This is a genomic window from Streptomyces sp. DS1-CR2, assembly GCF_055760475.1.
In genome coordinates, this window is the sequence record NZ_CM147085.1 from 454,243 (window position 1) to 565,834 (window position 111,592).

Here is a 111,592-nt window from a genome sequence, read left to right on the forward strand (position 1 = left end):
CTACATCACCCACGACCTGGGCTCCGCCCGCTACCTCGCGGACACCACGATGGTCATGTTCGCCGGCGAACTCGTCGAGGGCGGCGACGCACTGGCCGTCATGGACGCCCCCGCCCACCCCTACACCCGCCTACTGCTGTCCGCCGTACCCGACCCCGAACGGGCCGGCGGCTACGACCCCGTCGAGCGCGCCAGGCTCCGCGAGGCGATCCTCAACCCCACGTCCTGCCCCTACGGCGACGACGGCACGTGCAGCCGCACCGAACCCGTCCGCCACATCGTCGGCGAGAACGACGGACAACCCCACTGGGTGCGCTGCCACCTGCGCGCACCCGCCTCCGACATCGCCCGCCGCGTCCTCAAGGCCACCGACCGGCCGGACCGCGAGGCCACCGACGACACCGAGAAAGCGGAGACCACCGCCGCATGACCCACGACCTCACCCTCCCCTCCGGCGGCCACACCGCCGAGGGGCTGGCCCAACGCGCCTTGCGCGACCCCCACCGGCCCCGCTTCCACTTCACCTCGCCCGGCGGCTGGCTCAACGACCCCAACGGGCTGAGTCACTGGAACGGCGTCTACCACCTCTTCTACCAGTACAACCCGCTCGCCGCCGCCCACCACCGCATCCACTGGGGCCACGCCACCAGTATCGACCTCGTGCACTGGGCCGATGAGCCAGTCGCCCTGGTGCCAGGCTCGGACGGCCCGGACCGCGACGGCTGTTGGTCCGGTGTCCTGGTGGACGACGGGGGAGTGCCCACGCTCGTCTACTCGGGCAGGCACGGCGAGCATGAACTCCCGTGCGTGGCTAAGGGATCGGCGGATCTGAGGTACTGGACCAAGGACCCGGCCAACCCGGTCATCGCCGCCCCGCCGGAGGGCATCGACATCACGGCCTTCCGCGACCACTGCGTCTGGCGGGAGGGCCAGGTGTGGCGCCAGCTGGTGGGCTCGGGCATCCGGGGCACCGGCGGAACGGCCTTCCTGTACGAATCCGACGACCTGCGCAGCTGGCGGTACCTCGGCCAGCTGCTGACGGGTGACGCCTCGCAGAACCGGGGCGAGCTCGACTGGACCGGCACGATGTGGGAGTGCGTCGACCTCTTCCGGCTCGGCGAGGACCAGGAGGCCGGCAGCACCGACGTTCTGGTCTTCTCCGCCTGGGACGAGGGCACCACCCACCACCCCCTGTACTGGACCGGCCGCTACCAGGGCGACACCTTCACCCCGACCGCCCTCCAGCGCCTCGACTACGGCGGCCGCTACTTCTACGCCCCCCAGTCCACCCGCGACGAGCACGGCCGCCGCATCATGTTCGGCTGGCTCCAGGAAGGCCGGACGGACGAGGCGAACGCGCAGGCCGGCTGGTGCGGTGTGATGTCCCTGCCGAGGGTCGTCACGCTCGCCACGGACGGCGGCCTGCACCAGACCCCGGTACCGGAGCTGACCGAGCTGCGGCGGGAGCGCGTAGAGGTGGCTCCGGGCCGGCTGGCCGACCCGTACACCCCGCTGCCCGCCGTGCGCGGGGACCAGCTGGACATCGAGACGACCCTGCGTCTCGCCCCCGGAGCGACCGCCCGGCTCGTGCTCCGCGAGACACCGGACGGCGCGGAACGCACGGTCGTGGAGGTGAGCCGGTCGCACGACGGAGCGAGCGGCACCCTCCGCCTGCACCGCGAGACCAGCAGCCTCGACCCGACGGTCGACACCGAACCCCGGTACGGCAACCTGCCGTTGGACCCCGAGGGCCGGGTCGACCTGCGCGTCCTCGTCGACCACTCCGCACTGGAGATCTTCGCCAACGGTCGGCCCCTCACCGCCCGCACCTACCCCACCCGCCCGGACGAGGCCGTCGGCGTCGGTATCGGTGCCGACGGCGATGTGGCCCTGGAGCGGTTCGACGCCTGGCAGATGGCGTCGGCCTTGACCGACGGACCCCGGCCGCTGTGGCCGTGACCGTCTTAGTACTCCAGCCGGACTTCTCCATTAGTGCTGGTCAACGGCTTGGGTGTGGGGAGTGTAGCGGGATGGGGGCGGGTGCGGGACGGTCTTTCCGGACCGTCCCGCGAACGTGTGCCCACGCCGCATGTAGTGACAGCGGGCCGAGCAGTGGCACGTCGGCGTTTCGGAGGTCTGGACGAATCCTTGGTGGGCGCCCACTGCCTTGTCCCGAAGGTGGGGGTACGCCGTAGCAGCAGGAGGGGACCACCGGGCAGGATGCCGGTCATGACCACGGACCAGTCCCTTGAGCCCTTTCGGCCGACGCACTCGGCGCCTGCGGTGTTCGGCGCTGGGTCGGCCATCGGTGTGCTGGGCGGGATGATCGGGCTGGGTGGCGCGGAGTTCCGCCTGCCTTTGTTGATCGGTCTGTTTGGGTTTGCCGCGCTCTCGGCGGTCATCCTGAACAAGGCGATGAGCCTGGTCGTGGTCCTGGTCGCGCTGCCCGCCCGGCTGGCCGCCGTCCCCGCCGCTGAGGTCGCCACTCGCTGGCCCGCCGCGGTCAACCTGCTGGCCGGCAGCCTCCTCGGTGCCTGGGTCGGCGCGTCCTGGGCGGTCCGGATGCGCTCCGCCACCCTCTACAAGGTGCTGGCCGCCCTGATGGTTCTCATGGCCGTCGCGCTCCTGGTAACTCACACCGCCACCTTGAACACGCTCGCGCTGCCGCTGTGGGCTCAGATCCCCGCCGGAGTCGCGGCCGGGTTCGGCATCGGCGTCGTCGCCGCGATTATGGGAGTGGCCGGCGGGGAGCTGCTGATCCCGACGATCGTGTTGCTCTTCGGCGAGGACATCAAGACCGCCGGAAGTCTCTCCCTGCTGGTCTCCTTGCCGACCATGCTGGTCGCGTTCGCCCGCTACAGCCGGGACGGCAGTTTCGCCGTCCTCGGCGCCAACCTCCGCTTCACGGCGGTCATGGCGGCCGGCTCGGTCGCCGGGGCCGCACTTGGCGGACTGCTCCTCGGTGCGTTCCCGGACCTGGTGCTCATCCCTGCGCTGGCCGTGATCCTGCTCGTCTCAGCGGTCAAGCTCGCCCGTCACGACTGAGCGGCCGGGTGCCTCCCGATCTCATGAACACCGGCTCCGGCCCGAGTCAGGTGCCTTCCGAAGCCGTGTGCAACTGACTTCATGACCCGTGAACAAAGCCAGCGGCGCGTTCAGCGGCCCCTATACGGTCAACTTCGGCGGGTCGACGTTCAGCGGCGCCGAGGTCAACTTCCACAGCGCGACGTTCAGCGGTGGCATGGTCAGCTTCGACCGCGCATTGTTCCGTGGCGGAGGGGTCTACTTCAGCGAAGCAACGTTCGACAGCGGCATGGTCGTCTTCGACGACACGACGTTCAGCGGCGCCGAGGTCCTCTTCAACGGCGCACTGTTCCGTGGCGGAGAGGTCACCTTCGAGGACGCGACGTTGAGCGGCAGCACGGTCATCTTCGGCAGCGCATCGTTCCGTGGCACCACGTTTGACGCGGCCTGGCCGTTGACGTGTTGGGGCTGGTGATCGCGGTGGTCGTGGCGGCCGCGTCGGCGCACGACAACGCCGTCGGGATCGCGCTGCTGGACAAGGTCGCCGCCGACACCGACGCCGTGGAGAAGGCCCTGGTCGACCAGGGCTTCAAGAACACGGTCGTCGCGCACGGGCAGAAGGTGGACATCGCGGTGGAGGTCGTGGAGCGCAACCTCGCGCAGACCGGGTTCGTTCCCCAGGCCAAGCGGTGGGTCGTGGAGCGCGCCTACGGGATCTTGATGCTGCACCGTCGGCTGGTTCGCGACTACGAACACCGGCCCCGCAGTTCGGAGTCGCGGGTGTACTGGGCGATGACCGCGGTGATACTGCGCCGGCTGACCGGGGCGACCGCGCCGGCCTGGCGCACCGCATGACCGGCGGGGAGCTGACGCTCGGCGCGGTGCTGGCGCGGCTGGAGGAGCGGGAAGGAGAGATCACCGCGCAGGCCGAGACGACGCGGGAACAGATCACGCAGCTCACCGCACAGCTCGACGAACTCGACCGGGCCGCCGAGGAAGTCCGGATCACCCGCAAGACCCTGCTGGAGCTGCCCGACCCGCAACCGCCCGCACCCCCGGCACCGAAACTGCCGGACCATCCGGCCTACCAGCAGATCATGGCCGTGTTCACCGCGGCCGACCACCCGCTGCGGGCCCGGCAGGTCTGCGAGGCGATGGACCTGACGGTCGCACCCAACAACATCAACAACATCCGCCTCAAGCTCAAGCGGCTGACCGACCGCGGAATCCTGGCCGAGACCGAGCAGGGCCTGTTCACCCAGCCCCGGCCATAGCCCACCGACGTCGCCGCGACCTGCCCACTCGCCCCGCACGAGACCAAGAATCGGGCATCAAGTCTCATACCGCCCGCTCACAGGAGGAGCCCTTCGTGTAGGAGCATACCCCCGAGCCCTACGGCCGCCCACATTAGAGGATGGGTGCAGATCTTGTGAGGGTGCCTCGTTGGGGTGATTCACCGGGGTTCTGGATGTTCCGGTTTGGGGCGATCTCTACCGTCGGCGGAGTCTGTCAAACGAACGTGTTTTACAGTCCCGCACCTATTGCCAATCGTGTAGGCGAGTTCGGGCGGGTCCCAGTAAACGGAGTGTGTCCAAAGCCCTGCGGTGGCGGTGTGGTGCAGGGCGATGGCGGCGGGGGTGTAGGTCGCAGTTCAGCAAACCATCTGGTGTGGAGTGCCTTTTTTTGCGGGCCGTCGGCTCAGACCACGGTGCCTGTTAGGTCCTCCTCGGCCTTGCGCATGGCGGCGCGCAGCAGGGACGCGCCTGTGGGCGTGAGGGTGTGCAGCACGGTCGGGCCGTTCCGGATGGTGGTGATGAGTCCCGCGTCGCGTAACGCGGTGGCGTGTCTGCTGGCGGAGGATGCCGAGACTCCGGCAGCACGGGCGATCTCGCTCGTCGTGGCGCCGCCGGACGCGGAGTGCAGGGCGACTGCACGGGCGCGACCGAGCAGGTTGGTCAGGGACCGCTCAGGGGCGCCCTCGCTCACGGAGCGGGTCTCGGGCTCGTGGAGCAGCGAGTACCAGAGCACGGGCGACAGTCCCGGGTCGGCGAAGGCAACCGGCTCGCCCCAGTTGAAGTACGAAGGGACGAGCGTGAGCCCGCGGCCGTTCAGATGCAGGTCCCGGTCATGCACCTGCCTGGGGTAGGCGACCTCCAAGACGGGAGGACGCCAGCGCAGCATGGGCCCGAGTCCCGCGAGCATGCCCTCAACCCCGCCGTCGAGCAGCCCGCGACAGCGTGCCGTCCTCTCAGCCTCGATGCGCGCCTGCCCCTGCTCCTTGTGGGGAACTACGACGGCCTCGTAGTACGCGCGCAGCATCCCCACGAACTCCTTGCAGGCTTCCGGCCCGGCCAACTGCCCGGCCCATGAGGGTGCTCCGACGGTCCGGTCGAGGGTGGCCATCTCCTTCATGACCCGTTGCGGAGGTGTGGCCAGAATCGACTCGAGTCCCGCGTCCAGGCCATCTACTGCCGCAACCGGAGTGAGGAAGTCCGGGTAGTAGGCGGCCCTTGGATATAGGGGCAGTAAGACAGTCCGCAGAGCGCGCTCCAGCCCCTTTTCGCGCAGCTGTTGCTGTGTAGTGCGGTACCACCCGGCGAAGGCCCACCTTCCCCTCCGGGACTGGAGCCGGTGCAGGCTCGCGGCGATCTCGGCAAGCGGATCAGGAGCGGAGGCGAGCCGGGTCCTCGCCAGATCCACATCGGTGAAGTGAATGCGGAGCATGTCGTTCCCCCAGTTGAGTTCGGTCTTGGCGGCGCTCCGCCCCCGTGTGCCGGTCAGCGAGCGTCTTGCGCCACAGCGCAAATACCCAGGTCGGGCCTGATTGCCCGATGCTCCGCTTGACCGGCAGATCTCATCGCTTCAGACCTAGCACACCGCCGACCGAGGGCTGACACTCCGAGATCGCTGAAGCCGGAGGGGTATGCGCATTCCAACGCCACATGCCTTTGGCAGAGGATCCTCTGGGCAGAAGGCGTCTCCTACACCACCCCCCATGGGGGGAGTACGCCAAATTGAGCGACATCGATGGCAACTTCGGGCCCCATACCAACAGCCTCACTGTGGCTCTCCAATACCGGTGGGACCTGGGCCGGGACGGGAAGGTCGGCAACGGCACCTTCGGCCGGGCGGACAACAACCTGACCAAGACCGGAGGCAGCACAGCCCGTGGCGAAACGCTATACCTCCGATACAACGGCAGTCGGAACACCTTCGACCTGCGCCGGAACACCGAAGGCAAGTATCTCTTCAAGGACAAGGCGGGCGACTGGCGGCAGGCGGGCTACGACTACCGCAGCTGCGCGCAGTGAGTGCCTGTTCCTGAGCGTCCGGGGCGCGCGGGCTCGGTAGCCTGATATTCGGCAGGCCGAAGGCGAAGTTGGTGACCGCCACCTTCAGATCGATCAAGCTGCCCGGCTCCACGGGGACTCTGGGTGGCACGGCTGGTGAGCAGGGCCACGGCGTACGCCACGTCTCCCACTCATGTCCTGTGCCCCCCACCGGTCTCCGTTCGCGGGACGGTCACCGCGACCGTCCCGCGAACACTTCCACAAAGTTCCCATCTCGGTGTGATGGCCCTTGACCTGCGGGTGCAGGGTTCAGAAACAGGCACTGACGCCTTCGCAGGCAGCGGCATGATCTGCCGATAGGCCCTAGGCGCCCGCCGGCACGGGAACCGGGCCCCAGTCGAACGAGGTCCCGCTGAACGTCGTGTTGTCAAAGGTGACTGTGCCGTCGCCGAACGTCGCGCTGTTGAAGTCGACTGTGCCGCCGCTGAACGTCGCGCGGGCGAAGGTGACAGTGCCGCCGCTGAACGTCGCGTGGGCGAGGGTGACTGCGCTGCCACTGAACACCGCATCGAGGAAGGAAACCAGGCTGCCGCTGAACGTCGCGCGGGCGAAGGTGACAGTGCCGCCGCTGAACGTCGCGTGGGCGAGGGTGACTGCGCCGCCACTGAACACCGCATCGAGGAAGGAAACCAGGCTGCCGCTGAACGTCGCGCCAGCGAAGGTGACCCAACCGTCGCTGAACGTCGCACCGATGAAGTCGACTGTGCCGCCGCTAAACGTCGCCTCGGTGAAGTCGACCGTGCCTCGAAAGTGGCTGGTTGAGAAGTTGCCGCCGTCGAAGACGGCGCCAGTCAGATCGAAATTGTACTCGCACCAGGCGGTGGGTACGTCCGGTTCCTGTAGGTGGTCACGGATGACGCGGATGATGGTCTGCCGGACTTCCTGCTCACCGGCCTTGTGTTCGGGGGCTGTCGGGTCGGGTTTGTAGGGCATGCGGAGGTAGGCGCACAGGACGTCGATGCAGACCTGGCGTTGTTCTGCCCAGTCGTCGGCGAGGCGGGCGAGGGCGTAGACGCCGGCGAGGCGTACGGCGGCTTGGTCGTGGCCGAGTTGTTCGGCGGCGGTGGTGTAGCGGTCGGCGAGCTGGCTTGCGTCCGCGCGGTGTGCGTCGCCTTCGGCGAGGAGCTGTTTGCGGTAGGCGTAGAGACCGGCGAGGACGGCACCGGTGAGGGTCAGGGCGGTGACGGTGGCTTTGAGGACGTCGTTGATGTTGACCGTCTTGGGCGGCTTCTGGTCGGCGGCCGCCTGAGCGAAGTGGTCGTAGGCGTAGTGGTAGATGACCCAGCCGAGGGCGCCGGCGGCTATCAGGGCCACGGGTGCCACGATCCAGACGGGCCAGAGGTTTGGTGTGTACCGGCCCTGGGGGGCCGCGCGCTTGCGCCGGAGTGAGAGTGCCACGTCAGGAGCATGGAGCCCGCCCGCTGTCCGGGACAGCGACTTGACGAAAGACGCCGCGAGCCTCGGCCGAGCCGGAGCCCGGCCGAGGCTCGCAGATATCCGGGTTACAGCCGCAGGAAGAGGTACACCGCAGCCCAGACGGCGAGGCCGACGCCGAGCGCGGGCCACACGAAAGGCACTGAATACCCGTAATTATCCTGTCGTTCCCTGGTGCGCCGGGAAGGGTGACATCCGGTTCAGCGTCAGGGTGTCCCGTCTCAGGCCACATGCTCCAATCTCACCGAAGCTGATCCGATCCGGGTTCTCGTCTCACTGAACCTGCTCTACTTCGATCTGGACTGGGCTGGAGTACGCGGAGCACCGACGAAAGTGCTGCTGACGCACCGCCGGAACGGGCGGCATCGTGATCACGATGCCGCCCGTTCCGTGTCGCCAATCGTCACGGCGGCCGGGCAGCCCCGGGCGGTGGTCCCCAGGCGCAAGCGGCCCGCGCCTCTACACCTGCTTCGACCCCGAACCCTGCGGCAGCGAGCCCTCCGCCCGGTCGTGGGGAGAACCGGTACCGTCCATCCTTCTCCAGGCCGGGAAGATCACCGGGCACAGCGTGGCGAGCAGATACACACCGCCGACCGCCAGCAGCGCAAGGGGCAGGCCGACCGAATCCACGAGGAGGCCCGCGGCCAGTCCGCCCAGCGGAGTGACCAGCTGGACCGCGGCTGTCGTCGCACTCAGCACGCGGCTACGCAGTTCCTCCGGCACCGCCTCATACGTCACTGTGGTCATGATGGGGTTGAGTACACCGAAGGCGACACCCTCAACCGCCATGGTCAGAGCCAGCGGCGCGAAGGTGTCGGTGAAGGCGGCCGCCACGAAGCGCGGCAGGCCCCCGATGAGAAAGGCGATCGTGAACACGGGCCACCGCCGAAAGCGGCTGCCCACCGCCCCATAGACCAGTGCCCCCGTGAGTGCGCAGATGCCGAACGCCGCGTTCAGCAGACCGAGATCGACGGCACCATCAAGCTCCTCACGGGCATGCACGGGCAGGAGCACGGCGCTCCATCCCTGGTCGAGGCCCCTGGTGACCAGCGTCATCAGGCACAGGCCCAGCAGCAGCGGCGTGGCCGCCACGAAGCGATACCCCTCCGCGAGTTCACGACGGTAGGCACGCAGCGACGCCGGCTCGGCCCGTCGATGGGGCTGCGCCTCGGGCAGGCCGCGCACCCCGAACGCGAACAGTGGCGCGGCCACGGCGAAGGTCGCGGCATCCACCAACAGGACGTTCTCGGCTCCGAGGACGGCGATCAGCACCCCTCCGAGAGCGGATGCCGCCAGCGCCGCACAGCGTGCCGCACCGTCGTACAGCCCCGCAGCCCGGGTCAGCGGCACTTCGGCGCGTTCGGCGAGCGTGGGCAACAGCACGCCGCGAGCGGTTTCACCCGGCGCACGGAACAGCCCTGTCATCGCCATCAGCACGCACAGCATCCAGAACTGCAGGATGCCGGCGAACTCCAGGAGCGGGATCGCCGCAACGGCGACCCCGCAGGAGAGATCCGAGGCGACACTCACCCGCCGTCGCCCCATCCGGTCGATGACCGGACCGGTGACGAGCGCAGCGAGCACGGCGGGCAGCAGTGTGCAGAACGCGACGATCCCGGCCTTGGCGGCGCTGCCCGTGCTCTGCAGCACGAACCACGGCACGCCCACGTACGTGAGGCAATTCCCTGCGATCGTAACGAGGTTGGCAGCAAGAACCATTGCCAGAGGACGGCGATCAACCGTCCCGAAGTCTTCGGACACTACGGTGGTCTCCCATAAGGGGAAGCGCCCACCGTGAACGAAGTATGTCAGCCGGTGGGCGAAGCGAAGTGGTCAGCGTCTGGCGCGCACAGCGAGGCGCACCGCGATGCGGTGTTCACAATCAGCGCCTCCAACACTTCGCCGGGATGACCCACCCGGCACCTCCACGCATTGTCCCCTCGGGCACCGGCCCTCCGCAACGGCGATCTGTTCATTCGGGAGTGCCACTGCCAACGTCCGACCCTGGTCGTCATCTGTTCGGGGAAGGGACGGTTGGGATGCCGAGGGTGACGGGGGTTCCAGTTCGGCGAGCACCGCCAGGCGGCCGTCGGGCGCGGGATGGGCCGCCTGGTTGAGCAGGGCGTGGAGCAGGTCGAGGAGCACGGGGCCTCCGGAAATCGGCAGGGAGCTTTCGTCCCTTGCCGAGTCCGGGAGGCCGCGCAGACAGCAGCGGCGCCCGATGTATTCCGAGTGAATGCGGGGGCTTCTTGTCTTCCAGGGTGCGCCGGGCCCCCTCCCAAGTGTTAATCGCGCCGCTGCCCGGCCCGCGCCGTCCGTCCCGGATAACCGGCCCGTCCCGGGCAAGGGTGAACCGTCGGCAGCGCGGCGAGCTGGTCTTCCTGCCCCTCCCGGTACGCCTGGCGGATCTGGCCCCGGCCGCCGTGGCAGATCGCGCGGGCCAGACGGTGGCGGGACTCCTGGACGGTCAGCTGCCGGTTCATCAGACGGCGGTAGGTGTCGTCGACCGGGTCGACCAGGGCGAGCAGGTGCACGGTCTTGTCGATGCGTCCGTATTCGGCGAACGCGGCCCCCAGCGGGGTGGGGTGGCCCTCGCGGCCGAACATCCGCAGCAGGTCGTAGGCGCGGATCTGGTTAGTGATGAGAGATCCGGCGACGCGGAGCATGTCCGGCCAGTGCGCCCGCCGTGACCCCTCCGGGTGGCGCCCGATTACCTCTCCACCATGGGCCCGAAAATCTACGTTGGCCGGAGTAGACATTGGTGGGTGGTGTGGTTATGGTTTCTCTCGTAGCCCAGAGAGACCGCAGGGCCTGGCAGAGACGAACTGCCGGGCAAGCAATACCGCAGTACCCGCAGTTGCAGGACGGTGCGGTGGCGGAGTGTCGAAGCCAGAGCAGGTGCAGGACGGCGACGGGACTGGCGACCGGACCGGGTGGCCCGCAGTCATCAGGGGCCGCCGAGCAGTACCGCAGTTAGCGCGGTGGCAGTACCCGCAGTGAATGCAGTTCGCGGTATCCAGCAGTGAAGTGAAGTGGGCAGTACCTCGGTGAAGGCGTCGACTGCGGGCGCGCGCACCGGGAGGTTCGGCAGTGGGGTTCTAAGCCAGAGCAGACGCAGGATGGGCGACGGGGCTGGCTGCCGGAAGTGGCGCTGGGTGAGGCCACCAGCAGTACAAGCAGTACGCGGTATCAGCAGTACGCAGTCCCCGTTTGGTAAGCAGTTGATCACCGAGGGAAGGAACGGAGGAACCAGGCGCCATCAGGATCGCCCGGGCGGAAGTCTGAGCCCGGGTACCGCAGGACATCGAAAGTGAGGTGGTCTCCGGTCAAGCAACCGCGATCCCCGTACCCCCGATGCCGTTCAGGTCGGGTGGGCGGAAACAGAAGGCCGGCGCAGTACCAGGGCCGGCAGATGGTGTAGCAGTTCCTTCGGGGCCCGGGTGCGAGAGTGCGCCCGGGCCCCTCCACGTGTTCCAGAAAGAGGTGCGATGACAGCAGACGACTCATTCGGCCGTCTCGACGACGACGACTACCCCGCCTACACGATGGGCCGGGCCGCCGAACTCCTCGGCACCACCCAGAACTTCCTCCGCGCCCTCGGCGAGCACCGCCTCATCACCCCGCTGCGCTCCGCCGGCGGCCACCGCCGCTACTCCCGCTACCAGCTGCGCATCGCCGCACGCGCCCGCGAGCTCGTCGACCAGGGCACCCCCATCGAGGCGGCCTGCCGCATCGTCATCCTCGAAGACCAGCTCGAAGAAGCCCAGCGCATCAACGCCGAATACCGTGACGCTGTCGGCTCCTCCAGCCCGGACGGGCACCGCTGAAGCGGACTGAGACCCTCAAACGAACGCGCTACAGCGTTGATTCCCGGACCAGCCCCTCCCTCGGGTCCCCGGACAGCGATCCGACTCACGGTGGGATACGCCAAGAGACCTCTACTCGGGGTGCCGGTAAGAATGGTGTCACCAGCCGCAAACGAGCGGTCAGGGCTTCGTAACCGGGGTCTTCTTGGGCTGACGGGGGGACGGTCTTGGTCTTGTTGAGGTGCCCGTACACCGTCGACCGCGGCACGCCGAGCATGTCGGCGATCTGTCTGGACGGTCTTCTCCCGCTCGTCGTAGAGCCGTTGGGCGAGCGCGGCCTGGTCCTTGGTGAGCTTCGGCCGCCGCCCGCCGACCCGGCCGCGAGCTCGCGCGGCCTTCGTGCGCGTCTGGGTCCCGGATAAGCTCCCCCCGTCGGCGGGCCACCCGTACCGCCCGTACGTCAGATGCCGGGCGAGGGCGGCGACGAGGTCTTCGCGTACGCGCGGATCCGACCGCCCCCACTCCATCGCGTCAGCCAGAAGGTCCACCGGCGGGTACGCGAGCAGGTACCGGAGCGGCCGATCGCCCCACTCGTGGTCGCTGTAATGGGCGAGCGCGGCACGCATCGCGGTCACGGTCACCGGACGCTCGGGACGGTCCTCCTCCCAGTCCCGCTGTGGTCGGTCCGTGGCGTCCAGGCCGTCAGTGACCGCGCGTACCCCGCGCGGGCCAGTGACGATGCCGTCGCTGCCTTCGCGACCGCGGGCGTACCACTCGTCCAACCTGGCCGCGTTCCGCAACGCGTCCACGGGTTCACCCCGGCTGTGCCCCCGGCGCCCGCTTGCCGCCCATGCCGCCTCGTCCGGCGCCCACGTCTCGTGGGCCGACTGGCGCATCATCCCGGCGGCCCCGCCGATCTGTTCCCAGGTCGCGCCGCACTCGCGGCTGGCGATCACCGCGCGCACGAGCAGGGGGCGAGCCGCATCCACACGGACGCGCAGGGGCGGACGGAGGCCGACCAGGAACTTCGCGGCGTCAGCCTCCGGTCCGCGACCAGGGCCCCGTACTCTGCTGGCGACCGCACCGTCCCCAGCCGAACCCCAAAATCAGCCCGGCACCTCAGAGGCTGGTGGCCGCGTGGACCTGGTTGAGGTGGATCAGGATGTCGTATGCCTGGGTGATGGCGAGAGTGGGCAGTGGGTCCTTCTTGAAGGACGAGCCGGCATCGTAGGTGGGGCGGGGGGTGTTCAGCCAGGTGCGGCCCGCAGCGGGCAGGGTGCGCAGGTCGAGGTAGTAGTCGCGGTAGCGCACCCGGTCCAGGGTGTACTCCTGCATGTCGGGGGTGGCGGCGGGGACCGTGACCTTGTCCCAGGGGCTGCCGAGAGTGGTCGCGGTGAGGAAGGAGCCGCGGCCGAAGGTGAAGCCGATGGCGGCGTAGTCCCGGCCGAGGGCCTTGCGCAGGAAGACGCCCTGGGTCGTCGGGTACATCACCGGGTCGCTGGACAGGTAGCCCACGTGGCCGTTGTGCGCCGAGAGCAGCATCTTGCCGCCGGTGCGACGGTGCCACCAGGCGGTGTTGTCGGCCATGACCCGGTCACGGAATTCCTCCGCTTCGGAGACCGACGCCGGGTCGGAGAGGTCGAGCGCGGCGAACGCGAAGGTCTGGGCGATGCTCCGGGCGTGCTGCTCGGCCCATTCGTAGGCGTCGCCGCCGGCCCCCTTGTTCGCGGTGACCAGGTCGAACGCCTGCTGGGCGGTGGTGGCGTTCAGGCGGCGTTCGGCAACGGGCTTGCGCAGGTACGCGAAGACGTCGTCCAGGGGCCGCAGGCCCGCGTACAACTCTTCGAGGCGCGCGACGTCCTGGGGGCGGTTCGCGCGGACGTACGAGAGCACCCGGTCGAAGACGGCGTCGCCGAGCTTGGGCGCCGCGATGTCGTTTCCCATGAAGTGGACCTTGCGATGGGGGTGGCGGTCGTTGTACTGCCGCATCCAGCTGATGAGGCTGACGAACTCCTCGCGCTCCCAGGGCGATCCGGTCAGAGTCTCCTTGGCCACCCGCCGAGCGTCGCCCGAACCGCCCTGGATGTACTCGTCGATCCGCAGACCGGCCGTCCAACTCATTTCCAGGGCGAAGGTGGTGAAGCCCTTCTCCTCGACGAGGTGGCTGAAGACGCGCTGCTTCATGGCGAAGAACTCGTGCGAGCCGTGGGTCGCCTCGCCCAGCCCGACCACCTTGGTGTCGCCGATCATGGCGTCCAGCGCCCGCAGGTCGGAGGTGCTGCCGCCCGGTTCCGTCGAGCGCAGGTGGTGGGCGGCGCGCTCCAGCGCGCGGAGCGCGGCGGCCTGCTGGTCCTTCGCCCCCGTGAGGGCGGGTGCGGCAGGTGCGCTGGTCACGGCGGAGGCGGTCGGCGCCAGCAGGGCCACGGCTGCGAGGCCGGCCGTTGCTGCGAGCAGCAGCCTCCGTCGCCCGATCGCCTGGTGGTGCACGGTCATGATGAACTCCTCAGCTCGGTCTCGTTTTCCGGACGGTGAAACGATCATGGCCTGGGCGAGGGTGGTCCACACTGGTGGCTTCCTCCGGGCTTGGCCGGGGGATATCCCCCTATGCCACGTCCTTGGGGCTCTCGCAGCCGGAGCGGCTCAAGGGCTGCGGGCGCTCGGGCAGGCAGGCCCGACGTTTCGGCGCACGTGCCCCGTGATCTGCACGCCCTGAGGGAGGATGGGCTTGGTGTCGCATTGTGTTGAGTGCCGCTCAAGATGAGCATGGGCTTGCCATTCACGATGAGCACGGCGGGTGATGAAGAAGCCCCGCCGGTGGGGCTTGGGCGGGGCATTTGATCTTCATGGTGTCACTGGGATGGTCATAGTGCCGATGACATGGACAGGTTCCGGATGCACCGCCACGTCGGTCCCCCGGGTTTTACGTTGGAGCGGGGAGCCCTGCTCCCGGTTTCCGGCGTTCGAGACCGCGAGCGATTCGCTGGTCGAGCCTCACCCGGCAGTCCGGCCACTCCGCTGCGGTGATCGAGAAGATCGCAGAGTCCCGGAGCTGGCCGTCCTCGCCCGGCGCCCACGACCGGGACCAATTCCGTAGCACGCCCTCGAAGCGTGCGCCCACCCCTTCGATCGCGGCCCGCGAACGGCTGTTGCGCGCGTCCGTCTTCAGGTCGAGGCGTGCTGCGTCCCAGTTCTCGAACGCGTGCCGGAACAGCAGGTACTTCGCTTCGGTATTCACCCCCGTGCCTTGGGCCGACGCCGCGAGCCAGGTGAAACCCACCTCGATCGCGCACAGGCTGTCTCCCGTCGGCCACAGTCGCGGATCCCAGTAGGCCGTGACTCCGACCGCGCGCCCCGACGCCCGCTCCACCTGCGCGTACGGAGCCAGCTTCCCAGAAGCGGCACGGGCGAGCTGGGCACCGATGTATCCCTCGACCTCCGCCGCCGTCGGCACCCACGTGAACCGGTAAGAGCTCCGGTTCTCTTCCGCCGCCACGGCCAAGTCCGGCCCATGCCGGTGATCCAACGGCTCCAGGCGCACGAGTGAGCCTTCCAGAACCGGTCCCTCAAGCGTGAAACTCATCGATCACCAATCCAGTGCCGGCACACGTTGTTCATATCCAGGCCGAGGGCCACGGTCCCGTAGCGTTCCAGAGCCAACGCGTCATGTCGCGCGAATTCGCTCTGGGGCAAGGCCTGTCGGCCCGCCGAACAGGGCCTGCCAGCCAAGGAGGTTCCTGCACGCGTGGACAGGGAGGGTCATTCGGCAGTGACTTCGGCGACGGCGGCTCTGGCGCTGGTCTGGCGGACCGTCCAGCCCCTGCCCGAGGACCTCCTGGGATCCGCGTGCACCTACGACGAGCAGAGCATGCTGATCCGCTACTCGCGAGGTCATCCAGCCAGCCCGGCAAGGGTGTGGCGTCACGCTCTTCGAGCATGGTGGCAAACCGACGGACCAGGTCGTGGGTGTGCCTGAGTTCTGGACAGTGCTGGAGGAGCCGGGGCAGGCGGTCGTTGATCTGTGGGTTGCGGCGGCCCGGGTGGGTGGTGATCCAGCGGGCGGCTTCGCGTGGTGAGGGCGGTCGCTCACGTGGCTCGTCCAGGGGTAGGCCCCGTCGCAGGGGTGCGACGGCCATTTTCACGCGCTGGTAGTGGCCGAGGTAGCCCTTGGTCTGGAGTTCCTCATGCAGGATCTTCGCGCTGTGTTGTCCCTCGTCCCAGCGTTGTTGCAGGTAGTCCAGGTAGGGGTCCAGGGTGGAGGGCTTACGGGGCGGGCAGCGCATCACTTCCTGCCACGTACGAGCCCGGGCGTACTTGCGTACGGTCCGGCGGTCCAGGCCGAGTTCCCGGGCGACGGAGCTGTGGCTCCGGCCGGTGTGGGTCAGGTCATGCACGGCCTCGAACAACCGTCGGGCATGCCGCCCGGCCCGGGTCTCCGCCACGGCGTTCTCCACGTTCTCCTCGACCGGTGCTGGATCGGACTCATTGACCCGGGGCACTGCTGCGGGCAGGCATCCTCGGTGGGCGGCGGCGACGTCCTGGACACGACGGGAGAGGCCCTGCCAGAGGTGGAAGCGGTCGCTGACCTGCACGGAGTCGGGGGCACCAGCGGTAATGCCCTGCCGGTAGGTGAGGGAGCCGTCGCGGCAGGCGACCTCGACACCGAGATGCGCACGGAGCCAGCGGCTGAGCTGTTCGGCGTCCCGTCCCTCCCAGAGCGTCAGCGGTAGACGGGTCGTGGCATCGACCAGGAGAGTCCCGTACGCGCCGCCGTAGAGCGCGAAGTCGTCCACCCCCAGCACCCGGGGTGCGCCCAGCGGCGGAAGCTGCACCCGCATCAACTGCGACAGGACTGTGCACCGCGAAAGCGTGACGTTCAGGATCCGCAGCATCCGGGCCCCGCCCCGGCCGGCCAGCACCACACCGACGGACTCCACCAGGCGCTGCAACAGCGGGGTCCGCCGCTGGTAGCGCACGGTCAGCCCCGGCACTTGCTCAGCGAAGGTCACCTTCGGGCAGGTCGGGTTTTCGCAGTACAGCCGGCGTACGGACAAATCGATGCGCAGAGGCCGGCCACCGAGCGTGACAACGGCGAGGCGCCGTACATAGCGGCTGTGGCACCACGCGCTGAGCTCGCCGCATCCCGTACATCTCGCTGGAACACCGGCCTTCGTGCGGGCGCGGACCGCCACGACAGCATCGGAAACATCGGCCGAAAGCACCAGCACATTTGACAACTGCGGTAACAGGCTTGCCAGTTCAACAGAGCACAGCTACAGGCTGCCCGCTATGCGGACCAGCCGACCGTCCGCCCGAGATGACCTCCGGCTACGAAAATCTTGCCAGAGCCAGAAAGCCCCGTACTCGCAACTCCCCACACGCGGACCGGCTCGCCTCGCACAAGCCGCAACAGCTGCTCGCCGCGAGCCGCTGCGGCCTGAGGGTGCCGCGCAGCCTCATCACCAATGACCCCGTTGCCGCGGCCGCATTCGCCAAGACGGTTGGCGGCCCGCTGATCTGCAAGCCGATCCTCGGCGGCCGTCTGGACGTGGGCGAGGAACGACAGCTGATGGTCGCCACGCATCCGGTCAACCCCACCGAATTCGACGACACGATCCGCACGACCGCGCACTACTTCCAGGAGCGCATCACCAAGGCCTTCGAAGTGCGCCTGGTCGCCGTCGACGACCACGTTTTCGGTGGCACGCTGCACGCATCGTCCGAGCAGGCAGCCATCGACTGGCGCACCGACTACGAGCACCTCGACTACGAGCACCTCGACTACGACACGATCGATGTTCCCGACGACATCGCCACGGCGGTGCGCCGCTTTCTGGCCTACTACGGCATCAGCTTCGGATCCTTCGACTTCGCGGTCACTCCGGAGGGACAGTGGGTGTTCTTCGAGAACAACCCCGCCGGTACCTGGGCCTGGGTCGAGAACCGCACCGGCTTGCCGATCGCCGCCGCGCACGCCGACTATCTCGAAGGAGCGATCTCATGAACTGGCCCGACACCGACACCGCGATGGCGCTGCGCCAGAAGTACGCCGCCGACCTGGTCGCCGACCCGGACGATCCCTGGCACCGGGTGTTCGCGCGAGTGCCCCGGCACGTCTTCACGCCCTGCTTCTTCACTCAGCCCTCCGGCAGCTGGCGGCCGGTCAACTGGGGCGAGCCCGGCTATCTCGAAACCGTGTACTCGGATGCGGCGCTGACCACGCAACTGGACGAGCACGGCATCCCGACGAGTTCGTCGAGCCAGCCGTCGCTGATGCTCGACGCGCTCGACGTCCGCCAGGGACAGCGCGTCCTCGAACTCGGCACTGGCACCCGCTACAACCTGGCACTGCTCTCGGCCCGACTGGGCGACAAAAACCTCGTGAGCGTGGAGCCGGACCGTCAGCTCGTCGAGCTCGCGATCCGCCGCCTCGAACAGGCCGGGCACCGCCCCGTGGTCATCGCCGGGGACGGCACCTTGGGCCATGCACGTCGCGCCCCTTACGACCGGATCATCGCAACCGTCGGGCTCACCCACATCCCGGCCGCCCTGCTCGACCAGGCAGCCCCCGGCGCGGTGATCGTCGCTCCGCTCGGCTACGGCCTCGTCCGCCTGGTCCTGACCGGAACCGGTCACGCCGCCGGCCGCTTCCTGCCTCCCCCCGCCCGCTTCATGGCCGTGCGCGGCCCAGCCACGGCGCCCGACCTGGACGCCGTGCGCGGCGAGACGCCGACCGCCACGAAGGTCACCTTGGAGGACGTCCTCGACCGGCTGACGTTCGCGATGTCGATCGCCCTGCCCGGCTACACCTCCAGCTCATGGAAGGACGACAAGGGGCAGCTGGAAGCCGTCGGCTTGTGGATGCCGGACGGCTCCACCGCCGTCGCCGACGCCTCAGGTCACGTCCGCCAAAGCGGCCCCCACCGCGTGTGGGACAGCGTCGAGGACCTCGCGAAATCCCTCCCCGGGCACATCGACCGGGCGGACTTCCGGCTAACCGTCACTCCGACCCGGCAGACCGTCACCTACGGCGAGCCCGGCGGGCCGAGCTGGCATCTGCCTTTCCCCGGCCGCTGAAGACCCCCGCCAGATGCCGCCTCCTGGACCCGAGGCTCCCCCGAGGCGTACGGCGGGACGGCATGGTGGAGGGGTGGCGTCGGTATCTGAGGGGGCGACATGGACCTGGACCGTCATCCACTGGCGCACCTGCGCCGCACTCACCACTGGTCCGGAGACGACCTCGCCCGCCTGCTCCGTGACCAGGCCCGCAGACGCGGCCTGCGCAGCGGCATCGACCGCAACCGGATCTGGCTCTGGGAAAGCGGCCACTCCACACCGCCACCCCTTCCGCCACCCCTGAGGAGCCGCGCAGCGAACGGCCTCAGGCCGGTCGGCGCTGATGTCGCCCCCGGAATCGCCGTACCCGACGCCGTACGGCAACACTTGGGGCGGTGAGTCAGCGGAGTCGACGGGCTCTGACCGCACCCCGATCGTGTGAAGCGCTTCCCCGGAACGAACCCGTACGGACAGACGCCGTCATGCCCACCATGACCACCTTGCACCACCACGTTCCCGGGCACGTCAGCGTCACCATCTCGGGCGCAGACGAGACGACAGTCCGCGCCTTCGCCCAAGCCCTGAGCGGCTGCCACAACGTGACCGGACCCGGAGACCCGTTCCGGTTGCCAGGAGAACCGGGCGTCCGCATCCACGTCTATGGCCACACCGACCCCGTCGACTACGCCGGCTGAGACTCGGCCCGCAGGCGCCCCACACAGGTGACCGTGGCCACCGCGTGGTGCCCGCCGCGACCTCCACGCTCAGGACCCCGCGCGCTGATCAATCGCACCGGCGCACTCGAAATCCGCCCTGCCGGACGGGCGAACCGCGATCCGCGTGGTCGCTGACGTGATCGCTCCCCTCAGTTCCAGTGGCCGGTCAGGCGGAGCATGAGCGAGCTGGCCCCGGTCCTCGGTCAGGCCCAGCGCAGCCGCGACCGTCGCCTCGTCCGCGTCGGTGCCGTCGGCGGCTGCCCTGCCGACGTCGCGGGCCAGGCGCGCTCGAGGAGCATCGTCGCGCGCAGCGCGGCGAGCGGCGCATCAGCGGCCAGGACGTTCAAGCTGGCGGCCAGTTGCTCGACGAGATCGTCGACGTCGGCGGGCAGCGGGACCGCCTTCGGCCATAATGATCAACTTCCTCCTACGCTCCGACTGGTACGCCGAGCCGAAGCCGTCACCCACCCCCGCCCCGCTGGCGGCAAGCCTGGTGTAGGTTCGCGTTTCGAGTGTCACTTTCTCGTTGGCGGTGGCCCCTGTCTGACCCAAGGCCAGCGCGGCGAGACGAACTGAGCTGCCTGAACTGAGCCGCTCGATGGCCTGCCGGCCAGAGCGGCGCCGAGGAAGGCGTCAGCGGCAGGCCGGGACCAAGCTCACCGCGCATGGTCACGATTCGTGCGAGCGGAAGCCCCTGTCGTACGACCCGCCGTTCGGTGCGGATGCTCCAGCGGCACCACGCCGTTTCGGTTGAAGGGCCGCAGCCGCTCGGGGCAGCAGCTCTTCCGGCGCCATTCGGTGCCGGGTGCTACCCCAGGTCGAAGGTGTTGGGCAGCCCCAGCCGATAGCGCGCCTCGTCGACCCGCTTCAGGGGCTCCATCTCCGGCGGCCGGAACAACTCCCAGATGTGACACCGCTCGGCGCCCGAATTGTCCGCGTCCAGGAGTGCGTTGACGGCGCGTCGCGCGGACTCGTTGGCGCCCTCCATGGTCGCCAGGTCCACATCCGTACGGACGTAGTCGCCCGCGAGGAAGAAGTTCGGCACCGCTGTCCTCGCCGACGGGCGGTGGTAGAGGGTGCCGGTGGGGTGAATGAGGAGCTGTTCGCGGTTGTGTGGGTCGGGGCCGCCGAGGCCTGTCACCGCCGGGTCCATGAACCAGCCGAGCCGGTCCTCGTCCCTGAGCGTCGTCTTGCCTGAGTCGTTCAGCCCGTCCTTCAGCTGGGCCCACAGTTCGGCGACGATCTCGTCCTTGGTGCACTCACGGGCCGTCTTGCCGTACAGGATTCCGGGCTTGTCCCACTCGGAGATGATCGCGGACAGGCACTCGTGGGCCTGCCCGTCTCCGTAGTCGCGCGAGAAGTCCCGTCCGTCCCAGAACTGCGTCTGACCGATTCCGGTGACCGCCCACGGTGAGTCGAGGCAGTTGATGTGGCCGTGCACGACGGGGGTGGGCGTGCGAAGGTAGAACATCACGCCGGTCATCCAGTCCGTCTTCAGCGCGTCGCACCGCCCGAGCTGCGGGTCGGCGGCGCGCAGGGCCGGGCCCCAGGTCACGCGCGCATGCTCGACCGGGAGGGCTGAGACGTAGTGGTCGGCGGTGATGGTGCGCTGCTGGCTGCCGTCGCGCGCCGCCACCCGTACGCCAGTCACCCGGCCGCCGCCGTACACCACCTCCCGGACCTCGGTGTCGAGCACGAACTCGACGCCCAGGGAGCGCAGACGCGTCTCCCAGGGGTCGATCCACGCCTCGCTGGTCGGGGCGTTCAGCACTCGGTCGATGTCTGCGTCGCCGTCCATGCCGCGGCCGAGCAGGCCCCACAGGATGAGCGCCTCGATGATGACGCGGCCCACGGTGCGGGTGGAGGCGACCTCGGCGCGGGTGGCGACGAGGTTACGGGTTTGGCCGATGCCGAGGAGCACCTGGTACTCGCGGCTCATCTCGCCGGCCCGGATGAAGTCCCACCATGCGACCTTCTCCCACTGGCCCTCGCGGCGGGCGTCGCAACTGGTGAGGTGGACCAGGAGGCGGTCGGCGAAGTAGACGGCCTCGTTGGCGGGCAGTTGAGTGGCGAGGTCCAGCACCGAAAGGATCTGGTCGCGGATCCAGGACACGGTGAGGTCCCCGGGGGCGGGCGGGGTGGTGACCCGGCGGAGTGGGAAATGCAGGTCCGGGCGGCCCGAGCCGCGCGCGAACAACTCCTCCGTACCGACGCGGAGGTTGCCGTGGACGCCGCTGGCGTTGCCAGGGAAGGGGATGCGACGCATGGTGTCCGGCAGATTCCGGTAAAAGCCGGGGAAGAAGCGGAAGCCGTGCTCGCCGGGAAGCGGCTTGCGGCCGCCCGTTCCGGTCCCGGGGACGTCCATGGAGCGAGCCTTGCCACCGAGAACGTCGTAGTACTCGTAGACCGTGACCTCGTAGCCGCGTTCGGCGAGTTCGTGGGCGGCGCTGAGGCCGGAGACTCCGCCGCCGAGGACCGCGACGCGCTTGCCGGAGGAGGCCGCGGCCGCGCTGCCGGCAGCCCCCAAGACGCCGACCGCTCCCCCGCCGACGGCTCCGGCGACCGCTCCCCCGGTCGCCGTCAGGAAGCCTCTGCGGCTGTGTCCGTTGTGCCCCTGGGACTGCTGCGCGTGTTCTGTTGTCATGAGCACCGGAGGGTAGGCAGAGGCTCCGGAAGCCGGAAGCCCTATTTCCTGTCACCCACAGCACCCTCACAAACACACGGAGACAGCGATGCCGAGCATGTTCGTGCACCGGCCCGTCGACTCGTATCCGCGGCTCGCACCCGAGGCGCGGCGCGGGTCGGCCCTGTACCTGTTCAAGTTCCGATCCGAATCCGACGTGCGATGCACGCCTGACGCTGCCCGACCGACCTCGCGACATCGTGGCCCAATTAGTCTCAACCCGTCTATCAGTCCCATTCATCACAACTGCCGCTGAATAGCATGAGTAGGGACACGTAGATGAGACGAATTCACCAGGGCACTGCGTTGAGACGTCCAGCATCGAAGCTGGTCACTGCTGCTCCAGGGGACATCGGAAACGGGAACCTACAGACGTGCGGGCGATGGGCGTCCGGGTCGCCGCGCGCGGCTCCGGTGCCGGCTCCATGGTCAACCACTCTCTGTTCGTGGCGACGGCGAACCCGCTCACTCACCGCCTGCTGTTCGAACGGTTCCTCTCCGAGCGGCGCACCTCGCTGCCGGACATCGACCTCGACGTGGAATCCGCCCGTCGCCTGGAGGTCTACGACAAGATCATCGAACGGTTCGGGCTCGAACGGGTCGCGGTCACCGGCATGCCCGAGACCTACCGTGCCCGGCATGCCCTGCGCGACACCGGGCTCGCCCTGGGGATCGCCCCGCAGACCGTCGACATGATCGCCAAAAGCTTTCCGCACATCCGGGCCTGTGACATCCGCTCCGCGCTCGCCGAGCTGCCCGAACTAGGCCAACTCGCCGCCCGCGCAGATGAGTTCGGGCCGTTGTGGGAACTGGCCGAGGGGCTGGACGCCCTCGTGCGCGGCTACGCCATGCACCCGTGCGGAGTGATCATCTCTAATGCGTCGCTGCTGGACCGGCTGCCGGTGCAGCCCACGCCGGGCGGCGACTATCCGATGCTGCAGGCCGACAAGGAGGACGTTGATTCTCTGGGGTCGAGGCTGTTGCCGTGGAACCAGTCTCACGTTGATGCAGCCCAGCGACTTGGTAGATGATTCTATTCATCGCGACACCTGTGGTGCTAGCGCTCGATCCGGTGATCCGCTGTGTGGCGTCGTCAATGTCGCCGAGAAAGACGGCCGCTGCCTTGCGCGCGTCGGAGATTAGCTGTGATGAGACGAAGGGGCATCGTCAGGCTGCAATTCACCCGGCACCTGTCTCGCCGGGTGCTGCCCATCCGCAGCAGGCCGCCGCGGTTCTCCCCCCTTCGCACTGAAGCAGCTCGACGAGGCGACCGGTGAGCCGGCGGAGCTGATGCTCTTCGCGTACGGGCGGCAGGCTGCGGCTGACGTCGAGGCGAGGGCGACAAGGACGCGGTGGCGAAGGTCTACGAGGCTTCGCTGGGGATCTGAGCGGGGACTGCTACCGGCTGCCCGGTGTCCTTCCCGCCCGGCAGCCGCGGCAGTTCCGCACGGCGTACGGCAGCTGAGGACAGCCCGGCGACGGCACCCAGCGCACTGAACGCCGCGCCCATGACGAACACCGGCTGCGCGCCCCAGGCGCTGATCGCGGCGCCGAACAACGGAAAGCTGAGCGGGGTGAGCCCAACGCCGGTGAGGCTCATCGCCGACGTGACGCGCCCCAGGTAGCCGGGCGCCGCCGAGGTCTGGATCAGCGCAATGGCCAGTCCCCCGCACATGCCGCAGAGCAGCCCGGACAGCAGCGACAGACCGACGGCCGCGGAAAGCGTGGGCATGAACGCGACCGCCCCCGCCGCGGCCGAGCCCACGACGAGCATCACGTTCTGCACGAGCCCGGCCCTCGGCACCCGCCTCTTGACGGCCAGCAAGGCGGCGCACACGGCCTGTCCGAGGCCGAACGCCCCGGCGATCCAGCCGTAGCCTGAGGGACCCCAGCCCTGCCCCTGCTGAGCACAATCAGCCCTACGGTGAACAGTCCGTTGGTTCCGAGTTCGCTCATCGCCCCGGAGACCATGAGCGGCCCGATCACCCGGTGTCGCCGTATGTACCGCAGCCCGTCGACGAGTTCACCCCATGCACTCTGCGGGACGGTGCTTCCGGGCTGGTCATCGGTCGGCAGCGGCCGCAGCCGCAGCCGCAGAGCCATCAGGAGCGGTACGGACAGGGCGAAGAGCAGCCCCGCGGCCCCGAGCGCCGTGGCAGCCCCGCCGTACGCCATGGCCAGCCCGCCGAGCGGCGGCCCGACGATCCAACTGATCCGGATGACCAGCATGCGCAGCCCCTGGATCCGGCCGATCTGGTCCAGCGCGGCGAGCCGCGGGGGCAGCGCGCCCACGGCGGGCATGAACAGCGCGTCCACGACGCCGAAGAGGACCGCGCCGACGAGCCAGCGTGAGGTCCTCCTCTTCGTCATGAGCGTCTTGGGTGCGGTCGCCGGGGTGATCGGAACGATCGTTGGAATCGTCACCTATCTCTTCCCGCGCGGCTGAGGACGCTGGTCACCGTGCCCTGCCGGGCCAGCTCGGCCCGTAACCGCTCGTTGTCGAGGGTGAGGGCTTGGACGTGCTGAGCGAGTGTGTCGACGGACCGGCGAAGGTCAGTGATCTCTTCGTGGCGGGCGCGACGTGCTTCGCGGAGTTCGCCCCGGAATCCGTCAGGCCCTGGCACGCGTGGTGCGTGCCAGGGAGCCCACCACGGCGGCCCAACACCTGTTCGCCACGAACACCGCCTAGACACCTCCCCCGGCCAGCACATCCGGTGACCCGTTGACCCGGATGTGCCGCCGCCGTGACGGCCCGCGAGACCCCGCACCTCGAACGCCACGCCCGGCCGCCACCAGGCACCCTCCCGCACTCGTCAAGAAGGGTGGGCTGCCGGACCGGAGGGGCCCAACTCTCACCGGCCGGTCTGGCAGCCTCGTGACCGGGCGGGCGTCGAGGCTGCCGGACGGTGCAGCGCGGGTGCGGGGATGGTGGGAGAGCACCGCACACCACGCTGGCCTATCGGGTGGGCCACGGGCAGCTGCCTGCCAGCCTGACCCACTCCCGGTCCACCTGCCCGGGCACGACACGCCCCTGCTCACTCCGGCAGGCAGCCAACGCCGCAAAGGCCGACTCACCAGACGATGCGGCGGAAAGGTGACATATAGGTGTGCCGGGAAGTCTGGTCGGCGGACACATCTGCCTGCCACCGGCGTTGACCGGCCCGGGCAGGGTGAGGTCCACTTCTCGGCCAGGCTGATAGAACGCGTACCGCTCGAAACGCCCGCGCGGCCCTCTCCAGATACGCGGACACCCCCGCTTGCCGACGCGCTCGCGGATCGCCTGCAGGGTGCCGGCGGTGAGAGAGACGGCGACGCCGCTGCTGGGGCCGTCGCCGGGGGAAGTCGGTGTCGTCGTCAGCCAGGGCATGAGTGTGGAATTTGGAATGCCATACGGCGACATCCTTCTGAGTCACCATCCACGCTCCCCCGGTGGCGAACCTGAGAGGACTGCCCATATTGGGCCGGGGGCGTGCGTCAAGAGGTCGCGCGTAGCGCCCACGGCGCACGCAATGCACGTCAACTCCGTGTCCGATTTACTCCTGAAGCGACGCTGACCTGCAGGTTCGTTGAGAAACCTCCGTTATGCGCGTCGACCGGAAGCCGCAAGGGTACCTATCTCTGCGCATCTGGGACGAAGTGGGCGGCTTGGTGCCGTGGGCACGGCAGGACGGGAGCGGCCCCGGGATGCGGAGAGCACGAAGGGGACAGGAATGGCTCGTTGGCGACCGCTGCCCGCGGAACTGAACGATGACACGCGCCTGTTGGTGGAACGCCTGCGCGGGCTCAAGGACCGGACCGGCCTGACCTTGGTCGAGTTGGCCGAGCGCACCGCTTACAGCAAGTCCGCCTGGCACAGATATCTCAACGGGGACAAGTTCCCGCCGCGACAGGCGGTGGAGGCGCTGGGGCGGGAGGCGGGAGCGGATGCCGCGCGGCTGCTTGTCCTGTGGGGCGCGGCACACGCTCGTCATGACCGGTCCGTGCGGGAGGCGGCGTCGCCAGCCGCGGTTCCGCCGGCCGTGACCGTGATCCCGCCCGTGGCGCCCCGCCGCCGCCGGCGGCGCGCGACCGTGACGCTACTTGCCGCCGCGTGCGTGCTGCTCGGGGGCGCCGCCTTCGCCGCCTGTTCCCTCGTCTCCCTCCGGCTCGCCGTCCGCGGGGCTTCGAACTCGGGGGCCGGCCGGGGCGATCTCTGTCGGGGCGAGTCCTGCCAGGGCCGCCTCCCGCATCCCTCGCGATGTGCTCAGGACGCCCGGACCGAGAGCAGTGTGGCGAGTGGCGGGTATGTGGTGCGGTTGCGATACAGCCCGGCGTGCTCGACGGTCTGGGCCGAGGTGCAGGCTCCCCGGGGCCACCCGGCCCGCGAGGTGTCCATCGAGGCCGGGCCCGACGAGCGCCTCACGTCGCATCCGGACCCGGAAGCGGATTCTGCCCCGGCAGCGGACCGAGAGTTCAGTCCGATGCTGGCCGCGTTGACCCGCTCGCCCGAAGAGGCGTGCGCGGTGGCCGAGGCGAAGCTGGTGTGCACCAGCGAGGACGGATCCGAGGTGACGTCCGCATCGGCCCCGTGAGGGTGCGCGTCCCCGGCCGTTCCCCGTATCCGGGGCTGGGCCGCGTCAGCCCCCGCGTTGTGCGGGGAAATTCCCCGTGCGTCCCGGGCCCCTGGGAACGGGAGTCACGGCGGGAGACGCCGGACATCACTGAAGATGCCGACACCGATCCACGGGGCCGGCAGCCGGGCACAGTGCCGCATTCAGGAACTGCGGACCGTGTGTGGCGCACCGCTCAACACCCGTCCTCAAGGAGAACCCATGAACCTGCGCCCGGTGCGGTACGGCATCGTCGCCGCGCTCACCTCCCTCGCCCTCACACCGACCCTCGCGCTGGCCGGCGCCGCCCCGGCTCCGCCGTCACAGCAGGCGCCCGCGTGGATCACCAGCTGCGCCCGGCACGCGGCGCCGCCGAGTACGAGGCACAACGTTCACAAGGCACACAAGACTCACAAGCCGAACAAGTTCCGTCACAGCAGCCTGGGTCGTGTCACGACGCGCACCGGGCACCTCAACGTCCGCTCCGGCGCCGGCACCGGCTACCGCGTGATCGGTTCGCTGCACCGCGGCGCCTCGGTGTGGCTTGTCTACAAGACGCACGGCACCCAGGTCCACGGCAACCGACTCTGGTACAAGCTCGCCGACCACAAGGGCTACGTCTCAGCCCGTTACGTCCGCAACCTCGGCTTCGTTCCGGCGAAGTAGGGCAGAGGGCGCGGACCCGCGCCAACTTCCGTGGCAGTGGTGCGGCCTGGCCTCGCCCTGCTCCCTGCGCGCTCCGTCACCGGCGGAGCGCGCTCCCCCGTCGTACGCGAACATACCGAGAGGTGGCCGCCATGGCCAGGTTCACCCCCCAACCGCCCACCCGCAGGGACGCGCTCGGGCTCGCAGCCCTCGCGGCCCTGGGCGGCAAGCTCCCGGCCGCGGTGGCGCAGGCCGGGACGACGGGAACCCGGCAGGGCACACCCGATCTCGCCACACCGGGAACCTCATGGCTCACCGGTCTCCGGCTTCGCCACTGCACCGTGCTGCAGTCCTTCGCCTTCGACGAGGCGCACGGTTGCCTGTACGCGTTGCAGGTCATGCAGGGCGGCATCAGGCTGCCGGGCGAGAGCCGCCCGCATACCCATGCCGAACGGGCACGCCGCGGAGACCTCTGCCTCAACCGGCTCAGCCTGCGCGGTGCCCTGACCGGCTACATGCTCCTCAAGGGCTTCGGCCATGGTGGGGCGATGGGCGTCGAGGAGCACCCGCGGGGCAGCAGGCTGTGGGCGGAGTGGGACGCCCATCCGGCTTCCGGTTACGGCCGCGGCATCTGCCGGTTCCGGTTCGCCGACGGACACATCCTCACCCGCGCCGGCGCCGGCCTCGCCGCCTACCGCCCCGTGCCGGGCTCCACCAGCAACTGCGTCGCCCTCGATCAGGGCAGCCGCAGACTCCTGCTGCGCTACAAGGTCGAAGGTGCCCCGCGCTTCGCGGTGTACGACCTCGCCCGCTTCGCTGCCTGGGACTTCCGCCCGCTCGCCGACCTCGCCCAGCCCGACGCCCACCTCGGCCTGCCGTTCCAGGGCATGGCGCTGGACGGCGATACTGTCTACCAACTCATGGGCAGCGGCTACGGTCCCGGCAATCCCGTGACGTCCGACGGCAACACCCGCCTCGCCAGGGTCAACTGGCGCACCGGGACGCCGTACCAGGACTTCCCGGACCGTACAGCGCCGCACCTCGCCCCGCGTGAGCCGGAAGGACTTGCCGTACGCCGCAGCGACCGGCGGCTCTACCTCGGATTCGCCGAGGGGGCACCGGGCGTCAGGCGATTCTCCCTCTATTCAAAGAGGTTGGACTGAGACGTCATCCGCTTTCCGAACGTGATCGTTTGGTTCGGCACACGTAGCCGGAGACGACGAGCACGCATACCCCGGCCCCGGCCAGCAGCGCCTCGTTTCTCCCGGGGGCGCGTGCGCTCAGGGGGCCGCGTGCGAGCAGGCCCAGGACGATGCCGACGGCGAGGGCCCCACGTACTGCCACGTCGTGACGCACGTGACGACGATATGAGCGAAGACGTGCAGGGATCCCATGAGCGAGTCCGGCGTGAGCATCGAGGAGGCGTGCTTCACCTCACGCCGGTGTGCTGCGCCCCGTGAGGTGTAGAGAACCAGAGTCGGGACTGTCAAACGTTCGGTGTAACTCCCGATCATGGAAGATGCATCGATGACCAGCGACAACATGACCGAGGCCGAACCCTCCAAGCCGTCTGAGGCAGCGCTGGCGAAGTCTGTGGACGACCGGCTGATTGACGAACTGGTGGGCCGGGCTCAGGCCGAGGGCCTTCAGCTGACCGGCTCGGGCGGGCTGCTACAGCAGCTGACCAAGCGGCTCCTGGAGTCCGCTCTCGAGGGTGAGATCACCGACCACCTCGGCTATGACAAGCACGATCCCGCCGGGAAGAACGGCGGCAACTCACGCAACGGCACCCGCGCCAAGACCGTGCTCACCGACGTCGGTCCGGTCGAGATAGCCGTGCCCCGCGACCGGGAAGGAAGCTTCGAGCCGAGGATCGTCAAGAAGCGGCAGAAGCGTCTGTCCGGCGCAGACGAGATGGTCATCTCGCTCGCGGCGAAGGGCCTGACGACCGGTGAGGTCCAGGCGCACCTTGGCGAGGTCTATGGAGCCGATGTGGCCCGGCAGACCATCGCCGCCGAGCTGGGCCGAAGCCCGTCCACCATCAGCCGGGAAATACGCCGCAACGGCGCTCTGTGGCGGGGCACCCAGTGGACCTACCGCCCCCACGCGGCCCATCGACGTGCTGAACAACGGCGCCCTCGGCCCAACCGTGCGCATCCCGCAATCCGGGCTGAGGCCACCGTTACAGGCAGACCGTGACCGTTGTGTCCCCGCGACGATCGACCTCGACCTGGTAGCGCACCGAGCCGTCCGCCCAGACCTACCGCGCCAGGACCAGCGCGTACCGCTACTGCCCGGCCGACCACACCCGCAGAGCCGGACAGTCGCCCTTCGGCCACGTCCACACCTCGGGCTCCGGCCCCTCCCCCGCAGACCAGAGTGTCGCTTGCTCCGGCTCTGGAACCTCGTTCGTCACGCCCTTGATTCTAAGAACGCGAGGTCAGGGCACCTGCCCTCCCTCCGCCGAGAGGTGGAGTCACCTACTCACCGGCGCGGGCCATGAGCAGCGGCTGGAAAAAGCCCGTCTCCTGCGGCATCCGCCACTCGGGGTCGACAAACCCGGCCTCGGCTGCGAGGCCGGCCAGCCGGTTCCGGCCGAGTGCCCAGTAAGTAGTACGGCGGACCTGGACGCGCCATTCTCCGCCTGCCGGAAGGAGTTGGAAGTGCTCCAGGTCGTAGTGCTCGCCGTCGTCGTGCCAGTGCCAGAGCTGGAAGGTGACGGTTCGTTCTTCGCCGTCGGCGCAGTCGACGTTCCCGTGGACTTGTGGAGGCGTCGAAGCCGGGCGGTCGCGCAGCAGGTCGTCGTAGTGGCGTGTGCTGAGCAGCAGTAGGCCGTCGGGACGCAGCACGCGGCGCATCTCGGCCAGGGCAGCGTGCACATCCTGCTCAGTCAGCAGGTGAGGCAGCGAGTTGTCGGCGCAGACGACCGTGTCGAACCGGCCATCAGGAAACGGGAGGCGTCGCATGTCGGCGGCGGCCGTGGGCAGGCTCAGGTTCCGGCGGGCGGCCTCACGGGCAGCGCGGGCGGCGGCGCGGGGGCTGAGGTCGGTCCCGGTGACCCGGTGCCCGCGCAGCGCCAGGCCGATGGCCTGCGTGCCGATGCCGCAGGAACAGTCGAGGACCGTCGCGCGATCTTGGCTGATCAGGGCGTCCAGGGCGCCCCCCTGGTGACGGATGCTCGCGTCCCAGTCTGAATAGATCAGGTGGTAGTCGTCAGCCAGTTCGTCGTAGAAGTGCGCCACCGATGCCTCGAGCATGGCCCGAGATTACCGTGCCTGCTTCCCCGGAGGTGCCGGTCATCCCTGTGATCGGCGCGAACGCCCTCACTGACGGCAGCACCGTCATTTCCCGTGAACAACTGCGAGCGCGTTGATCGCCAACTGCTGTTGAAACTCATCGACAAACGCTGCTGCTGAACGTGAACGAAGCCGCCCCATGCCCCGACATCACAAAGGTGGCCAACGACCTCATCGACAAGGGCTGGGAGGTGGGCCCGGTGGACCTGGACACCGTCATCCCGTACATCACCAGCAAGACCCGCCGCTTCGGGACCTGGCACCTGGACATGGAGCCGGCCGAGAACGAGGCGGTAGGGCGGCTGCGGATGGTCGCGTGATGGTGCGGTCTATGGGATGAACTGTGCCGGTACAGCCGAAAGAGGCGTCGAATCCGCTTGCTATGGCTTCGACGCCTCTCGTGTTGACCGGATGGCCGCCAGTCATCAGAGTAGGTCGAGAAACCGAATCGTGGTGTCCGCGGCCGCTGACATTGCGGTTTCCGTGACGTAGGCGGAATCGACGACACCTGTGGCCATATCTGTATATCGGCGCGCAACGAGGTCGAAGCACTGACCCGCGCGGGCTTGGCTCTCCAGCTCATCCAGCGTCGGCGTCCGCCCTGAGTTCTCGCACAACTGCCGTGCCGGGTCCGCCAAAGATGCGAGAAGAATTCGCCACCCAGGCGAGTCCAGTTCTCCGTGGTTCAAAGAAGACTCCGCCATCGAACTCAGTTGCAGCATGCCAGCGCCTCCGCCGGGCAGGAGACCTCGTTTGACAGCGGCGCGGGAAACCGCCAGCCCCTTCCCTGCCAGGCCGATACGGTGCTCCGTCTCGCGCTTAGTGAAGCCACCGATCTTCAGCACCGCGGCTCCGCCTTCAAGCCGGGACAGCCGCTCCCGAAGCCTCGCTCGGCCGTCGTCTGAGGACAGCCGATCCATCGCAGACCTGATCTCCTCGGCCCTGCATGTGACCTGCTGGCCTTCGCCGCCGGTACCGATCAGCACCGTTGAAGTGGCTGTCACGACAGCCCGCCGAGCACGGCCGAAGAAGCGGTCTAGGTCCTCCCCGTATACGCCCGAGTCTGAACCAGCCGTTACGATCCGCCCTCCGGTCGCAAGCGCGATGTCCTGTAGGCACGCCCTGCGTTCCTGTTCAGGCCCGAGAGCCTTGACAGCTGCGGATGGGAAGTTGCCGCGCTCTGCATTAAGAGGTTGTCTCACGTGGCGTAGCGCCCGTGCGGCATGATGCTGGGCGTGGGTGCCGATCTGTCGAAGCGTCTGGTTCCTGATGAACTCTGGGAACTGGTCGCCCCGTTGCTGCCGTCGTTCACCGCTCGCCCGCAGGGCGGAGGGACCGCACCGTGTGATGAGCGGGCCGTGTTCACGGCCGTGGTGTACGTGCTGACCAGCGGATGTGCTTGGCGGCACCTGCCGGAGACGTTCGGTACGTCACCGGCGACGGCGCATCGCCGGTTCACGGTCTGGACCGAGGCCGGCTTGTGGCGTCGGTTGCACCAGGTGGTGCTGGACGAACTCGGTGCCCGGGGCGAGGTGGACTGGTCCTCGGCGATCATCGATGCGGCCTCCGTCCGCGCGAAAAGGGGGGATCGCTGACCGGGCCGAACCCGGTCGATCGCGGCAAGAAGGGCAGCAAGCTGCATGTCCTGTCCGATGCCCAGGGCGTCCCGCTCACGGTCGCCGTCTCCGGCGCGAACCTCCACGACAGCCAGGCATTCAAGCCGCTGATCCTGGCGATACCCGCCATCCGTTCGCGGCGCGGCCCGCGTCGACGGCGACCGGTCAAGATCCGCGCGGACAAGGCGTATTACTCCGCCGAACATCTCCGCTGGCTCCGCGGTCGGAACTTCGTCCCACGGATCGCACGGCCCGGCATCGAGTCCGGCGAACGGCTTGGCCGACATCGCTGGAAGATCGAGCGGTCGATCTCCTGGCTCTTCGGCTACCGACGCCTCACCGTCCGATACGAACGAAAGGGCAGCCACTTCCTCGCCTTCCTCGGCCTCGCGGCAGCCCTCACCTGCTACAAGAAGCTGACGAGAATCACCACGTGAGACATCCTCTAAAGATGAGCATGGACAGGGCATCATCAGGGAGATGATCGGCGATCAGAAGCAGTGGTCTTTTTGTTGGGAAGAGGCGTTCAATGTAAGGAAGTAGCTCGAATTGACTCGGAGTCCAATCGCCAATGATCAGGATGGCCGCGTCGTTCAAAATCGCTTGACCGCGCTCCTCGTTTGTCATGAAGCGACCGGATGACAAACCCCATGGAAAGCTCATCCCGTCCGACAGTTCCAGGGAACACTCGGTACCGCTGTTCTCCTCAAGGAGGACGGCGTCCAAAGCGCCAGCACGTTTCCACACATGTGCAAGCATGTCGCTGATTTGAGCGTCCTTGGTAGCCGTGAAAGCTACGGCACGGAGCTGCTCCTCAGACTGAGCGGGCACCGCGATCTGACCCAGAAGCTCACGCGCTCTGACTACCGCAGATTGAAGACTACTGGCGACTTGCGCAGAAGACGTACCAGACGAGAGTTCCCTGATCGACGCAAGGATCATCGCGTGGGCAAGGACCACGGCGGTCGCGCTGCCGTCTGAGGCTTCCGCACCGACCTCTTGGACCAGGTCCCGGATCATCCCAGCACCAAGCTGCTCCCTTACATCCTCCGGGTGGAAGACAGTCGCAACGCCACGTGCATCGAAGACCTCCTGGTCTCCACCGTGGGCCCCGCGTACCCGCGCTGCCCGAGCAGCCGGGCCGAGTGTCCTGCGCACGTGTTTGGCCGCCGCAACGACTCCCGAGGCGACGACCAACGGATGGACTTCCACGGAGTCGATGCCGCTCGCAGCGAGTTGCCCCGCAACAGCAGACGTATGCCCCAGAGCCACGTTGTAGACGATCTGCTCAACGCTGATCTTCGGCTGGTTGATCTGCGTGCCCTGGCCGAGCGCATTCGTTGAGGCGAAGTCGCTCGTGTCCATCTTCAGATTAATCCGTGCCGCTTCAGCGGCCGCTGTGTCCTCCGCCGCCATGCCAGCCCCCCGTCAGTTGTTGATCTGGGTGCCCTTGCCGAGCACATTCGCCTTGCCGTGGTCGTGGACGTTCGTGCTGATGGTGATGCTGTCAGCTGCGGCACGGTCTTCAGGGGAGAGTGCGGGCTTGATCTCCTCGTTGAGCACCCGCTCCACCTCTGGAAGCAGCTCTGGATGGGCATCGAGGAACCTGCGGAACTGCCGGCGCCAGAGTGCCATCAGCTCGGCGCGGGTCTCCTCTTCGCCGTCCTCGCTCGCCGCAAGTGCATCCTCTCGGGTCTGCACTAGTTCAGCTGCAACGGTCTCCGCCCCGGACTCCTGGTGCCGTTGCCAGAGCCCCACTACGGCCGAGCGCACGCTCTGCCAAGCATCCGTCGCCATAGCAGACACGACTGCCGAACTTGCCGCTGCCGCCAACGTGATCGGATCCACAACTCCCCCTGCTCTTCTCGGTCTGTCTTCGTACAGCTCACCGTATTGACCTTGGGGGCCGTCTGCTGGTGAGACTCGAAGACTGGCCAGGACGAGTGCAGTGCGTGAGAGCGCGGAGCGCTCGGTCCGGGCGGGCGCGGAGCGGCCGCCCGGACACGCGGCCAGGCCAGTGCAGCGCGGAGCGCTGCGCCTGCCGTCCGGCACGCGCCGGGCTGCGCCCCCCACCGGACCGTGAAGAGGGGCGTGGTGTGCCCGGTACGGCGTGCGGGGGGGGCGACGGCGGTGCGCCCGGTGCTGCTCCTCGGCCTGCCGCCGGATACCTGTTCTTGCCACGCATAACACCTGCGAACAAATCATTCGGCGTTAATCGATGACTCGCGTAGGGTGCCCCAGTCATCGAGGCGGAAGGCGGGTTGCGGGCGTGGCACCCAAGAAGGTGACGCGGAATCAGTTGGGGGTTGCGGCGCGGGCGGCGCTGGGTGGAGGGCGACGGCTGGAGGCGGTCGAGCGACTCTCGGGCGGCACCACGAAGGGCGTCTACCGGTTGACGATGGACGACGCCATGACGGTGATCGCCTATCCGTGGGAGGACTCCGAGAACTACTGGCCGGCTACCGAGCACGATGGCGACCTCGCCGATCCGTTCTCGCCCGGCATCGGGCTCGACCTGTTCGAGGCCGCGCATGCGCGGCTGGAGGCGCTGGGCCTTCGGGTCCTCAAGATCCACCTGGTCGACCGTGACCGCACCCACTACCCGGCCGATCTCGCGATCGTCGAGGACGTGCCTGGCGAGGACCTGATGGACCTGCGCAACCGCGACCCGCGCGCCGCGGAGCCGACGATGATGCGCCTCGCTGAGAGCCTTGCGGTGATGCGCGGCCACCGGGCGCCATCCTTCGGCAAGGTGGCCCTGATCGACGGGGGCGGCACGTCACTTTCGGCCTCGTGCGAGCAGGCAGCGCTCGCCTTCGCGCTGCGCTGCCTCGCCGAGGCGACCACGCGCGACCACAGGATCGCCGACGCCCGCGATCAGTTGGAGGAGCGGCTGCGTCAGCTGACCGCTTCGGTGCGTCCGCGCGCCGAGTACTCCGTCGTCCACGGCGAGTTGGGCCTGGACCACGTCATGGTCGACCGAGACGGCCATCCCGTCGTGATCGACATCGAGAACCTGCTGTACTTCGACGTCGAGTGGGAGCACGTGTTCCTCCGCCTCCGCCATACCAGCAGCCAGTATCAGCAGCTGGCGGTGGACGGACTCGACGAGGACCGCCTCGCGCTCTACAAACTCACCCAACACCTGTCGCTGACAGCCGGCCCGCTGCGCCTCCTTGACGGGGACTTCCCCAACCGCGAGTTCATGCGAGGGATCGCCGAGCATCATCTGAACGAGTCGCTGGCGATGGTCCCGGCGATTTGAAGACGCGACCTGCGTGTTTGTGCCAGGGCTGTGTGACCTACGAGATCGTTGGCCAAGAATAAGCCAGACGAAACCCTCCGAAATGACGTCAGCACATGGGACGGCCCGCCGCCCGTGAGGGCGGCGGGCCGTCGTCCGATTGCCCGGCCCGCCGCGCGGCGGGCATGCTGCGCGTTCCGGAGATGAAGGGGTGAGCGTGTCCGAAGACGACGGCACACGGGCGGCGGAAGCGTCGCTCAGGAAGGCCGTGGAGCAACTGAGCGGTGACAGGGCGGGAGATGACGCCCAGGCCGCCCAGGAGGCCGTACAGGCGCTCCACGACGGCTCTGTACAGGAGTGGACGCCCGAGCAGGAGAGGCAGATCCGGGCCACGGTGGAGCAGATCCGCAAAGTGCGGGATCTGAACCGGCCGGGCGGGGGCGGCTGGCGTCGTCGCCGGGCGTGGCGGGCGCAAGGACGCCTGGCCGACCTGGTGGAGGCCGGCGGCCCGGAGCTCGTGAACGAGGCGGAACTGCGGCACTGGAAGAGCCACGTCATGGTGGAGCTGCTGCTGGAGTTCGCTGGCGGCGCGATGAAGCCGGACGACACCACGAAGGCGCTCAGTCGGATGGAGACGCTGCACGCCACGATGTACGAGGACTTGCAACAGGCGAAGAAGATGCTGGCCGAACGGAAAGCCGCTTCCGGTTGATCTGTCGGCATGTCACGAGAGACCCCGAACCGGCGCGCGGTTCGGGGCCCGCCTGTGTACGAGCAAGCTACGGGGTCACCAGCCAGTGCTGCCCGGGGGTGCCGCGGTGACCACGCCAGAGTGGCAGGCTGTACCGGGTGACCAGGGTCCACGCGGTCCTAGTGGCGTCCTCCACCCATGCGTGTCCCGCGGCGGGGAGGCCATTCACCCCGCGCAGCCACTTGGTGATCTGCTCTTCTGGGATATGCGTGTTGTCCTTTCCGAGGTACTTGAGGACGTACACCGCGAGGTAGTCCACGTCCTGCGCGCGGCCCTGACCGTTGAGGATGGGCCTGAGCCGGGAGGCGAACTTCTTTCCGATGCTGTGGTCGCCCTCACCCCAGAGGGAGGTCACCTCTGGCCCCCTCAGCATGTCGAGCAGGTCGATCAGGTGGGCGGGGTCGGGGTCGTCGGCGAGAGTGATTGGTTCGGTCACAGGCGGCTGCCTCCGAGAAGTTGTGGTTGAACCCGGCGCCGCCGATCATCACGGTGCTGGTTCAGGAACACGCCAGTGATGGGCAGAACTGCCCGATTCGCAGCTTGTGATGGCCGAGATCATCCTGCGTCCCTCAGCCGGATGTTTACGCGGCAACAGGAGCGTCCGCGTTGTGCGTCAGTTACGCAACGAGCGGGCGCCGGGGCCGGGGGCACGGCCAGCCTGCAGGGATGGACAAGTTGATCGAGCTGGCCGGCGCGCTCGTCTCTGGGGCGGTCATTGCCGGCAGCAACTCGGCCGCACGTCCGAAGCCCACCTCAACGCTCTGCGCGTCCGTTCCGCCGGCGATCCGGGCCCGGACGGCGCCACCGGCACAAGCCATCATGGCCAGCAGAAACGTCCTCGCGCGCTCGGCTGGCCCTTCCCACAGCAGCCGGTTGGCGGCGGCCCCAGCCTGCAGTTCCGCCACTGCCACCGTCATCGCATCCGCCTGCACCCGCAGCGCCCCGACCTCGGCCTGCTGCTCCTCGCGGTTGCGGGCACGGTTGGTCAGCCACGACGCCAGGAGCTCAGTCACAGTTCCCGGCATTCCAGCTCACGGCGGCCGCGCCCTGCTTGCTGGCCACCCGCTCCCGGCTCGCGACGGTGGCGCGCCCCAAGCCCCTGGCAGCCGGCCGCATGCCGTGAGATCGTCCGCAGGTGAGCGACACTGCTGGTGGGGATACCACCTCGGGACGACCGGACGACCGCACCGCGTCCGCACTGCGCTTCGCGACGGAACTCGTCGCCTGGGTGACCACCCCATGGGCCCTGGCCGGCCACTCATGGCTGCTCGCCGCCCTGTCCGTGGTGGCCCTGATCGGCCTTCCGACGCTCTTCTCCACCCCGGGGGACAAGGCCAACGTGATCATCGCGGTGCCGGGCTGGGTCACGATCCTGCTGGTGCTGCTCCAGCTCGCCGCGGCCGTGGTCTCCTCCTGGCTGGCCTGGCCCGCCTGGGCGGCGGTCCCCGTGACCCTGCTCGCCGCCGCCACCCTCGTCACGGAGCGTCCACGTTGGTGGTGGCTGATTTCCGCGAACCGACTGAAGCGCTCACCCGCCAATTGAAGTCCGACCACAACAGGGACGCGGCGCTCGTGCAGGCGCCTGACCTACAGTTCGATGTCGAGCCGCTCCACGTCGGTGAACTCCACGCCTAGACCGCCACCATCTACCTGGCCGGACTCCACATCGCAGGCATCTTCCTCTGGTCCGCCCGGTGATCCAGTGGGGACTACGATCTGGCGATCTCTTGCCGGAGCTGGTGGGTGAAGCGACGCAGGAGGTTCAACGTCTCTCGGAACTCGGCCCGGCGGTCGTCCCTGCCGTCGGTGGGCCGGGTGCTCCAGACCCGACGCGCGAGGGCATCGGCGAGATCGACGGTGTCGTTGGAGCAGAGCAGGTAGAGGGCTGAGCGTGCTTCCTGCAGCCTGTTCGCCAACTCGTTGGCTCCCGGACCGTCGTCACTCAGCTGTGTTTCCTTCAGGTAGTCCAGTAGCTGAACTACGGCTGTGTTGAAGCCGATCCCGGCTTTGAGCGTCTGTTCGCGGAGCCACATGCGGTCCTGTCGGCGCGCGGTGAACCACGACCCGAACACCACCCCTATGAGGCCGATAGCGGCCCCGATCGCCACGGACAGTATGTTCTCCACGGTCAGCTCCCCCCGACGTACAGCGACGCCAGGCTACAGAGGCCGTCGGAGGCGCCGCACTCGATGAGCGCGCTCACATGCCAAGGGTTCGGTGATCCGAACGAAACGGCCTAGTAGCGTGTCGTTGCTTAGTTCTGGGTTGTTTGGTTGGGATGGTGGGGTCCGGCAGATGTTGCTTCCCTTCTGCCGGACGGGAGTTGGGGTGATGGGTTCGCAGAAGAAGAGGCCGGTGGTGCTGACCGCGGCTGATCGTGAAGAGCTGGTTCGGGTAACCACGACGGGTATCCATCCAGCCTCGGTGATCAGGAGGGCGCGGGTGCTGCTCGCGCTCGACACCTCTGCAGGCGCGATCGGCTCGCAGGACGCGGTCGCGGCCCGGGCCGGAGTCTCGGGCGAGACACTGCGGCTGGTGGCCAAGCGGTTCGCCGAGACCGGTGGCGATGTTCACGCCACGGTCACGCGGAAGAAGCGCGAGCTGCCGCCGGTGCCCTCGCCGGTGACCGGTGAGGTCGAAGCCCGGCTGATCGCGATGGCGTGCTCACAGCCACCCCAGGGCTATACCCGGTGGTCGCTGCGCTTGCTGGAGAAGCATGTCGCGCTGGTCGAGGACATCCCGAACCTGGATCACTCCACCATCGGGCGGGTCTTAAAAAAACGGAACTGCGTCCTCATCTGAAGAAGTGCTGGACCATCCCGCCGAAGGCGAACGCGCAGTTCGCGGCCCGGATGGAAGACGTACTGGCCGTCTATGCCCGCCCCCATGACCCGGCACGTCCGGTCGTGTGCATGGACGAGAAGCCCTACCAGCTCCTGGGTCATGCCCGCGCCCCGCTCCCGGCCCTCCCTGGCCACGACGCCCGCCAGGACAGCGAGTACATCCGCTGCGGCACCTGCTCGATCTTCTGCTGGGTCGAGCCCCTGGCCGGGTGGCGCCGCGTCCAGGCCCTGCCCCGGCGCACCCGGACCGACTGGGCCGGCCAGGTCGAGCAGCTCCTGACCGTCAACTACCCCGACGCCGACACGGTGGTACTGGTGATGGACAACCTCAACACCCACACCATCGCCTCGCTCTACGAGGCATTCACCCCCGACAAAGCCTTCGCCCTGGCCCAGCGCCTCGAGATCCACCACACGCCCAAGCACGGGTCATGGCTCAACATCGCCGAAATCGAACTCTCCGCGCTGACCCGCCAATGCCTCGACCGCCGCATCAACGACCTCGACATCCTCAACACCGAACTCACAGCCTGGCAGAACGCCACCAACACCGACCAACGCCAGGTGAACTGGCAGTTCACCACCCACGACGCACGCACCAAACTACGTCACCTTTATCCCAAAAATTAGCTACGACGGTCTACTAGGCCGTGGGCGCGGGAGTTGTTCGCGCGGAAGTACATCTGCGCGAGGCCGTCGGCCGCGATCTGTTGGAGTTGCTGCTCGTTGGCGCCCTACTCGTGGGCGGTGAACAGGCGGTCGGCCCACTGGGGCGGCAGGGCCTGGGTGATGTCGCGGATCCGGGCGTCGTCAGGGAAGTGCCCGCGGCGGCGGGCCTGCGCGAGCTGTGCGGACAGGCGGCGGTACTTCGGAGCGGTGTGCGGGATCTGGCCCTCCACGACGAGCCGGTAGTACACCTGTTCTCCACCGTTTCGATGTCCCATGAGACAACGGGCTGGGCCGTTGAGCTGTGCTGTTCCGGTGGCCGTGGGGTCTGGAGCGAGGCCTTGGGATCGGGGCTGGTTGAGACAGTCAGCTTGATGGGCAGCTTCGCCAAGGTCCCACGACTTGCGCCATCCGTCCTCAGCTTCGGTGGCGGACGGTGGGGACATCATGCATATCAGGAAAGCCTGCTCTCGAAGCTGCGAGGATGGAACAGGCTCTGGAGCCAAGGACGTCGGCTGGATTCGAGGGGGGCGTACGGGTGAGTGCCGAGATCGCGCAGTGGGTTGAGCAAGCGTGGCCCTACGTGGCGAGTGCCGTGGGAGCGTACGGGGTGGCGGTGTTCCAGCGGGCCGAGGACGCTGCAGTGGACGCGACGGCGAATACCGGTCGACGCATGTTGCAGGCGGTCTGGGGCAGGCGGGACGAGCGGGGGCAGGCCGAGTTGGAGGCCGCCGTTCAAGACGTGGCAGAAGCGCCGGATGACGCCGATGCGGTCGGTGCGGTGCGGCAGCAGATCAAGCGGGCGCTGCGGGATGACGCCAGCCTGCGGACTGAGCTGGCTGGGATATTGTCGACTGGAGAGTCGGTGCAGGTGACGGCCTCTGGTACGGGGGCTGTCGCAGCGAATACGGTCGGTGTGGCAATCACCGGAGACAACAACACGGTTCAGCGTTAACAGGAGCGCCCGTGCCTGAGTCGAAGGGCCCGCAAGCGTCGGGTGACCGGTCCGTCGCCGCGGGGACGGTCGGTGTGGCGATCACCGGAGACAACAATCGGATCGTGCATCTGCCACCAGAGGCTGTGCGCTGGGTCCAGGAGATCGAGGTGCCGCCGGGCACCGGGAATCTTCCGCGGTCTGCCGCAGGTGTGTTCGTCGGGCGGGAAGTTGAACTCGCTGAACTGCGGCGACGTCTGACCGATGGAGGTGAGGCGGCGGTCACGCAGGAGTCCGGGACCCGGGCGATCCACGGGCTGGGCGGTATCGGTAAGTCCACGCTCGCGGCCCGGTACGCGCACCGCTATCGCAGCGAGTACACGTTGGTGTGGTGGATCGACGCAGCTTCGACCGGAGACGGTACCGACAACATCCTCTCCGGCCTGGCCACCCTGGCCATGCGGCTGTGCCCGCAGTGGGCCGGGACTGCAGACACCGACGAGCGGGCTGCATGGGCCATCTCGTGGCTCCAGATCCATCCCGGGTGGCTGCTGATCTTTGACAACGTCGAGGATCCCCGCAAGCTGAACCACTACCTGGGCACGCTTCAAGGCGGTCATTACCTGGCAACCAGCCGTATCTCTACCGGCTGGCACAGCATCGCTCCCACTATGCCCCTCGGCCTCCTCGCCCCTGATGCGGCCGTCACGCTGTTGTGCATCCTCGCTTTCGGAGACGAGCACGCGCTCCCGCCAGGGAAGCGAGAGGATGCGGAAGCGTTGGCAGCCGAGTTGGGCTGCCTGCCCCTGGCGCTGGAGCAGGCGGGTGCCTATCTTCACGAGACCGGGATGGCACTGGCCGACTACCGCACTCTGCTCGGCCAGGTCATCGATTCGGACGCGGGCGGGATCGACTCCGAACGCACCATCGCCCGAATCTGGGACCACACTCTCGTCGCTGTCGAAGCCCGCAATCCGCAGTCGGTCACCGTGCTGAGCGCGATTGCTTGGTTTGCCCCCGCCGACATCCCACGGGCCTTGCTCGCTCCCCTGTGCCCGGAACCAGCCGCCCTCGACGAGGCTCTAGGCGTACTGCGCGCCTACAGCATGATCGCCTACGACGCCGAGCAGAGCCTTCATGTCCACCGCCTCGTGCAGACGGTTCTCCGCCACAGGGGCACCAGCGCCCCTGGCGCGTATCGACAGGGCAGAGAAGAGGCAGAGCGCCTCATCCAGCAGGCCACTCCTGCCGCAGGGGCTGCCGCCACGGAATGGCATCGACTCCTGCCCCACTTCATGGCGGTTGCGGACTCGACCCCTGCGCACAATCCACCGTCCACCGACACCGTCGATGCTTACGAAGCGGCAGCGCAGCACCTATATCGGCAGGGGCGCGATGGTCATGCGATACCCCTGCGGACAGCTGTGCTCGCACAGCGTGTGGAAACCCTGGGTTCCGAGCACCCTGACACCCTCACTGCCCGCCACAACCTCGCCGTCTCTTACGGGCAGGCGGGGCGGATGCGGGAAGCCATCGTTCTGCTGGAGCAGGTACTGGCCGATCGTGAACGGCTGCTCAGTTCCGAACACCCCGACACTCTCACCGCCCGCCACAACCTCGCCGTCTCTTACGGGCAGGCGGGGCGGATGCGGGAAGCCATCGTTCTGCTGGAGCAGGTACTGGCCGATCGTGAACGGCTGCTCAGTTCCGAACACCCCGACACTCTCACCGCCCGCCACAACCTCGCCGTCTCTTACGGGCAGGCGGGGCGGATGCGGGAAGCCATCGTTCTGCTGGAGCAGGTACTGGCCGATCGTGAACGGCTGCTCAGTTCCGAACACCCTGACACCCTCACTGCCCGCCACAACCTCGCCCACTCTTACGGGCAGGCGGGGCAGATGTACAAGGCCGTCACACTGCAAGAGCAGGTGCTGGCCGATCGTGAACGGCTGCTCAGTTCCGAACACCCCGGCACTCTCATCAGAGACGGCACCCTGGTGTCTGCGTTGGACGACATGGTCGGCCTTGGCACGGTGCGCGATGCCCACACAGAGCTCAAGAACCGCATTCGGCTCCACCATGTCCGCGGGAAGAGCCTGCCCGGACTGGTGTTCGTGGGGCCGCCCGGGACCGGCAAGACCATGGTGGCACGGCATGTCGGCGAATGGCTCCAGTCCTCGGGGCTGCTACGCAAGGGCCACGTGCGCGAGGTCACGTGCGCTGAATTGGTTGCCGAGTACGTCGGCCAGAGCGCGTCCAAGGTCCGCGCAGTTGTGCATCAGGCCCTCGACGGGGTGCTCTTCATCGACGAGGCATACGCCCTGGCGGGCAATGAGGCTGTCGACACCTTGGTCAGGGAGATGGAGTACTGGAACGACCGACTCGTGGTGATTGCCGCTGGCTACCCGCATGAGATGGACGCGTTTTTGCGCAGCAACAGCAGCATGGCCTCCCGCTTCACGGAGCGTGTGGAGTTTCCCTCGTACAGCACCGAGGAACTCGTCGAGGTGCTGCGCCGCAGAAGTGCCTCCGAGGGCTACATCCTCACGCCGGACGCCGCGGAGCGTGTCGAGCAATGGTTCGACCGACGCCGCGCTGCCCGCACCGACGCGTTCAGCAACGTCCGCGAGGCACGGCAGGTGTTCGATGCTATGGAGGGCCGCCTCGCCCGCCGCTACCAGGCCGACCGGACCATCAACTTCACGTTCATCGCCGAGGACGTCCCAACCCCTGAAGAATGAGCTCAGCAGGGGCCGATGACGTCAGGGCGGGCGGTTCGGCTTTGGTCGAGGTCGACGATCGTGCTGCGGCCGGCGAGTTCTTCGCGGAGGGCTGTGTTGTCGTGGTGGAGTGCGGCGATGACAGTGGCTGCGGCGTCGAGCCGGAGTTGGAGATTGGTCCGCTCGCGCTTGATCTGCGTCAACTCGCGCTTCAGTTGAATCTGGCAGGTAAAGCACTGCGCCCAGGAAGTGCGAGCGCATCGGTCCGCGGGAGCCTTCGTGCCAGGTCACCTCGTTGAAGGCCTGCCGGCCATGGCCGGCAGCCATTGCGGCCACCTAGAACGGGGTGTCTCGGTAGCGGGACTGCGGCTTGCGGCCGTTGCCGGACCACGGCGGCGCGACCGGTTCCACGTCGTCCGGGTGGACGCTCACATCTGAGCGGACGGCGACGACATAGCCGATGCCCCTGCGCTCCAGGCCGTCGCGGAAGTCGGCGTTCTGGCCGTATCCGGCGTCAGCCACCACAGCAGGCGGGACCAGGCCCCATCCGGCCAGCTCATCAAGGGTGTCCAAGGCCAGGCGCCACTTCTCCCGGTGCTCGATCTCCTGCGGAATCCCGGTCTTGTGCCGACGTATCACGTCGTCCGCCCACTCCCGGGGCACGAACAGGCGCCACTGCAGCGGAACCGACGCGGTGTCGGAGACCGCGTGCACGCTCACCGCGACCTGGCAGTTGGCCTGCTTGCCCAACGCCCCGCAGTACTGGTGGGCGACCGCCACCGACATCCGGCCGTCCTTGGGGAACGACACATCATCGACCGCCCAGGCGTCCGGGCCGACCTGGGGCACCATCCGCTGCGCGATCCGCCGCCGCACCGGCACCGGATCCCAGGTCGACTGGTTCACAAACTGCTGCAGGTTCTGCTCGTTGCCGTCCGGCAGCCGCTCCGCCATCGACTGGATCGACTTGCGCCGCCCGTCCAGCATCAGCCCCCGCAGATAAAGTCGCCCTTAGCCCGCTGATCCTTGCGCGGCACCGAGGCGAACACATCAGCCACGAATAACGCCAACTTCGCCCGAGCACGCTTCACTTCGTGTGTGTCCACACACTCAACATGCTCCCGAAAAGGACCGAGAGGAAGACCTAACGGAGTCCGACTAGTAGACCGTCGTAGCTAATTTTTGGGATAAAGGTGACGTAGTTTGGTGCGTGCGTCGTGGGTGGTGAACTGCCAGTTCACCTGGCGTTGGTCGGTGTTGGTGGCGTTCTGCCAGGCTGTGAGTTCGGTGTTGAGGATGTCGAGGTCGTTGATGCGGCGGTCGAGGCATTGGCGGGTCAGCGCGGAGAGTTCGATTTCGGCGATGTTGAGCCATGACCCGTGCTTGGGCGTGTGGTGGATCTCGAGGCGCTGGGCCAGGGCGAAGGCTTTGTCGGGGGTGAATGCCTCGTAGAGCGAGGCGATGGTGTGGGTGTTGAGGTTGTCCATCACCAGTACCACCGTGTCGGCGTCGGGGTAGTTGACGGTCAGGAGCTGCTCGACCTGGCCGGCCCAGTCGGTCCGGGTGCGCCGGGGCAGGGCCTGGACGCGGCGCCACCCGGCCAGGGGCTCGACCCAGCAGAAGATCGAGCAGGTGCCGCAGCGGATGTACTCGCTGTCCTGGCGGGCGTCGTGGCCAGGGAGGGCCGGGAGCGGGGCGCGGGCATGACCCAGGAGCTGGTAGGGCTTCTCGTCCATGCACACGACCGGACGTGCCGGGTCATGGGGGCGGGCATAGACGGCCAGTACGTCTTCCATCCGGGCCGCGAACTGCGCGTTCGCCTTCGGCGGGATGGTCCAGCACTTCTTCAGATGAGGACGCAGTTCCGTTTTTTTAAGACCCGCCCGATGGTGGAGTGATCCAGGTTCGGGATGTCCTCGACCAGCGCGACATGCTTCTCCAGCAAGCGCAGCGACCACCGGGTATAGCCCTGGGGTGGCTGTGAGCACGCCATCGCGATCAGCCGGGCTTCGACCTCACCGGTCACCGGCGAGGGCACCGGCGGCAGCTCGCGCTTCTTCCGCGTGACCGTGGCGTGAACATCGCCACCGGTCTCGGCGAACCGCTTGGCCACCAGCCGCAGTGTCTCGCCCGAGACTCCGGCCCGGGCCGCGACCGCGTCCTGCGAGCCGATCGCGCCTGCAGAGGTGTCGAGCGCGAGCAGCACCCGCGCCCTCCTGATCACCGAGGCTGGATGGATACCCGTCGTGGTTACCCGAACCAGCTCTTCACGATCAGCCGCGGTCAGCACCACCGGCCTCTTCTTCTGCGAACCCATCACCCCAACTCCCGTCCGGCAGAAGGGAAGCAACATCTGCCGGACCCCACCATCCCAACCAAACAACCCAGAACTAAGCAACGACACGCTACTAGTCCAGTATCAGGCAACGTTTGCCCTGTTGTGATGTGACGCACCGCTCGGGAACTGGCGCAGGCGGTGCGTCACCATGAGTCTGCTCGGGTGGCAGAACATGTGCGGTTCGCGAGGTCGATGACGATGAAGGCCCGGAGGTTGCTGCAATGCCCGGCACCCGGATCGGTGTTCCGGACTCCGCACCCTTGTCGATCTCACGGGTCAGTCTTCGGAGGGACGCGGGGCGCGCAGGTGCGCCCGTTCCTTCAGTTCCTCCTCGTCGACCAACGTGAGCATCGGCTGACCCGGCGCGCACAGCATGGTCACCAGGAACTTGGTCGGTGCGTCCGACAGGGCGTTGCCGTCCTGGTAGTGGATCACATCACCGCCTGGCTCCCAGAACGTCCCACCGGCCTTGACCACACGCTCCGGCTCACCCTCGAGCTCGAACCGGAGCGCGCCCTCCATCACGTAGCCGAACGATGGGCCCGAGTGGCGATGCGGGGGGAGCCCGGGGTGACCGGGAGGCCAATCGACGAGGATGGTCATTCCCGAACCACCTTCAGGAAAGAAGGGCGGAGTGACTTCCTGCAGCAACTTGACTTCGGGCGGCAAGGAGACCTCGTGGGCGGTCCCGTGCTCTGAGTTCTTCTCTGACATGTACCCCACCTCCGTAGGCCTGCCCGGAATGGACGATCTTGCGTCGGCCACCGCATTTCGGACTGGTGTACCGACCCACTCGTTCGGCGGTGACCAAGTTCGCCGGTTTCCGGCTCACACAACTCGCTTCGCGATGAGAACCAGCCACAGCCCGCATCCGCGACAGGCCGTGCGCCTCCCGCCTCGCCCAAACGGTCTCGAGACCACCCTGCCTCCTGTCGGCGGCTGCCACAATCCGGGAGCCAGCGGCATCAAGACCGCCTCGCGCCATGTCACCGGCGGGCATCTAGTGCCGGATCAGGCAACGTTTGCCCTGTCCACGACGGCGCGTAGGCGCCGGTCGTCGGCATGGCGGTTTCGCCAGATGATGTAGCGGCGGATCATGCTGCCCTGTTCCTTGTGGTCGGCATGGTCGGTGCCGTCGAGGGTGAAGTAGCGCAGGGCCGTGAACTGGGCCTCGATGCGGTTGAGCCAGGAGGAGTTCGTCGGGGTGTAGGCGATCTCGACGTTGTTCGCCGCCGCCCAGGTGCCGACCCGTTGGCACCTCTTCGTGGTCAGATGCGGGGAAAAGTTGTCGCAGACGATCGCGATGCGGACGTTGTCCGGGTGGAGGCTGCGCAGGTAGCGGCAGAACTCCAGGAACTGCGTCCGCTTCTTGACCGGTTTGATGTGGCCGTAGAGCTTGTCCTTGGCTAGGTCCAGGGCGGCGAACAGGTGCCGCACTCCGCCGTAGCGGTTGTAGGTCGCCCGCCGTCGTCGGCGTGGTTCACGGTCGGGGACTTTGTGCTTGCCGCCGCGCTCGGCCCATTGCCGGCCCGGGTGGGGCATCAGGTTGAGCGGCCCGAACTCGTCCATGCAGAAGATGACTTCAGGCTCGCCGTCCTCGGGTATGACCTCGCCGTCGGCGATAGCGTAGAGGTGTTCGACGCGGGCCTTCTTGGCCGCGTAGTCCGGATCGCGGGAGGTCTTCCAGGTCTTCAGGCGTTGAAACGAGACGCCTTCCTCGCGGAGCAGGATGCGCAGGCCCTCGTGGCTGATGTCGTCGACCACCCCCTCGGCAACCAGGAAGTCCGCCAGCTTGGTCAGGCTCCAGGTAGAGAACGGCAGGTCGTGCTCGGTCGGATTCGACTTGGCGATCTTCTTGATCTCGCGCCGCTCGGGCAGCGTGAACGTCTTGGGGCGGCCGCCCTTGTACTTCGGATACAGCGACTCGAAGCCGTCGGCGTTGAAGTTGTGGATCACGTCCCGGACCCGGTCGTCGCTGGTGAACGACACCTCGGCGATCTTCGCAACCGGCATGCCCTGCGCGGACAGCAGCACCATCTGGGCCCGCCGCCAGGTCACCACCGACCCGGTGCCCCTGCGGATGATCCGTAGTAGCCGTCTGCCCTCGTCATCGTCGATCTCGCGTACATGTACTCGTTCCGCCACCCAGCCAGGGTGACGGCTACGCGCCGCCCGGCACAGCACCCGGACGGCGCGTCACATCACAACAGGGCAAACGTTGTCTGCTACGGCACTAGAGATCTTTAAGGGTGTGGGTCACGTGACGGCTGGCGCGGGCTGCGCTATGCCGGAGGGATGAGGTATCGCGATGGCGGAGGGTTGAGCGCTGAGGAGCGGGTTCGGCGTGAGCGGGTCCGGTTGGCGGCCGCTGATCTGATCGAGGCGGGGGCCAGTGACCGGGAGGTTGCCCGGCAGTTCCGGGTGACGCGGATGTCGGCGAACCGCTGGCGGCGGGCGTTGGCTTCGGGCTGTCGGCAGGCCCTGGTCTCCAAGGGGCCCGGCGGCGCCCGGTGCAAGCTCGCAGGTAGCCGGCCTGGGCGACGACCAAGACCTCACCAACAGCGAGATGGCCGCGTCAGCGATGGCGTCGCGCGTCCGTGCCTCTTGCGGCCCGCAGTCCCGTCGGCTCATACATCTGACCTCGGTAGCATTTGCGATCAAGTTGCTTTTTTAACTGAGTAACGTTTCCATGAACTGCATGAATCAGACAGACATTCCTCCCGTGCTCGTAGCCGGGGCGACGGGCCGGGTTGGCCGCGTCGTCATCGACCAACTCCTCAACGCGGGCGCGCCAGTCCGCGCCCTCATCCATCGCTCCGAGGCGGCGACGCTGCCGGCGAAGATCGAGGTCTTCACCGGCGACCTCACCGTGCCCGAGTCGCTCGACCCGGCATTGAATGGCGCCGGTGCAGTCTTCCTCGTCTGGACCGCCCCGCCTCAGACCGCCGCGGCGGTCGTCGAGCGGCTGGCATCCCATGTGCGGCGGGTCGTCTTCCTCTCCTCCCCGCACCAGACGCCGCACCCCTTCTTCCAGCAGCCCAATCCCATGGCGGTTCTGCACGCCGACATCGAGCGGCTCATCGCGGCCACCGGACTCAAGTCGACGATCATCCGGCCGGGGATGCTCGCGTCGAACTCGCTGGCCTGGTGGGCGCCCGCGATCCGGGCCGGCGAGGTCGTCCGGTGGCCTTACGGCACTGCCGAGACGGCACCGGTCGACGACCGCGACGTCGCAGCTGTCGCGGCGCGGACGCTTTATCAGGACGGATATGTCGGAGGCGACTACGTCCTTACGGGCCCCGAGTCGCTGACCCAGGCCGCTCAGGTGGGCGTCATCGGTGACGCCCTGGGGCTCCGGATCGCATTCGAGGAGATGACACCAGACGAGTTCCGGAGCCTGTCGGAGGGTACGGCACCCAGCTCGGTCGTCGACATGCTGCTCGCCGCGTGGAGCGCGGCGGTCGGACAGCCCGCGTACGTCACCACTGCGGTGGCCGACATCCTTGGGACGGCGCCGCGAACGTTTCGCCAGTGGACCACCGACCACGCCACCTCGTTCACGGAGGGTTCGTAACCTCGTTGACCGCGACCTGCGCCCCCGGCCGCAACCCTCACTGCCCGCGTGCGAGGCGACTGGGATACAGCCGAGAGGTGAACGGGGGTGGTGAAGGGCGCGGCAACCGGCCTGCAATGGATCCGTACCACCGACGACAACGGCGTCACCCTGTTGCTGGCACCAGTCGTACCGCTGGTGGGAGTGGTGAGTGCTCGGGGCAAGCCTCGAGCGCCTGGATCGCCAACGCTGCAAAGCGTCGGGAAGCCATGACCTGCGTGGCGGTCGATGCGGCATGGATCCCTTTGTTGGCCATGAGTACGAGGATCAGGTCGTCCATGACGAAGTCAGGCCGCAGACGGCCCGCCTCCTTGGCTCGCTGAGCCAACGCTGCGACTGCGCTCACCGTGTACTCGCGGCCTGCGGCGACATCCAAAGTTTCCGGGAAACTCGACAGGAACGCTTCCGTGAAGCCACGGTCGCGTGCGTGCAGTTCGCAGATTCTCTCGATCACCTGACACAGACCACGCCACGGATCCGGCTCTGCGCACCCTTCGTCGACAATGGCGCGGCATGCGTTGAGCTGGTCGGCAAAAGCCTCGGAGACCAGCAGCTGCTTGGTCGGGAAGCGGCGGTACAAGGTGGCGGGTCCCACCCCGGCGCGCCGCGCGATCTCTCGCATTGGCACGTCCAGCCCATCGGCGGAGAACAGCGCTCGGGCCGCTTCGAGGATGCGCGCGCGGTTGTCCAGAGCGTCGGAACGCAGCGAATGAGGCAAATGATCGGTCACCGCTCTCACTTTACCTAAGCGGACGGGGGCGTCCGTTACGGTCCGAAACGTAAGTGGGACCCCGCTCGTGCAGCTCGGATGCCGCGATGCTGCGGCGTACAGCTTCTCCCGTTCGCTGCAAGGGCGGCGACCGCTGGCGGGTGCTAGGGCAGGACCGCGCTTGGGCGGTTTGAGGAACATGGAGTTGACCTTGAAGGCAATCGCGATCCAGACGTTCGGAGGCCCTGAGGGGCTGGCTGTTGTCGACCTGCCGGTGCCCGCACCCGCTGCCGGGGAGGTGCTGATCGCCACCGAGGCGGTGGGCGTAGGCGGTGTCGACACCTTGATCCGGAGCGGGGCGCTGGCCTCTTACGGCTTCAAGGAGGGCCACATCCCCGGCGGCGAGGTGGCAGGCATCGTCACCGCCGTCGGTGATGGCGTCGACGCGTCATGGATCGGCCAGCGTGTGTGGGGCTTCACCGGCACCGGCGGAGGCTACGTCGAACAGGCCCTCGCACCGGCCGAGCAGATTCTTCCTCTGCCCGCCGGCCTGTCCGTCGCCGCGGCAGTGACCCTGGGCAGTGCCGGAGCGGTGGCCCACTTCGGGCTACGCCATGCTCACTTCGCACCCGGCGAGGCGGTCCTGGTGCGTGGCGCGGCCGGCAGCATCGGGATCATGGCGGTGCAGCTCGCGGCCCGCGGTGGCGCCGCCGCGGTGGCGGTCACGACATCGTCGACCGAGCGCGGCGAGCGCCTGCGGAGTCTCGGCGCGACGCTCGTGCTTGACCGCTCCGGCGAAGGGGGAGCAGACGCTCCTGAGGGTTACGACGTCATCATCGATGTGGTGGCCGGCAAGGACATGCCGTCGTTCTTCGACAGGGTCAACCCGAACGGCCGCATGGTGGCCGTGGGCGCAGTCGCAGGCCCACCGCTGTTCGCGCCGGGCGCTCAACAGGCGCGCGGCGCCGACCAGTCCGGCCGTGTGCAGATCGTGCCCGCAGGCGTGCATCCGGCCTGGCACCTCGGAGGCGTAGACCACCCCGGACGCCTCCTGCACCGGCAGGGCGTCCATGTCACCGCGCAGCAGCACGGCTCCTCCGGGACGCGACCCGCGCAGCACCGCCGTCACCGACGTCAGGCCCTTGCCGTGGTGATCTCCAACGGCAACCCGTCCAGCGCCGCGAGCACCTTCTCCTGCGTGCGCGGCAGGTCAAGCCCCAGCTCGGGCTCCCGGTGCAGGGCGCGCCGCAGGGCCACCAGCTCGTCCCGCAGTTCCTCGGCTTCCGCCAGTACCGACATGTTCTTTACACCTTCCCGACACGGTCAAGCCGCCCGCTGTTCGCGTGCAGTGGCCCGAGCGTGAAGGCCCCACGCCATGGCTGGCCAGAAAGCGCCGGAAAATCGCGATAGCCTCGATCAGATGAAGGATTCCGGCCAGCTGGACGAGGCGGACTCGGTGCTCGTCCACGCTCTGCAGATCAGCCCCCGCGCGACGTGGTCCCGCCTGGCGAGCGTGCTCGACCACGATGCGGTCACCCTCGCCCGCCGCTGGAAGCGGCTCACCGACCGCGGCGCCACGTGGATCAGCTGCTACCCGGGTCCCGCCCTGGCCGAGTCCGGGCAGGGCTGTCTCGCCTTCGTCGAAGTCGACTGCGCGGGCGGCCGAGTCCTCGAGGTCGCCGACCGGCTCAGCCGGCAGCCGATGGTCACCACCGTCGAGCACGTCACCGGGGACCGGGACCTGCTGCTCACTGTTATGCGCCCGGACCTCGCCTCGCTGTCCCGCTGGGTGACCCGCTCCTTGAGCTCGCTGCCCGGCGTCACCGCGAGCCGGACCCATGTGGCCGGGGCGATCTACACCGAGGGCAGCCGGTGGCGGCTGCGCGCGCTCAGCGCCGACCAGGTAGCACGGCTGACGGAACGTCGGCCGCCGGTCGGCCGCACCGGAGGCCCACTGACCGACCTGGATCGCCGCATCATGGTGGCACTGTCCGAGGACGGGCGCGCCCCCTACACAGCACTCGCCGAGACCTGCGGCACCGGAGTCGACACGATCCGCCGACGCACCAGGCACCTGCTCGATGCGGGCGCCGTGCACCTCCGCTGCGAGACCGCGCGTCCCCTGTCCCAGCGGCCGGTCGCAGCCGTTTTGTGGGCGCAGGTCCCCTCCGACAGCGTCGACGACGCGGCCCGCCGCATCGCCGGCATGTTGGACGTACGCCTGTGCGCCGCCATCACCGGGCGCCACAACCTGCTCGTCGTCGCATGGGTCCGCTCGGTCAACGAGATCCAGCGACTCGAAACCCGCGTCACCACACAGGCACCCGGCAGCACCATCGGCGACCGGGCGGTGGCCTTGTGGCCAATCAAACTCAGCGGCCATCTGCTCGACGAGGCAGGCTACCGGCGTGGAACCATCCCCATCGACGGCTGGAGCACCCTGGCCGCCACAGCGGACACCGACGCCCACGCCGGGCATGGACCCTGACCTTCAGGGTCGACGGGACCAAGCGGCTCTCGGCTCTACCGGCGCCGGCCCGCTCGCAAGGCGGCAGACACCGCACGGCGAGGGGTCCGTCAATCGCTGACCGGGATGAGAATCGAGCTGGTCTTCGATCCGTTCGACCTGACCGACATCGAGGTGAGGGCCTCCGGCAAGGCCCTGGGCAAGGCGGTCCCGCACCACGTCGGCCGTCATGCCCACCCCAGAGCGAGCCCGAAGACGCCGGCCGAGTCGGCGCCGCCGACCGGGGATCGACTACCTCAACATCCTCGACGAGGCGCACACCGCGAACACCGCTAAGGGCCTCAACTTCCCGTCCCTGATGGACGATTCACGGGGCCGGCAGTGAAGCCGACCCGAGCCGAAGAACTGTACTTCGACCCCGAGCCCGACTAGTAGGACTCCGTTAGGTCGCTCTGGTTCTTGGGTTCTGGCTGATGGGGGATGTTCTGGGCAGGGGGCGGTGGCAGGTGGTGCAGGTCCCGGTCCAGCAGTTCAGCAGGTCTTGGATGGTGTCGAGGATCTGGTAGAGGGTGAGTCCGCTGTACCGGCTTTTGGGGCAAGGCGCTGTTCGGTGAGGAACGCGTGGGCGGCGGTGACCAGGGTGACGTGGTGGTGCCAGCCCATCCAGGAGCGTCCCTCGAAGTGGTCCAGGCCGAGGCCGTGTTTGAGTTCCCGGTAGTCGTGCTCGATGCGCCAGCGGATCTTGGCGAGGCGGACCAGTTCGGCCAGCGGGGTATCGGCGGGCAGGTTGGACAGCCAGTAGTCGGTGGGTGCTTCGGCGCCGGCGGGCCATTCGACCAGCAGCATGACGTCGGGCAGGACACCGTCCCAGCTGTCTGGGTCTGGGGCGGCGGCCTGGGCGAGGCGGCGAGATTTGGTCCCGGCTGGCCGCACTCGCAGTGTCAGGAAGTGCGAGTGCATCGGTCCGCGGGAGCCTGCCCGCCAGGTCACCTCGGTGAAGGCCTGCCGACCGTGGCCGGCCGCGAGCGCGGCCACCGAGGACGGGGTGTCGCGGTAGCGGGGTTGGGGCTTGCGGCCGTTGCCCGACCAGGGCGGGGCAGTGGGCACCGCATCATGCGGGTGGACGGTCACATCCGAGCGGACCGCCACCACGTAGCCGATGCTCCGACGCTCCAGCCCGTCGCGGAAGTCGGCGTTCTGCCCGTACCCGGCGTCGGCCACCAGCACCGGCGGAACGAGGCCCCATCCGGCCAGCTCATCAAGGGTGTCCAACGCCAGGCGCCACTTCTCCCGGTGCCCGATCTCCTCAGGGACCCCCGTCTTGCGCCGACGGACGGCATCGTCCGCCCACTCCTGGGGCACGAACAACCGCCACTGCAACGGACAGGACGCGGTGTCGGAGACAGCATGCACACTCACCGCGACCTGGCAGTTGGCCTGCTTGCCCAAAGCTCCGCAGTACTGAGGCGCGACGGCGACCGACATCTTCCCGTCCTTGGGAAACGACACGTCATCGACCGCCCACGCGTCCGGGCCGATCTGCGGCACCATCCGCTCCGCAATCCGCCGCCGCACCAGCCCCGGATCCCAGGTCGACTGGTTCACGAACTGCTGCAGGTTCTGCTCATTGCCGTCCGGCAGCCGCTCCGCCATGGCCTGAACGGACTTGCGGCGCCCGTCCAGCATCAGTCCCCGCAGATAGCAGTCACCCTTCGCCCGCTGATCCTTGCGCGGCACCGACGCGAACACGTCAGCCACGAATAACGCCAACTTGGCCCGAGCACGGTTCACTTCATGTGCGTCCACCCCTCCAACATGCTCCCGAACACGACCGAGAGGAAGACGTAACGGAGTCCTACTAGTACATGCTCACGCCCCGCGAGCTGGCCGACCGGACTCTTGGGCCGGCCCGCGTCGGTCAGGGCGGTGAGGATCTGCCGGTAGGCGGGGTGGTCCGGGATGTCGGGGCGCTCGGGCTCGGCGGCGGGTGAAGGCAGCGGGAGCGTGAGGAGGGTCTTGCGGGTGATGCGCAGGTTCTCGCTCTCCGCGTCGGTCTCGCCGAGCTGCTGGGTGAGTTCTTCGATGCGGACCCTCAACTGCTCGGCGTGGGCGGCGAGTTCGCGTTCGCGGGTCTCAATGTGTTCCAGGATGGCTTTGACCTGTGGATTCTCGCTCATGCGGTCCTCCAGGAAGCGATGGTGTGTCCGGTGAGGCGGCGGCTCATGACGGAGGTCATCGCCCACAGGACGCGGGAGCGGGAGGAGGCGGGCCGATGTTCGTAATCGCGCACGAGGCGGCGGTAGAACATCAAGATCCCGTTCGTCTGCTCCACGATCCACCGCTTGACCTGCGGGACGAAGCCCTTGTCGTCCGGGTTGCGCTCGACGATCTCCACGTCGATGCCGTAGTTCTTGCCGTGCTCGACGACCTTCTTCTTGAAGCCCTGGTCGACCAGGGCCTTCTTCACCGTGTCGCACTGCCCGGCGACACCGTCCAGCAGGGCGATGCCGGCAGCGTTGTCGTGGGCAGAGGCGGGCAGGACGACGCATGCTGCTGGGCATCCAGTCGATGGACGAGGCAGGCGATGTCCTGTCCGAGGCCGTCGCGCACGTCCTGGCGAGCACCAAGCCGAGCATGCGCGCCCTGATGGCGCACCTGACCGAGCGCGGGGTGCGCGACGACGACCCGACCTGCCGCTCGTTGGCCCGCAAGCTGAACATGCACGCCCGCCGCGACATCGCGCGTGCCGTCTTCGACGAGAGCCTGCCGGTCATCGACACCGACGCCGACTCCGTCGTTTTCTCCGTCGCGCAGCTGGCGCTGCCCAAGAAGTGGGAGCTGGAGCCGGGCCATTTCGAGCGGCTCAGCCCGGAGAAGGTGTTCGGGCGCGCCGCCCTGTATCTGATCGCGGCGATCTGCCGGCACATCGCCTTCGACCCCCGCCACGAAGCGGAGTTCTGCCAGGTCGTGTGGGACGAGTGCTGGTGGCTCACCTCCGCGCCCGAGGGCCTGGACCTGCTCCTGGAGCTCGTACGAGATGGCCGCAAGCACAACGCCGGCGTACTGGTGGGCAGCCACGACCCCGACGACATCGGCCCTGACACGGAGGTCGGCCCGCACCCGCCTGGCGGGCAGCCCGCTCGGGGGCAGCGCCCCCGCGGTGATGAACCAGGACGCAGGCCGCAAGCGGTCGCTGGCCGCGACCCTGGCCACCACCGCGCTGATGGTCGGCGCGATCGCCGCGACCGGCGGAGCAGCCGCCGGCGGCGTGGGCGCTCGCTCTCTGATGTCGCTGGGCGGGCGCGGGTCCACGTCACTGGCCGGACGGCTCGGCGCCCGCATGGCCGTGCGCGGCACCACCGCCATGGCCAAGGGCGCCACGAAGGCCGTCACGGGGAGTGCGAAAGCCGCTTACGGGGCGGGCAAGTTCGGCCTCAAGTACACCCTCGGCGCTCCCGTCTACCTCCCGCAGGCCGCCCGCGCCGCGAGTACGGCGGTCAAGGCCGCCCCGGGCAACCTGGCGCGCTCTGCCGCCCAGTTGCGCTCCCGGCTCACCCAGCCCGTGACCCGTCAACTGCCCGCCGTCCGCGACTTCTCCCAGACGTACTGGAACAACGTCGGCGGCCGCTGGGCCAGCAACAAGATCCGCATGCACCGCGGGCTGCCGCCCCGCCCGCACCCGCGCACCCCGCCGCGCGTCATCAACCGGCCGCTCGTCCCAGCCCCCGCCGCGCACAGGCCAGCAGCCGCTCCGGCATCGGCGCCGGAGCGGACCCGGCCGCCGCGCCGCGCTGCCCGGCCGATGGCGCAGCCGGCCGTGTCCTCCCAGCAGCAAGCCCTGCGCCAGCGGCTGTACCGGATGAGTACGGACACGACGCGTGCGCACGGGCCCGCGCCCAGTGCGCAGGCTCCGTCCTCCACGGCCACCGCCCGGCCCCGGCCGCATACAGCACGGCCCGCGCCGGCACTCCGGAGAACGCCGTGCCAAAGAAGGGATGGCTCGCGCTCGGCGCGGGCGCCGTCGTCATGCCGCTGCTGATCTGTGTCGGTGCTTTCGTAGCCCTCACCGGGGCGGTGGCCGCCGACCAGGACGAACAGAGGCGCCAGGCCGCCTACCTGGCCGAAGGCGCGCAAAATGCGCCGGCCTCGGTGAAGGGGATCGGGCCGGTGATGCTGTCCGCGTACGCGAACGCGGCCTCCCGCACCCTCACGCTGCGCCCGAAGTGCAAAGGCATGCGCTGGTCGGTGCTGTCCGGGTTCGGGCGGGTGGAGTCCCATCACGCCGCAGGCCGCCGCATCGCAGACGACGGGACGATCACCCCGCGCATCATCGGCGCCCGCCTCGACGGCTCCGGCGCCGGCGGCAACAGGAGCAGGGTGGCCGACACCGACGGTGGCAAGTGGGACAACGACACCTCTTACGACCGCGCCGTGGGCCCGATGCAGTTCCTGCCCTCCACCTGGAACGGGCCCACCGGCCAGGACGGCAACGGCGATGGCATCAAGAACCCGCACAACGCGTTCGACGCGGCGCTCGGCGCCGCCGTCTACCTGTGCGGCACCGGGCACAGCGACCTGAGCGACGACGCCCAGCTGCGCAAGGCCGCCCTGCGCTACAACCATGCCGGCTGGTACGCGGACGAAGTCCTGCAGTACGTGCACCAGTACGACCAGGCCGGCGACGTTCTCGGCAATACCGGCAGCAACGGCCCCGTGCCCGTATCGGTGTCCCTGCCCGGTCCCCCGACTCCGTATCAGGGCGGGGCGACGGCCTGCTCGTACGCCGACCCGACCGGCGGGCGCTGCCTGACCGGCGCGACGGCCCACGGATACCAGGAGATTCTGACGAAGTGGCCGCGCTGGCACGGCGGGATCGACTGCCAGACCCCGCGTGCGGAAGGCGGCGAGCACCCGCTCGGCCGGGCCTGCGACTACACCCCCGGCACACTCGGCACCCGCGCCTCCGGGACGGCTCTCGCCCAGGGCTGGGCCCTGGCCGCATGGCTGCGCAAGAACGCCGGCGCCCTGCACGTGCAGTACGTGATCTGGCAGGGCCGCATCTGGAGCGTCAACCACTCACGAGACGAAGGTGGTTGGGGACCACCGTACGACCACGGGCTGAACAATCCGCACACGGTCACCGGCGGACACTACGACCACGTCCACGTCACCTACAAAGACTGAGTGCCTGGTTTTGTCGACGGGATCCGACACCACTTGTCGCTCAGGGCCGAGAACGCCTCGTTTGCCCGTAGGGCGATGTCTGTGAGTTTTAGCAACGTCTGAGGGCTTGTGGTCGGAGCATCGAGGTGCTCCGCGGGATGCGTGAGGCCGATACACGGTGCCCGCGGAGCTGTCAGCCTGCCAGCCGAGCTTTCCAGATCTCATCGCTGGGCCATTGCTGGGCCCAGGCGGCGGAAACCTCTGAGTAGTCCCGCGCAGACTGGGGTGCCTGAATCTCAATCAGATCTTCAACGACGAAGCCGCACGCCCGCAGCAGACGGAGCATCTCACCGTGCGGCAGGACGAACTCCACGCGATTCCCCCAGTCCAACCGCGTCAAACCGAATTGGCCGCGGGACAGAGTGGTGGATGCCGGTCCCTCGGGCGGTACACAGAGAGCGAACAGCGGTGAGTAGCGCGAGAACACCAGCCGGCCTCCTGGAACGAGAAGCCGGGCTGCCTCTGGGATCCATTGGTAGGGGTCGCACCACAGCGAGGCGCCGTACTCGCTGATCGCCAGGCCGAACGTGTTGTCCTCGTAGGGCACCTTCTCGGCATTGCCCAGGACAAGGGGGAAGTCGATGCCGAACTCCGCCTGCATCGCGCGAGCAGTGGCGAGCTGCTTCTCCGAGAGATCGATCCCAACTGGGTGGGCTCCTGCTCTGGCCAGCCAAGCGGAAACGTAGGCAGTACCGCAGCCCAACTCAATGGCGCGCATCCCGTCGATGCCGTCGGGAAGCAAGGAAACCTGCGACTCAGGGGTGGACCACAATCCCCAGGACGGTTCCACCTGCGCCCAGTGATCACGGGCGAGCGGCCCGTGCCACGCAGCCGCCTCGTCATCCCAAAAGCGTCGGTTCTGCTCCACATGGTCCGCCGGGACGTCATGAATCATGGAGGCATTCGATCGAAGATGCTGCTGTTCCGGCAACGGGATTTCCACGGCGCCAGACTCCCTCGAGACGCGCGGCTGGCACGACGGCCAGGTAGGCACCACCACCTGCGGCGCGCATCGCGCACAGGCCAGCGAGCAGCTCCACCACCGGACCCTCGTTAGCATGATCCACCTTGCAACAGGCGGTGCTACTTCTCATCGACATTCTCGGGCTCGTTGATCGCGAAACGCTGCCAAAACCCATCGAAAAACGTTGCCCACTCTCACCTACGAAACCAGAGTGCCTATTTCTAAGCCCGAACACGGTGCAGAGCGACAAGCCGGGCGCGTGGTCCATCGCGGAGCCAGCCGTTGAGCTGTGCTTTTCGTGCGTGGGTTCCCGGTTTGTGCCGGCGGTCTCTCGTGTTCAGTTGGACGTGGGAGGGACGGCGTGGTGCAGAGGTTCCAGGTCTTCGTGCAGGGCGGCATGGAGTGCGGCCGCGATCTCGCGGGCCCGCTCTTCGCTCGACACGCTGTGCATCATGAAATAGATCGGTCCTGTGTATGCATCCGCGCCGACCTCGCGGGCGTGGACCATGCGGGTGATCGCGGCCCGAATGGCGTCGTTCACGGTGTCGTCGACGGAGTGTCCGGGGCCGGCGGTGAGCGTGTCCGCCTTCACGGTCCATCGTGGACCGTCGGATTCGATGGCGACGAACACGGCGTGGTCAGCCATGGCCTGCCGGTATGCCTTGTGGAAGGCATCGGTGCCGCTGGCGTCTGGGATGAGGTGGGCGGGGCAAGGAACCGGCAGCGGCTGCATGAGGAGATTGTGCAATAAGTCAGAACATCCACCTGTGTTCATGCGCCTGTGTCCTGGTGGTGGGCCGCCGTTCGTGGTCCCGGAGAGTGACGGCCGCTGACTGGCGTCGCGGTGAGTGGGACGGTGTGCTCAGGGCCGCCCTTTCGGGCCGGCGCAGGCCAAGGTGATCTTGTTCCCCCGCGTCATGCGGCCTCGCTCCATCGGCATGTGCTGGCACTGCGCAGTGGTGTCGGGCGGGCATGGCCTGCGCTCAAGTTTTCTGCAGAAAATCGACGGCGGCCCGTCACGTTCTTCGGGCTGGTGCTCCTTGGGGGTTCAGGTGGGCGGCGCAAGGCCGCCCCTCCTGACGGGAGTGTCCGGTGAAGATCACACTGACGGAGTCGCCGCGAGATGCAGCAGTCATCTTGCTCGTGGAGTTGTGCGGCTGGCTGATCGCGATCGTCTTCGCCGTGGGCTGCGTGCACGGCTGGTGGTGGGGTGGCGATCTGAAGAATCTGCCGCTCATAGGGGGTTCCGCGGCACGCGCGGCGGCGGAGCATCGCGGCTGGCCGTGGGTCCCGCTCCTGATGATGGGGCTCGGCGGCCTGACCGTGCGGCGCCTGTGGCGTGCGGTGGCACACCGGGTGTTCGTCGGCGGCGCGGGGTGGGAGGGGCGCCGTGCGCCTCAGTTTCGCCTGTCGCAGGGCAGCTGCTGATGGGCGACATCGTCTCTTCCGTGTTCTCGTTCGTCGTTCCCGCTGACGTGCCCTGGGGTTGGCTGTTGCGTGAAGTGGCCTGGGTTGGCGGTGTCGGCGCGATGGTGGCGGGTGCGGGCTCCGGCTGGTGGCGGGCACGGGCGCGCCGGCTGCTCAAGGAGCGGGCGATCGTCGACCTCGTGCCGTCTCAGGGATTTGATCCGTCCGCGCCGGACATGGCCCCGCACGCGGCGCGGCTGGCCCGCGCCTCGCAGACCGCCCAGTGGACGCCGCGACGCGCGCAGGGGATGCGTCTGCGGCATGGCAGCAACGGGCAGGTCAGCTGTCGCTGCAGGTGGAGGGTCCGGCGACGTCGGCCGCGCTGATGCGGCTGCCGTCTCTGCCGAACGTCCAGGTCCGCAGCCATCAAGGCCGTCGCGGGCGCGACCCCGTAGAGCGCATCACGTTCGAGGGAGCTCCTCCCCTGCCCCGGCCTGCAGCAGCTCCCCAGCGCGTATCCCTGGCCAAGGCCGGCGGACAGGCGGCGCCCCACGAGTCCGACGCCTTGTATGTGGCGCGCGCCGAGTTGGTCCTGGCGCGCCCCGACCACAAGCGTCTCACCCCGGCCGCGCTGGACCCGGACCCGCTGCAGGTGCTCGCGGACGCCTGTGCGCAGGTCGATGCCGAGCGCGGTGAACAGGCCGAGCTGGTCGTCGACGTGGTGCCGGTGGCGAGCTGGCGGGTGGCCGCGTGGCGGCGTCGCCTGGTTCGTCGCGCCGAGCAGCGTGGCCCGTCGGCATACGGCGAGATGCTCGGCTCGGGCCGGCGCAGCGGATCGTCGTTGGTGTTGACGCTGGTCGAGGGACTCAACGCCGGCAAACCGCTCTCCTCGACCCGTGCCTCCAAGTCGTTGCCGCGGCAGAAGGACCTGGCCGACGGGGTGGGCAAGTTCCTGCCGGCCACGGATGCGCAGGTCTTCGCGGTGCAGGTGCTGGTGCGGGTGACCGGCACGCATCCGGCTCGGGCGCAGGCCCGCCTGCACCAGGTGATGGCGGTCATGGATGCCTGGTCCGGGGAGAACTGGTGGCGGCCCGTCGGGCCGCGACGTATGGGGTGGCGTCCGTACGGCAGCGTGTGGTGGCGGCGCCGATCCTTCGATCGCCGCTACGCCACCGGCGAGTTCGCCCCGGCGCGCCGGCAGTGGGTCACTTCTGAGGAGTTGGCGGCGCTGCTACGGCCGGCGACCGTGAACTGCACAGCGCAGAACGTGGTGCGCACCGGCGGCACGCTCGCGCCGGCGCCGCGCGCGCTGCCGACCTGGAGCGGTCAGCCCGGGGTGGTGCCTTTGGGCCGGGTCACCGAGGCTGACGGCCGCACCAGGCTCGCGTGCCTGCCTCAGGCCGCGGTGCTGTTCGGTGCGTCGTTCGGCAAGTCCGGTTCGGTAAAAGCGAGTTGGCGCTGCTGCAGGCCATCACGCTCGCCTACGGCGGGTTCGGGGCCTGGTTCCTCGACCCATACGGCGCGGCGATCAAGCGAGCGTTGCCGTATCTGACGCATCCGGAGGTCATCGACCGTGTGCAGCTGATCGACCTGAGCGTGAAGAAGCCGGGCGCGATGGTCGCCGCGTGGAATCCGCTGTCGATGGAGGGCCGCGTCGAGGAGGAGATCCAGGAAGTCATCGGCTCCGTGGTCGCCGGCCTTGCGGCCGCGCAAGGCTGGGGAGACGGGGCGCCACGAGCGCGCGCGATCCTCTCGCCGCCCGAGGTCGCGCACCGCATCCGGGACGGCGAAACCCGGGGCGTTGACGACGCAGGTCTTCGCCAACTACCACCATCCCGAACGCCTCCCCGATCTGGAGAAGGCCATGGAATCGCCAGACCGACCTCCAAGCTCCCCGTTGTCGACCTGATAAGGATGAGGCCACGGGTTCAAATCCTGTTTGGCCCCGCCAGCCGGGCGTACGTAAGCCGGACCATGGACTTCTTCCGGAGATGCAGCCACCAGGGATAGCCTTCCAGTCCGTTCGAAGGCTACTGGAGGCTCTCTGTGCACACCGCCGTCTTCCTGTTGCGGGATGCGCTGGGCCTAGGTGGCGGTCTGGTAGGCATCTGGGAGCTGACCCGCCAGGCTTCGGGACCGGGCTGGAGGAGGCTGCGGGTCTTCTCTGCGGTGGCGGCTCTGCTGGTCGCCGGGCTGCTCGCCGTCTAGAGACGGCCAGTCGGCGTGCCCCTCCCGTGCCCGGTCGGTCGGGAAGCGGCGGGGAACAGCGGTCGCTGGCGGACAACGCTCACGTGAACGGCCCTGATCGAGTTACCTGGTCAGGGGCCGTTCATCTGCGGTGGGTGTGGGATTTGAACCCACGGTGACTCGCGCCACGACGGTTTCAAGATCGTGAACTAGGGCTGCGGCGGCGCCGCACGGTCGTACCCAGTCTGTACGGACTTCACCAGCATCTGACGATCAACCCGATCACTACGGCCCATGCTGTCCAGTACCCCCCAATGACGAATCTCCTGCCTCGTGCCTCTTTTCCAAAGTCCTCCAACCAGCGGGCAATGAACGCGCCCAACGGAACGAGGATGACGACCAGCACGACGCCGATCAAGAAGCCCATCTGTACCCCCTCGGTGCTACTGGCGGTCCGGCTGCGGCAGGTCCTGCTCGGTCCAGATGGTCTTGCCGGTGGACGTGTAGCGCGTGCCCCAGTGGTGGGTCATCTGGGCGATGATGAACAGGCCCCGGCCTCCCTCGTCGTCGCTCGCGGCGTGCCGCAGATTGGGCGCGGTGTGGCCGGTGTCGGACACCTCGCAGGTGAGGGTCCGGTCGCGGATCAGGCGCACCTGGATCGGGCCGCCACCTGCGTAGCGGATGGCGTTGGTGACCAGTTCGCTGACGATGAGCTCCGTGGTGAACGCCACGTCGTCCAGCCCCCAGTCGCCGAGCTGCTTCCCGACGGCGGAGCGGATGGTGGCCACGGCCGCCGGGTCCGGGGCCAGTGCCCATTGGGCGAACCGATTCCGGGCGAGCAGGCGCGTGCGGACCAGGAGCATCGTCGCGTCCACGTCCACCGCCCCGGGCAGCATGGTGGCCACCGCCCGGTCGCACAGCTCTTCCAGGGATCTTCGGTCGTCGGAGAGGACCTGTGAGAGCTGCGTGAGCCCGGCTTCGCGGTCGTCGGCCGCCTGGAGGAGGCCGTCCGTGAAGAGGGCGACGAGAGTGCCCGGCGCGAGCTCCAGTTCCGTGCTCTGGTAGGGCGGGCCGCCGATTCCCAGCGGCGGTCCTGGCGGCAGCTGGGGATAGTCGACGACGCCCGTGTGCGGTTCGACGAGCGCCAGCACCGGCTCTCCGGCTCGCGCCATGCTGCACTCCCCCGAGACGGGGTCGTACACCGCGTACAGGCAGCTCACGCCCAGAGCCGCGTCGGCGTGCGCTTTCAGGTGGCCCGGGCCGCGGCCGGTTTCGCCCTCGTGCGTGGTCTGCTCGACCAGGTCGTCCAGGCGGGACAGCAGCTCGTCCGGGCTCAGGTCCAGCCGGGCCAGGACGCGCACCCCCGTGCGCAGGCGTCCCGCGGTGGCCGCGGCGTGCATGCCGTGACCGAGCACATCCCCGACGACCAGGCCGACCCGGGTACCGGAGAGAGGGATGATGTCGTACCAGTCGCCGCCCACCCCGGACCCGCTGTCGGCGGGCAGGTAGCGGCTCGCCGAGTCGACGGCGGCGTGCGGCGGCAGGCTGCGTGGAAGCAGGCTCCGCTGGAGCTTGAGGGCCACGCTGTGGCCACGGGTGACCACCGGCATCAGCAGGAAACCGATCAGCAGGGCGCCCAGGCCCAGGACGGTGGCCCCGCCCGTCCTGCCGATCAGCGGCAGGTCGACGGCGGTCGTGCCGTACCGGGGATCCGCGTAGACGACGAAGGTGGCGTAGAGGAACAGCAGGAGCATGAACAGCGCGCCGAGCCCCGGTAGCACGCCCTTGAAGACCAGGTCCTTGACGCTGCGGGTGAGGATCTTGCGGTGGTACCAGACGCAGGCGAAGCCGGTCAGTCCGTACTGGAACGCGATCGCGAGACCGACCGCGTCGATCGAGTCGGCCAGGACGTTCTGGCTGAGCGAGGTCAGCAGGACGAACAGGGCGATCGAGGCCGCTCCCATGCCGATGGTCCCCCAGGTGGGGGTGAGAAACCTGCGGTGGACCCGGGCGAACCGAGAGGGGAGGGCCTTGTGGACCGCCATGGAGAAGACGGTCCTGGCAAGGGGCAGGATGGTGGTCTGGACGGAGGCCAACGCGGAGGTCAGCACCATCAGGATCAGCAGTCTCGACAGGAACAGCCCCGTGCCGTGGCTCCCGAACACGGCTTCACCCAGCCCGGAGAACACATCGTCCGCGTTGTCCGCGTTGCCGAGTCCGATGCCCGAGGTGCCGACTCCCGCGAACGCCTGCGCAGACGTGGACACCAGCCCGTACATGACCAGGAGCAGCACGGTGGACAAGACCGCGGCACGGCCCGGGATGCGCGTGCTGTCGACGGTTTCCTCGTTGACCGAGAACGCGGTGTCCCAGCCCCAGTAGATGAAGACCCCCGCGAGGATGCCCGAGGTCATGGCCGTCACCGAGGGCACCGCGAAGGGGTTGAACCAGGAGGCGGACACATGGATCGCCGTCGGCGGAGGGCTGGTGTACACCCTGACCAGCGCGGCGACGGCAAGCAGGATCAGCATCACCACTTCCAGGCACAGTAGCCAGCGCTGTACAGCCGCCGAGAACGAGATGCCGACGTAGCAGATCACTGTCAGCACGGCGATCCAGACGACGCCTGCCGCGGTGGTCCACAGCCGGTTTTCCGCCAGTGCGTCCAGGCCCATCAACCGGAAGCCGTAGGCAGCGGCGATCTGCGCGAGGCTAGCCATGACGATGATGTTGGCGACGATGAGACCCCAGCCGCCCATCCAGCCGGTGCGCGGTCCGAAGGCGCGGGTGGCCCAGGTGAAGGTGGTCCCGCAGTCGGCGTTGCTCGCGTTGAGCTCCCGGAAGGCGTACGCGACCAGCAGCATCGGGACGAAAGCCAGCATGGTGACGATCGGAGCCTGCAATCCGACTCCGGCCACGATGATGCCCAGCGTGGCGGCGAGGCTGTACGCCGGGGCGGTGGAGGCCAGGCCCATGATGACCGAGGAGAACATGCCCAGGGCATCGTTCTTGAGCCCCTTGTGGCCGGACCCTGTGCCCGGAGCGGGAAGACCAGCCGACACGGCACCGCCGAAGAGCCTCACACTTGATTCCAACCCGGGGCCGCTTCCCTTCGCAACAGCGCAGGGACAGCAGGAGCGGCTGCCACCGTGCACGACGGCGATGCGGCCGTTGTGCGCCGCTCGCACAGAAAGCCACCGATGGCTCTGAGCTGCACCGGCGTCGCACCTCGGATCTCGCAGCGTCACAGGCGAATGACGACTAGAGCGATGTCGTCGCGGGCCTGGCTGGTCACTCCCAGCACGAAGCACAGGCAGTCACCCCCCTACGCCGACCATCGCGCTAGCTAGCCTAGGACCGTGGTGCTGTGAACGGCCCCTATCCACAACCTCCCAGCCAAGGGTTCGTTGAGCTGTCCGAACGTCCCCGTGATCGGAAGGTGTCATCGTGACCAGTGCTATCTCAGTGGAAGACCGCTGCATCGACGCCTTCAACGAACTCAAAACCAGCCGGCACATCACCACCGTGCTCTATCGGCTCAACGACAACCTGGACACTCTCATCGTGGACTTCGAGGGGAACCTCACCCACGACGAACTCCTCAAAGCCCTGCCCTCCGATCCACGCCTCGTGGCCTATGAACTGCACTTCGCCGACCGGGACGGCAGTCGCAGAGCGGCCATCGTCCTGATCTCCTGGTCGCCCCAAGGCATCAGCCCCGAGCAGGGGGCAGCGCACGCCGCGGTGTTCGTCGCCCTCAGAAATCAGCTGGACGGCGTCGACCTTTCCATCGAGGCCATGACCCGGTCCGACCTGGAGTACGACCAGCTCGTACGCGCCGCCCGGACATAGCCCGGCTCCAGGAGGCTCAGCCTGTGCCTACCCCGTGCGGCCGTAGTCGCACGGGGCTGCCCGGGCGCTTCAGCTGAGTTGTGCCTCAGCGAAAAGCGGCGATGCTACGGGCGACCCAGTCGTTGAAGGGGCGCGGGGCGCGGCCGAGGACTCGTTCCACGTCCGGGCTGATCCGCAGTTCGGCGAGGTTCGGGGCGGCGATGATGTCCAGGGTGTCGTCGGCGAGTTCCGGCGGCACGAACCGGGTCATCGCGGCCTTGGCCTCCTCACGGGTGAGTTCGTGGAACCGCACTGGCGAGCCGAGCGCGGCGGCGATCGCCTGCGCCTGCTGACGCGGGGTGATCACCTCGGGCCCGGTCAGTTCGAGGACTCCGCCGGCGTGCCGGTCGTCCAGCAGGCAGGCAGCCGCGACTTCGGCGATGTCCGCCGGGTCGACGATCGGAACGCCGACATCGCCGAAGGGCGCGGCGACCGTCCCTTGCGTGCGGACGGACTCCGCCCAGGCGAAGGCGTTGGAGGCGAAGCCGCCCGGTCGCAGGACGGCCCAGTCCAGGCCGGACTCTCTCAACGCGTCCTCCACCGCGCGCATCGCGATCCGCGACGGGCCGAGCGGCCTGGTCGCCACGCCCTGCGAAGACAGCAGGACGACCCGGCGGACCCCGCTGGCCGCGGCCAGGTCGATGATGTCGGTCGGCCTGGCTTCGGCGGCGTGCAGGTCGCCGGAGAGCAGGAGGAACAGCGCCTTCGCCCCGTCCAACGCGGGGGTGAGGCCCGTCGGGTCGGCCAAGTCAGCCGGCACGTGCCGTACCCCGTCCGGCACCGCCGCCGCGTGCCGCGACACCGCCGTCACCTGCTCGCCCGCCTCGGCCAGGGCCTGTGTCAAAGGCCGGCCCACATTCCCGGTAGCCCCGGTCACTACGATCATGTTCAGCTCCTAGTCCGTTGTGCACTGCGGCAATTGACGTTAGGAGTCGGGCTTACTTTTCGTAAGAACATACCCAGAGGTAAGCTCCGGACATGAGGGAAGGCGCGCAGCTGACGCAGGCCGAGGCGGGCCATCGGTATGAGGTGTTTCACACCGACTGCCCTGCGCGCGACGTGGTCGACCACGTGACCAGCAGGTGGGGTATCTGGGTGCTGATCTCCTTGCGGAGCAACGACCTTCGGTTTTACGAGCTGCGCGACAGCATCCAGGGCATCAGCGAGAAGATGCTCGCTCAGACACTGCGCGCACTGGTCCAGGACGGCCTGGTCTGGCGGGAGGTCGAGCCGACGACGCCGCCCCAGGTCACCTACGGGCTGACCGAGTTCGGCCAGGACGTCGGTAAGCCACTGACGGACTTGTTCGACCTGATCACACAGCGGCTGCCGCCCAGCGGAACGTCCGCCACGGAGCGGCCGAACCCAGCAGATCGACCGGTCCAGTGATCCACGGGCGGGCTTCCACCATTTCGCCGCCGGAACGACAAACGTTGACGATGACAGGCGAACCGACCAATGCCGTACCCCGCCCCGGCAGTGACCAGTACCGCAAGATGCCTGCCTTCGGAAAGCGGGCGGGTGAGCCTCCACTTTCGTAACCTGAAAGAGTGAGTGCCTGAGCAGTGAGTCTCAGCGTCGCTGCACAAGTGCTGTTGGTGTGCAGATGCCTCGGAGACTTCGGGACCAACTGGACGACGAGAGCCGCTGGGAGACGATCGACCCCGCGCAGTACAACACGTACACGGACGATCTCGGCGAGCTCTACCTGGGCAACCTCTCCACCGCCCCCGGCTGGAAGACCGGCGGCTGGACCACCTGGGCCGTCACCGACCCCGTCGACCGCTCCTGCCCCGAGTGCGGCACCGAGACGGTCCCGCTCCTCACCGTCGCCTCCTCGGAATGGGACGGCAGCAGCAAGTCTTGGATTGCCGAGGAGGAACCGCCGAGCCCGGCCCCGCCTCCCCTGGGTGCCCGGCACGGCAACTTCGCCTTGATCGACATCGCTGGCGGCAACAACCTCCAGCTCCACGCCTGCCCGGCCGACCTGTCCCACCCCCACATCGAGATGGTCCACTGAGCCCTTGCGGAGGTCCTCCGCGCCGACGCGTACGCCACAATCGGCACCGGGATCGACTCCGCGGTCAGCAGCCTTGGCCAAATACCAGATGATCCAAACGACGGGCCCTAACTGTGCCCTGGGGTCCGTAGCTCGAGGGACCGCAGGCGCAGAGCGTCCGTTACGCGATGGGATGCCCGTCGAGCTTCGACAAGTGGTTCGCTGATCCCAAGATGTCCGGCCGGTTCATGTTGAACCCCCTGCGCCGCGGTCTTCCCCGACCTTGCCTCGGTGCCCTGGTCATCCCCGCCAGGACACGCCGCGGGTAGGCCGATAATCAGCCCAATAGGTGGCTGGCCTACTGCAAGGTTGACCGAGGCGTGGCTCATGAGGTGCCTCCGGCGTTAGTTGGATATGAACCCGCACGGTGCGCCGCATCCCCAGCACGTCCAGCTCACCAGCGCGTACTGGCTCGACTCCCCGGACTACTGTTCCGCATTGTGTGCCTGCAGCCTCGACTCCAAGCCCCCGCGGCCCCACTCCGGCCTACAAGTCCGTTACGCGCTGCTAGGACTCGCCTCAGCCGCCATCATCGCTGCCATGGTCCTCGTGGGTCTCAGGTAACCCGCTGGGGTGAGCCTCCCAGCTTGCCTGGCTACCCAGGTCACAAGGGGCTGTGCTTTGCGGGATCTCGATGCCCTGGCGAAGCAAATAAGCCTCGCCGGACCGGGCGCCGGCAGCAGCCGACGGTTCGAGCCGATCAGTATCCTGCAGCGGTGGGCCGTCATCACCATACGGTCTCTGGCGCTGCTCGCGTTGGCCTTGCCCGACACATGGTGCCCCCTTCGCGGCGGGGCTCGCGCACGTGGCGCCCTCAGGCACTGCGTTCGCGAGCCCCGCCCGACCCGGGGGGAGTGGAGGGTCGAGGGGGCTCTGGCTCCCATCGTCCGTCGCTGAAACCTGGGCTGGCAGATGCACACGTCGCGCAATCGGCTGACCTCACAAGTCGGTGGAGCAGGAGCGACCCGCTCCACGTTCCGCGCGTCGGAGCATCTAGGCCCGGCACGCGCGCCCCTGGGTCGTCAACCAGTGGGCCCAGCGGCACGATGGATGTGACAGCTCTCGGGCCATGAGAGAGGGAGCTGACGAGATGAGTTCAGGCGAATCACCCCGGGGCGAGATGCCGGCGCGCGATGCATGGCCTGTGCCTCCGGGAGAGCTCCTCGATCTGCTCAGTGTGTCTGCGGTCGTGCTGGACGATGGCGGACGAATCGTGTTCTGGAGCCCTCAGGCAAGCGAGGTATTCGGATACTCCGCCACCGAGGCTCTGGGCCGGTACGCAGCCGACCTCCTGGTCCAGGAGGAGCACCGTGAACTGGTGATCAAGCTGTTCGCCGAGGTGATGGGCACGGGGGCGAGCTGGGCCGGGGCCTTCCCCATCCGGCACAAGGACGGCAGCGTCCGCCTGGTGGAGTTCCGGAATATGCGGCTGCTGGACGATCGCGGTGACGTGTACGCACTGGGTATCGCTGCCGATCAGAGCATGCTGCAGCAGGTCGAGACTCAGCTGGCGCTGTCCGACCATCTGGTGTCGCAGTCCCCCGTCGGCATCGCGCTCCTGGACGCCGACCTGCGCTACCTTTTCGTCAATCCTGCGCTGGAACGTATGAATGGTGTCGCGGCAGCGGACCACATCGGCCGTAGGCCGCGGGAAGTTCATGCACTGCTGGACGTCGACACCATCGAGTCCGCATTGCGGCAGGTATTGATTACTGGCACTGCGTTGATCGACCAGTACCACGTCGGCCGTACCGCCGCCGATCCCGACAACGATCATGCCTGGTCTGTGTCGTACTACCGCATCGACGGGCCCGGCGGGCGGGTGATCGGCGTGGCGAACTCGGTCATCGATGTCAGCGAACGCCATCGAGCCGCCGCCGAGGCCGACCGGGCACGGCGCCGTCTGGCCACCATCGCCGACGCCTCCTCACGTGTGGGAACCAGCCTGGACGTGGCGCGGACCGCCCATGAGCTAGCCAAGGTCGCGGTTGGCGATCTCGCCGATGTCGCGGCGGTGGACCTCCTCGACGCCGTCCTGGCCTTCCGCCGGACGGGAGGCTCTCATGAAGGCGCTGAACTGTTCCGCGCTATCGCCGTTGCCTCCGCCTACCCCACCGAGGCCACCTCGGCCGCAGATGAGGTCGGGCACATCGCCGCCTACGGCGCCAACAGACTGGTCACTCAGTGTGTCCACGCCGGACAGCCCATCGTTGTGGCCCACACCAGTAAAGATGATCTTCTGCGGATCGCGCGCGACCACGAAGCCGCGGCCACCCTCGCCCGGACAGGTGTCCACTCCTACCTTGCGGTCCCCTTGATAGCCCGCAACGAGGTCCTGGGCGCATTCGATCTGCTGCGTGCACGCAACCCCCTCCCCTTCGACGAGGACGACGTGATCCTTGCCGGGGAACTCGCCGCCCGGGCAGCGGTCGCCATCGACAACGCCCGCTGGCACGAAAGCGTGCGCAACTCCGCCGAGAGCCTCCAGCGCAGCCTGCTGCCAGGCCCCCCTCCCCGGCTGACCGGCCTGGAGGTCGACGCGTGCTACCAGCCCGCTCAAGCCTCCAGCGAGGTCGGAGGCGACTGGTACGACGTCATACCCCTGGCCGGCGACCGGACCGCTCTCGTGGTCGGCGATGTGATGGGCAACGGCATCGACGCCGCCGCGGCCATGGGACGCCTGCGCACCGCCACGTGCGCCTACGCCGACCTCGACCTCGCCCCCGACGAGGTGCTCCGGCACCTCGACAAGATCACACGCGGGCTCGAGCACTACATCGCCACGTGCCTGTACCTCGTCTACAACCCCCACCGGCATGAGTGCCACATCGCCAACGCCGGGCACATGCCGCCCGTCCTCATTCCCAGCGGGCACCATCCGCAACTGCTGAGCCTGCCCACCGGCGTCCCCCTCGGCGTCGGCGAAGACCACTTCCGCACCACGTCATTCGCCCTCACCCATGGCGACCGCCTCGTCCTCTACACCGACGGCCTCGTCGAAACCCGCCACCACCCCATCGACGAGCGTCTCAAGACATTGCTTGAGATCCTCGAAGAGCAACACCCGCTTGAATCCACCGGACAATGGCTCCTGAACGCACTGAGAGACCCCGACGACCACGACGACGTCGCCCTCTTGATCGCACAGGCGCGGCCCACCACTCCAGCCGGCCGGTAACAGCTCGGTGGCGCCGAATTACTCGCCCCGGAGGAAGTGGGTCAGGCCGGCTCTCCTTCCCAGTGCCAGGCCACGGGAGCATGCGGTGACGCTGTGGCGGCAGGCCCTGGTCGACCCAACGACACCACCCATGACGACGCCGGACGGGAAGGCGCCGTGGCCCTCGGCGCCTCCAGCGCATGCACCAGCCCGTCGAGGCCGACGCCCCCGCCAGGTCCTGCGCCTCCATTTCCATCTCGACCAGCTCCAGCACCCGGACCTGCTGTTCAGAATCCGTGACCGGATCAGGGGTGTGGTGTGCGGAGTGGCTCCGATGGTGTCGACATCCCGGCCGGAGACGTTCCAGGAACGAGCACTGAGCCCCGTCTCGATCTAGCGTTGTAGGGTCTCGCCGTTCGTGGCCAAACGCGCGTGCCCGTGACCTGCTGGTCTTGAGGCCGTCTCACGCTGTGGCCAGGCTGATCGGTCTCAGAACGGCGGCAGGTCCCCGCTTCAGATGGCCCCGGACTCCTCCCTCGGACACCAGGCGCAAAGTAGGTGCGTCTTCGCTGGTCAGCGGTTCGGCCGACTGGGAGGGAAGAACACTGTCACCAGCTTCGACGAGCCGGCGCACCGCCTCGACGGCGGCCCGCGCGCCCTCGAGATCGGCGAGCGCCTTCTCGGCCACGTCGCTGCAGAAGGAGTGGGTGCGTACTCATGACTTCGTTGTATGCCGGCCGGGCCGGCCGAAGCCCGTGCGCGTCTGACTAGACGGGCGGTGAGGCGGAGGCTTGCCCGGAAGGGGCCGGATTCTCCGGGTGACGTACGTCGCCGCTGCCGAGCAGGACGCGGGCCCGGACCCGCATCATCTCGTCGCCGCGCCGGGAGAGCACGACCAGCTCGTCGACCCGGGCCGTCATGGGGCCGAGGAGGGCCTCCACCTTGCGTGCGAGGAGGTGCGGGTCCGGGGTACGGCCGAGGGACAGGTGCGGGGTGAAGCCGTGCGAGTGCGATCCGCACAGCGGGAAGCGGAGCTCCAGGGATTCCCGCAGCCGCGCCCAGGGCTCGTGGTCGGCGGCGGCCGGGTCGAGCCAGACGGTGGCGTCCTCGCGGTGTCCGAACCAGTGGACGCCCGCCAGGCGGGCCAAGAACGGCGGCGTCTCGGCGAGCGCCGCGGCGACCAGCGGCACGGCCCGGGCGAACTCGGCCTCGGGGACGAAACCGAAGAGCACGTTGACGTGCGGCGGCCAGCGGCGGATCTGCCGGTCGTGTTCGCGGCGAATGTGCTGGATCGGCGGCCACAACTTTGCCGGCGGCAGCCAGGCGAGGGCGGTGCGGTTCGTCGACGGGACGGCGAGGACGTCGCCGGGTGCCGGGGCCGGCACGGGACCGACCTGCCCGACGAGGGTCTCGTCGAGCCGGTCGACGCCGCAGGCGCGGTCCCAGACGACCTCGCCGTCCGCCTCGAAGAACACCACCCGGTGCCACGGGATCTCCCCGCCCGGCACGAAGTCGCCGAGCAGGACCCGCTTCGGCGGGGCCCCGCGCTCGGCGACCCCCATCACGAACCGCTCGGGGTCGAAGCGCGGGTCCCAGAGCACCCGGTGGTAGATCTCGTCGCTGGTATGCACGTCAGCACCTGCCCTCGACTATCAGGGTGACGCGCGCCCGGTCGACCCTGCAAATCAACGCCCGGCCCGCCCACGTCGCTGCGGTTACGGCAGGTGAGCGAGGGACAGCGGCGGTTTTCGCCCCGGACTCCCACCTCGGACAGGGGACCCGCGAGTAGGACTGTCGACGCCCGCCGTTTGCCGACACTGCCGACCTGCGGGCTTCGAGGCTTCGACACTTCGACACTTCGACACTTCGATACTTCGACACTTCGAAGATCAGCCGGTGGCCAGGCCCGCTTCGACGGAGCACATTTCTCCAGCGAAGCCGGGTTCAATGTGGCACGGTTCTCCGGAAATGCCCATTTCCACGCGTGGTTCTCTCACGACGCTCAGTTCCAAAAAGCACAGTTCGTCAAAAACGCGGAGTTCGCCAGGGCGCAGTTCTCCGGCGATGCCAGGTTCCACGCAGCGCATTTCTCCGCCGGCGTAGGTTTTGCCGAGGCGCAGTTCTCCAGCGGTGCCTGGTTCAGAGGTGCGCGGTTTGCCACACATGGCCCTGCCGGTGGAGCCGCCGACGCACCCTGGCCGAGGAACACCACTGGCGCGCACAGAGCGCCGGCCAACCAGCCCTGCCCACAGGCCAGACCCCTGCCCCACGGGACTGGCGTACCGGACCTCATCACCCCGGCCCCGACCTCACCCCGGACCCGGAGAACGTGGCCGCTCTGTACCGGCAGCTGCGCAAGGCGTTCGAAGACGGCAAGAACGAACCCGGCGCGGCCGATTTCTAGTACGGCGAAATGGAGATGCGCCGCCACGATCGCGCCGGCACCCCGCGCGCCGAACGCGGCCTGCTGTGGGGTTACTGGCTGCTTTCCGGCTACGGTCTGCGTGCCGCGCGCGCCGTCGGCTGGCTGGCCCTCGCGATGATGACCATGATTCTGCTGATGATGGGCCTCGGACTGCCGAATGAGTCCCCGAAGCAGGAGGCGATCGACGTCGTCCCACCTGGCGGTGGCAGGGTCACATTCGACATCGACAAGGATGATCCGAAGAACCCGACTGGTGACCGGTTCACGACGGAGCGGTTCGAGAGAGCACTGAACGTCACCCTCAACTCGGTCGTGTTCCGTTTCAGCGGCCAGGACCTCACCACCACTGGCACGTACATCGAGATGGCAACCCGGCTCTCGGAGCCGGTGCTGCTTGGTCTCGCGGCGCTCGCGATCCGGGGCCGGGTGAAGCGGTAGCAGACGGGGACCTCGCGGACCGGGCAGACGCGGTCCGCCGCGGCCTGCATCCGTACGCTCACCGTCGTCCAGGCCGCAGCTGTTTACACGGTGCCCGTCGCCCTCTTCGTCACCTGCGTGTGGCTCCTGCACCGACGGGCCGCTCAGTTGTCCACGGCGGCCAACGTGCTTCCGCCTGTCGCGGCTCTGGCCATCCTCGCCTCGACGGTCACACCGTTCCCCGTGCTCGGCACCGGCGTCATCGCTTCACTGCTCATCGCGGGCTCGCTCGTCCTCGTGCGCCACGAAGGTTCGGACGCCTGAGGGCGCCCCGCGTCGGTCGGAGCGCCCTCCCTGCCGCGGAGCGTCAACAACGCTCATGCTCAATACAGGGGTCCTGCAGACGGTGCGCACCATCAGCTTCTGTTTGACGACGGCGATGAGAGAGCCCGTCGGCTGGAGGCCGCCTCCGATGCAGTTCGCGCTCGGTTCGGCCCACACGTCACCCAGCCCGCCGCTACTGCACCAAAGAATCCGTGACCGGATCAGGGGTGTGGTGTGCGGAGTGGCTCCGATGGTGTCGACATCCCGGCCGGAGACGTTCCAGGAACGAGCACTGAGCCCCGTCTCGACCTAGCATGAACCCCTGGTCAGCCAGGGAGGGCGCCATGCCCCGGCCCATCTGGAGCGGATACATCAGCTTCGGACTCGTCTCGGTGTCCACCCGCGTCCACCCCACCGTCGAACCACCCGCCGCCCCGCTCCACCTGATCCACACGCACGACAACGCCCGAGTGCGGATCCGCAAGTTCTGCGAACTCGACGGGAAGCAAGTCTCCGCACAAGAGATCACCCGCGGCTACGACACCGCGCACGGCACCGTCGCCGTGAGCGACGCCGACCTCGACGCGTTGCCGCTGCCCACCGCCCGTGCCATCGAGCTCATCGGCGTCCTGCCCGCCGAACGGATCGAGCCCACTCCGGCGTGGTGAGTACCACCGCCGACCTGAACACCTTCTTCCGTGCCCTGGCCGGCGGCCGGCTGCTCCCCGCCGAGCAGTGGCGCGAGATGCGGCAGACCGTCCAGCGCACCGACGACCCGGACGACGTCGCCGAAATGTCCGAGGGCGCCTACGGCCTCGGGCTGCGCCAGATCCCCCTTTCCCTGCGGCGGTTTCCACTACACCCATGAAGGCGACGGAGTAGGCGTCAACACCCGTCCTGCCGTGAGCGCGGACGGCAAACGCGCGGTGGCCGTCTCGATCACCACCACCACGGCGCCGTCCGACCTGGCCGCCCTCAACCGCGCCACCGGCACGCTCGTCGACCATGCCCTGTGCGACAGTCCGACATCCCTGAGCGCCAGTTGAGCGCCAGTTGTGGCACTCGCCCCCGGAGCGAAAAACCCCGGGGGCGCGTCGCGCCGTACGTGAGTCAGGCCTTGCGGGTTACGGGGCGGTGGCCCACACGAGCTGGCCGCCGGAGTAGACGCCGATCTTCGGTGCATCCGTGTAGGAGCTCGCGGTGCCGTGGCTGTAGTCGTCGGCCTCGTTGAAGTTCGACCAGTCGGCCCGGTGCAGCCGCAACTGGATGTCACCCGTCGAGGCACCCGCGGCGAGCGTGCCGCCGGTGACATTGACCTTCAGGTAGCGATTGGCCCCGGTGGTCGTGCCGTTCGTCGTCACCGAGTGGGTGAGGTTCGAGCAGCCGATCTGCGCCCAGTCACACCACGTCGTGTACGAGGAAGCCGAGTCGTCGAACCAGTAGCGGATCTCGACATCCTTCAGACTCTGCGCACTGGACCCGGTGTTGACCAACTGCAGATTCATCCCGATGGCGTTGTCCGTCAGACTCGTATCGCTCGTCTTGTACTGCACCTTCAGGTTGCCGGTACTCGTCCCACCCCCCGAAGTCGTCGTGCCGGCGACCTGGGCGGACTGGGCCGAGGCGTTCCCGGCCGCGTCCCGCGCCCGCACCTTGTACTGGTAGGTGGTGGAGGCGGTCAGACCGCTGTCGGTGTACGTCGTGCCGCCGGTGGAACCGACGAGCGTCCCGTTGCGGTACACGTCGTACGACGCGACGCCCACGTTGTCCGTCGAGGCGGTCCAGGACAGCGACACCGACGACGAGGTGACGCCCGTCGTCTTCAGCCCCGCCGGGACGCTCGGCGCCTGGGTGTCGGTACCCGGGTCCCCGCCGCCGTTCAGCGGTGGGTAGGCGTTGGTCAGCAGCATCTGGAACTGTGCGGAGAACCAGCGGCCGGCCAGCGGGGCGTCGGCCATGGCGCCGGTCGGGTTGTTGCCGTTGCGCGCGTTGCCCCCGTAGGTCGGGTCGCACATCCGGTCGAAGCCCTTGCCCTCGTCGTTGTCGATGGGCTCGCTGTTGCCGTCCGACTCGCCCGGGGGCTTGGCCCACACGTACGCGTCGATGCCCGGCTCGGGCGCGGTCTGCGGGCGCTCGCCGACTCCGGCGCCCTGCTGGTTGCACCAGTTGCCGGTGTGGAAGCGGCGGTCGATGCGGCCGCCGTCAACGTAGGCGTCGACGGAGGTCTGCGGGCCGGGTCCGGTGGGTCGTGCGGTGCCGCCCCAGCCGTTGCGGGCGGTGTCGATGAGCATGCCGAGGCCGGAGTTGAAGCCGCCGCGGCTGACCAGGCGGTCGCGCAGCGCCTGGGCGTAGGACAGCTCGTCGACGTAGTAGTTCCAGTCGACCCACTTGGACTGGCGCACGGTGGTGCCGTTCACGGAGTCGGTGACCTTGAAGTTCGGCTCGTGCAGCGCCCCGTAGTTGGCGGTGTTGACGATGAAGCCGGCGACGTCGTCGACCGTCGCGCCCTCGGTGGTGGCGGCGATCTTGAACTCGTCGACGGCCGGGTCGAAGTTGGTGTCCCAGCCGAGCCAGCCGTGGTGGCCTGCGTCGATGTAGTTGTAGACGTTGGGGATGTCGCCGAGCTTGTTCAGCGCGTAGCCCACGCCGTGCTCGTACGCCCCCAGCTCCTTCACGTGCCGGCAGGCGTCCGTGGCGCCGGCCGCGCTGCCCGCGTTGGTGACCATGTTGGGCAGCGAGTCCGGCTCGATCAGCGCGGAGATCCGCAGTGCGGCGTACTTCGGGTCGGCGAGGATCGCCGCGATCGGGTCGATGTACTCCGACTTGTACCGGCTGAGCTCCTCCGCCTTCAGCTCGCCGTTGGAGGAGAGCGCCGAGCAGTCGCGGCCCGGCAGGTCGTAGATGACGACCTGGAAGAGCGTGGCGCCCTGCGTCAGCGCGGTGTCGAGATGGGCGCGCAGGCCGCGGCCGTTGGAGGTCCCGGTGATCGCGGCGATCCGGTCCATCCAGACGAAGCTGGGCTCGTCGGCGATGGCGGAGCCGCCCGGCTCGGCCTTCGCCTTGGCGGACCAGTCGGGGTTGACGTAGGGCTTGGCGCCCACGTACGGGTTGTCGACACGGGCCGCCGCGGCCGCCGAGGCAGGCGCGCCCGGCAGTGCGACGCTGAGCGCGGCGCCCATGGCGAGCGCCGGCAGCAGCGCCGCGAGCCGCCTGAAGCGACTCTTGCGACTTGGGTGCGTGGTGGTGGTCATCGGGTTCTGGTGCTCCTCTCGGATAAGGGTGTGCGGAGGTACGGCCCGGTGGCGGGAGGCAGCGGGAAGGATTCCCGCCACCGGGTGTCTGGGGGTGGATCAGGGCGCGGTGCCCCACAGGAGCTGGCCGCCGGAGTAGACGCCGATCTTGGGTGCGTCCGTGTACGAACTCGCGGTGCCGTGGCTGTAGTCGTCGGCCTCGTTGAAGTTCGACCAGTCACTGCGGTGCAGCCGCAACTGAATGTCACCGGTCGAAGCGCCCGCGGCGAGCGTGCCGCCGGTGACGTTCACCTTCAGGTAGCGATTGGCCCCGGCGGTCGTGCCGTTCGTCGACACCGAGTGGGTCAGGTTCGAGCAACCGATCTGCGCCCAGTCACACCACGTCGTGTACGAGGAAGCCGAGTCGTCGAACCAGTAGCGGATCTCGACATCCTTCAGACTCTGCGCACTGGACCCGGTGTTGACCAACTGCAGATTCATCCCGATGGCGTTGTCCGCCAGACTCGTATCGCTGCTCTTGTACTGCACCTTCAGGTTGCCGGTAGCCGTCCCACCGCCCGGCGTGGTGGTGACGCTCACCGGACCGGCGGGCGGCGAGACGTTCCCGGCCGCGTCCCGGGCGCGCACGGTGTAGCTGTACGCGGTGGATGCCGTCAGTCCCGTGTCGGTGTACGTCGTGCCGCCGGTGGAGCCGACGCGCGTGCTGCCGCGGTACACGTCGTACGACGCGACGCCGACGTCGTCCGTGGCGGGGTCCCAGGCCAGCGAGGTGGACGACGAACTCGCCCCGCTGGACCGCAGGTTGCGGGGCACGGTCGGCGGCGTGGTGTCCCCGCCGCCCACCGGGCCCTTACTGGCGTCGAACGAGAAGGAGTTCACGCCCAGCCCCTGGCCGCCCTGCCAGATCTCGAAGCCGGCCTCGGCGTCGATCAGGTAGTGCGCGGGGTTGATCTGGCCGCGTGCGGTGGCGTCGTCGACGAGGCGCTTCACGTCGAGGTCGGTCACCGCGGTGGCGCCGCCCTGCAGCACGTACGAGACGACCTTCCACCCGGAGGCGCCCGGCCCGGTCCACACGTCCCAGGTCCGGCCGTCCATGGTGACCGTGGCCGTGCGGGAGCCGATGGGCTGGACGCCGCCGCGGTGGTTGATCCAGATCATCAACTCGGTGCCGTCCGGCTGGTCGTCGGTCGTGGGCGTGGAGTTGAACCACAGGTCGTACGCGGCGTCCCAGACGCCGGAGGCGACCTGCGTGGTGTCGAACGTAGACCGGGCGCTGCCCAGCTCGCTCACCCGGATCGGCAGGCCGCTGTTCGCGGTGCACGCGCCCCAGTGGCAGCCCTTGTAGCTGGACGGGTATGTGGCCGGCGGCCCCGCCGTGGTGAGCGAGAAGTTCGCCTCGGTCACCTTCCAGGCGCCGGTCGCGGTGTCCACGCTGACGCACTGGCGGGCCGAGGAGTTCCACTCGTTCTGCTGGTACATGTACGCGCCGCCCTGCACCTCGGTGGTGCCCCACTGAGTGCAGTCGGTGACCGACGCGGCCGCCGCCGGGCCCGCGCCGGTGAACAGCGCGAGCCCGGCGAGCAGGATGCCCGCGGCGGAGGCGGCGAGGGCGCCGCGCAGGTGTCGTCCCGTCACGGCGCCGCACCCCAGACGAGCTCGCCGCCGACATACGCGGTGATCTTGGAGGCGTCCGCGAAGGACGCGTTGGTGCCGCGGCTGTAGTCGTCGGCCTCGTTGAAGTTCGACCAGTCGCTCTTGTGCACGCGCAGCTGTATCTCGCCGGAGTCGCCGCCCGCGGCGACGCTACCCGCGCCGGCGCTGAAGCCGACCTCCAGGTAGTGGTCCGCGCCGGTCTTCGGGCTGCTCATGGCGACCACCCGGTGGGTGATGTTGGCGGCGCCGAGCATCGCCCAGTCGCACCAGGTGCTGTACGTGGACGGGCCGCCGTCGCCGGTGAAGTAGTAGCGGACGGTCACCGTGGACAGGCTGAGCGCGCCGCCGCCGGTGTTCCCGACCTTCAGGGACATGCTCAGGGCGTTGTCGGTGGCGTTGGAGTCGGTGCTCTTGTACTGGACCTTGGCCCCGCCCGTACCTCCGCCGGCCTTGGTGGTGCCGGTGGCCTCGGCGGACAGTGCGGAGGCGTTGCCCGCAGCGTCGCGGGCGGCGACCCGGTAGTGGTAGGCGGTGGCGGCGGAGAGCCCGCTGTCGGTGTAGGTGGTCGCGGTCGGGGTGCCGACCGGGGTGCCGTCGCGGTAGACGTCGTACGCCGCCACGCCGGTGTCGTCGGTGGACGCCGTCCAGCTCAGCGACACGCTGGTGCCGGTCGTCGCCGTCACCGTCAGGCCGGTCGGGACGGTCGGCGCGGTGGTGTCGCTGCCGCCGCCGGGGCCGCCCTCGTCGCCGAGGAGCTCGGCGTACGAGGCGAAGGCGAGCGCCAGCGCCGCCTGCGCCCAGAAGCGGTGGTACGTGAAGACCGGCGGGGCGCCGCCGTCGAGGTACGTCTGCACCTTCGACCAGCCCGGCTCCTGCTTGAGCCACGGCCGCATCCCGATGAAGGTCGTACCGGTGCCCAGCTTCACGCCCTGCGGGGAGGTACCGGACCAGCTCGCCGGGAAGTACACCGGGTCGTCGAAGCGGTCGTAGTCGCGGCGGGTCTCGGGGACGGCGATGCCCTTGGTGTCCGCGTGCCCGGCCATGGCGTCGAGCAGGGACTTGGCGAGTCCGGCGGCGTCGGCGTCCCCGGACTTCGCGGAGTAGTAGATCAGCGTCATGGCCAGCGCCGCGCCCACGCCGACGTCGTCGCTGTAGTCGACGACCGACACGTGCAGGCCGGTGTTGGCGCCGGGGCTCGCGGCGTTCCAGGTGTCGGGGGCGCCGGTCCAGCCCAGGGTGGAGGGGAAGCGGTAACTGCCGTCGGAGCCGACGGTGGTCTGCCCGGAGGCCCAGGCCACCCACTTGTCGAGGACCGCCTTGGCGGTCGCGTTGTTGGTGACGTAGTAGTACTGGGCGACGCGCTCCATGCACCACACCTGGAAGCCGAACCAGTTGTTGCTGGGCGGATCGTGGTAGACGGGCTGCCAGTCGTACGCCATGCCGTAGAAGGTCGGTGTGCCGGCCGGCGGGGTGCCGTACTGGCCGTCCCAGCTGTTGGAACAGCCGCCGGCGAGCGCGCCTTCGGCGGACTGCAGCCAGCGCAGGAACTCCAGCTGCCGGGTGAGCGACTTCTGCCAATCGCCTTTCGCGGTCGGCGACTTGGGGGTGAGGGCGGGGATGGTGGACAGTGCCCAGGCGGCGAGGGGGTTCTGGTAGCCCTGGTGGGCGATGCCGTCGCCGATGCGCCAGGCCCAGCCGCCGCCTGTGCCGGCGGAGCCGCCCCAGGCGTAGTACCAGGACAGCAGGTAGTGCTGCGCGTCGCGGCCGGAGGCGGCCTGGCAGCCGGTGGGGCTGGTGCAGTTGCCTATTTTCTTGAAGTACTTGTCGAACATCGCGTAGCGCAGGTAGTCGCCCATCTTCGCGGCCTTGGCCACGGAGGCGGAGACCTGGCTCGCCTTGCCCTGTGCCGTCGCCCACGTCAGCGCCCAGTACGCGGCCTGCACGGCGCGCGCGTCGGCGTCGGGGGCGTTGGTGTACTTCCACTGCTTCGCGTACGAGGCGTCCTTGACGAAGAGGTCGAGGTAGCCGTTGGGGCCGCCGTACTTGAAGAGGTCGGTGCTGGGCTGCGGGACGGTCTCCCAGACGGACTCCTGGGCGCCACGCTGGTAGCTGTTGACGAAGGACGCCATCTTTCCCGGGCCGAGCTCGTCGCCGGTGCCGGGCTTGTTGCCGAAGCCGTAGACGTTGTCGAGGTCCATCAGCCAGTGCATGCCGTAGACGTCCATCGTCCCGTACGCGGAGGCGAGTTCGGTGGCGATGGGGTCGGAGCCGACGGGGACGGACGAGTCCATCTGGGACGGGTAGCTGGTGACCTGCGGGTGCTCGGGCGCGTAGGTGGCGGGCTTGGAGGGGGTGTACGAGTCGTTGGTGGGCTGGTCGTTGTGCGGCGGGATGATCGAAGCCTCGGCGACCTCCCAGGACTTGTTGAACGGGGCCCAGTCGCCGGTGACCCGGCCGTACGCCGCCTCCAGCCAGATCCAGAAGCTGAACGCCTCGGAGGTCGTCTGGTGGCCGTGGTCGGGGGCCTCGACGATCAGGGTCTCGGCGCAGTGGTAGGGAATGCCGTCCGGGCTGAAGTAGCCGCTGGCCGGGTTCTTGATCTTGTTGTACTGAGTGAGGAAGGCCTCCGTGTAGGGGCCGTTGGCGGCGGCGGCCACCTGTGCGGCGGACCCGTCCGGGGCCTCGGCGGCCCGGGCGAGTGCCTGCCCGGCGCCGAGGGCGACGAGCGCGCCGCCGGCCACGCCGACGAAGGACCGCCGGGAGAGTAACGAGGATCTTTCGGATCGTTCAGGCATTTCGGGGTGTGCGGACACAGGTCCTCCAAGAGAGGGTCCGGATGCGAGTGGAGGTGGTGGAGGTGCCGCCGTGCCGAGGCTGCTCGCCATCCCGGCGTGGCGGCACGCTGGCACGGTCCGGGCGCGCGGAGCCGGCCGCCCGGACCGTGGTTCAGGGAGTGGTGCCGTAGACCGTCTGACCGTCGAGTTGGACGGTGATCTTCGGTGCGTCCGCGAAGGACGTGTTCGTACCGCGGCTGTAGTCGTCGGCCTCGTTGAAGTTCGACCAGTCGCTCTTGTTGAACCGCAGTTGTGCCTCGCCGCTCGAGGCCCCGGGGGCGAGGCTGCCCGCCGTGGCGGCGAATCCCAGCTCCAGGTAGTGGTCGGCGCCGGCCGTCGGGCTGCTCACCGCGACGACCCGGTGCGTGAGCGTCCCGCAGCCGAGCACCGCCCAGTCGCACCAGGTGCTGTACGTCGTGGCGCCGGACTCGCCGCTGAAGTAGTAGCGGATGGTCACCTTGGAGAGATCGACGGCCGAGTCACCGGTGTTGACCAACTGCAGCCCGGGCTTGATCGAGTTGTCACCGGCGGACTGGTCGTTGTTCTTGTACTGGACCTTCAGGGCGCCGCCGCCCGTGCCCGCCGACTGCGTCGTGGCGCTCACCGGAGCGGACTGCGCCGAGACGTTCCCGGCCGCGTCGCGGGCCCGCACCGTGTACGCGTACGCGGTGGAAGCGGCGAGCCCGCTGTCGGTGAAGGACGTGCCGGAGGCCGTCCCCGCCTTCGTACCGCCGCGGAAGACGTCGTACCCGGTGACGCCGGTGTCGTCGGTGGCGGCGTTCCACGCCAGGGAGACGGAGGCCGAGGTGGTGCCGGTCACCCGCAGCCCCGACGGCACACTGGGGGCCTGGGTGTCGGCCGCGCCGGTCTCGCCGAGGGCCTTGCGGATCGCGTCCGTGACGACGGGCTTGGGCTGCAGGTTCCCGTCCCACGGGAGGGCCGAGCCCTCGCCGTTGAAGACGCCGGGGATCCAGGAGTACTTGTCGGTGTAGTCCCAGACGGTGATCCCGACGCACCGGGTGACGGCCAGGCAGGCCTCGGTGACCCGGCGGTAGTAGTCGGCCTGAGTGGCCTCCTTCGCCGAGTCCATCGGCAACTGCATCCGCACGTCGAGCTCGGTGACGGCCACGTCGAGGCCGAGGTCGGCGAAGCGCTGCATGTTCTGCTGCATCTGGTTCGGGAAGCCGTACTGGATCGCCAGATGCGCCTGCAGCCCGACGCCGTCGAGCGGCACGCCGGCGGCCTTCAGATCGCGGGCGAGGGCGTAGAGGGCGTCGCTCTTCGCGCCGAGGCCCTCGACGTTGTAGTCGTTGATGTACAGCTTGGCGTCGGGGTCGGCGGCCCGGGCGGCGCGCAGGGCGTGGGCGATGAAGTCCTTGCCCATGGCGTTGTAGAACGGCGAGTTGCGGAAGCTGCCGTCCTCGTTGAAGGGCTCGTTGACGACGTCCCAGGCGAACACCTTGCCGCGATAGTGGCCGGCGACATTGGCGATGTGGTTCTCCATGGCGGGGCGCACCTGCGAGGCGGGCAGCTGTCCCACCCAGCCGGGCAACTGGCTGTGCCACACCAGCGTGTGGCCGCGAACGCTCTGGCCGTGCGCCTCGGCGAAGTTCACGATCTGGTCGCCGCCCGTGAAGCTGAACTGCCCCTGGGTGCGCTCGGTGCTGTCCCACTTCATGGAGTTGCCGGGGGTGATCGGCCCGAACTGGGAACCCAAGGTCTGGGTGTACGGGGCGTCGGACAGCTCCCCGTTGTCGGTCGCCGAGCCGAAGTACCTGCCCTTGGCGTCGGCGAGCTGATGCAGCGTCGGCGGCTCGGCCGCGGCCGCCGGCGACGGCGTGAGCCCGATCGCGGCCGCCGCGAGGGCGAGGGTGGCGATCAGGGCGGCGATGCTGCGAGACGCCCGCCTTCGGGCGGGGGGTGTGGGCGCCAGCGTCATGCTGGTTCCTCTCTCCGAATGCGGGAGGGGGCGCACGGGCGTCACCGAAGCCCTGCGACCGGGGTCCCACCGGTCACGGCGCACCGTCTCCTCCCCCGCGGCTCTGATGGGAGATGTTGCAAGCCTTGAAGTTGTGGGAGCGCTCCCAAATTGCTGTAGTGGGGTGCACCTGTCAAGAGGTGGGTCGAAACTTGCGTGTGATCTGGCGACATTGTCGACGGCCCGGGCTTTGCGGATGTCGGCACTCCGCCAACATGTGAAGCCCCGGACTATGCCTTCCCGTCATGTACTGAAACCGACATGACGGGATGCGCGGACTACGACTCTCCGCTGTCGACGTGTTCCTTCAGCCAGCGCTCGGTCGTGCTGATGTGCAGCAGGGCGGCGGCTTGGCTGAGGGACGCGTCGCGCGTGGCCAACGCCGCGTGGATGGCCTCGTGTTCGGCAAGGGTGCGCTCCGAGGCCTGCCGACGAGGCCGCGCCAGACGCGTGCGCGCAGGGTGCGGCCCGAGACGCCGTCCAGGAGCGTGAGCAGTGCGTCGTTCCCGGCAGCCGAGATCACGGCGCGATGGAACGCCGCGTCGTGGGAGTTGAGCTCCTCCACATCGTCCCGGGCCTCGCGCATGGCCTCCAAGTGGCGCCGCACATCGGCCAGTTGTGCGTCGGAGATCCGGGTGGCGGCGAGCGCGGTGGCCGCCGGTTCCGAGAGACGGCGGACCTCCAGCAGGTCGAGCAGCGCCGTCGGATCGCTCTGCAGGAGTTCCACCGCTCCGCCCAGGCCCTCGGACAGCAGACTCGGCTGCAGGCTGGTGACGTACGTGCCGTCTCCGCGCCGCACTTCGAGGACACCGGCGACAGTCAGCGCCTTGACCGCCTCGCGCGCGAGTTGCGGAACAGGCCCAGCTGGGCGGCGAGTTCGGGCTCGGGCGGCAGTTTCGACCCCGGTGGCAGCGCACCGGAGCGGATCAGCTCGCGGATCTGCTCGATGGCCCTGTCGGTCAACGACACCCTGCGCTCCTCCAGCCCCCGGAGGCCGTCGGGGACACTTGGGCGTGCCCAGGGTGACGTTGATGATATTGGGGTGGCTGCGGGGAAAGGAGATCGCTGCAGCCTGGCCCGGAGCGGAATTGCGCGCCCCGGGCCAGGCCGACCGTGGATCAGGTGCAGGTCTTCCCGTTGAGAGTGAAGGCCGTGGGTGCGGGATTGGCCTCGCTGGAGGTCCCCTGGACTCCGAAGCTCGCTGTCGCACCGGGTGCGATCGTCCGGTTCCAGTCGGTGCCGCGGGCGACGACTGTGGTGCCGTTCTGGGTGACGGTCGCGTTCCAGGCGCTCGTGACGCGCTGCCCGGCCCCGTAGGCCCAGCTCAGCTGCCACCCGTCCACGGCGGTCGGGCCCGTGTTCTTGGCGGTGACCGTCGCGGTGAAGCCTGTGCTCCACACGCTGTCGGTCTTGTACGTCACCGCGCAGGCACCGGTGGGCTGTTCGCCGGTGGAGGTCCGCTCGGCGGCATAGGCGGCGAGCCAGGCCAGCGGGGCGTTCCAGTTGACCGCCACCTCGTTGGTGGAGTACGAGCCGATGTCGTCGATGTAGCAGGCGGCGGGCGCGCAGTCGGCCAACTTCTCCTCCGCCACCGGGTCCTGGAGGCCGCTGTTGGGCCCGCCCGCCAGCGACCCCGCCGGCGGATGGGGCAACGAGGCGTCCAACTGGTGGGCCCAGAAGCGGTGATGCTGGTTCTGCGAGGACGTCTCGCCATAGCCGCTCACGTAGGACTGGCCGAGGGCGTTGCGGCCGAGGAGGTAGTCCATCGTCTCCAGCGCGCCGGTGCGGTAGCGCTCTTTTCCGGTCAGTTCTCCGGCGACGGCCAGCACGATCGCGTCGCCCGCGACCTCGCCGTTGGAGCCCCAGAAGTAGCCGTCCGCCGGTACGGGCGCCGCGTAGCCCTGGGCGGCCATCCGGGACAGGTAGCCGTCGGCGGCCGCCGTGACCGAGGCCCGGACCCGGTCGCGGTCGGCTGCGGGCAGGCCGTTGGGGACGGTGGCCAGGGTGAGCCGACCGAGTGCGGCCGTGTCCGCCCAGCCGAATCCGTAGGCGGAGAAGGCAGTTGAGGAGGTGTGCCAGGAGGAGTCGGTGACCGCGTCCCGGTAGCCGCTCTCGCCGGTCGTGGCGTACAGCTCGGCCGCCGCCCAGTAGAACTCGTCACTGACCGTGGTGTCGCCGTAGGCGCCGCCGCCGGTGCTGTCCGAATCCGGCGCGTACAGCGCCGGGTTGGCCCGGGCCGCCGTCCAGGCCCGCCGCGCGGCCGACAGACAGCGGTCGGCGAACGCGGTGTCGTAGGCCCGGTAGACCCGGGCGCACTGCGCCGCGGCCGCCGCGAGGTTGAGGGTCGCCGCCGTCGACGGACGGTGCAGCTCGCGGGGCTGAGGGTCCTGGTCGGGGCGCAGCGGCATCCCGGTCCAGGCCGCGTCATGGATCTTGTGGAACGCCATGCCCGCGTACGGCTTGCCCTCGGGCACCTGCATGCGCATCAGGAAGTCGAGTTCCCAGCGCGCCTCGTCCAACACATCGGGTACGCCGTTGCCGCGCTCGGGGACTTTCAGGGAGGAGTCGCCCAGCGCCGAGTCCTTGCCCGCACGCTTGGCCCGCTCGAAGGAGTTGACCATCAGCCAGGTCGAAATGCCGCCGTTCACCACGTACTTGCCGTGGTCGCCCGCGTCGTACCAGCCGCCCCTGACGTCCTGGGTGTAGTCGCACACGGTGGCCTGGCACGGGACGGAGGTGTCGCCCTTGTTGGGTGCGACACCGAGGTGTCCGGCCGGGCGCGCATAGGCGGAGCCCACCAGGGAGGCATCGATGGGTATGCCGCTGCGCTGGTGGTAGAAGAACGCCATCGCGTCGGAGCGCAGGCCGTCGTACAGGTTCGCGCGGAGGTCGAAGGGCACGCTGCTGCTGCCGTCCACCGTCAGGACGTATCCCGAGCCGGAACCCTGGAATGAGGAGAAGTCGGCCACGTGGACGGACTGCCCGGAGGGGGCGTCCGCCCCGCGCGGGACGGTCGCACCGGAGGCGACCGCCGTCCCTGACGCGTCGCGCAACTGCCAGGTGAGCGACTGCGTCGCCGTGGTGACCACGGTGGCGCGCTTGGGGCCGTCCGGCAGATAGCCGACCTGGTTGACGCGTACGGCCGTGGTCGCCGCCGCATCGGAGACGACGGCTGCCGCGGCGGGCGTGGCGAGGAGGCCGCCGACGAGGAGGGAACTCGTCAGCAGGGTTGCGGCGAGGCGTCTGGGGCGGGGTAACGACGCAACGGTGGGCATGAGCGGCTCCTATGTCGATGCTGGTCAGCAGGCGGAGTTGGGCTGGGTGAGCAGGCCCGTTCGCCAGGGCAGGCGGAGGTAGTCGTCTCCCCGGCGCCGGACCTGCGAGAGCTGGAACGCCGGGTGGGCAGAGGTCCGCGCCGGGCTCAGCGCGAGGTTTGGGAGCGCTCCCAATCGCCGATATCTCGAACATTGATCGATGGATCGAAGAACCGAGGGGGACAGTAACGACGCGCACAACAGTCGTCAACTGATGTGCATGGCACGGGAGTTGCCGCAGCGACTCGGCGGAAATCCGCGTTCGAAAGAGTTTCAGACGACTCTTCCAGCTGACGCGTCGCCATGCTGTCTCAGATTGGCCGCTCCCCCGCATCGCTCTTGACGCGTATGCCAAATAGGCCTGAATACGGGGCATTTGACACACGACGGAGAAGTCTCGTGGACCAAAAGTTTCGCCCTTAACGCCGAAACTGTTGACAGCTCACGAGCCCGGTACCAACCTATCGACGTCGACAAGCCCCGCCCGTCCCTGTCCCCGCCTCAGGCCACAGGAGCACCCGCATGAGAACCCGACCAGGAGCCACGCGACCCCACCGGTCGTCACCGTCCCTCATAGCGAAACTGGCCGTCGTCGCGACACTTGGCGCTTGCACCCTCGCCGTCGACACCGGCGCCTCGGCGCAGGCCGCCACCTGCACCGGCTACGTCGGGCTGACCTTCGACGACGGCCCGTCGAGCAGCACGCCGGCGCTGCTCGACACGCTCCGGCAGAACGGGCTGCGAGCCACGATGTTCAACGAGGGGCAGTACGCCGCCGCGAATCCGTCCCTGGTACGTGCACAGGTCGCCGCCGGCATGTGGGTCGGCAACCACAGCTACACCCACCCTCACCTGACCCAGCTCGGCCAGGCGCAGATCGACTCCGAGCTCTCCCGGACCCAGCAGGCCATCGGCAGCGCGGGCGGTGGCACGCCCCGGCTGTTCCGCCCTCCGTACGGCGAGACCAACGCGACGGTGAGGAACGTCGAGGCCAAGTACGGCCTGACCGAGATCCTTTGGGATGTCGACTCGCAGGACTGGAACGGCGCCAGTACCGATGCCATCGTGCAAGCGGCGGCACGGCTCACGAGTGGCCAGATCATCCTCATGCACGACTGGCCCGCCAACACGCGCGCCGCGATCCCGCGCATCGCGCAGGCCCTGGCGGCCAAGGGGCTGTGCGCCGGCATGATCTCCCCGCAGACCGGACGCGCGGTGGCGCCGACCGGCTGACACCCCTTCCCACTCGGTGAGTTGAGCACCGGGCGGGAGGGCCGTGGCGCCTGGCTCGCGGTGCTCGCCGCGACCGTGCTGTGGCTGATGATGCGCGGCATCCGCCGCCACTACGACGCCACCGCAGCGGAACTGGCCGTCACCGACCCGCGCGACCAACTCGCCCCACCGAGCAGGGTGTTCGCCATCGTGCTCGTCTCCACCATCCACAAACCAACCCTGCGCGCCCTCTCCTACGCACGCGCCTTCCGCCCCGACCAGCTCGAAGCGCTCACCGTCTCCGTAGACCGGGACGAGGCGGCCGCTCTGCGCGCCCGCTGGGAGGAGTACGGCATCGAGGTCCCGCTGAAGATCCTCGACTCGCCCTACCGCGAAGTGACCCGGCCGGTCGTTGAGTACGTCCGCTCCATCCGGCGCGAGAGCCCCCGCGACGTCGTCGCCGTGTTCATCCCCGAGTACATCGTGGGCCACTGGTGGGAGAACCTCCTGCACAACCAGTCCGCCCTCTGGCTCAAGAGCCGCCTCCTCTTCACACCCGGCGTCATGGTCATCAGCGTCCCCTGGCAGCTGACCTCCTCGGCCCACGCCGACCGTCCCGCCGCCCGCGCTCCCGGCTCCGTCCGCCGCGGCGAACCGCCGACACCCCCCGCCCGCCCGGAAAAACCGCTGGGGTCCCCGCGCCCCTAGCCCCAGCAGGCGGCGCAGCCGGGCACGGGCAGGTCCAGATACGCAGGTTCGCCTGACCCGCCGTGTCCAGTGACGCACCTGCCTGATGCAGTTCACCCCAACCGCGGTGCTGCAAGCTTGGTGACCCGATGGATTCTCAGCCGCCCGGAACCCCTCACCGAGATCGAACAACTCCGGCTCAAAGCCGTACTGTCCAACCGCCCCGAGCTCGACGCCCTTACCGGCCACGTCCGGTCCTTCGCCCACATGCTCACCGAGCGCCAGGGCGAACGACTCCTGGAATGGCTCGACGCCGTCCGTCAGGACGACCTACCGAGCCTTCACACCCTCGCAACGGGCATCGACCGTGACCGCGACGCTGTGATCGCCGGTCTGACGCTGCCCTGGAACTCAGGTGTGGTGGAGGGGCAGGTCAACCGGATCAAGATGCTCAAGCGCCAAATGTTCGGCCGGGCCGGCTTCCAACTCCTCCGGAAACGAGTCCTGCTGGCGTAACCAGTAGTGACGGCCGACCATGACGCACAACGGTCAGTCCTGGCGACCCTCGGCAAAGCTGAACTCCATGAGTAGGCTCTCAGCTTCGCTCGACACCTGCCGGAAGCCGGCCTTCTCCCAGGCGCGCACTGCCCGCACGTTCCCTCTCACGGGATCGACTGTCACGCGCCGCCATCCAAGAGTCCCGCCCAAGTGCGCAAGAAGCGCGCGAGCTGCATCCGGCCCCAAGCCCCGGCCGCGCGCCTCCGGTCCCAACACCATGTCGATACCACCTTCAGCCACGCCAGCGTGCCAGTACTGTGCGTAGCCCACCGGTGTGCCCTGTGCCAGTACAAGGAAAGACTCCACACGCGGCCGGCGCCGCCCGACGTACTTCTCGGCCACCTCGTCACGCGATATCGGTACGCCACCCCAGTGCTCGACGACGTCTGGGGAAGCGAACCATCGGCCCAGCAGGTCCAAATCATCCTCGGTCGTCGGGACAAGACGGGTCAGCACTCCGTCGAGAACTACTCCATCGGCCATCAGTCACTCTCCAATTCGACTTGGAAGCGCACGCATGACGGAAAGTTACGGCATCGCCGACCGGCCCATCCGGTCGCAGGCGTATGCGGCGGGCGAGCTGGTTGATGCGGGCCGGCGCAGGCCCGAGGGGCAGCGCGGTCATCAGCAGCACCCGTTCTCGGCCGCCTCGGCGCAACTACGGTCCGTCTCGACGGCGGCGACGGCGCCGCGGAGGTCCTCGAGCGCGTGCCCCAAGCGTGAGGAAGGTCGGCTCGTAGGCAAGCGCCACAGGCGGCCCCGCCCTGGAGTTAGGTGCTGCCGAACGGCCCCTATCCACAACCTCCCGGTCAAGGGTTCGTTGAGCTGTCCGAACGTCCCCGTGATCGGAAGGTGCCGTCGTGACCAGTGCTATCTCAGTGGAAGACCGCTGCATCGACGCCTTCAACGAACTCAAAAGCAACCGGCACATCACCACGGTCCTGTACCGGCTCAACGACAACCTGGACACCCTCATCCTGGACTACGAAGGGAACCTGACCCACGACGAGCTCCTCAAAGCCCTGCCGTCCGATCCACGCCTCGTGGCCTATGAACTCCGCTTCGCCGACCGGGACGGCAGTCGCAGAGACGCCATTGTCCTGATCTCCTGGTCGCCCCAAAGCGTCGGTCCCGAGCAGATGGCAGCGCACGCCGCGGTGTACGTCGCCCTCAGAAATCAGCTGAGCGGCGTCGACCTCTCCGTCGAGGCCATGAGGCAGTCCGACCTGGAGTACAACCGGCTCGTCCGCGCCGCCCGGACGTAGCCCGACTCCAGGCCGTCCCTTCGCCAGGAGCGGGTGGAGCCCGTGGAGTGAGGTCACCAGGATTGCGCCACCCGACACACGGCGGGCAGTAAGTAACCTTCTCCGATGCCTGCGCCGATGCGGCAGCGGGACTCGCGGGCGACGCCGTCAGAGTCGCCTTCGACGGCACAGGCTCCAGGGCACACAGATGCGACACGCCGGCTCTGGCAAGGTGCGACGCGCTGGGCAGGCTGGTCCATGCACGATCGCAGGCGGCAGCCGGCTCCGGCGGCACGTCTCCGACGCGCTGCCGTCCCTTCCTCGTTTTGGCCGCGGCGATTGTCGGCGCGAGCGGCTGGGGCATCCGCAAGATCCGGGCACGAATCGAGTAGGAGGAGCGTGGGCCCCGCCCGGCACCACCCAATGCGAGCAGGGCCCGGCTTCTCCGCGCCGCTGCTGCGTCGGGTGGTGCCTCGCCCAGTGGCCCCGGTCCCAAGGGATCGGATACGAGACCGTCGGCGTCGGCCGGACCCGCGGCCTGTCCCAGTCCCGGGCGCCGCCGTACCGGCTGCTGGAGGTCGCTCGCGCCCTGGGCGCGATCCACGGCGCCGTCACGGCTGGCACCGGTCCATCTCGCACGCGAGACACCGACCCAGCAGCCGTGGCCACGCTCGACTACGGCTTGTCCCAGCGTGCCCTGATCGCCGTCTCCGGCCGCACCGACGACGTCGCGGAACTGATCACCCGCCGTCTCGCCGCACTCGCCCACAGCGATCTGACGGCCCTCGATGAGCCCGCGGTGCGCGCCGTGGTCTGCCAGGCCGTCCGCGACGTCCGCACCACACCGCCCCCGCCGCCCGCCGCCCGCCGAACCGTCGGCGGATCCCGCGCTCGCCGCGCTGCGCCACGTCGTCGACGAACTCGCCGCCAGCACGTACGCGATCGGTGAGCTGATGCTCGAAGTCGCCCCGGCGTATCCGTCCGACCCGGACGCAGCCGATGTCCTCGCGCCGCTGTGCGAGACGATCGGCGAGGAACTCGACTCCGGCCTTGCCGTCCGCCGCTACGCGATGTCCGGCCACCTGTCCCGTGACAGCGAACCTTGAGCGCGTGCCCTCGAAGTTTGAGTGGTGCAAGAGGGGGCCGGGTGATCAGGCCCAGGGCGTGGCGGGGCGTTGTATGACGATCATGGCGGCGTCGTCGTTCAGGTGTCCGCCGACGTGGTGCAGCAGGTCGCGGCGGAGGCGGTCGAGGAAGGCGTCGGGGTTGTTCTCGGTCCAGCCTGTGATGCGCTCGGCGAGCGGGTAGAAGGTGCCGGTGGAGTCGCGGGCCTCGGTGACGCCGTCCGTGTACAGCAGTAGAAGGTCTTTCGGCTCGAACGGGAAGCTGTCGACGCGGTAGCGCGGATGCGCCAGTTCGCCGAGGCCCAAGGGGGGTGCGGGAATGCGGGCGTCCATGGTCGTCGGCCGGCCGTCACGGAGGACGATCGGCGGCGGGTGACCGCAGGAGATCATCTGGACCCGGCCGCCGTGGTCGGGGAGGTCCAGGAGGGCGGCGGTGATGAAGGTTTCTCCGTAGCGGTTCGTTTCGCCCGGCTCCATCAGGTCCCAGCACACGCTTCGGTCGAGGTAGGCCACCAGCTCGCCCAGGCTCGCCTGGCGGTGGGCCGCGATGCGGAACGCTCCGAGCAGCAGGGCCGCGTCATTGACCGCGGTCATCCCCTTCCCCCGCACGTCGCCGACCATTAGCCGGGTGCCGGAGGTGGTACGTGCCGCCGCGTACAGGTCCCCGCCGATCCGGGCCTCGGCCTCCGCGGCGAGATAGAGGGAGGCGGCTCGCAGCGGTCCGAGCTTCTTGGGCAGTGGCGGCAGGACCACACGCTGGGCGGTCTCGGACACGTACCGCACCTGCGCCAGCTCTTTTGCGCGACGCTCCCGCAGCACAGAGAAGATCACGAGGCTCGCGCCCACCAGGATCAGGGCGATGATCTGTGCCTGGTGGTTGGCCGAGAGCATCCCGTCACGATCGCGCAGCGCCCCGAGGGTCGCCTGCGCGATCACCGCCAGTACAGCAACCAGGCCCACCGTCCAGGGCCCGCCGAACAACGGCGTGATCGCCGGTGCCGCGACGAGCAGCGGACCCAGATGAATGTCGGGCGGAGAAAGAACGTCGATCACGGACACCGCAACAATCCACGCGATCGGGATGGCGATCAACGCCCGACCCGCTCGCACCGGCCGTCGAAGTCCATCGAGGCGCTGCGGCATGACTCCTGTCTACACCGCCCTTGCCCGGCTCGCACCGGCGGAGACGGGCAGTGCGGTCGCCTGCCGCCGGCCTGACTGCCAGGAAACTCTTGCCACTGAAACTTCAATGTGTCGCAGATCGAGTGGACCTGCAGGTTCCCGGGAACCTCACTGTCGATCTTGATGAGGAACTTCTTGAACGCCGTGGACCGGTGCCAGCTAACCCGCCAACCGCAACAAAGGGAAAATGCGGCCTGTCACCGACAGCCTCCGCTCGCCGCAACACCCATGTGACTTTGCGAGATACATGACACCGCCGGGCCGATATGACCTGGTCCGCTGGTTCTGGTTGAGCGCGACAGTTGGCACCAACGGGTCGTCGTAGTTGGCGCCTTCTCCGAGTTTTCGATCTCGATGTCGATGTCGCCAACTTCGAGGGGTGGTGCAGCCGCGTTCGCTCTCGCTGCCCGGAGTCCGAAAGAACAGCCGGAAGTACAAGATCCAGTGCCTGCTGTTCCTCGCCCTCCCCCACCACATGGGCGACCCGATCCGGACTGGCCAACTCCCGCATAGGGCGCTCACGTTAAGGATCGAACCGGCCCTTCCGCCTGCGGCCCGGCCGACTCTGCGGGGGAAGGCAGCGGTACGAGCCGGCTCGGGCATCCGGCGCCACCATGCCCGACGGTTTCGCCCACCGTCCGTCGCCTCGACCCGCTCCCCGAAGACCGTCTCGGCCGACTCCGGCAGGTATCGCAGCCTGGGCCGTCCCGGAACGCCGGACCTCGCTCGTGGCGAGCGATCACGTGCCGGCGGTCTCTCCTCTGACCACATCGAGCACGCCTGCCCACCGTTACACCAGGCCGGTGACCTGCGAAGTCGGCATGAAACGATCTCAGTGGGTGGTCGCCCGCGCACTCCACCTCGACGACGACGAACGCACCTACCTCTTCGACCTCGCCCGAGCAGCTCAGCCGGCCGGCCGCGCGCCCCGGCGCCGCAAGGCCATCGACGTCCCGCCCCGCGTCCAGTGGCTGCTCGACTCCATGACCCTGTCCGCGGCCTTCGTCACCAACGGTCGCCTCGACATCGTCGCCACCAACGCACTCGCCCGGGCAGTCCTGTCACCCATGTTCAACAGCGACACCGTCGACGGCCACGGACGCCCCAACTGGGCCCGCTACTACTTCCTCGACCCGGGCGCGCAGCACTTCGTCGCCGACTGGGACCAGGCCCTCACCCTCACCGCTGCCTTGCTGCGCGCCGAGGCCGGCCGCTACCCGAACGACAAGGCACTGCGGGAACTCATCGGAGAGCTGTCCACCCTGAGTACCGAGTTCCGCACCCGCTGGGCCGCCCACGACGTCCGCATCCACCACGGCGGCGTCAAATCCTTCAACCACCCCGACGCCGGCCCGCTGGAACTCACCTACCAGCCGCTGGACCTGCCCCTGTCCACCCGCGAGGCGCACTCCCTGACCATCTACACCGCCGAACCGGGCACCCCCGACGAAGACCGGCTCAAGCTCCTCGCCAGCCTGGCAGCCACCCCCGCCACGCCCCAGGCACAACCCTCCCCCGCCACCCCCACAGACCACCGGAACAGGGCAGCCGACACCAGCGACTCGCCTCAGTAGCCACCTCCGGGACCGCCAGCCGCACACCGGCGGTGCCACCCGCCGTGACTCCACGAGTCTGGTGGTTGCACGCAAACGTCGTGGCCGACATCAAGCGCCTGCTGCACTTCTAGGCCCACCTCCCCGATCACGATCAGAGCCCCCGATGCATGGGCGCTGGCCGACTGCGGACCACGTTGCCCTCAGGGGCTGGGTTGATCAGCGTCCGTTGTCGACCAATAGTTGGGAGCTGAGGGTGTTGTAGGCCCATTGCTCCCACTTGGCCGGTGGCCACGCACGGTCGCGGGTGAGTACCAGGAAGAGCTCTGGGCTGAGGACGGCGTAGATGACGTCCGCTGCTTCTTCGACTGGGATGGCGGGGCGGGTGCCTGGCTTCTTGATCAGGGACTTCGCCGCTGCGGAGATCACTTTGTACCGCGGGTCTGCCTGCTCCGGCCACAACTGGCGGATCTCTGGGTTGGTTGCCGTCGCGGCGCGGACCATCTCGTTGAGGGCTGCGACGCGTTCGAGTGTCCTGCGGGTGCCGGCGACCAGCGCGACCAGTGCGGCCTCGGCGTCAGGTGCGGTCGTGACCTCCCGGAACCAGGGCCGGTCCATCGTCGGCACGGGTTCGTCGTCGCCTGCGATCGCGACATCGACAAGTTCCTTGAGTAGCGAGGGCTTGTTCCGGAAGACGAAGTAGATCGTCTGCACCGCCACGCCTGCCCGGTCGGCGATCTCCTGCAGCTTTGTCGCCCCGTAGCCCTGCTCGACGAAGAGCACGCCGGCCGCCTCGATGATCCGTCGCCGTGTCGCCTGGGCCTTGTTGCCCTGTTTCCCCTTGCCCTCATGCATGACTGGAGTCTATATCTAGAGTTGAACTCTAGAGGCAAACTCTAAGCGATGGAGGGCAAGCCGTGCACACGATCGCCAACCGTCAGCAGGCAGAAGCATGGAACGACTGGGAGGGCATCCTCTGGGCCGAACGCCCAGAGCGTTACAACGGGATGATGGGCGCGTTCAACGCACCCCTGTTCGCCGCCGCGGGCATCACAGCCCAGGACTGGGTCCTCGACGTCGGCTGCGGCACCGGCCAGACGACGCGCATTGCAGCACAACGGGCGTACGACGGAAGCGTGGTGGGAATCGACCTGTCCGCGCCGATGCTGGAACGCGCCCGCCGTGACGCAGCCACGGAAGGCCTCGACAATTGCACCTTCGAGCAGGGCGACGCACAGGTGCATCCATTCCCCGACCGCGGGTTCGATGTCCTCATAAGCCGCGGCGGAGTCATGTTCTTCGCCGACCATGTCGCAGCCTTCACCCATCTCAAGCACGCGCTCGTGCCAGCCGGCCGTCTGGCGTTCCTCGGCCCGCAGCCCGCGGGCCCGGACAGCGCCTACGCCCGCGCGACCGCAGCACTCTCGCCGTTCCTGCGCGAGGCATCCCCCGCCTCCAGGGGTATGGGGTCACTCCTCGACCCGGCGCGCATCCGCCAAGTGCTCGCCGCCAGTGGGTTCACCGACATAGAGGTGGCTCCAGTCGAGGCGCCCATGACCTTCGGCACCGACGCGGGCAACGCCGCCGATTTCATCTTCTCCATGGGCCCGACGCGCTACAACCTGCGCAATGCCGACGCGACAACCATCGCCCGTGTCCGTGCCGAAGTACACGACGCGCTCGCGGAGTTCGAGACCGCAGACGGTGTGTGCATCCCTGGGGCAGTCTGGATCGTCACAGCGACGCGTGAGCGAATCTCTTCGAGCAAGTGACACATCGTTCCAGAAGTGATCAGCAGGGGGATCTGACGGACGACGAGGTGGGCGCTGCTGAAGCCGCTACTGCCGGTGAGCAACAACCGGTGCGGCCGATGGCGAGACCACCGCCAGGTGATCAACGGCATCCGCAGTTACTGGTCGGCCCCTGCGTCACCAGGGAGGCGCAACACAGTCGCGCCCAGGGCCCTTCGCCTTGCCGATCTTCCAGATGGTCACGAGCGGGACGAGGCTGCGGCGTGGGCGGCCCTCAACGAGGGCTTGTCGATCTTGCCTACGGCGTTCTTGGGGATGGCGTCGACCACCAAGAACGACGACGGCCGCTTGTAGCCGCTCAGGTGTTGCGTAGTCAGCGCTTCCAGCGCCGCGGGATCGACGGTCACACCAGGTCGCGGTTGGACGTAGGCGACGACCACCTCTCCCCACTTGTCGTCAGGTACACCGATGACGGCTGCCTCGAGGACGAACGGGTCAGCCGTCAGGACGTCCTCGATCTCCTTGGGGTAGATGTTCTCGCCACCACGGATGATCATGTCTTTCGATCGCCCGACCAGGGTCAGGTAGCCGTCCGCGTCGAGGTGGCCGACGTCGCCCGTGTACAACCAGCCGTCCACGATCGTCTTCGCCGTCTCCTGCGGCCGACCGAGATAGCCACGCATCACGTTGGGACCGCGCACGATGACCTCACCATCCATGCCCGGCGCCAGCTCGATACCCCGCTCGTCGATGATCCGGAGCTCCTGCCCCGGGACGGGAAGCCCCACGCTGCCGGCCCGTCGCGGGCCCGCGACGGGGTTGACGGTGGAGAAGCACGTTCCTTCGGACAGCCCGTAACCCTCGATGAGAGGGAACCCGTACCGAGCCTCGAATCGGGTGAGCAAGTCGGCGGAGGCAGGCGCTGCGCCGCAGCCCCCGAATCGCAGGGACGACGTATCGGGTCGAACGTCGGCCGGCAGCGCCTCGAGCATGCTGTAGATCGTGGGCACGGCACTGAAGTAGGTGGGGCGCTGCTGCTCGACGAGGTCGAAGAAGGTCTTGGGATCGAACCGGTCGGTGACGACGACGCTGGCACCTGCGAGCAGCGGCATGAGCACACTGACCACGATGGCGTTGACGTGGAAGAGCGGCAGGATCAGCAAGCAGCGGTCGGCCGGCCCCATCTCGAGCGCCTGGCACCCCATCGCCGCCATCGAGTCGATGTTGGAGTGGTCGAGCATCACCCCCTTCGGAACTCCAGTCGTTCCGCTGGTGTAGATCAAGAGAGCCGGCGCGGACGAGTCCAGCTGCGGCGTCGGGCCCGCCCCCACCACCTCTCCGTACAGGTCGTCGACGGCGAGCGTGGTGACGCCTGCGGCGATCGCGCTGTTCTCGCCCACCAGCAGGCGTGCGCCCGAGTCCTGGAGCTGCCGTGCGACCTCGACGTCGGTCAGGCTCGGATTGACCGGGGTGACGGTGGCACCGAGCCGCCAGGCCGCGAACAGCAGAACCACGAACTCGACGCGGTTCCTCAGCTTCAGGGCCACGACATCACCAGAACCGACCCCGAGGTCCTGAAGGTGACGAGCTGCTGCCCGGACGCGGGTCATCAGCTGGGCATTGGTGAGCGACTGACGCCCATCGCAAACCGCAGGCCCATTCGGGGTGGATTCGGCGCGACGGTCGGGCAGAGACGCGAAATTCATCGGGGTCACCCATCGTGGTGTGGCGCGTTTCAACGCGAAGGAAACTGGTGCAGGCTCCGGGTGAGAGGCCCGGTCACTGTGCGGTATCACGCTTCGCGATCGCGCTGACGGCGGAGAACTGGAGCGTCCAGACGTTCCCGTGGTTCGGGTATTTCGCCGTCATGGTGGCCACCAGCTCCTTGGCGTCCTTCGCGGCCTTGTAGGCGGCTGAGAAGTCCCGGATGTAGGCGCGAGTCTGCGCGATCATGATGTCGACCGCGTGGTCGTCGCCGTCGGGCCTGCGGTGGCCGGACACGATCATTCGAGGTCGGAGCCTCTCCACGACGTCGACGGTCTCGAGCCAGTCCTGCCACTCCTCGGGAGTCGACAGGCCGAGCATGGGGTGGATCTCGTTGTAGATGGAGTCTCCGGCCACAACGACGTCGATCTCGGGGATATGCACGATGGTCGTGGGATGGATGTCGGCCTGCTTCACCTCGATGACGTGCAAGGGAGATCCATCGACGTAAAGGGTGTCGCCCTCCATCGGGTCCGGAATCGGCCCCGCCATGACGCAGGTGTCGCCGAACAGCAACCTCCACTGCTCGATCTGCTCCTGCATGGACTCCTTCATGGACTCGATCACGTGGGGCAGTGCCACGCACTTCGCCTCCGGGAACCGTTCCAGGAGCGGTCCGAAGCCCAGGTAGTGATCAGCGTGATCGTGGGTGATGTAGATCGTCGTGAGCTTCTTGCCGGTGCGCTCGATCAGATCACCGAGGTCCTGGACGTCGTCCTTGAGGTAGAGCGCGTCGATCAGGACCACCTCGGTGGCGCCGCTCACGAGGGTGGCCGTGGTCGGCGAGAACGTGCCGGACGGTACGCCGGGAAACTCCTCGGCCGGGATATTCGGCCAGCGACCGACGAAGACCGTCGCGCGGATGGGTGCGGCAGGCGAGTGGGTGTCAGTGGTCACGAGGTACCTCCGGTTGCCGTGTGGTCGGCCGACGCGGCATTGCGATTGGCGGCGGACGAAGTCAAGTTATGAACGCACGATCGGTGACTCATAGAACGAGCGCGCCCAGCCCTGGTACGCGAGCGCCACGGGTCCTCCGGAGCCCCCCGCGGCCGCTGGAACGGTCGATCCCGCTCACCGCGGGACCAGCAACACCGCCGAGGCAGTGGCAGCGCTGAGCGCAAGGGTGACTGCGACGATCGGCGAGGCTCGCCGTTCGCTCGGCAGAAATCTGAAGAGCCTGAACAGCGTGATCATCGCCGCGACCGGCAGTGCGACTCGCCAGAAAACACGCAGGGCTCCGCGACCGGCGGCGTCGAGCGCGACATCCGCATACGCCGTCATCCAGGTCGGTGCGCGTGACGTCTGCCCCACGTCCGCACGCGAGGGTGCACCGCGACGACGGCACGCAGCGCCTCCCCGGGCGGCTTCCGTCGGTTCGACCAGTGTGCCCGGAACACGACGGTGCCGACGGATCGATGATGTGCGCCGACCTGGGGCGCGTGCCGAACGCGCGGTGCACCCTGCCGTCGATGTCGTCGACGGCGACCTCGAAGCGGAAGCCGTGGCGGCTCTCGAGTGAACGAAGACGTGGGCGGGTCGTCCGGAGATGGAAGAGGGCCCGGAGCACGGTGAACTGTCAGCGCTCGGCCGTGCGCCAGGCCCTCAGTCAGGTTCAGCTCGCGGCTACCTCGTAGGGAATGGGCCGGTTCTCCTTGGCCCAGAGCTTCTCCATCTCGGACTCGGGGGGAGGCGGAACGAGGCCCTGGGTGCGCCACAGGTCCATGGGGGTCTCGTCGATGTGGACCTCCCAGTCGTAGCCGCGGTCCTTGACGAACGGCGCCAGCTTCTCCTCGATGACCGCCATGCAAGCGGCCCGCGTCTCGGCGTCGTCCATCTGGCGGGCGATGTGGTCGACACGGATCCGCACGAAGTTGTTGGCCGCCTTGGCGCCGACGTACATGGTGTTCGCCGGCATGTCCTTGAACAGGACGACAACGTAGAACTTGGGCAGGTTGACGTAGTCCACGTAGATCGACATGAGCGCCTCGGACATCTGTTCCTTGTCCTGCGGGGTGAAGGCGTTCTCGGGGGTGAAGATTTCCCAGTACGGCACTGCGGCTCCTCCTGGATGGATGGTGTGTGGATGAGGCTCTGGGGTGGGCGTCTCAGGCTCGGAGGTGCTTGACGAAGTGGTCGCGTGCGGCTGCGGAGCACTCGTCGAACCCGGGCCCGCTATAGGCGTCGAAGTGGCCGCCCTGAGTGACCATGATCTGCTTCGGTTCCCGGGCCTCCTCGTACGCTTCGAGGGCGAACTCGAACGGTGCCACCGCGTCGCCGGCGGCCACGATCATCAGGAGTGGGGTCGGCGTGATCCGGCTGATGTAGCTGCCCGGTTCGTACTCGCTCGCCAGCTCCAGGCTCCGCACCGTCATCTCGTTCTTCCAGTTGGGCGCCCGGTCCGCCGACGTCTTGCTGAACCACTCGTAGGCCTCGGCCGAGGGCATCACCGCCTGCCCCATCGGGTCGGGCGCGACGACCGGGAGCATCGCGGGCTCTCCACCCGTGAACCGGTGGTGCCGGTCACCCTCCAGGGCCTCACGGGTGCGCGGGACCAAGTCCGGCCGGACCAGTCGGTCCAGGCCGCGTGGCCCCGAGATGAAGGGCACCTGGGAGACGACGGCCTTCACCCTCTTGTCGATCGACGCGACCATGAGGACATGTCCACCGGAGAAACTTGAGCCCCAGATACCGACCTTCGACGCATCGACGTCAGGGCGGGTGGCGGCGTACGTGATCGCGTTCCGGAAGTCCCGGTACTGCAGGACCGGGTCGACCTCTTGGCGAGGAGCTCCGTCGCTCTCGCCGAAGTTCTGGTGATCGTAGACGAGCGCGTTGAGGCCGGCTTCGGCGAAGACCGCGGCATAGTCGTCGAGGTGCATCTCCTTGACGCATGACAGCCCGTGCGCCAGCACGACGACTGGTGCGGGAGCGCTGGTGTTCTTGGCCAGGTAGAACCAGCCCCGAAGGGTGGCGCCACCCTCACCCTTGAACTCGATGTCTTCGCGATTCATGTGATCTTCCGATTCACTTGGAGAGGTCCGTCTCTCGAGTTGTGGTTCACTTCAAGTGGCCGTCTCGCGAGGTGCGGTTTCGGACACACGCAATCTATGAATGCGTGCGGGCGCCTCATAGAACGAGTGCGTCGACTGCTGGTACAGGTGTGCCCGGTCTATGAGCAGGCGTCAGGCAAGTCCATGTGCTTCGCGGTAATCGCCGGGCGACAACGAGAACTCACGACGGAACTCCCGTCCGAGGTGGCTGGCATCGCAGAAGCCCCACCGGTACGCGATCGCCGCACTGGAGAGGTTCGTGTTCACCAGGTCATCTCTCGCCGCTGCCAGACGGTGTGTGCGGACGATCGATCCGACGGTGTCTCCGGTCGACGCGAAAGCCCGGTGGACGGTCCTCGGAGAAACGCTGTACGCGGCAGCGAGATCAGCCACTCTGATCGCTCCACCGGCAAGATGGTCGACGATCCATGCCTCCAGCTGCCGTCGGAGCAGCTGAAGGAACCCGCTTTCACCGATGTCGGGTCGACTCGCACGGATCACACCGGCGATAAGGACAAGGAGGGCGTTGCGCGTGCTCTCTATCTCCGCCGCGGACATCCGCCCGACGTGACGGTCCATGCTCGCGAGGAAGTCCTGGAGGAGGTTTGCCGACGGGCTCTGAGCGGTCTCCAGGAGCAGGCAACCGGGTACACCACCCCCCGTGCGGAACGGGGAGAGGGCGGCCATGGGTACCCTGACCGTTCGTTTGGACAGGTGTTTCGGGATGACGAAGCGTCCGGTGGTGCGGGTGCTCGTGATGAGCACCGTCCCTGGTCGGAGGACGACGGTCTCGTCAGCGGTCTCTACGATTTGTTCGCCGGCGTAAGCGGTGAAGAGCAGCAACGCGTCATCGTCGTGACGCGCGACTTTGCTGCCTCGGATCCCTTCGGCCTGCGGGCAGACCCAGTCGGTGATGAGGAGGTCCCCGAGGTCCAGCTCCTCAACCGATCCGAAGAACTCGACCGGCCCTGTGGGCTGCAGGTGCATGCTCGCAAGGCGGTCACGGACGGCGAGCCGCCAGCGGAATTCGAACTCTTCGGGTGTCGGTGGATCAGCGAGGCTCAGGGTGGATGGGGCGAGTGTCATGGTCTGGCTCCGGCTTCATCGACGGTGGGCTCGACGTGGTCGCGGATATGGTCGTGGATATGCAGCTTGCTCCGTTGAACGTCCCGCTACTTGTCCTCAAGCGACAAGGATTTGTCCTTGCGTGACACTGATCTGCCCGTCCGGGCCTCTGCCCTGCAGGGGCTGTCCGCGCTCGTCGGCGATGTCGGCGGCCCGGGTCCCGAACTCCTCGCGGCGTACGGGTTCGACGAGGAGAAGATTGCCGAGGGCAACTCGTTCGTCAGCCTCCGACTGGTCGAGCGCGTTCTCGAGGAAGCGGCCAGCCGGTTCGCTCTTCCTGACCTCGGCTTGAGGATGGCGGCGCAGCAGGATCTGCACATGCTGGGACCGCTGGCGATCGCCATGGAGAACTCACGCACGATCGGCGAGGCCATCGGGTGCGCGAGCCGGTACCTGTTCGTGTACAGCCCGGCCGTTTCACTCGGGGAGACCGAAGATCCGCTGGGAAGTCCCGGGGTGATCGGGCTTCGCTACGCGAGCACGACGATGAATGCATGGCCACAGGCGATCGATTACGGTATCGGGATCGTTCACCGAGTCCTGAAGCTGATCAATGGTGGCGCACCCTACGGACTTCGTTCGGTCCAGCTTCCGCACGCTCGCCTGGCTCCTGAACGTGTCTACCGGGACTACTTCGGGGCGGAGGTCAGGTTCGACTGTCCGAGCGTGGTTCTGCGTGTCACGAGCCAACTGTGCTCGATGCCGGTCAGTGGCGGCGACGACCTGCTTCGCCGCATCGCGATCGACTATCTCAAGACGCACTTCGTCCACAAGGACCTGCCGATCTCGGACCTGGTGGCAGCGGTCCTGAGCGAGCAGCTCGGATCTGGTGGTCCGGACCTGTCTCAAGTCGCGCGCCTGCTGAGTCTCCACCCACGATCACTGCAGCGGTCTCTGTCCGAGGAGGGCACGACCTTCACCGGCGTCGTCGATCGCGTTCGCAGGAGTCAGGCCATGGACCTGATCACGACGACCGACCTGCCGTTCTCGCAGATCGCGGCCAGACTGGGAATGCACGAGCAGTCCAGCCTCACTCGTGCGGTACGTCGGTGGTTCAACACGTCACCCTCCAGACTGCGACGGGCAGCTCAGGAACCGAAAGGCCAGTCCTCACTGATCCACCCGTAGAGTCGGACAGCCGCTTCGTGCGAGGCCTGGGTGCGCTCCCGGGTGTCACCGGGACTGATACTGAAGGATCTCCTCATTCATCGTGCGGCCCACTGGAAGCACCTGCCTGCCACGGCATGTCGACGTGATCGTCGAGAACGAGACCGATGCAGGGAATGCACCCACCAACGGCGCCTGCCTGATGTCGTCCCCCGAGAACCGGGTACGGGTGTACGACGTCCAGAACACTCCAAGTGCGAGAGCAGCGTCGGCGACCTCGGGCCTACCGGCGTAGACACCCTCGATGACCAGCGGGAGCTGGTCGGCGAGCGTGTCGGGATCGTCGGCGTCGAGCCGCGGACGACGAGCGAGCGGACAAGCTCCCGGGAGTCACCCTCAACCCGCACCAGCCTCGCCGGTGTCTTCGCCGTCCTTCTCTCCCACTGTCCGGCACAGGCTCTGACCACCAGAGGCCGCCAGGGCAGGGACCACAGGCCGTCGGCTGATCCACTGCCCGCACCACCCGACGCTACCGAGCGTTGGCGTTCCCGAGTTCGACAGCCAGCGCAGCCATGGCCCGCAGGTGCTTGTAGTACTCGGACGCGCCGTCCTCATCATCGATCGACGGCAGGACCTTCTCAACGGCCGCAAGGCAGACGAGCAGGATCTTGCGACGCTTCTCATCAAGAGGCCCTGACAGCGACGAGACGACACAGCCGGCGATGTCCGCGTCGAGCAACACCATGTCTTCGCCTTCGATCTCTCGACCACGCATGTGTGGTGGGAATGGCGCGCGCATGTGCTCTTCCCACATCCGTGAGAGCAGGGCCACTTCTGATTCGCTCATGCTCGCGATCATGCCTTAAGGGCGAGGCTCTGCGGGAGAGAGATCCCGCGGAGCCGTCGGATGACCGCCCGACCGATTCCTCGACCACGGCAAGTCGGCCTGCCGACGCGCTGGTGCTGCCAGATCTCGACAACCATTTCCCGCCGCCAGGTCATCGCCCGCTCTCGGAATCCACCGACAAGTGCTCTCCGCTGTCACCAGCGCAGCCACCACGGAGTTGGCCGCTTGAAAGATCTCCACGGCGCCGGGGGGATTGACACGTCGAGCAGATCACAGCCCGCAACATCCTTCTCGGCTACGTCCCCAAGGACCGCAAGGACCCCCTGATCCAATGGGTTGAGCAGCATTTCTCCACCCACAAGTCCGTGGCCTTCCACCGAAGCCCGAGGATCTACGACGCGTTGTTCCCCTGCGAAACCATCCCGCCACCGCGCCACCCGATGAAGTCGACGCGGAAACACGGTGGAGCCCGTTCCACCCCTGCTACCGCTGCTGAAGCCCGGTCGCCCTGAAGTTAATACCGTGACCAGAAGGGACGGGGAGGCACCGGTTACGAGCCTGATTCGGGCGCACGGAGACGCATCTGCCTGTTCGGTACTGGCGTCTTCGCACGCTGTCACTGAGGGAACCGTTCCGGGCGGAAGTCCGCGAGCATCTCGTCCATCTTCCCGCTGAAGATCTCCGAACCAAGCAGCTGGCCGATCACAGGCCCGAGCGTGATGCCGCTCGGTGTTCGATACATGCAGCGCTCAATCTCGCGGGACCCCCGCCCGTCCGACGCTCATGGCTTCCACGAGCGGCCCAGGCGGGCCAGGTCGCGCAGGACTCCGTCCGATCAGGTCACGCGGCTGCCGTAGCGGCCACGCCAACTCCTCGCTGACTCGTGCCAGCCCCCTGCAGGTTCATCTCAGGCGATGATCCCAGAAGCCGGTCTCCCTCTCCCGGGAGTAGCCAACTTTCCTGAAGTCCCTTGCAGCCCGCCCGAGTTCTCGATGTAGCCAGCCTTGGAGCAGGCGGACTCGGCTCACGCTCGTGCGCACCCCCGGGGTGTGCACGGCCGTGCCCGCCGCCCGGCTCAACGCCCTCGACCGCGAGGTTTGAGTGGCACGGGCCCCGCGGTGCGCAGCGCCCGACGGTCAACTCGTACTGCATGAGTGGCTGCCCGGGGTCAGGCTCGGTCAGCTTGGTCCATGCCGTGCGCGCCCCTTCGATCACGCCGGACTCCAGGTCGGCCGCGGATCCGGCGGCGTCCTGGAGGAGGTGTGAGACCTCGGCCCACGTCCTCCAGGACCGCGCGGAACAGCAGTTCCTTGCTGGGAAGATGCAGTTCACCCCCCAGCACCGACTGGAGAATCTCGGGCATGTGCACGGCTTCGCCCTCTGAAGCCCCGGCTGGCGTGAGGCCACCGCATGCCCCTTCTGTGGTCGAGGACGACTACCTCTCTGCTCGACACGCGGAAATCTATGTCAGCTGGAGTAGACATTGGGTGGTGGCGTAGTTATGGTTTCTCTCGTAGCCGAGATCAAGGAAGGCCCGGCAGAGACGAACTGCCGGGCAGCAGTACAGCAGTTCGCAGGACGGTGCGGTGGTGGAGTTTCGAAGCCAGCGTTTTTGCAGGACGGCGACGGGGCTGACAACCGGACCGGGTGGCCCGCACTGATCAGGGGCCGCCGTGAGCAGTACCGCAGTAGCAGTTCAGTAGGTGCAGTTCGCAGTACCAGCAGTGCGTTTGTCAGTGGTTCCTCGGTAAAGGCGTCGGCTGCGGGCGCGCGTGCCGGGAGCTTCGGCAGTGGGGTTCCAAGCCAGAGCAGATGCAGGACGGGCGACGGGGCTGGCTGCCGAAGGGTGGCGCTGTCGAAGGCCACCAGCAGTTCGAAGTACCAGCAGTACGCAGTTCCCCTTCGGTAAGTGATTGGTCAGAGGGAAAGAACGGAGGATCCAGGCGCCATCAGGATCGCCCGGGCGGAAGTCTTGAGCCCGGGTACCGCAGGACATCGATAGTGAGGTGGTCTCCGGTCAAGCAACCGCGATCCCCGCAACCCCGACATCAGGTCGGTCGGGTCTGCGGAAACAGCAGGCCGACACAGTAATAGGGTCGGCAGATGGTGTAGCAGTTCCTTCGGGGCCCTGGTGCCACACGGCACCAGGGCCCCTCCACGCGTTCCACAGAGAGGTGCAATGACAGCAGACGACTCGTTCGGACGTCTCGATGACGACGACTACCCCGCCTACACGATGGGCCGGGCCGCCGAGATGATCGGCTCCACTCAGGGCTTCCTCCGCGCCATCGGTGAAGCCCGACTCATCACACCGCTGCGCTCCGAGGGCGGCCACCGACGCTACTCCCGCTACCAACTGCGCATCGCCGCCCGCGCGCGCGAGCTCGTCGACCAGGGCACTCCCATCGAGGCTGCCTGTCGCATCGTCATCCTCGAAGACCAGCTCGAAGAAGCCCAGCGCATCAACGCCGAATACCGCCGCGCCGCCGAATCGTCCGGCCCGCCGACGTCCTGAGGCAGGGCGCCCCGCTGCGTACCGGAGGGGCGCCCCCACACCGCGTCAGATGCGACACGTGAGTCGTTGCCTATGCTGACAGGGTGTGCGGACGTGTAGCGTCTGCGTCAGCTGTCATGGTTCGGAAGTTTCCCTTCGCCCACGTCTTCGGCGTGGGCGTTGTGCTGTGCCACAGGAACCAGGGCGATCACCTCCGCCTTCCGTACGTTGCGGGAGGCGTACATCGACTGGAAGGCGTGAGACATGGCTACGGGTACCGTGAAGTGGTTCAACGCGGAGAAGGGCTTCGGCTTCATCGCCCTGGACGGCGGCGGCGCGGACGTGTTCGCCCACTACTCCGCGATCAACTCGTCGGGCTTCCGTGAGCTCCAGGAAGGCCAAGCCGTGACGTTCGACGTCACCCAGGGACAGAAGGGCCCCCAGGCCGAGAACATCAACCTCGCCTGACCTTCCCGACCGCGGCCGGACCGTACGGCCACCCCCGGGCAGGTCCAGCTGTTCACTGCAACAGCGGGCGCCGGCCTTCAGGTGACGGTGGCCGCGTCCTGGGCGGTACGTGATCAGGGCCGCGCAGCAACAGCTGCGCGGCCCTGATCTGTGTGAAGACTGGCGTACGGGCTGATGAGGCCGACGCCGGGCACGACGGTGCCACCGGAATAGTTGTGTTCTCCGAGCCGTGAACAGCCGCCCTTCCCGAAACGCTGCTCTCCGGGTGGGTCAATATCTATCACCGCGGTGTGAGGGTTTAACGCGCCACGCAGGGAGTGTTTTTACCGCAACTAACGGAGCGGAATTATTTACCGTACACGGGCCGCTACCTCATGCTACTGTCGATCTCAGTTGCAGTTGTGGTTCCCAAAACTTCTAGCGTCTTCGTGGGCATTTTCGGCCACCGGAAGCGTTTTTGTGTGGCCGGTAATTTTCCGGGACGGGGCATCATCGCGGCGACCCGGCATTCGCGCATCGCGGGTCCCGGCGTACTGCCCCAAAGGAGATGTGACGTGGCATCAGGCACCGTGAAGTGGTTCAACGCGGCCAAGGGTTTCGGCTTCATCGAGCAGGACGGTGGAGGCGCTGACGTGTTCGCCCACTTCTCGAACATCGCCGCCGAAGGCTTCCGTGAGCTGCTCGAAGGTCAGAAGGTCACCTTCGACATCGCGCCGGGCCAGAAGGGCCCGACGGCCGAGAACATCGTTCCCGCCTGACGCCGACGCGCACTGTGCAGCTGGGGCCCGCATCCCTCGGGGTGCGGGCCCCGGCTGCAGGCGTTTCCCCAGTGATGTCACCTGTGGGACAACAGCGCCCGCAGACACTCCCCAGGGATGCGCGCTCTTCGGAGCTGCACCGGTAAACGTCCGGGATTCCACATCCACATGACGTCACCCATTTCATTCCTTGCGCCTCACACTGGATTCACTGCAAGCCAGATTCCTTTTCGCATTCCATTCGGCCCGTTCTTGTGGTTCCCGCGCTGCTTTTCGCTGCGGGAATTCCCTTGATACGTGCCGTATCAAGGAAGGTTCTGAATGAACCCCACACGTACGAATGGCCGCTCCTCCCGCCCCCGCTGGACCGACAGCTCTGCCGTCGGCTCCAGTACCGGTGAGAGGCGAGGCGGCCGCTCCACCTCGCCCGCCCGGGTCCGTTCAGGGGGTCCGAGTCGCTCGGGCGGCCGGGCCCGGCGGTCCGCCGCGGTCCAGGGGGAATTCGCCCTGCCGGAGACAATCACTCCCGCGCTGCCCGCGGTCGAGGCGTTCGCCGACCTCGACATGCCCGCGCAGCTGCTGGCAGCGCTGACCGCGCAAGGCGTGAGCGTCCCGTTCCCGATCCAGGGCGCGACCCTGCCCAACACCCTCGCGGGCCGCGACGCCCTGGGGCGCGGGCGCACCGGCTCCGGCAAAACCCTCGCCTTCGGCCTGGCCCTGCTGGCCCGCACCGCCGGACAGCGCGCCGAACCCCGCCAGCCGCTGGCCCTGATCCTCGTGCCGACGCGGGAGCTGGCCCAGCAGGTGACCGACGCACTCACCCCCTACGCCCGCTCGGTGAAGCTGCGCCTGGCCACCGTCGTCGGCGGAATGCCGATCGGCAGGCAGGCCAATGTGCTGCGCGCCGGGGCCGAGGTCGTCGTCGCGACGCCAGGACGGCTCAAGGACCTCATCGACCGCGGTGACTGCCGGCTGAACCAGGTCGCGATCACTGTCCTGGACGAGGCCGACCAGATGGCCGACATGGGCTTCATGCCCCAGGTCACCGCACTCCTGGACCAGGTCCGCCCCGAGGGCCAGCGAATGCTGTTCTCTGCCACTCTCGACCGCAACGTCGACCGCTTGGTCCGCCGCTATCTCACCGACCCGGTCGTCCACTCCGTCGACCCGTCCGCAGGTGCGGTCACCACGATGGAACACCACGTGCTGCACGTCCACGGCGCCGACAAGCACCGCACGACGACGCAGATCGCCGCGCGCGAAGGCCGGGTGATCATGTTCCTGGACACCAAGCACGCCGTCGACCGGCTCGCCCAGGACCTGCTGAACAGCGGGGTGCGGGCCGCCGCCCTGCACGGCGGGAAGTCGCAACCCCAGCGCACCCGGACCCTGACCCAGTTCAAGACCGGGCACGTCACCGTGCTCGTGGCCACGAACGTCGCCGCCCGCGGCATCCACGTCGACGACCTCGACCTCGTCGTCAACGTCGACCCGCCCACCGACCACAAGGACTACCTGCACCGCGGCGGCCGCACCGCGCGCGCCGGCGAGTCCGGCAGCGTCGTCACTCTGGTCACCCCCAACCAGCGCCGCGACATGACCCGCCTCATGACGGCTGCCGGCATCGTCCCCCAGACCACCCAGGTCCGCTCCGGCGAAGAGGCACTCAGCCGGATCACCGGCGCCCAGACTCCCTCCGGCATCCCCGTGACGATCACCGCGCCGGTGGCCGAGCGACGCAAGCGCAGCACGGCCTCACGCGGCCGACGCAGCCCCGCTTCGGCTGCCCGACACGCGGCCGCGCGGCGGACCTCCTTCGACGCGGCGGCCTGAAGACATCGTGATCCTGAAATTGACCCACGCCTGCAGGAGGCACCTATTGACGCTGGTTCAGATGCGGCCCCGCCCGAAGAGTGCCACCCCCATGCCCAGCACGGTGGCCGACGCCATGGACACAGGCGGACCGCAGGTCTGTGACGACATGACCGTCGAGGTGGCCCTCTCCGTCATGGCAAGCGCCCGCACCGGGCACCTGCTCATCCGCGACGACAGCGGCCTGTGCACCGGACTGGTCGCCCAGGCCCAGCTCACCGCAGTCCGCGACAGCTCCGCGTACACGGACCGGGTCCAGCTGCGGGACATCCTCGGCGATCGAGGACCGTTCACCTCACCCGTGACCACCATGGCCGACGCCGAGCACGCAATGCGCTACGGCCGGTTCGATGCCCTGCCTGTCGTCGACGAACACGGCACCGCTCTGGGCGTCCTCGCCCTTGTCCGCTGAACCACCTCAACCAGCTGGGCGACCTGCGCGCCCAGCTTCCAGCAGTTCTTGACCGCCGTGCAGGTGTGCTCGCGCAGGGCGAAGGTGCGTTTCACATCTCTTTGAACGCCACGGGCGACACCCAGGTCGCGGCCTCGCTGCAGGCGTACAGGGTTTCCTCAAGTGCCGCCGCCTGCACGGGCGTCGGCAGGAGTTTCACCTGCACAGTCAACTCCACGACCGCGACGCCTACCTGCCGCCTGATGTACCGGCATTCGAACAGCGCACATTCCTCGCCGGGCACTCCGGTCCGGCCCGGTCTCTCGCGGGCGCTCCGCGCCTGTTGCCGCGGCGATGCTCCGCATCGCCATCACCGGGTGCGATTCCTCCTGGGGGTGAACTCCCGAGGTTCCCCGCAAGAGCACGCTGACATCCTCGGCCAGGAGCCCGAACGAGCCGTCGGGGACCGGGTGTTCCTGTTCTCCGTCAGGGACGGCCTCGGCCGCATCACCCGGCAGTCGGTCAGCGCCCAGGCCGGTCCGGGCACCGACCGGCATCTGCTGCGCGACCGCCGCCACACCTACCGGCCCGACGGCTTCCTGACCGAACTGACCGAGCAGGTCACCGGCCGCACACTGGCTCACACCCTCGACCCGGTCGGCCGCCCCGTCAGCACCACCGCCGGCCCCGGCACCTGGCGCCCGCGGCTCAACTCGCCTGAACCACCGCGCGATCCGGGTCATGGCCTGGTCGAACATCGCCCGCCAGCGGGCAGGGCCTACAGAATGGCCTACGGAATGGCCTGCGGCCACCGCACGGTCATC

Annotated in this window: 103 protein-coding genes and 17 pseudogenes (2 of these 120 running past the window's edge); 65 read left to right on the forward strand and 55 right to left on the reverse strand. The window is 68.2% G+C overall.

Annotated features, from left to right (window positions below; genetic code table 11):
- The 6 genes and pseudogenes from ACY0PA_RS02255 to ACY0PA_RS02280 form a co-directional block, all read left to right on the forward strand.
- On the forward strand, positions 1-430 hold the final stretch of the coding sequence (locus tag ACY0PA_RS02255) for an ATP-binding cassette domain-containing protein (protein WP_473083078.1). Its footprint begins 614 nt before the window's first position; the window shows 430 of its 1,044 coding nt (coding positions 615-1,044); its start codon lies beyond the left edge, outside the window; it ends in the stop codon at positions 428-430.
- Complete coding sequence (locus ACY0PA_RS02260) at positions 427-1,959, forward strand: glycoside hydrolase family 32 protein (protein WP_473083079.1); 1,533 nt, start codon at positions 427-429, stop codon at positions 1,957-1,959. The genes ACY0PA_RS02255 and ACY0PA_RS02260 overlap by 4 nt, the downstream gene beginning before the upstream one ends.
- A 270-nt stretch (positions 1,960-2,229) precedes the next feature.
- Positions 2,230-3,045 (forward strand): sulfite exporter TauE/SafE family protein, encoded by an 816-nt coding sequence (locus ACY0PA_RS02265; RefSeq protein WP_473083080.1) that lies wholly within the window; start codon positions 2,230-2,232, stop codon positions 3,043-3,045.
- An 88-nt stretch (positions 3,046-3,133) separates the two neighbouring features.
- On the forward strand, positions 3,134-3,499 hold the full coding sequence (locus ACY0PA_RS02270) for a hypothetical protein (RefSeq protein WP_473083081.1): 366 nt from the start codon (positions 3,134-3,136) through the stop codon (positions 3,497-3,499).
- Positions 3,466-3,879: pseudogene (locus ACY0PA_RS02275) on the forward strand (transposase family protein); the annotation flags it as partial. The gene ACY0PA_RS02270 and the pseudogene ACY0PA_RS02275, both read left to right, overlap by 34 nt.
- Positions 3,876-4,298, forward strand: a complete 423-nt coding sequence (locus tag ACY0PA_RS02280; RefSeq protein ID WP_473083082.1) for a hypothetical protein — start codon at positions 3,876-3,878, stop codon at positions 4,296-4,298. The pseudogene ACY0PA_RS02275 and the gene ACY0PA_RS02280, both read left to right, overlap by 4 nt.
- Positions 4,299-4,722: 424 nt before the next feature.
- Here the strand turns inward: ACY0PA_RS02280 and ACY0PA_RS02285 are convergent, their stop codons facing one another.
- Complete coding sequence (locus tag ACY0PA_RS02285) at positions 4,723-5,748, reverse strand: ArsR family transcriptional regulator (RefSeq protein ID WP_473083083.1); 1,026 nt, start codon at positions 5,746-5,748, stop codon at positions 4,723-4,725.
- Between the two features lie 290 nt (positions 5,749-6,038).
- Between ACY0PA_RS02285 and ACY0PA_RS02290 the strand changes: the two genes are divergently transcribed.
- Complete coding sequence (locus tag ACY0PA_RS02290) at positions 6,039-6,335, forward strand: hypothetical protein (protein WP_473083084.1); 297 nt, start codon at positions 6,039-6,041, stop codon at positions 6,333-6,335.
- Between the two features lie 342 nt (positions 6,336-6,677).
- On the opposite strand, the gene ACY0PA_RS02295 is transcribed toward ACY0PA_RS02290, so the two are convergent.
- The 3 genes and pseudogenes from ACY0PA_RS02295 to ACY0PA_RS02305 form a co-directional block, all read right to left on the reverse strand.
- Positions 6,678-7,772, reverse strand: a complete 1,095-nt coding sequence (locus ACY0PA_RS02295; RefSeq protein ID WP_473083085.1) for a pentapeptide repeat-containing protein — start codon at positions 7,770-7,772, stop codon at positions 6,678-6,680.
- A 495-nt stretch (positions 7,773-8,267) separates the two neighbouring features.
- The gene (locus ACY0PA_RS02300) at positions 8,268-9,527 is read right to left on the reverse strand and encodes an MFS transporter (RefSeq protein WP_473086213.1); all 1,260 of its coding nucleotides are present in this window, start codon (positions 9,525-9,527) and stop codon (positions 8,268-8,270) included.
- A 632-nt stretch (positions 9,528-10,159) separates the two neighbouring features.
- A pseudogene (locus tag ACY0PA_RS02305) lies at positions 10,160-10,489 on the reverse strand (Tn3 family transposase); the annotation flags it as partial.
- Positions 10,490-11,296: 807 nt separating this feature from the next.
- On the opposite strand from ACY0PA_RS02305, the gene ACY0PA_RS02310 reads away from it, so the two are divergent.
- A complete protein-coding gene (locus ACY0PA_RS02310) occupies positions 11,297-11,635 on the forward strand; it encodes a MerR family transcriptional regulator (protein WP_473083086.1) in 339 nt (112 codons plus the stop codon).
- A 1,098-nt stretch (positions 11,636-12,733) separates the two neighbouring features.
- On the opposite strand, the gene ACY0PA_RS02315 is transcribed toward ACY0PA_RS02310, so the two are convergent.
- The 3 genes from ACY0PA_RS02315 to ACY0PA_RS02325 all read right to left on the reverse strand — a co-directional run bounded on the left by ACY0PA_RS02315 (position 12,734) and on the right by ACY0PA_RS02325 (position 16,839).
- On the reverse strand, positions 12,734-14,107 hold the full coding sequence (locus ACY0PA_RS02315) for an erythromycin esterase family protein (protein WP_473083087.1): 1,374 nt from the start codon (positions 14,105-14,107) through the stop codon (positions 12,734-12,736).
- A 427-nt stretch (positions 14,108-14,534) separates the two neighbouring features.
- Positions 14,535-15,194, reverse strand: coding sequence for a GNAT family N-acetyltransferase (locus ACY0PA_RS02320; protein ID WP_473083088.1), 660 nt, complete (start codon positions 15,192-15,194; stop codon positions 14,535-14,537).
- 31 nt (positions 15,195-15,225) lie between these two features.
- A complete protein-coding gene (locus tag ACY0PA_RS02325) occupies positions 15,226-16,839 on the reverse strand; it encodes an ISL3 family transposase (RefSeq protein WP_473083089.1) in 1,614 nt (537 codons plus the stop codon).
- A gap of 89 nt (positions 16,840-16,928) precedes the next feature.
- On the opposite strand from ACY0PA_RS02325, the gene ACY0PA_RS02330 reads away from it, so the two are divergent.
- The 4 genes from ACY0PA_RS02330 (at position 16,929) to ACY0PA_RS02345 (ending at position 19,362) form a co-directional block, all read left to right on the forward strand.
- Entirely contained in the window at positions 16,929-17,615 is a 687-nt protein-coding gene (locus ACY0PA_RS02330) for an MvdC/MvdD family ATP grasp protein (protein WP_473083090.1), read from the forward strand.
- Entirely contained in the window at positions 17,612-18,688 is a 1,077-nt protein-coding gene (locus tag ACY0PA_RS02335; RefSeq protein ID WP_473083091.1) for a protein-L-isoaspartate O-methyltransferase family protein, read from the forward strand. The genes ACY0PA_RS02330 and ACY0PA_RS02335 overlap by 4 nt, the downstream gene beginning before the upstream one ends.
- Positions 18,689-18,787: 99 nt before the next feature.
- The gene (locus tag ACY0PA_RS02340) at positions 18,788-19,066 is read left to right on the forward strand and encodes a hypothetical protein (protein WP_473083092.1); all 279 of its coding nucleotides are present in this window, start codon (positions 18,788-18,790) and stop codon (positions 19,064-19,066) included.
- A 92-nt stretch (positions 19,067-19,158) separates the two neighbouring features.
- Entirely contained in the window at positions 19,159-19,362 is a 204-nt protein-coding gene (locus ACY0PA_RS02345; RefSeq protein ID WP_473083093.1) for a DUF6207 family protein, read from the forward strand.
- An 829-nt stretch (positions 19,363-20,191) separates the two neighbouring features.
- Here the strand turns inward: ACY0PA_RS02345 and ACY0PA_RS02350 are convergent.
- On the reverse strand, positions 20,192-22,027 hold the full coding sequence (locus ACY0PA_RS02350) for a hydroxysqualene dehydroxylase (protein ID WP_473083094.1): 1,836 nt from the start codon (positions 22,025-22,027) through the stop codon (positions 20,192-20,194).
- Positions 22,028-22,437: 410 nt separating this feature from the next.
- Between ACY0PA_RS02350 and ACY0PA_RS02355 the strand changes: the two are divergent.
- Both ACY0PA_RS02355 and ACY0PA_RS02360 read left to right on the forward strand, forming a co-directional pair.
- Positions 22,438-23,037 (forward strand): annotated as a pseudogene (locus tag ACY0PA_RS02355) (DNA polymerase III subunit alpha); the annotation flags it as partial.
- A 295-nt stretch (positions 23,038-23,332) separates the two neighbouring features.
- Positions 23,333-23,454, forward strand: a pseudogene (locus tag ACY0PA_RS02360) (TIGR03085 family metal-binding protein); the annotation flags it as partial.
- On the opposite strand, the gene ACY0PA_RS02365 reads toward ACY0PA_RS02360, so the two are convergent.
- Together ACY0PA_RS02365 and ACY0PA_RS02370 are read right to left on the reverse strand one after the other, a co-directional pair.
- A complete protein-coding gene (locus ACY0PA_RS02365; RefSeq protein WP_473083095.1) occupies positions 23,430-23,852 on the reverse strand; it encodes a hypothetical protein in 423 nt (140 codons plus the stop codon). The pseudogene ACY0PA_RS02360 and the gene ACY0PA_RS02365 overlap by 25 nt on opposite strands.
- A complete protein-coding gene (locus ACY0PA_RS02370; RefSeq protein WP_473083096.1) occupies positions 23,840-24,490 on the reverse strand; it encodes an MFS transporter in 651 nt (216 codons plus the stop codon). The genes ACY0PA_RS02365 and ACY0PA_RS02370 overlap by 13 nt, the downstream gene beginning before the upstream one ends.
- Positions 24,491-25,776: 1,286 nt before the next feature.
- On the opposite strand from ACY0PA_RS02370, the gene ACY0PA_RS02375 reads away from it, so the two are divergent.
- The 3 genes from ACY0PA_RS02375 (at position 25,777) to ACY0PA_RS02385 (ending at position 28,463) form a co-directional block, all read left to right on the forward strand.
- Entirely contained in the window at positions 25,777-26,637 is an 861-nt protein-coding gene (locus tag ACY0PA_RS02375) for a helix-turn-helix domain-containing protein (protein ID WP_473083097.1), read from the forward strand.
- A 240-nt stretch (positions 26,638-26,877) separates the two neighbouring features.
- Entirely contained in the window at positions 26,878-27,321 is a 444-nt protein-coding gene (locus ACY0PA_RS02380) for an SH3 domain-containing protein (protein WP_473083098.1), read from the forward strand.
- A 131-nt stretch (positions 27,322-27,452) separates the two neighbouring features.
- On the forward strand, positions 27,453-28,463 hold the full coding sequence (locus ACY0PA_RS02385; RefSeq protein ID WP_473083099.1) for a phage baseplate protein: 1,011 nt from the start codon (positions 27,453-27,455) through the stop codon (positions 28,461-28,463).
- 117 nt (positions 28,464-28,580) lie between these two features.
- Here the strand turns inward: ACY0PA_RS02385 and ACY0PA_RS02390 are convergent, their stop codons facing one another.
- Complete coding sequence (locus ACY0PA_RS02390) at positions 28,581-28,790, reverse strand: hypothetical protein (protein ID WP_473083100.1); 210 nt, start codon at positions 28,788-28,790, stop codon at positions 28,581-28,583.
- Positions 28,791-28,827: 37 nt separating this feature from the next.
- Between ACY0PA_RS02390 and ACY0PA_RS02395 the strand changes: the two are divergent.
- Positions 28,828-29,379: pseudogene (locus ACY0PA_RS02395) on the forward strand (transposase); the annotation flags it as partial.
- 401 nt (positions 29,380-29,780) lie between these two features.
- Here ACY0PA_RS02395 and ACY0PA_RS02400 read toward each other — a convergent pair.
- The gene (locus ACY0PA_RS02400; protein WP_473083101.1) at positions 29,781-30,557 is read right to left on the reverse strand and encodes a class I SAM-dependent methyltransferase; all 777 of its coding nucleotides are present in this window, start codon (positions 30,555-30,557) and stop codon (positions 29,781-29,783) included.
- Positions 30,558-30,754: 197 nt separating this feature from the next.
- Between ACY0PA_RS02400 and ACY0PA_RS02405 the strand changes: the two genes are divergently transcribed.
- Positions 30,755-30,916 (forward strand): hypothetical protein, encoded by a 162-nt coding sequence (locus ACY0PA_RS02405; protein ID WP_473083102.1) that lies wholly within the window; start codon positions 30,755-30,757, stop codon positions 30,914-30,916.
- Between the two features lie 105 nt (positions 30,917-31,021).
- Here ACY0PA_RS02405 and ACY0PA_RS02410 read toward each other — a convergent pair whose 3' ends face one another.
- The gene (locus ACY0PA_RS02410; protein WP_473083103.1) at positions 31,022-31,798 is read right to left on the reverse strand and encodes a TCP-1/cpn60 chaperonin family protein; all 777 of its coding nucleotides are present in this window, start codon (positions 31,796-31,798) and stop codon (positions 31,022-31,024) included.
- 45 nt (positions 31,799-31,843) lie between these two features.
- On the opposite strand from ACY0PA_RS02410, the gene ACY0PA_RS02415 reads away from it, so the two are divergent.
- Positions 31,844-32,649, forward strand: a protein-coding gene (locus ACY0PA_RS02415; protein ID WP_473086214.1) for an IS5 family transposase whose coding sequence is annotated in 2 segments (ribosomal slippage) — positions 31,844-32,174 and positions 32,174-32,649 — 807 coding nt in all. Because the reading frame shifts where the segments join, the coding sequence is not laid out codon by codon here.
- Here ACY0PA_RS02415 and ACY0PA_RS02420 read toward each other — a convergent pair.
- The gene (locus ACY0PA_RS02420) at positions 32,639-33,628 is read right to left on the reverse strand and encodes a TCP-1/cpn60 chaperonin family protein (RefSeq protein WP_473083104.1); all 990 of its coding nucleotides are present in this window, start codon (positions 33,626-33,628) and stop codon (positions 32,639-32,641) included. The genes ACY0PA_RS02415 and ACY0PA_RS02420 overlap by 11 nt on opposite strands.
- A gap of 12 nt (positions 33,629-33,640) precedes the next feature.
- Positions 33,641-34,060, reverse strand: a complete 420-nt coding sequence (locus tag ACY0PA_RS02425) for a hypothetical protein (protein ID WP_473083105.1) — start codon at positions 34,058-34,060, stop codon at positions 33,641-33,643.
- A 436-nt stretch (positions 34,061-34,496) separates the two neighbouring features.
- Between ACY0PA_RS02425 and ACY0PA_RS02430 the strand changes: the two genes are divergently transcribed.
- Together ACY0PA_RS02430 and ACY0PA_RS02435 are read left to right on the forward strand one after the other, a co-directional pair.
- Positions 34,497-35,477, forward strand: coding sequence for a phosphotransferase family protein (locus ACY0PA_RS02430; protein WP_473083106.1), 981 nt, complete (start codon positions 34,497-34,499; stop codon positions 35,475-35,477).
- Positions 35,478-35,673: 196 nt separating this feature from the next.
- Positions 35,674-36,168: a hypothetical protein gene (locus ACY0PA_RS02435; protein ID WP_473083107.1), complete on the forward strand. Its 495-nt coding sequence runs from the start codon at positions 35,674-35,676 to the stop codon at positions 36,166-36,168.
- Positions 36,169-36,235: 67 nt separating this feature from the next.
- Here the strand turns inward: ACY0PA_RS02435 and ACY0PA_RS02440 are convergent, their stop codons facing one another.
- Both ACY0PA_RS02440 and ACY0PA_RS02445 read right to left on the reverse strand, forming a co-directional pair.
- Positions 36,236-36,643, reverse strand: a complete 408-nt coding sequence (locus ACY0PA_RS02440; RefSeq protein WP_473083108.1) for a hypothetical protein — start codon at positions 36,641-36,643, stop codon at positions 36,236-36,238.
- Between the two features lie 181 nt (positions 36,644-36,824).
- A complete protein-coding gene (locus tag ACY0PA_RS02445) occupies positions 36,825-37,220 on the reverse strand; it encodes a hypothetical protein (protein WP_473083109.1) in 396 nt (131 codons plus the stop codon).
- Positions 37,221-37,342: 122 nt separating this feature from the next.
- On the opposite strand from ACY0PA_RS02445, the gene ACY0PA_RS02450 reads away from it, so the two are divergent.
- The gene (locus ACY0PA_RS02450; protein WP_473083110.1) at positions 37,343-37,750 is read left to right on the forward strand and encodes a hypothetical protein; all 408 of its coding nucleotides are present in this window, start codon (positions 37,343-37,345) and stop codon (positions 37,748-37,750) included.
- 166 nt (positions 37,751-37,916) lie between these two features.
- Here ACY0PA_RS02450 and ACY0PA_RS02455 read toward each other — a convergent pair whose 3' ends face one another.
- Positions 37,917-38,333: a hypothetical protein gene (locus tag ACY0PA_RS02455; protein ID WP_473083111.1), complete on the reverse strand. Its 417-nt coding sequence runs from the start codon at positions 38,331-38,333 to the stop codon at positions 37,917-37,919.
- A 205-nt stretch (positions 38,334-38,538) separates the two neighbouring features.
- Here ACY0PA_RS02455 and ACY0PA_RS02460 point away from each other — a divergent pair, with 205 nt between their 5' ends.
- Positions 38,539-39,009, forward strand: a complete 471-nt coding sequence (locus ACY0PA_RS02460) for a helix-turn-helix domain-containing protein (protein WP_331719947.1) — start codon at positions 38,539-38,541, stop codon at positions 39,007-39,009.
- Entirely contained in the window at positions 38,898-39,680 is a 783-nt protein-coding gene (locus tag ACY0PA_RS02465; protein ID WP_473082046.1) for an IS630 family transposase, read from the forward strand. Before ACY0PA_RS02460 ends, ACY0PA_RS02465 begins: the two co-directional genes overlap by 112 nt.
- A gap of 104 nt (positions 39,681-39,784) precedes the next feature.
- Here the strand turns inward: ACY0PA_RS02465 and ACY0PA_RS02470 are convergent, their stop codons facing one another.
- A complete protein-coding gene (locus ACY0PA_RS02470; protein ID WP_473083112.1) occupies positions 39,785-39,994 on the reverse strand; it encodes a hypothetical protein in 210 nt (69 codons plus the stop codon).
- A 260-nt stretch (positions 39,995-40,254) separates the two neighbouring features.
- Between ACY0PA_RS02470 and ACY0PA_RS02475 the strand changes: the two genes are divergently transcribed.
- The gene (locus ACY0PA_RS02475) at positions 40,255-40,671 is read left to right on the forward strand and encodes a hypothetical protein (RefSeq protein WP_473083113.1); all 417 of its coding nucleotides are present in this window, start codon (positions 40,255-40,257) and stop codon (positions 40,669-40,671) included.
- Between the two features lie 11 nt (positions 40,672-40,682).
- Positions 40,683-43,391: a tetratricopeptide repeat protein gene (locus ACY0PA_RS02480; RefSeq protein ID WP_473083114.1), complete on the forward strand. Its 2,709-nt coding sequence runs from the start codon at positions 40,683-40,685 to the stop codon at positions 43,389-43,391.
- 2 nt (positions 43,392-43,393) lie between these two features.
- Here ACY0PA_RS02480 and ACY0PA_RS02485 read toward each other — a convergent pair whose 3' ends face one another.
- The 6 genes and pseudogenes from ACY0PA_RS02485 to ACY0PA_RS02510 all read right to left on the reverse strand — a co-directional run bounded on the left by ACY0PA_RS02485 (position 43,394) and on the right by ACY0PA_RS02510 (position 47,853).
- Entirely contained in the window at positions 43,394-43,573 is a 180-nt protein-coding gene (locus tag ACY0PA_RS02485; RefSeq protein ID WP_473086641.1) for a hypothetical protein, read from the reverse strand.
- Between the two features lie 36 nt (positions 43,574-43,609).
- Positions 43,610-44,476, reverse strand: a pseudogene (locus tag ACY0PA_RS02490) (IS701 family transposase); the annotation flags it as partial.
- Positions 44,477-44,545: 69 nt separating this feature from the next.
- A complete protein-coding gene (locus ACY0PA_RS02495) occupies positions 44,546-45,328 on the reverse strand; it encodes an IS630 family transposase (protein ID WP_473082046.1) in 783 nt (260 codons plus the stop codon).
- Entirely contained in the window at positions 45,217-45,687 is a 471-nt protein-coding gene (locus ACY0PA_RS02500; protein WP_331719947.1) for a helix-turn-helix domain-containing protein, read from the reverse strand. Before ACY0PA_RS02500 ends, ACY0PA_RS02495 begins: the two co-directional genes overlap by 112 nt.
- Before the next feature lie 297 nt (positions 45,688-45,984).
- A complete protein-coding gene (locus ACY0PA_RS02505; protein WP_473083115.1) occupies positions 45,985-46,422 on the reverse strand; it encodes a cupin domain-containing protein in 438 nt (145 codons plus the stop codon).
- Between the two features lie 297 nt (positions 46,423-46,719).
- On the reverse strand, positions 46,720-47,853 hold the full coding sequence (locus tag ACY0PA_RS02510) for an IS630 family transposase (protein ID WP_473081193.1): 1,134 nt from the start codon (positions 47,851-47,853) through the stop codon (positions 46,720-46,722).
- Positions 47,854-48,003: 150 nt separating this feature from the next.
- On the opposite strand from ACY0PA_RS02510, the pseudogene ACY0PA_RS02515 reads away from it, so the two are divergent.
- Both ACY0PA_RS02515 and ACY0PA_RS02520 read left to right on the forward strand, forming a co-directional pair.
- Positions 48,004-48,228, forward strand: a pseudogene (locus ACY0PA_RS02515) (helix-turn-helix domain-containing protein); the annotation flags it as partial.
- Positions 48,229-48,406: 178 nt separating this feature from the next.
- Positions 48,407-49,282 (forward strand): NAD(P)H-binding protein, encoded by an 876-nt coding sequence (locus ACY0PA_RS02520; protein WP_473083116.1) that lies wholly within the window; start codon positions 48,407-48,409, stop codon positions 49,280-49,282.
- A 145-nt stretch (positions 49,283-49,427) separates the two neighbouring features.
- Here ACY0PA_RS02520 and ACY0PA_RS02525 read toward each other — a convergent pair whose 3' ends face one another.
- Positions 49,428-50,051: a TetR/AcrR family transcriptional regulator gene (locus tag ACY0PA_RS02525; protein WP_473083117.1), complete on the reverse strand. Its 624-nt coding sequence runs from the start codon at positions 50,049-50,051 to the stop codon at positions 49,428-49,430.
- Between the two features lie 190 nt (positions 50,052-50,241).
- Here ACY0PA_RS02525 and ACY0PA_RS02530 point away from each other — a divergent pair.
- Positions 50,242-50,961, forward strand: a pseudogene (locus tag ACY0PA_RS02530) (alcohol dehydrogenase catalytic domain-containing protein); the annotation flags it as partial.
- A gap of 60 nt (positions 50,962-51,021) precedes the next feature.
- Here the strand turns inward: ACY0PA_RS02530 and ACY0PA_RS02535 are convergent.
- Positions 51,022-51,102, reverse strand: a pseudogene (locus ACY0PA_RS02535) (hypothetical protein); the annotation flags it as partial.
- 348 nt (positions 51,103-51,450) lie between these two features.
- On the opposite strand from ACY0PA_RS02535, the gene ACY0PA_RS02540 reads away from it, so the two are divergent.
- Together ACY0PA_RS02540 and ACY0PA_RS02545 are read left to right on the forward strand one after the other, a co-directional pair.
- Positions 51,451-52,518: an Lrp/AsnC family transcriptional regulator gene (locus ACY0PA_RS02540; RefSeq protein WP_473083118.1), complete on the forward strand. Its 1,068-nt coding sequence runs from the start codon at positions 51,451-51,453 to the stop codon at positions 52,516-52,518.
- 105 nt (positions 52,519-52,623) lie between these two features.
- On the forward strand, positions 52,624-52,833 hold the full coding sequence (locus ACY0PA_RS02545; protein WP_473083119.1) for a hypothetical protein: 210 nt from the start codon (positions 52,624-52,626) through the stop codon (positions 52,831-52,833).
- Positions 52,834-53,028: 195 nt separating this feature from the next.
- Here ACY0PA_RS02545 and ACY0PA_RS02550 read toward each other — a convergent pair whose 3' ends face one another.
- The 3 genes and pseudogenes from ACY0PA_RS02550 to ACY0PA_RS02560 all read right to left on the reverse strand — a co-directional run.
- The gene (locus ACY0PA_RS02550; protein WP_473083066.1) at positions 53,029-54,303 is read right to left on the reverse strand and encodes an IS701 family transposase; all 1,275 of its coding nucleotides are present in this window, start codon (positions 54,301-54,303) and stop codon (positions 53,029-53,031) included.
- Positions 54,285-54,674, reverse strand: a complete 390-nt coding sequence (locus ACY0PA_RS02555; protein WP_473083120.1) for a hypothetical protein — start codon at positions 54,672-54,674, stop codon at positions 54,285-54,287. The genes ACY0PA_RS02550 and ACY0PA_RS02555 overlap by 19 nt, the downstream gene beginning before the upstream one ends.
- Positions 54,671-55,060 (reverse strand): annotated as a pseudogene (locus ACY0PA_RS02560) (transposase family protein); the annotation flags it as partial. The pseudogene ACY0PA_RS02560 and the gene ACY0PA_RS02555, both read right to left, overlap by 4 nt.
- A gap of 5 nt (positions 55,061-55,065) precedes the next feature.
- On the opposite strand from ACY0PA_RS02560, the pseudogene ACY0PA_RS02565 reads away from it, so the two are divergent.
- From ACY0PA_RS02565 to ACY0PA_RS02575, 3 genes and pseudogenes are all read left to right on the forward strand, one after another.
- A pseudogene (locus tag ACY0PA_RS02565) lies at positions 55,066-55,542 on the forward strand (ATP-binding protein); the annotation flags it as partial.
- A complete protein-coding gene (locus tag ACY0PA_RS02570) occupies positions 55,535-56,536 on the forward strand; it encodes a hypothetical protein (protein WP_473086642.1) in 1,002 nt (333 codons plus the stop codon). The pseudogene ACY0PA_RS02565 and the gene ACY0PA_RS02570, both read left to right, overlap by 8 nt.
- Complete coding sequence (locus ACY0PA_RS02575) at positions 56,479-57,681, forward strand: lytic transglycosylase domain-containing protein (protein ID WP_473086215.1); 1,203 nt, start codon at positions 56,479-56,481, stop codon at positions 57,679-57,681. Before ACY0PA_RS02570 ends, ACY0PA_RS02575 begins: the two co-directional genes overlap by 58 nt.
- 172 nt (positions 57,682-57,853) lie before the next feature.
- Here the strand turns inward: ACY0PA_RS02575 and ACY0PA_RS02580 are convergent, their stop codons facing one another.
- The gene (locus tag ACY0PA_RS02580; protein WP_473083121.1) at positions 57,854-58,663 is read right to left on the reverse strand and encodes a class I SAM-dependent methyltransferase; all 810 of its coding nucleotides are present in this window, start codon (positions 58,661-58,663) and stop codon (positions 57,854-57,856) included.
- Positions 58,664-59,021: 358 nt separating this feature from the next.
- Entirely contained in the window at positions 59,022-59,417 is a 396-nt protein-coding gene (locus tag ACY0PA_RS02585; RefSeq protein ID WP_473083122.1) for a hypothetical protein, read from the reverse strand.
- A 359-nt stretch (positions 59,418-59,776) separates the two neighbouring features.
- On the opposite strand from ACY0PA_RS02585, the gene ACY0PA_RS02590 reads away from it, so the two are divergent.
- The 4 genes from ACY0PA_RS02590 to ACY0PA_RS02605 all read left to right on the forward strand — a co-directional run bounded on the left by ACY0PA_RS02590 (position 59,777) and on the right by ACY0PA_RS02605 (position 62,101).
- On the forward strand, positions 59,777-60,112 hold the full coding sequence (locus ACY0PA_RS02590) for a hypothetical protein (protein ID WP_473083123.1): 336 nt from the start codon (positions 59,777-59,779) through the stop codon (positions 60,110-60,112).
- Positions 60,112-60,477, forward strand: coding sequence for a hypothetical protein (locus ACY0PA_RS02595; protein WP_473083124.1), 366 nt, complete (start codon positions 60,112-60,114; stop codon positions 60,475-60,477). Before ACY0PA_RS02590 ends, ACY0PA_RS02595 begins: the two co-directional genes overlap by 1 nt.
- 185 nt (positions 60,478-60,662) lie before the next feature.
- The gene (locus tag ACY0PA_RS02600) at positions 60,663-61,643 is read left to right on the forward strand and encodes a hypothetical protein (RefSeq protein WP_473083125.1); all 981 of its coding nucleotides are present in this window, start codon (positions 60,663-60,665) and stop codon (positions 61,641-61,643) included.
- Positions 61,644-61,666: 23 nt separating this feature from the next.
- A complete protein-coding gene (locus tag ACY0PA_RS02605; RefSeq protein WP_473083126.1) occupies positions 61,667-62,101 on the forward strand; it encodes a hypothetical protein in 435 nt (144 codons plus the stop codon).
- 620 nt (positions 62,102-62,721) lie between these two features.
- On the opposite strand, the gene ACY0PA_RS02610 is transcribed toward ACY0PA_RS02605, so the two are convergent.
- A complete protein-coding gene (locus ACY0PA_RS02610) occupies positions 62,722-65,271 on the reverse strand; it encodes an amino acid permease (protein WP_473086216.1) in 2,550 nt (849 codons plus the stop codon).
- A 454-nt stretch (positions 65,272-65,725) separates the two neighbouring features.
- Here ACY0PA_RS02610 and ACY0PA_RS02615 point away from each other — a divergent pair, with 454 nt between their 5' ends.
- On the forward strand, positions 65,726-66,130 hold the full coding sequence (locus ACY0PA_RS02615) for an actin depolymerization factor/cofilin- and gelsolin-like domain-containing protein (protein WP_473083127.1): 405 nt from the start codon (positions 65,726-65,728) through the stop codon (positions 66,128-66,130).
- An 85-nt stretch (positions 66,131-66,215) separates the two neighbouring features.
- Here ACY0PA_RS02615 and ACY0PA_RS02620 read toward each other — a convergent pair whose 3' ends face one another.
- Positions 66,216-67,055 carry an SDR family oxidoreductase gene (locus ACY0PA_RS02620; RefSeq protein WP_473083128.1) on the reverse strand — a complete coding sequence of 280 codons (840 nt, stop codon included), beginning with the start codon at positions 67,053-67,055 and terminating at the stop codon, positions 66,216-66,218.
- 92 nt (positions 67,056-67,147) lie between these two features.
- Between ACY0PA_RS02620 and ACY0PA_RS02625 the strand changes: the two genes are divergently transcribed.
- From ACY0PA_RS02625 to ACY0PA_RS02635, 3 genes are all read left to right on the forward strand, one after another.
- Positions 67,148-67,558: a winged helix-turn-helix transcriptional regulator gene (locus tag ACY0PA_RS02625; protein ID WP_473083129.1), complete on the forward strand. Its 411-nt coding sequence runs from the start codon at positions 67,148-67,150 to the stop codon at positions 67,556-67,558.
- Between the two features lie 217 nt (positions 67,559-67,775).
- The gene (locus ACY0PA_RS02630; RefSeq protein WP_473083130.1) at positions 67,776-68,189 is read left to right on the forward strand and encodes a hypothetical protein; all 414 of its coding nucleotides are present in this window, start codon (positions 67,776-67,778) and stop codon (positions 68,187-68,189) included.
- A 1,129-nt stretch (positions 68,190-69,318) separates the two neighbouring features.
- Entirely contained in the window at positions 69,319-71,406 is a 2,088-nt protein-coding gene (locus ACY0PA_RS02635; RefSeq protein WP_473083131.1) for a SpoIIE family protein phosphatase, read from the forward strand.
- A 442-nt stretch (positions 71,407-71,848) separates the two neighbouring features.
- Here ACY0PA_RS02635 and ACY0PA_RS02640 read toward each other — a convergent pair whose 3' ends face one another.
- On the reverse strand, positions 71,849-72,073 hold the full coding sequence (locus ACY0PA_RS02640) for a hypothetical protein (RefSeq protein ID WP_473083132.1): 225 nt from the start codon (positions 72,071-72,073) through the stop codon (positions 71,849-71,851).
- A 124-nt stretch (positions 72,074-72,197) separates the two neighbouring features.
- A pseudogene (locus tag ACY0PA_RS02645) lies at positions 72,198-73,016 on the reverse strand (RNA repair domain-containing protein); the annotation flags it as partial.
- A 318-nt stretch (positions 73,017-73,334) separates the two neighbouring features.
- Between ACY0PA_RS02645 and ACY0PA_RS02650 the strand changes: the two are divergent.
- From ACY0PA_RS02650 to ACY0PA_RS02675, 6 genes and pseudogenes are all read left to right on the forward strand, one after another.
- Positions 73,335-73,490, forward strand: a pseudogene (locus ACY0PA_RS02650) (pentapeptide repeat-containing protein); the annotation flags it as partial.
- 62 nt (positions 73,491-73,552) lie between these two features.
- Positions 73,553-74,248 (forward strand): annotated as a pseudogene (locus ACY0PA_RS02655) (pentapeptide repeat-containing protein); the annotation flags it as partial.
- 90 nt (positions 74,249-74,338) lie between these two features.
- A complete protein-coding gene (locus tag ACY0PA_RS02660) occupies positions 74,339-74,551 on the forward strand; it encodes a hypothetical protein (protein WP_473083133.1) in 213 nt (70 codons plus the stop codon).
- Positions 74,552-74,895: 344 nt separating this feature from the next.
- On the forward strand, positions 74,896-75,219 hold the full coding sequence (locus ACY0PA_RS02665; RefSeq protein ID WP_473083134.1) for a Ku protein: 324 nt from the start codon (positions 74,896-74,898) through the stop codon (positions 75,217-75,219).
- A complete protein-coding gene (locus ACY0PA_RS02670) occupies positions 75,216-75,419 on the forward strand; it encodes a hypothetical protein (protein WP_473083135.1) in 204 nt (67 codons plus the stop codon). Before ACY0PA_RS02665 ends, ACY0PA_RS02670 begins: the two co-directional genes overlap by 4 nt.
- A gap of 34 nt (positions 75,420-75,453) precedes the next feature.
- The gene (locus tag ACY0PA_RS02675; RefSeq protein ID WP_473083136.1) at positions 75,454-75,597 is read left to right on the forward strand and encodes a hypothetical protein; all 144 of its coding nucleotides are present in this window, start codon (positions 75,454-75,456) and stop codon (positions 75,595-75,597) included.
- A gap of 78 nt (positions 75,598-75,675) precedes the next feature.
- Here ACY0PA_RS02675 and ACY0PA_RS02680 read toward each other — a convergent pair whose 3' ends face one another.
- The 6 genes and pseudogenes from ACY0PA_RS02680 to ACY0PA_RS02705 all read right to left on the reverse strand — a co-directional run bounded on the left by ACY0PA_RS02680 (position 75,676) and on the right by ACY0PA_RS02705 (position 87,542).
- Positions 75,676-77,730 (reverse strand): glycoside hydrolase family 6 protein, encoded by a 2,055-nt coding sequence (locus tag ACY0PA_RS02680; RefSeq protein ID WP_473086217.1) that lies wholly within the window; start codon positions 77,728-77,730, stop codon positions 75,676-75,678.
- A 171-nt stretch (positions 77,731-77,901) separates the two neighbouring features.
- A complete protein-coding gene (locus ACY0PA_RS02685) occupies positions 77,902-79,437 on the reverse strand; it encodes a GH12 family glycosyl hydrolase domain-containing protein (RefSeq protein WP_473083137.1) in 1,536 nt (511 codons plus the stop codon).
- A complete protein-coding gene (locus ACY0PA_RS02690) occupies positions 79,434-82,196 on the reverse strand; it encodes a glycoside hydrolase family 48 protein (RefSeq protein ID WP_473083138.1) in 2,763 nt (920 codons plus the stop codon). Before ACY0PA_RS02690 ends, ACY0PA_RS02685 begins: the two co-directional genes overlap by 4 nt.
- 205 nt (positions 82,197-82,401) lie before the next feature.
- Positions 82,402-84,228: an endo-1,4-beta-xylanase gene (locus ACY0PA_RS02695; RefSeq protein WP_473083139.1), complete on the reverse strand. Its 1,827-nt coding sequence runs from the start codon at positions 84,226-84,228 to the stop codon at positions 82,402-82,404.
- Positions 84,229-84,545: 317 nt separating this feature from the next.
- A pseudogene (locus ACY0PA_RS02700) lies at positions 84,546-85,236 on the reverse strand (FadR/GntR family transcriptional regulator).
- Between the two features lie 149 nt (positions 85,237-85,385).
- The gene (locus ACY0PA_RS02705) at positions 85,386-87,542 is read right to left on the reverse strand and encodes a glycoside hydrolase family 9 protein (protein WP_473083140.1); all 2,157 of its coding nucleotides are present in this window, start codon (positions 87,540-87,542) and stop codon (positions 85,386-85,388) included.
- Positions 87,543-88,103: 561 nt separating this feature from the next.
- On the opposite strand from ACY0PA_RS02705, the gene ACY0PA_RS02710 reads away from it, so the two are divergent.
- The 3 genes and pseudogenes from ACY0PA_RS02710 to ACY0PA_RS02720 form a co-directional block, all read left to right on the forward strand.
- Positions 88,104-88,814, forward strand: coding sequence for a polysaccharide deacetylase family protein (locus tag ACY0PA_RS02710; protein WP_473083141.1), 711 nt, complete (start codon positions 88,104-88,106; stop codon positions 88,812-88,814).
- A 45-nt stretch (positions 88,815-88,859) separates the two neighbouring features.
- Positions 88,860-89,501 (forward strand): annotated as a pseudogene (locus ACY0PA_RS02715) (DNA-binding protein); the annotation flags it as partial.
- A 120-nt stretch (positions 89,502-89,621) separates the two neighbouring features.
- Positions 89,622-89,996: pseudogene (locus ACY0PA_RS02720) on the forward strand (ISL3 family transposase); the annotation flags it as partial.
- A 33-nt stretch (positions 89,997-90,029) separates the two neighbouring features.
- Here ACY0PA_RS02720 and ACY0PA_RS02725 read toward each other — a convergent pair.
- Positions 90,030-90,521: a GNAT family N-acetyltransferase gene (locus ACY0PA_RS02725; RefSeq protein ID WP_473083142.1), complete on the reverse strand. Its 492-nt coding sequence runs from the start codon at positions 90,519-90,521 to the stop codon at positions 90,030-90,032.
- Positions 90,522-90,898: 377 nt separating this feature from the next.
- Here ACY0PA_RS02725 and ACY0PA_RS02730 point away from each other — a divergent pair, with 377 nt between their 5' ends.
- The 3 genes from ACY0PA_RS02730 (at position 90,899) to ACY0PA_RS02740 (ending at position 92,388) form a co-directional block, all read left to right on the forward strand.
- Positions 90,899-91,303 (forward strand): cofilin family protein, encoded by a 405-nt coding sequence (locus ACY0PA_RS02730; RefSeq protein ID WP_473083143.1) that lies wholly within the window; start codon positions 90,899-90,901, stop codon positions 91,301-91,303.
- Positions 91,304-91,943: 640 nt separating this feature from the next.
- Positions 91,944-92,231 carry a hypothetical protein gene (locus ACY0PA_RS02735; RefSeq protein WP_473083144.1) on the forward strand — a complete coding sequence of 96 codons (288 nt, stop codon included), beginning with the start codon at positions 91,944-91,946 and terminating at the stop codon, positions 92,229-92,231.
- A gap of 4 nt (positions 92,232-92,235) precedes the next feature.
- Complete coding sequence (locus ACY0PA_RS02740) at positions 92,236-92,388, forward strand: hypothetical protein (protein ID WP_473083145.1); 153 nt, start codon at positions 92,236-92,238, stop codon at positions 92,386-92,388.
- A 45-nt stretch (positions 92,389-92,433) separates the two neighbouring features.
- Here ACY0PA_RS02740 and ACY0PA_RS02745 read toward each other — a convergent pair whose 3' ends face one another.
- The gene (locus ACY0PA_RS02745) at positions 92,434-93,549 is read right to left on the reverse strand and encodes a PP2C family protein-serine/threonine phosphatase (protein ID WP_473083146.1); all 1,116 of its coding nucleotides are present in this window, start codon (positions 93,547-93,549) and stop codon (positions 92,434-92,436) included.
- A gap of 860 nt (positions 93,550-94,409) precedes the next feature.
- Here ACY0PA_RS02745 and ACY0PA_RS02750 point away from each other — a divergent pair.
- Positions 94,410-95,162 carry an MmyB family transcriptional regulator gene (locus ACY0PA_RS02750; protein WP_473083147.1) on the forward strand — a complete coding sequence of 251 codons (753 nt, stop codon included), beginning with the start codon at positions 94,410-94,412 and terminating at the stop codon, positions 95,160-95,162.
- Positions 95,163-95,360: 198 nt separating this feature from the next.
- On the opposite strand, the gene ACY0PA_RS02755 is transcribed toward ACY0PA_RS02750, so the two are convergent.
- Positions 95,361-95,996 carry a TetR/AcrR family transcriptional regulator gene (locus ACY0PA_RS02755; protein ID WP_473083148.1) on the reverse strand — a complete coding sequence of 212 codons (636 nt, stop codon included), beginning with the start codon at positions 95,994-95,996 and terminating at the stop codon, positions 95,361-95,363.
- 62 nt (positions 95,997-96,058) lie between these two features.
- Here ACY0PA_RS02755 and ACY0PA_RS02760 point away from each other — a divergent pair, with 62 nt between their 5' ends.
- Complete coding sequence (locus tag ACY0PA_RS02760; RefSeq protein WP_473083149.1) at positions 96,059-96,913, forward strand: class I SAM-dependent methyltransferase; 855 nt, start codon at positions 96,059-96,061, stop codon at positions 96,911-96,913.
- A gap of 218 nt (positions 96,914-97,131) precedes the next feature.
- On the opposite strand, the gene ACY0PA_RS02765 is transcribed toward ACY0PA_RS02760, so the two are convergent.
- The 6 genes from ACY0PA_RS02765 to ACY0PA_RS02790 all read right to left on the reverse strand — a co-directional run bounded on the left by ACY0PA_RS02765 (position 97,132) and on the right by ACY0PA_RS02790 (position 102,792).
- Positions 97,132-98,598: a class I adenylate-forming enzyme family protein gene (locus ACY0PA_RS02765; RefSeq protein WP_473083150.1), complete on the reverse strand. Its 1,467-nt coding sequence runs from the start codon at positions 98,596-98,598 to the stop codon at positions 97,132-97,134.
- Between the two features lie 73 nt (positions 98,599-98,671).
- Positions 98,672-99,553: an MBL fold metallo-hydrolase gene (locus tag ACY0PA_RS02770; protein ID WP_473083151.1), complete on the reverse strand. Its 882-nt coding sequence runs from the start codon at positions 99,551-99,553 to the stop codon at positions 98,672-98,674.
- Between the two features lie 174 nt (positions 99,554-99,727).
- The gene (locus ACY0PA_RS02775; protein ID WP_473083152.1) at positions 99,728-99,937 is read right to left on the reverse strand and encodes a hypothetical protein; all 210 of its coding nucleotides are present in this window, start codon (positions 99,935-99,937) and stop codon (positions 99,728-99,730) included.
- Between the two features lie 331 nt (positions 99,938-100,268).
- Positions 100,269-100,709 carry a tautomerase family protein gene (locus ACY0PA_RS02780; RefSeq protein ID WP_473083153.1) on the reverse strand — a complete coding sequence of 147 codons (441 nt, stop codon included), beginning with the start codon at positions 100,707-100,709 and terminating at the stop codon, positions 100,269-100,271.
- 52 nt (positions 100,710-100,761) lie between these two features.
- Positions 100,762-101,667, reverse strand: coding sequence for an alpha/beta hydrolase (locus tag ACY0PA_RS02785; RefSeq protein WP_473083154.1), 906 nt, complete (start codon positions 101,665-101,667; stop codon positions 100,762-100,764).
- A 171-nt stretch (positions 101,668-101,838) separates the two neighbouring features.
- Positions 101,839-102,792, reverse strand: coding sequence for a helix-turn-helix domain-containing protein (locus ACY0PA_RS02790; RefSeq protein ID WP_473083155.1), 954 nt, complete (start codon positions 102,790-102,792; stop codon positions 101,839-101,841).
- A 117-nt stretch (positions 102,793-102,909) separates the two neighbouring features.
- On the opposite strand from ACY0PA_RS02790, the gene ACY0PA_RS02795 reads away from it, so the two are divergent.
- The gene (locus ACY0PA_RS02795) at positions 102,910-103,959 is read left to right on the forward strand and encodes an AraC family transcriptional regulator (RefSeq protein WP_473083156.1); all 1,050 of its coding nucleotides are present in this window, start codon (positions 102,910-102,912) and stop codon (positions 103,957-103,959) included.
- Positions 103,960-104,467: 508 nt separating this feature from the next.
- On the opposite strand, the gene ACY0PA_RS02800 is transcribed toward ACY0PA_RS02795, so the two are convergent.
- Together ACY0PA_RS02800 and ACY0PA_RS02805 are read right to left on the reverse strand one after the other, a co-directional pair.
- Positions 104,468-104,785 (reverse strand): hypothetical protein, encoded by a 318-nt coding sequence (locus ACY0PA_RS02800; protein WP_473083157.1) that lies wholly within the window; start codon positions 104,783-104,785, stop codon positions 104,468-104,470.
- Between the two features lie 616 nt (positions 104,786-105,401).
- Complete coding sequence (locus tag ACY0PA_RS02805) at positions 105,402-105,527, reverse strand: hypothetical protein (RefSeq protein WP_473083158.1); 126 nt, start codon at positions 105,525-105,527, stop codon at positions 105,402-105,404.
- Between the two features lie 453 nt (positions 105,528-105,980).
- Here ACY0PA_RS02805 and ACY0PA_RS02810 point away from each other — a divergent pair, with 453 nt between their 5' ends.
- Together ACY0PA_RS02810 and ACY0PA_RS02815 are read left to right on the forward strand one after the other, a co-directional pair.
- A complete protein-coding gene (locus ACY0PA_RS02810; protein ID WP_473083159.1) occupies positions 105,981-106,169 on the forward strand; it encodes a hypothetical protein in 189 nt (62 codons plus the stop codon).
- A gap of 795 nt (positions 106,170-106,964) precedes the next feature.
- Positions 106,965-107,300 carry a MerR family transcriptional regulator gene (locus ACY0PA_RS02815; RefSeq protein ID WP_473083160.1) on the forward strand — a complete coding sequence of 112 codons (336 nt, stop codon included), beginning with the start codon at positions 106,965-106,967 and terminating at the stop codon, positions 107,298-107,300.
- A 107-nt stretch (positions 107,301-107,407) separates the two neighbouring features.
- Here ACY0PA_RS02815 and ACY0PA_RS02820 read toward each other — a convergent pair whose 3' ends face one another.
- Positions 107,408-107,545 (reverse strand): hypothetical protein, encoded by a 138-nt coding sequence (locus tag ACY0PA_RS02820; RefSeq protein ID WP_473083161.1) that lies wholly within the window; start codon positions 107,543-107,545, stop codon positions 107,408-107,410.
- On the opposite strand from ACY0PA_RS02820, the gene ACY0PA_RS02825 reads away from it, so the two are divergent.
- From ACY0PA_RS02825 to ACY0PA_RS02840, 4 genes are all read left to right on the forward strand, one after another.
- Positions 107,544-107,747 carry a cold-shock protein gene (locus ACY0PA_RS02825; RefSeq protein ID WP_473083162.1) on the forward strand — a complete coding sequence of 68 codons (204 nt, stop codon included), beginning with the start codon at positions 107,544-107,546 and terminating at the stop codon, positions 107,745-107,747. The genes ACY0PA_RS02820 and ACY0PA_RS02825 overlap by 2 nt on opposite strands.
- A gap of 554 nt (positions 107,748-108,301) precedes the next feature.
- On the forward strand, positions 108,302-108,505 hold the full coding sequence (locus ACY0PA_RS02830) for a cold-shock protein (RefSeq protein ID WP_030980875.1): 204 nt from the start codon (positions 108,302-108,304) through the stop codon (positions 108,503-108,505).
- Between the two features lie 321 nt (positions 108,506-108,826).
- On the forward strand, positions 108,827-110,338 hold the full coding sequence (locus ACY0PA_RS02835; protein WP_473083163.1) for a DEAD/DEAH box helicase: 1,512 nt from the start codon (positions 108,827-108,829) through the stop codon (positions 110,336-110,338).
- Between the two features lie 46 nt (positions 110,339-110,384).
- Entirely contained in the window at positions 110,385-110,789 is a 405-nt protein-coding gene (locus ACY0PA_RS02840; protein ID WP_473083164.1) for a CBS domain-containing protein, read from the forward strand.
- Between the two features lie 91 nt (positions 110,790-110,880).
- Here ACY0PA_RS02840 and ACY0PA_RS02845 read toward each other — a convergent pair whose 3' ends face one another.
- Entirely contained in the window at positions 110,881-111,006 is a 126-nt protein-coding gene (locus ACY0PA_RS02845; RefSeq protein ID WP_473083165.1) for a hypothetical protein, read from the reverse strand.
- A 157-nt stretch (positions 111,007-111,163) separates the two neighbouring features.
- On the opposite strand from ACY0PA_RS02845, the gene ACY0PA_RS02850 reads away from it, so the two are divergent.
- Positions 111,164-111,592: the 5' portion of a hypothetical protein gene (locus ACY0PA_RS02850; protein ID WP_473083166.1), read on the forward strand. The gene runs 24 nt beyond the window's last position; 429 of the gene's 453 nt are visible here — the first part of the coding sequence; its start codon is at positions 111,164-111,166; the stop codon falls past the right edge of the window.

Excerpts from the sequence above, each read along its gene's own strand:
- ACY0PA_RS02740 (WP_473083145.1), top strand. The coding sequence starts at position 92,236 with ATGCTCGAAGTCGCCCCGGCGTATCCGTCCGACCCGGACGCAGCCGAT.
- ACY0PA_RS02800 (WP_473083157.1), bottom strand. The coding sequence starts at position 104,785 with ATGAGCGAATCAGAAGTGGCCCTGCTCTCACGGATGTGGGAAGAGCAC.
- ACY0PA_RS02335 (WP_473083091.1), top strand. The coding sequence starts at position 17,612 with ATGAACTGGCCCGACACCGACACCGCGATGGCGCTGCGCCAGAAGTAC.
- ACY0PA_RS02695 (WP_473083139.1), bottom strand. The coding sequence starts at position 84,228 with ATGACGCTGGCGCCCACACCCCCCGCCCGAAGGCGGGCGTCTCGCAGC.
- ACY0PA_RS02400 (WP_473083101.1), bottom strand. The coding sequence starts at position 30,557 with ATGCTCGAGGCATCGGTGGCGCACTTCTACGACGAACTGGCTGACGAC.
- ACY0PA_RS02820 (WP_473083161.1), bottom strand. The coding sequence starts at position 107,545 with ATGTCTCACGCCTTCCAGTCGATGTACGCCTCCCGCAACGTACGGAAG.
- ACY0PA_RS02500 (WP_331719947.1), bottom strand. The coding sequence starts at position 45,687 with ATGGGTTCGCAGAAGAAGAGGCCGGTGGTGCTGACCGCGGCTGATCGT.
- ACY0PA_RS02815 (WP_473083160.1), top strand. The coding sequence starts at position 106,965 with ATGACAGCAGACGACTCGTTCGGACGTCTCGATGACGACGACTACCCC.
- ACY0PA_RS02790 (WP_473083155.1), bottom strand. The coding sequence starts at position 102,792 with ATGACACTCGCCCCATCCACCCTGAGCCTCGCTGATCCACCGACACCC.
- ACY0PA_RS02630 (WP_473083130.1), top strand. The coding sequence starts at position 67,776 with ATGCCTCGGAGACTTCGGGACCAACTGGACGACGAGAGCCGCTGGGAG.
- ACY0PA_RS02280 (WP_473083082.1), top strand. The coding sequence starts at position 3,876 with ATGACCGGCGGGGAGCTGACGCTCGGCGCGGTGCTGGCGCGGCTGGAG.
- ACY0PA_RS02350 (WP_473083094.1), bottom strand. The coding sequence starts at position 22,027 with ATGACAACAGAACACGCGCAGCAGTCCCAGGGGCACAACGGACACAGC.
- ACY0PA_RS02825 (WP_473083162.1), top strand. The coding sequence starts at position 107,544 with ATGGCTACGGGTACCGTGAAGTGGTTCAACGCGGAGAAGGGCTTCGGC.
- ACY0PA_RS02520 (WP_473083116.1), top strand. The coding sequence starts at position 48,407 with ATGAATCAGACAGACATTCCTCCCGTGCTCGTAGCCGGGGCGACGGGC.
- ACY0PA_RS02310 (WP_473083086.1), top strand. The coding sequence starts at position 11,297 with ATGACAGCAGACGACTCATTCGGCCGTCTCGACGACGACGACTACCCC.
- ACY0PA_RS02320 (WP_473083088.1), bottom strand. The coding sequence starts at position 15,194 with ATGAGTTTCACGCTTGAGGGACCGGTTCTGGAAGGCTCACTCGTGCGC.
- ACY0PA_RS02785 (WP_473083154.1), bottom strand. The coding sequence starts at position 101,667 with ATGAATCGCGAAGACATCGAGTTCAAGGGTGAGGGTGGCGCCACCCTT.
- ACY0PA_RS02540 (WP_473083118.1), top strand. The coding sequence starts at position 51,451 with ATGAAGGATTCCGGCCAGCTGGACGAGGCGGACTCGGTGCTCGTCCAC.
- ACY0PA_RS02315 (WP_473083087.1), bottom strand. The coding sequence starts at position 14,107 with ATGACCGTGCACCACCAGGCGATCGGGCGACGGAGGCTGCTGCTCGCA.
- ACY0PA_RS02505 (WP_473083115.1), bottom strand. The coding sequence starts at position 46,422 with ATGTCAGAGAAGAACTCAGAGCACGGGACCGCCCACGAGGTCTCCTTG.
- ACY0PA_RS02345 (WP_473083093.1), top strand. The coding sequence starts at position 19,159 with ATGACCACCTTGCACCACCACGTTCCCGGGCACGTCAGCGTCACCATC.
- ACY0PA_RS02380 (WP_473083098.1), top strand. The coding sequence starts at position 26,878 with ATGAACCTGCGCCCGGTGCGGTACGGCATCGTCGCCGCGCTCACCTCC.
- ACY0PA_RS02620 (WP_473083128.1), bottom strand. The coding sequence starts at position 67,055 with ATGATCGTAGTGACCGGGGCTACCGGGAATGTGGGCCGGCCTTTGACA.
- ACY0PA_RS02460 (WP_331719947.1), top strand. The coding sequence starts at position 38,539 with ATGGGTTCGCAGAAGAAGAGGCCGGTGGTGCTGACCGCGGCTGATCGT.
- ACY0PA_RS02765 (WP_473083150.1), bottom strand. The coding sequence starts at position 98,598 with ATGAATTTCGCGTCTCTGCCCGACCGTCGCGCCGAATCCACCCCGAAT.
- ACY0PA_RS02375 (WP_473083097.1), top strand. The coding sequence starts at position 25,777 with ATGGCTCGTTGGCGACCGCTGCCCGCGGAACTGAACGATGACACGCGC.
- ACY0PA_RS02285 (WP_473083083.1), bottom strand. The coding sequence starts at position 5,748 with ATGCTCCGCATTCACTTCACCGATGTGGATCTGGCGAGGACCCGGCTC.
- ACY0PA_RS02665 (WP_473083134.1), top strand. The coding sequence starts at position 74,896 with ATGCCCCGGCCCATCTGGAGCGGATACATCAGCTTCGGACTCGTCTCG.
- ACY0PA_RS02385 (WP_473083099.1), top strand. The coding sequence starts at position 27,453 with ATGGCCAGGTTCACCCCCCAACCGCCCACCCGCAGGGACGCGCTCGGG.
- ACY0PA_RS02745 (WP_473083146.1), bottom strand. The coding sequence starts at position 93,549 with ATGCCGCAGCGCCTCGATGGACTTCGACGGCCGGTGCGAGCGGGTCGG.
- ACY0PA_RS02300 (WP_473086213.1), bottom strand. The coding sequence starts at position 9,527 with ATGGTTCTTGCTGCCAACCTCGTTACGATCGCAGGGAATTGCCTCACG.
- ACY0PA_RS02265 (WP_473083080.1), top strand. The coding sequence starts at position 2,230 with ATGACCACGGACCAGTCCCTTGAGCCCTTTCGGCCGACGCACTCGGCG.
- ACY0PA_RS02610 (WP_473086216.1), bottom strand. The coding sequence starts at position 65,271 with ATGTTCTCCTCGGTCATCATGGGCCTGGCCTCCACCGCCCCGGCGTAC.
- ACY0PA_RS02420 (WP_473083104.1), bottom strand. The coding sequence starts at position 33,628 with ATGGCGGCGGAGGACACAGCGGCCGCTGAAGCGGCACGGATTAATCTG.
- ACY0PA_RS02470 (WP_473083112.1), bottom strand. The coding sequence starts at position 39,994 with ATGGGACATCGAAACGGTGGAGAACAGGTGTACTACCGGCTCGTCGTG.
- ACY0PA_RS02585 (WP_473083122.1), bottom strand. The coding sequence starts at position 59,417 with ATGCAGCCGCTGCCGGTTCCTTGCCCCGCCCACCTCATCCCAGACGCC.
- ACY0PA_RS02595 (WP_473083124.1), top strand. The coding sequence starts at position 60,112 with ATGGGCGACATCGTCTCTTCCGTGTTCTCGTTCGTCGTTCCCGCTGAC.
- ACY0PA_RS02330 (WP_473083090.1), top strand. The coding sequence starts at position 16,929 with ATGACCTCCGGCTACGAAAATCTTGCCAGAGCCAGAAAGCCCCGTACT.
- ACY0PA_RS02750 (WP_473083147.1), top strand. The coding sequence starts at position 94,410 with ATGAAACGATCTCAGTGGGTGGTCGCCCGCGCACTCCACCTCGACGAC.
- ACY0PA_RS02545 (WP_473083119.1), top strand. The coding sequence starts at position 52,624 with ATGAGAATCGAGCTGGTCTTCGATCCGTTCGACCTGACCGACATCGAG.
- ACY0PA_RS02725 (WP_473083142.1), bottom strand. The coding sequence starts at position 90,521 with ATGGCCGATGGAGTAGTTCTCGACGGAGTGCTGACCCGTCTTGTCCCG.
- ACY0PA_RS02775 (WP_473083152.1), bottom strand. The coding sequence starts at position 99,937 with ATGACGGCGTATGCGGATGTCGCGCTCGACGCCGCCGGTCGCGGAGCC.
- ACY0PA_RS02835 (WP_473083163.1), top strand. The coding sequence starts at position 108,827 with ATGAACCCCACACGTACGAATGGCCGCTCCTCCCGCCCCCGCTGGACC.
- ACY0PA_RS02805 (WP_473083158.1), bottom strand. The coding sequence starts at position 105,527 with ATGTATCGAACACCGAGCGGCATCACGCTCGGGCCTGTGATCGGCCAG.
- ACY0PA_RS02705 (WP_473083140.1), bottom strand. The coding sequence starts at position 87,542 with ATGCCCACCGTTGCGTCGTTACCCCGCCCCAGACGCCTCGCCGCAACC.
- ACY0PA_RS02755 (WP_473083148.1), bottom strand. The coding sequence starts at position 95,996 with ATGCATGAGGGCAAGGGGAAACAGGGCAACAAGGCCCAGGCGACACGG.
- ACY0PA_RS02635 (WP_473083131.1), top strand. The coding sequence starts at position 69,319 with ATGAGTTCAGGCGAATCACCCCGGGGCGAGATGCCGGCGCGCGATGCA.
- ACY0PA_RS02570 (WP_473086642.1), top strand. The coding sequence starts at position 55,535 with ATGGCCGCAAGCACAACGCCGGCGTACTGGTGGGCAGCCACGACCCCG.
- ACY0PA_RS02340 (WP_473083092.1), top strand. The coding sequence starts at position 18,788 with ATGGACCTGGACCGTCATCCACTGGCGCACCTGCGCCGCACTCACCAC.
- ACY0PA_RS02260 (WP_473083079.1), top strand. The coding sequence starts at position 427 with ATGACCCACGACCTCACCCTCCCCTCCGGCGGCCACACCGCCGAGGGG.
- ACY0PA_RS02710 (WP_473083141.1), top strand. The coding sequence starts at position 88,104 with ATGAGAACCCGACCAGGAGCCACGCGACCCCACCGGTCGTCACCGTCC.
- ACY0PA_RS02625 (WP_473083129.1), top strand. The coding sequence starts at position 67,148 with ATGAGGGAAGGCGCGCAGCTGACGCAGGCCGAGGCGGGCCATCGGTAT.
- ACY0PA_RS02555 (WP_473083120.1), bottom strand. The coding sequence starts at position 54,674 with ATGAGCGAGAATCCACAGGTCAAAGCCATCCTGGAACACATTGAGACC.
- ACY0PA_RS02680 (WP_473086217.1), bottom strand. The coding sequence starts at position 77,730 with ATGGGCGCCGCGCTCAGCGTCGCACTGCCGGGCGCGCCTGCCTCGGCG.